This window comes from Castellaniella defragrans (assembly GCF_014203015.1).
Lineage (GTDB): Bacteria > Pseudomonadota > Gammaproteobacteria > Burkholderiales > Burkholderiaceae_B > Castellaniella > Castellaniella defragrans.
Genome location: NZ_JACHIB010000014.1, coordinates 1 through 112,201, shown reverse-complemented (window position 1 = coordinate 112,201; position 112,201 = coordinate 1). Strand labels below are relative to the sequence as shown.

The following is a 112,201-nucleotide window of genomic DNA, read 5'->3' as shown; positions in this document are numbered from 1 at the left end:
CGGTGATCGTGGTTCCCGCGTGTCCGTCGGCGCCCTCTATGCCAATGGCCCGATCGGTGTCGGCGCCAGCTATGACCGTCAAAGCGTGACGGGTCAAGACGCCATGACCTCATGGCAGTTGAGCGCCAGCTACGACTTTGAAGTCGTGAAACTGGCGCTGGCCTATGGTCAGGATCGTCATGGTAAGCTGGGTTGGAACGGTAATGCTGGTAGCTATATCGGTGGCCTGTCGGAAGCGAATTCGAAGGCTCTGCAAACCGGCACGGATCCTGCTTCCTATAACGACTTCAAGTCCAACAACTACCACGTTGGTCTGAGCGCCCCGATCGGTGGCGGTACTCTGTACGCCGGCTGGAACTACTCCACGTCCAACCTGGATGACTCGGTCGCTGACGGCGGTTGGGGCGACGCTGCCGACAACATCAGCGCCTACCAGCTGAACTACGTGTACCCCCTGTCCAAGCGCACCAGCCTGTACACCTACGCTTCGTACATGAAGAATGTTGGTTACGTCAAGGACCTGACGGGTACCGAAGCCGGCGTGGGGATCAACCACAAGTTCTAATCGTTTCGCGTGGCGTGTCCACGCTGCGATGCGGCCCGGCTCGCCGGGCCGTCACGAACGACGGGAGCTTCGGCTCCCGATGCAAAAAACCACCCTCCGGGGTGGTTTTTTGCGTCTATTCTCGATTTTTTTCCGGTGGAGCCTGTATAATACGAGAATGATTCTCATTAATGTTTGAGATGTCATGTATTTTCGGCCGGCGAGCGGGAGAACGCCGTGCCGATGGTCGTTGCGCCCTGTCGACAAGCACCCGCGCGCCGCTCATGCATGTCGCCAGGCCTGGATGGAGTATCGAATGCTGAAGAAAACCTTATTGGCGGCGGCGTTGCTGGCCGGTTTCGCAGCCGCCGGCGCGGCCCGGGCGGAAACGTCCATCACGCTGTACGGCATCGTGGATGCCGGCTACGGCTACCAGAACTACAAGTACGATCGCGGCGGCGCCGACGCCACCGCGAAATCCTCGGGCCTGCGCGACGGGACCCTCAACGGCAGCCGCTTCGGCCTGAAGGGCTCCGAAGACCTGGGCGACGGCCTGCGCGCCATCTTCCAGCTGGAGCAGGGCTTCGACATCGGCACCGGCCAGAGCTCCAGCGATCGCCAGTTCCACCGCCAGGCGTTCGCCGGCCTGTCCAGCGACGCCTGGGGCTCCCTCACCATGGGCCGCCAGTATTCCGCCGGCGTGGACACCTTCCTGGTGGACAACGGCTTCAACATGGGCGATGCCGACAAGGTCTTCGGCTCCATGGGCATGAACGAAGGCAACCGCGTCGACAATTCCTTCAAGTACACGACGCCCAGCCTGTCGGGCTTCCAGGCCATCGTGATGTACGGGACGGGCGACAGCGGCCGGCTGACGGCCGACGGCTACGCGGCTTCGGCCACGGTGGGCCGCGCCAACGGCGTCTCGTTCGACGACCGCGGCTCCCGCGTCTCGCTGGGCCTGCTCTATGCCGGCGGCTCGATCAGCGCGGGCGCCAGCTATGACCGCCAGAGCGTGTACGGCGACGACATCGGCGGGGGCGACGCCTCCGCGGCCACGAACTGGCAGATCAACGGCTCCTACGACTTCGAGGTCGTGAAGCTGTCCCTGGCCTACGGCCAGGACCGCCACGGCAAGATCGGCTGGGGCGGCAGCGTCGAGGACTTCGCCGATTTCGAGGGCCTGGGCCTGGGGAACTTCTTCGGCACGGACTTCAAGTCGAACAACTACCACGTCGGCCTGAGCGCGCCCGTGGCGGGAGGCACGCTGTACGCGGGCTGGGGATATTCGACCTCGAACGCCGACGACCTGGCGCCGGGCGGAGCGGCCGGCGATCTCTCCGGCAGCATCAGCACGTATCACCTGAACTACATGTACCCGCTGTCCAAGCGCACCAGCGTCTATGCCTACGGCACGTACGGCAGGAACCTGGCCTACGTGAGGGACCTGAAGGGCACCGAAGCAGGCGTCGGCCTGAGCCACAGCTTCTGATCGTCCCGTGGGGCGCGTCATGCGCCCGATGCGGCCCGGCTTGCCGGGCCGCCGCGAAGGGCCGGGGGCTTCGGCTCCCGATGCAAGAACCACCCTCCGGGGTGGTTTTTTGCGTGTGCGTCAGCGCGTCAAGGTCATCTGTGCGATGTAGCCGGATCGGGTTTCGCCCGCAGACTTGGCCCGCTGGTCCAGCAGGGCAAGAATGCGACGGGGCAGGGTGATGTTCACGCGTTCGATCGTGTCGTCGATCAGGGCCGGGTCGACCTCGGCGATTGCCCATATCCATCCGTCGTATTCACCAGACTGCTGCAGATCGGTGATGCTGGAGGGCCTGGGGATGGCCTCTTTGTGGGCGATGGCGTCTTCTATCCACAAGCTGATCGCCTCTTTGGCGTTCTCGATGGCTTCGTCGATACCGTTGTCGGCGGCGGAGAAGCAGCCGGGCAAGTCAGGCACCACGACCCCCCAGGCGGAGGTGTCGTTGCCGGGCTCGATGGCAATGGGGTATTTCATGAAGGCCTCCTTATTTCATGCCAGCGTGACGAAGCAGCTTGGTGACGAGTCCGATGCCTAAAGCCTTTTTGGGATGTGGCACGCTGATATGGCCAGGCAGTTCTGGATGTCTGTACACGTGATGTGAGCCTTTGACGTTCTGCAATCGCCATCCGGCCTGTTCAAGTTGTTTGATGAGGTCTTTGCTGTTCATCGTGTGTGCTATACACATTATAGCGAATGAAATCGGAAGGAGCATGATGCGGCTCCACGCGCCGCACCGAAAGGCGATCCGGCCGGTCTTGATCGTGTTTGCCATTGCGGGGAAATACGGGCAGCGGAGGCGGGGCGTTTTCATCTCATCGTAGTTTTGCGATCTGGCCGCCGGCCTGCGATCCGGCCATCATGATGCGAGTTGCCCCGTCCGGGCTTGTTTTGCTTTTGTCTACACAAGGGCGTAAGCTGAAACGGGTTCGTGCTGCGGACAGTGGGCGGGCAGCTGAAAATACGTCCGATCAGTGCTCGGTACATGCACGAAAAAGAGATCAAGCACTATGAGCGCCAGATTGAAATCGATCCCCTCTTTCCCCAGCGATGAGGCGGCGGAAGACTTCGTCGCCAATGCCGATCTGTCGGAGTACGACCTGTCGCAGTTCAAGCCCATGCGCTTCGAACTCGAACCCAAATCTGCGTCGCTGAACATGCGTCTGCCTGCCGCGCTGCTCGACGCGGTCAAGGCCCGCGCGAAGGCTCGGGGCATCCCCTACACCCGCTACGTGCGCATGCTGCTGGAATCGGACGTCGCGCGCCACCGGCGTTCGTAGGCCGCCTCGGGCGTGTCGTCCGCCCGACGCATGTCTTGCAACCCTGGCCCGCCTCCGGCCGCGCCGCGCCCCGGCGATGCGCCGCCCGCGCCCGCGGCCCGGGCCCGGCCGTCCCTCCGCGCTCCTTGGCACGGTCCTTGCGCCGCCGGCGGGAGACGCGCTTTCAGGCGCTTGAAAGGCGCCCCGTGATCTTCTGAAATTCTTGATCTCGAATATGTTTCCACTCCGGGTTTTCCCGGCGGTCGGGCTTGTCGAAATGCTACAATCCCGTGGTTTGATCATCTGGAACAGGGGCTGCTCATGAATCTGGCACAGTACTTTCCCGTGCTGCTTTTCATCATCGTCGCCACGCTGATCGGTGCGGCCCTGCTGGGCGCCGGCCGCCTGCTGGGCAGGAACGTGCCGGACGCCGAAAAGCTCTCGGCCTACGAATGCGGCTTCGAGACCTTCGGCGATTCGCGCATGAAGTTCGACGTGCGCTACTACTTGGTGGCCATCCTGTTCATCATGTTCGATCTGGAAATCGCCTTCCTGTTTCCCTGGGCCATGGCCAATGGCACGGTGGGCATGGTGGGCTTCTGGACGGTCGCCATCTTCCTGGGCGTGCTGACGGTCGGCTTCATCTACGAATGGCGGCGCGGCGCGCTCGACTGGGAATAAACGGGGGTACATCATGGCTATCGAAGGTGTCATGGACAAAGGCTTCATCACCACCAGCGCGGACAAGTTCCTCAACTGGGCAAAGACGGGCTCGCTGTGGCCCATGACGTTCGGCCTGGCCTGTTGCGCGGTCGAGATGATGCACGCCGGCGCGGCGCGCTACGACCTGGACCAGTTCGGCATCATTTTCCGCCCCAGCCCGCGCCAGTCCGACCTGATGATCGTGGCCGGCACGCTGTGCAACAAGATGGCGCCGGCCCTGCGCAAGGTCTACGACCAGATGCCCGAGCCGCGCTGGGTGGTGTCCATGGGTTCCTGCGCCAATGGCGGCGGCTACTACCACTACTCGTATTCCGTGGTGCGCGGCTGCGACCGCATCGTGCCCGTGGACGTCTACGTGCCGGGCTGTCCGCCCACGGCCGAGGCCCTGGTCTACGGCCTGCTGCAGATGCAGAACAAGATCCGCCTGACCAACACCATCGCCCGCTAGGCACCGCCCGGCGCCATCCAACACCGCTGACACAACCGCTATGACACGGCTACAGACTTTAGACACGAATCTGCGCGCGGTCCTGGGGGCCTCGGCCGATCTGACCGAGGACCGCGGCGAACTCACGCTGCAGGTGGCCGCAGACGCCTGGGTGGACACCTGTCGCGTGCTGCGCGACCACGCCAGCCTGCGCTTCGAGACCTGCATCGACCTCTGCGGGGTCGATTATTCCGCCTGGAAGGCGCCCACCTACGACGCCTCCCACGCCCCGCATCCGCAGCGCTTCGCCGTGGTGATCCACCTGCTGTCGGTGACGCACAACTGGCGTCTGCGGGTGCGCGCGTACACGCCGGACGACGCCTTCCCGGTGATCGCCTCGCTGGTGGACATCTGGCCCTCGGTCAACTGGTACGAGCGCGAGGCCTTCGACCTGTACGGCATCGTCTTCGAGGGCCACCCCGACCTGCGCCGCATCCTGACGGACTACGGCTTCATCGGCCACCCGTTCCGCAAGGACTTCCCGATTTCCGGCCACGTCGAAATGCGCTACGACGCCGAGCAGAAGCGCGTCGTCTACCAGCCCGTCACGATCGAGCCGCGCGAGATCACCCCGCGCGTCGTGCGCGAAGACCACTACGGCATTGAACGGTACTGACATGGCAGAGATCCAGAATTACAACCTGAACTTCGGCCCGCAGCACCCGGCCGCGCACGGGGTGTTGCGCCTGGTGCTCGAACTGGACGGCGAAGTCGTCCAGCGCGCCGACCCGCACATCGGCCTGCTGCACCGCGCCACCGAAAAGCTGGCGGAAACCCGCACCTACCTGCAGACGCTGCCCTACATGGACCGGCTGGACTACGTGTCCATGATGTGCAACGAGCACGCCTACTGCATGGCCGTCGAACGCCTGCTGGGCATCGAAGTCCCGCTGCGCGCGCAGTACATCCGCGTCATGTTCGACGAGATCACGCGCATCCTGAACCACCTGATGTCGCTGGGCTCGCACGCGCTGGACGTGGGCGCCATGGCGGTGTTCCTGTACGCCTTCCGCGAGCGCGAGGACCTGATGGACTGCTACGAGGCGGTCTCGGGCGCGCGCATGCACGCGGCCTACTACCGCCCGGGCGGGGTGTACCGCGACCTGCCCGACACCATGCCGCAGTACAAGGGTTCCAAGTACCGCTCCGACAAGGAACTGCGCGCCATGAACGAATCGCGTTCGGGCTCGCTGCTGGACTTCATCGAGGACTTCACCAACCGCTTCCCGTCCTGTGTGGACGAATACGAGGTCCTGCTGACGGACAACCGCATCTGGAAGCAGCGCCTGGTGGACGTCGGCGTGGTCTCGCCCGAACGCGCGCTGGCGCTGGGCTTCACCGGCCCCATGCTGCGCGGCTCCGGCGTCGAATGGGACCTGCGCAAGCACCAGCCCTACGACGTCTACGACCGCCTGGAATTCGACATCCCCGTGGGCAAGAACGGCGACTGCTACGACCGCTACCTGTGCCGCATCGCGGAAATGCGCGAATCCAACCGCATCATCCGCCAGTGCGTCGAATGGCTGCGCAACAATCCCGGCCCCGTCATCACCGGCAACCACAAGGTCGCCCCGCCCAAGCGCGCGCGCATGAAGTCGGGCATGGAAGACATGATCCACCATTTCAAGCTCTTCACCGAGGGCATGCACGTCCCCGAAGGCGAGACCTACGCCGCCGTGGAGCACCCCAAGGGCGAGTTCGGCATCTACCTGGTGTCCGACGGGGCCAACAAGCCCTATCGCATGAAGATCCGCGCGCCGGGCTTCGCCCATCTGCACTCGCTGGAAGAAATGTCCAAGGGCCACATGATCGCCGACGTGGTCACCATCATCGGGACCCAGGACATCGTGTTCGGCGAGATCGATCGCTAGCCGCGCGGACATCACAGGGAATCTGATTATGCTGCTTTCCGAACAAGCCTACCGGGACATCGACCGGGAAATCACCAAGTACCCGGCGGACCAGAAGCAGTCCGCCGTGATGGCGGCGCTGACGATCGCCCAGGGGGAAAAAGGCTGGGTGTCGCCGGACATGATCCGCGAGGTGGCCGCCTACCTGGGCATGCCGCCGGTCGCCGTCCAGGAGGTCGCGACCTTCTACAACATGTACAACACCAAGCCGGTGGGCCGCTACACGCTGACCATCTGCACCAATCTGCCCTGTGCGCTCCAGGGCGGCACGCAGGCGGCCGAACACCTCAAGCGCACGCTGGGCATCGATTTCCACGAAACCACGCCCGACGGCCTGTTCACCCTGATCGAGGGCGAATGCATGGGGGCCTGCGGCGACGCGCCGGTGATGCTGGCCAACGGCACGCACATGTGCTGCCGCATGCAGCCGGAAAAAATCGACGCCTTGATCGGTGAACTGAAGGAATCCGCATGAGCGCTCTGGACGTACTGCAGAAATTCTCCACGGACGCGCTGTCGCCCGACCTGGGCGGAGACCCCGCCCGCAGCATGATCTTCCACGACCGCCACATCCAGCCGCAGATCCTCGCCGGCCTGGACGGGCACAACTGGGGCATCCGCGACTACATGGCGCGCGGCGGCTACGAGGCCCTGAAAAAGGTCCTGTCGGGCATGACGGCCGACGACGTGATCGCCGAACTGAAGGCCTCCAACCTGCGCGGCCGCGGCGGCGCGGGCTTCCCGACGGGCCTGAAATGGTCCTTCATGCCGCGCAACATCCCCGGCCAGAAATACGTCGTCTGCAACTCGGACGAAGGCGAGCCCGGCACCTTCAAGGACCGCGACATCCTGCGCTACAACCCGCACGCCGTGATCGAAGGCATGATCATCGGCGGCTACGCGATGGGCGCCTCGGTGGGCTACAACTACATCCACGGCGAGATCTTCCAGATCCACCGGCGCTTCGAGCAGGCCCTGGAAGAAGCCCGCGAGGCCGGCTTCCTGGGCGATGACATCCTCGGCTCGGGCTTCAGCTTCCAGCTGCACTCGCACCACGGCTTCGGCGCCTACATCTGCGGCGAGGAAACCGCGCTGCTGGAATCCATCGAAGGCAAGAAGGGCCAGCCGCGCTTCAAGCCGCCGTTCCCGGCCAGCTTCGGCCTGTACGGCAAGCCCACCACGATCAACAACACCGAAACCTTCGCCGCCGTGCCCTGGGTGATCCGCCTGGGCGCGCAGGCCTACGCCGAACTCGGCGTCGAGAAGGCGGGCGGCACCAAGATCTTCTCGGTCTCGGGCGACGTCGAACGCCCCGGCAACTACGAAATCCCGCTGGGCACGCCGTTTCCCAAGCTGCTGGAGCTGGCCGGCGGGATGCGCGGCGGGCGCCGGCTCAAGGCCGTGATCCCCGGGGGCTCCTCGGCTCCGGTGCTGCCGGCCGACATCATGATGCAGACCAACATGGACTACGACTCCATCGCCAAGGCCGGCTCGATGCTGGGCTCGGGCGCGGTCATCGTCATGGACGAGACCCGCTGCATGGTGAAGTCGCTCATGCGCCTGTCGTATTTCTACTTCGAGGAGTCCTGCGGCCAGTGCACGCCCTGCCGCGAGGGCACCGGCTGGCTGTACCGCATGATGAACCGCATGGAACACGGCCAGGGCACGATGGAGGACATCGAGACCCTGGATTCCGTGGCGCACAACATGATGGGGCGCACGATCTGCGCCCTGGCCGATGCGGCCGCCATGCCCGTGCGCAGCTTCATCAAGCACTTCCGCGACGAATTCGTGCACCACGTGGACCACAAGGACTGCGTGGTCGCCAAGTATCTGTAGGGTCAGGACACGCCATGGTAGAACTCACCATCGACGGGCTTAAGGTCGAAGCCGCAGAAGGCAGCATGGTCATCCAGGCTGCCCATGCGGTAGGCCTGTACATCCCCCATTTCTGCTATCACAAGAAGCTCAGCATCGCCGCCAACTGCCGGATGTGCCTGGTCGAGGTCGAAAAGGCGCCCAAGGCCCTGCCGGCCTGTGCCACGCCGGTCACCAACGGCATGGTGGTGCACACCCGCTCGCCCAAGGCCATCGACGCCCAGCGCGCGGTCATGGAATTCCTGCTGATCAACCACCCGCTGGACTGCCCGGTCTGCGACCAGGGCGGCGAATGCCAGCTGCAGGACCTGGCCGTGGGCTACGGCGAATCGGCCTCGCGCTACAAGGAACCCAAGCGCGTGGTCTTCCACAAGCCCATGGGCCCGCTGATCTCGGCCGAACAGATGCAGCGCTGCATCCACTGCACCCGCTGCATCCGCGTGGGCCAGGAAATCGGCGGCTACATGGAAATCGGCATGCTCAACCGGGGCGAGTTCTCCGAGATCACCACCTTCGTGGGCGAGGCCGTCGAATCCGAGCTCTCGGGCAACATGATCGACGTCTGCCCGGTGGGCGCGCTGCTGTCCAAGCCCTTCATGATGGGCGCGCGCACCTGGGAACTGGCCCGGCGCCGCTCGATCAGCCCGCACGACAGCGTGGGCGCCAACCTGGTCGTGCAGACCAAGATGGACCGCGTGCTGCGCGTGGTGCCCTTCGAGAACGAGCCGGTCAACGAATGCTGGATCAGCGACCGCGACCGCTTCTCCTATGCCGGCCTGTACGTCGAGGACCGCCTGCAGCACCCGATGGTGCGCGGCTGTGACGGCCAGTGGCACGAGGCCTCCTGGTCCGACGCCCTGCAGTCCGTGGTCACCGGCCTGAAGCAGGTGCGCGAGGACGGCGGCGGCGCCCAGATCGGCGCGCTGGCCACCGAGACCGCCACGCTCGAAGAGCTCGCCCTGCTGGCGCGCCTGACGCGCGCCCTGGGCTCGGACAACATCGACTTCCGCCTGCGCGGCGACGGCGCGGCCTTCGACGCCGTGCGCACCGGCGCGCCCTGGCTGGGCATGCCGATCGCCGACCTGAACACCCTGGACCGCGCCCTGGTGGTGGGCTCCTTCCTGCGCAAGGATCATCCGCTGCTGGCGCAGCGCCTGCGCCAGGCGGCCAAGCGCGGCATGCAGCTCTCCCTGGTGGACAGCGTCGCCGCCGATCCGCTGGTGCCGGTGGCCGGCCGCCTGACGGTCAAGCCCTCGGCCCTGGTATCGGCCCTGGCCGAGATCGCCGTCGCCCTGGCCGCCATCAAATCCCAGCCCGTGCCCGAGGGCCTGTCCGGCGTGCAGCCGGGCGAGTCCGCGCGCGCCATCGCCGCCAGCCTCGCCTCCGGCGAGCGGGTGGCGGTGCTGATGGGCAACCTGGCCCTGGCCGACGACCAGGCCGCGCAGCTGGCGGCCAACGCCCAGGCCATCGCGCAGCTGGCGGGCGGGCGCTTCGGCTTCCTGACCCCGGGCGGCAACACCGTGGGCGGCTACCTGGCGGGCGCCGTGCCGGCCGACGGCGGCCTGGACGCGCGCCGCATGCTGGGCGGCGAGCCCCTCAAGGCCTACCTGGTGCTGCACGCCGAGCCGCGCCTGGACAGCGACCTGGGCGAGCGCGCCGTGCGCACGCTGCAGGGCTCGGCCATGGCGGTGGCCTTCACGGCCTTCCGCTCGGCGGCCGAGGACTGGGCCGACGTGATGCTGCCGATCGCGCCCTTCACCGAGACGTCCGGCACCTTCGTCAACGCCGAGGGCCGCGTGCAGAGCTTCAAGGGCGTGGCCGCCCCGGTGGGTGACACCCGCCCGGCCTGGAAGGTCCTGCGCGTGCTGGGCAACCTGATGGACCTGCAGGGCTTCGACGACGAGACCTCCGAATCGGTGCGCGACACCGTGATGGTGGGCGGCCTGGACGGCCGCCTGTCCAACGAGATCCGCCTGGCGCCGGCCGCCGCGGCCCCGGCCGCCGGCCTGGAGCGCGTGGCCGAGCTGCCCATCTACCGCACCGACGCGCTGGTGCGCCGTTCGCAGCCGCTGCAGGAGCACGTCAATTCCGCGCCGCCGCGCGCGGCGATGAACGCCGCCACGCTGCGGGCGCAGGGCCTGGCGGCCGGGGACGCGCTGCGCGTGTCCACGGCCCACGGCTCGGCCGAACTCGAAGCCGCCCTGGACGACACCGTGGCCGACGGGGCCGTGCGCATCGCCGGGGCCTTTGAACAGACCGCCGCCTTGGGCATGGGCTCGGGCGCAATCCAGGTGGAGCGTCGCTAATGGACTGGTTGAACACCCTCAACGCCTTCGGCACGGGCCTGATCGGCGAGACCCCCTGGCTGGTGGTCTGGACGCTGGTGAAGATCGTCGTCATCGCCGTGCCCATCATCCTGTGCGTGGCCTACCTGACGTACTGGGAACGCAAGATGATCGGCGCCATGCACGTGCGCCTGGGGCCCACCCGGGTGGGCTACCGCGGCCTGCTGCAGCCCTTCGCCGACGTGTTCAAGCTGCTGACCAAGGAACTGATCGTTCCGTCCAAGGCCAACCGCGTGCTGTACATCCTGGCCCCGGTGGTCACGCTGATGCCGGCGCTGGCGGCCTGGGCCGTGATCCCCTTCCAGCCGGAAGTGGTCCTGGCCGACGTCAACGCGGGCCTGCTGTTCATCCTGGCCATCACCTCGATCGAAGTCTACGGCGTCATCATGGCCGGCTGGGCGTCGAACTCCAAGTACGCCCTGCTGGGCGCGCTGCGCGCCTCGGCGCAGATGGTGTCCTACGAACTGGGCATCGGCTTCGTCATGGTGACGGTGCTGCTGGTGTCGGGCACGCTGAACCTGTCGGGCATCGTCGAGGGCCAGACCGTCGGCCACTTCGCCGGCATGGGCCTGAACTTCCTGTCCTGGAACTGGCTGCCGCTGCTGCCGCTGTTCGTGATCTACGTCGTGTCCTCGGTGGCCGAGACCAACCGCCACCCCTTCGACGTGGTGGAAGGCGAATCGGAAATCGTGGCGGGCCACATGGTGGAATATTCCGGCATGGGCTTCGCGCTGTTCTTCCTGGGCGAATACGCCAACATGATCCTGCTGTCGGCGATGGCCTCGATCATGTTCCTGGGCGGCTGGGCCGCGCCGCTGGACTTCGCGCCCTTCACCTGGGTGCCGGGCTGGCTGTGGCTGGGCCTGAAGACCTTCGTGGTGGTGTCCATGTTCATCTGGTTCCGCGCGACCTTTCCGCGCTACCGCTACGACCAGATCATGCGGCTGGGCTGGAAGGTCTTCATTCCCCTGACGGGGATCTGGCTGGTGGTGGTGGCGATCTGGATGCAGACGCCCTGGAACATCTGGCAGTAAGGGGTACGAGATGGAAGCGATCAAGGATTTCTTCGGCAGCCTGATGCTGAAGGAAATGCTCGAAGGCATGCGCCTGACGGGCAAATACTTCTTCAAGCGCAAGATCACGCTGCGCTACCCGATGGAAAAGACGCCGGCCTCGCCGCGGTTCCGCGGCCTGCACGCGCAGCGCCGCTACGCCAACGGCGAGGAACGCTGCATCGCCTGCAAGCTGTGCGAGGCGGTCTGCCCGGCCCTGGCCATCACGATCGAATCGTACGAGCGCGAGGACGGCACGCGCCGCACCACGCGCTACGACATCGACCTGGCCAAGTGCATCTTCTGCGGCTTCTGCGAGGAAGCCTGTCCCACCGACGCCATCGTGGAGACGCACCTGCACGAATACCATGGCGAAAAACGCGGCGACCTGTACTACACCAAGGACATGCTGCTGGCCGTGGGCGACCGCTACGAGTCGGAAATCGCGGCCCGCCGCGCCGCCGACGCGCCCTACCGTTGATGCCGGGAACCCGACCATGAGTTTCGATACCGTTCTGTTCTACCTGCTGGCCATCGTGCTGGTCGTGGCGGCGTTCCGCGTCATCACGGCCTCCAGCCCCGTGACCGGGGTGCTGCACCTGATCCTGACCTTCTTCACCGCGTCCATGATGTGGATGCTGATCCAGGCGGAATTCCTGGCGCTGGTGCTGGTGATCGTCTACGTCGGCGCCGTGATGGTGCTGTTCCTGTTCGTCGTCATGATGCTCGACATGCGCACCGAGGGCCTCAAGCAGGGCCTGCGGGTCTACCTGCCGCTGGGCCTGACCATCGGCGGGATCATGGTGCTGGAGATGGCCTTCGTGCTGCTGCGCTCCTGGGGCGAGGCCCCGGCGCTGCCGGTCCCGGCCGACGACTTCGACAACACCCTGGCCCTGGGCACGGCGATGTACACCCAGTACGCCTACGCCGTCGAGATCGGCGGGGTGGTGCTGCTGGTCGGCATGATCTGCGCCATCGCCCTGACCATGCGCAAGCGCGCCGACTACAAGCGCACCCATCCCGGCAAGCAGGTGCGCGTGCGCGCCGCCGACCGCGTGCGCCTGGTGAGCATGCCCGCGCAGGTCGAGACGGCCGACGCGCAATCCGAAGGAGCCCAAAAATGACCATAGGCCTGAGCCATTACCTGATCGTCGGGGCGATCCTGTTCGCCATGGGCGTGTTCGGCTTCTTCCTGAACCGCCGCAACCTGATCGTGCTGCTGATGTCGATCGAGCTGATCCTGCTGGCGGCCAACATGAACTTCGTCGCCTTCTCCATCGGGTCGGGCGACCCGGCCGGGCAGATCTTCGTGTTCTTCGTGCTGACCGTGGCCGCCGCCGAGGCCGCCATCGGGCTGGCGATCCTGGTGCTGCTGTTCCGCAATCTCAGCACCATCAACGTCGACAAGCTCGACTCGCTGAAGGGGTAGTCACGCCATGTCCGCACAGAATCTGTATCTCCTGATCGCGCTGGCGCCGCTGGCCACCGCGGTGATCGCCGGCTTCTTCGGCACGGGCTTCCTCGGCTCGTGGCTGGGGCGCCGCGGCTCGCACCTGCTGACCATCCTGGGGGTGGCGGTGTCCTTCGCGGGCTCGCTGCTGGTGCTGCAGCAGGTGCTGGACGGCCAGACCTTCGAGGGCACGGTCTACACCTGGTCCATGATCGGCTCGGTCAAGTTCGAGATCGGCTTCCTGATCGATCCGCTGACGGCGCTGATGATGGTGGTGGTGACCTCGGTGTCGCTGATGGTGCACATCTACACCATCGGCTACATGTCCGACGATCCGGGCTACCAGCGCTTCTTCTCCTACATCTCGCTGTTCACCTTCTCCATGCTGATGCTGGTGATGTCGAACAACATGCTGCAGCTGTTCTTCGGCTGGGAAGCCGTGGGCCTGGTGTCCTACCTGCTGATCGGCTTCTACTACGGCCGTCCGTCGGCGGTGTTCGCCAACCTCAAGGCCTTCATGGTGAACCGCGTGGGCGACTTCGGCTTCGTGCTGGGGATCGGCCTGCTGTACGCCTACACCGGCAGCCTGAACTACGCGGAAGTCTTCGCCCAGGTCGACCGGCTCTCGGGCCTGCTGTTCCCGGGCACCGAATGGCACCTGCTGACCGTGGCCTGCCTGGCGCTGTTCGTGGGCGCCATGGGCAAGTCGGCCCAGGCCCCGCTGCACGTCTGGCTGCCCGACTCCATGGAAGGCCCGACGCCGATCTCCGCCCTGATCCACGCCGCCACCATGGTGACGGCCGGGATCTTCATGGTGGCGCGCTTCTCGCCCGTGTTCGAGATGTCGCCCACGGCGCTGTCGGTCATCATCGTGATCGGCGCCTTCGGCGCGCTGTTCCTGGGCATCCTCGGGGTGGTGCAGAACGACATCAAGCGCGTGGTGGCCTATTCCACGCTGTCGCAGCTGGGCTACATGACGGTGGCGCTGGGCGCCTCGGCCTACCCGGTGGCGATCTTCCACCTGATGACGCACGCCTTCTTCAAGGCGCTGCTGTTCCTGGGCGCGGGCTCGGTGATCCTGGGCATGCACCACGATCAGGACATGCGCCACATGGGCGGCCTGCGCAAGTACATGCCGATCACCTGGATCACCATGCTGATCGGCACGCTCGCCCTGGTGGGCACGCCGTTCTTCTCCGGCTTCTATTCCAAGGAACACATCATCGAGGCCGCCGGCGCGGCCAACGTCTGGGGGGCGAACTTCGCCTACTACGCGACGCTGTGCGGCGTGTTCGTGACCTCGCTGTATTCCTTCCGCCTGTACTTCCTGGTCTTCCACGGCAAGGAACGCTTCGACACCGTGCACGGCCCGGCCCACGTCCATCATGACGAAGGCCGCACCCTGGCGGCCCACGGCCATGGCCACGATGCGCACGGGCACGGCGGCCACGCGCACGGCGATCACGGCCACGACGCGCACCACGGCGGCGGCCTGCCCAAGGAATCGCCCTGGGTGGTGACGCTGCCGCTGGCGCTGCTGGCAGTGATGTCGGTGGTGGCCGGCGTCTGGTTCATCGACCCGCTGCTGTTCGACGGCTATTTCGGCAAGGCCATCACGGTAGCGTCCCACCATCCGGCCATGGCCGAGCTGGCCCACGAATGGCACGGCTGGGTGGCCTTCGCGCTGCACGGCTTCACCTCGGTGCCGTTCCTGCTGCTGCTGGCCGGCTTCGTGGTCGCCTGGTACTGCTGGCTGGTGAACCCGTCGGTGCCCGCCGCGCTGGCGCGCAGCCTGGCGCCGGTCTACCGCCTGCTGGACAACAAGTACTACTTCGACTGGTTCAACGAGAACGTCATCGCCCGCTTCGCCCGCGCCCTGGGGCGCGGCCTGTGGCAGGGCGGCGACCGCGGCCTGATCGACGGCCTGATCATCAACGGCAGCGCGCGGCTGGTGGGGGCCGCGGCCGCCACGGCCCGCCTGCTGCAGTCCGGCTACATCTATCACTACGCCTTCGCCATGATCATCGGCATCATGGTGTTTCTCACTTTCTTCGTCTTGATGGTTCACTGATGGCTAGCGAAATGGCGTCCTCTACACTCCCCTGGCTGACCCTCTCGATCTTCGTCCCGATCTTCTTCGGGCTGCTGGTGCTGCTGGTCGGCCGGGACGACAATCCGGGGCCGGCCCGGGTGCTGTCGCTGGTCGGGTCCATCGCCGGGCTGCTGGTGACCATCCCCCTGTACACCGGCTTCAACCCGGACACGGCCGACATGCAGTTCGTCGAGAAGACGCCGTGGATCGAGGCCTTCAACCTCAACTACCACCTGGGGATCGACGGCATCTCGGTGTGGTTCGTGCTGCTGACGGCCTTCATCACCATCATCGTGGTGCTGGCCGGCTGGGAAGTCATCAAGTCGCGCGTGGCGCAGTACATGGCCGCGTTCCTGATCCTGTCGGGCCTGATGGTCGGCGTGTTCTGCGCCCTGGACGGCATGCTGTTCTACGTGTTCTTCGAGGCCACCCTGATCCCGATGTACATCATCATCGGCGCCTGGGGCGGTCCGAACCGCGTGTACGCGGCCTTCAAGTTCTTCCTCTACACGCTGATGGGTTCGCTGCTGACCCTGATCGCCTTCATCTACCTGTGGCACGCCTCGGGTGGGTCCTTCGACGTGGCGACCTGGCACAAGCTGCCCCTGAGCTACACCGAGCAGGTCTTCATCTTCGTGGCGCTGCTGGCGGCCTTCGCGGTCAAGGTGCCGATGTGGCCGGTGCACACCTGGCTGCCCGACGCCCACGTGGAAGCCCCCACGGGCGGCTCCATCGTGCTGGCGGCGATCATGCTGAAGCTCGGCGCCTACGGTTTCCTGCGCTTCTCGCTGCCGATCGCGCCGGATGCCTCGCACAGCCTGGCCGGCCTGATGATCGCGCTGTCGCTGATCGCGGTGATCTACATCGGCCTGGTCGCCATCGTCCAGGACGACATGAAGAAGCTCGTGGCGTATTCGTCCGTGGCGCACATGGGCTTCGTCACCCTGGGCTTCTTCCTGTTCAACGTCACCGGCCTGGAAGGCGCCATCGTGCAGATGATCTCGCACGGCTTCGTCTCGGGCGCCATGTTCATGTGCATCGGCGTCATGTACGACCGCCTGCACACGCGCCGCATCGACGCCTACGGCGGGGTGGTGCACCGCATGCCGCGCTTCGTCACGTACTTCGTGCTGTTCTCCATGGCCAACGCGGGCCTGCCGGGCACCAGCGGCTTCATCGGCGAATTCACGGTGATCCTGGGCGCGGTGCAGTACAACTTCTGGATCGGCCTGCTGGCCGCCTCGGCGCTGATCTGGGGCGCGGGCTATTCGCTGTGGATGGTCAAGCGCGTGGCCTTCGGCCCCGTGGCCAACGAGCAGGTGGACGGCATGTCCGACCTGTGCAGCCGCGAGTTCCTGATCCTGGGCCTGCTGGCCATCCTGACCCTGTTCATGGGCATCTATCCCAAGCCCTTCACGGACCTGATGCATCCCTCGGTGCAAGCCTTGCTGCAGCACGTGTCCATCTCGAAACTGTAGGCCGGAACCACTATGCAAAATCTTTTCGACTTCGCGCTGGCGACTCCCGAGATCGTGCTGCTGGTGCTGACCGGAGCCGTGCTGCTGATCGACGCCTTCGGCAACGAGCCCAGCCGGCGCATGACCTTCATGCTGACCATGGGCACGCTGCTGGTCGTCATCCTGGTGTCCTGGGGGCAGTGGGGCGAAGCCACGCAGGGCCGCACCTTCAGCAGCCTGTACGTGGCCGATTCGCTGGGCCATTTCCTGAAGATCCTGTCGGCCATCGCCGTGGGCGTGACGCTGATCTACGGCCGCGCCTATGCCGAGAAGCGCGACATGGTGGCGCGCGGCGGCGAGATGTATTCCCTGGCGCTGCTCACCCTGCTGGGCGAGTTCGTCATGATCTCGGCCGGCAGCATGCTGACGGTGTACCTGGGCGTGGAGCTGATGTCCTTCGCCCTGTACGGCCTGGTGGCCCTGCGCCGCGATCACCTGGCCTCGGTCGAGGCCGCGATGAAGTACTACGTGCTGGGCTGCCTGGCTTCCGGCATCCTGCTCTACGGCATGTCCATGATCTACGGCGCCACCGGCCAGCTTGGCCTGGTCGAGATCGCCCAGGTGATCCGCGACGGCGGCGCCGACCGCATGCCGCTGGTGTTCGGCGTGGTGTTCATCGTCTCGGGCCTGGCCTTCAAGCTGACGGCCGCGCCCTTCCACATGTGGACGCCCGACGTCTACCAGGGCGCGCCGACCACCGTCACGCTGCTGGTGGGCACGGCGCCCAAGTTCGCCGCCTTCGTCATCACGCTGCGCCTGCTGATCGAGGCCTTGCACGGCATCGCGGTGGACTGGCAGCCGATGCTGCTGATCCTGGCCGTGCTGTCGCTGGCCATCGGCAACATCGTCGCCATCGCCCAGACCAACTTCAAGCGCATGCTGGCCTACTCGACCATCGGCCAGATGGGCTTCGTGTTCCTGGGCCTGCTGTCGGGCGTGTACGAGGGCCAGGCCGGCGCCAGCGCCGCGGCCTACGGCTCCTCGCTGTTCTACGTGGTCATCTACGTGCTGACCACGCTGTCCACCTTCGGCCTGATCCTGCTGCTGTCGCGCCAGGGCTTCGAGTGCGAGGAGATCTCGGACCTCAAGGGCCTGAACCGCCGCAATCCGCTGCTGGCCGGCGTGCTGCTGCTGTCTATGTTCTCGCTGGCGGGCATCCCGCCGCTGTCGGGCTTCTACGCCAAGCTGGTGGTGCTGCAGGCCGTGGTCGGCGCCGGCCACGTCTGGCTGGCGGTGTTCGCGGTGATGTGCTCGCTGATTGGCGCCTTCTACTACCTGCGCGTGGTGAAGATGGCCTATTTCGACGAGCCCGAGGACAGCGTCACGCTGGGTTCGGGCACGCTGGCCACGCGCGGCGTGATGTCCGTCAACGGCCTGCTGGTGATCGGCCTGGGGATCCTGCCGGGCGGCCTGATGTCGCTGTGCGTGGACGTCATCCGCCAGTCTCTGGCCTTCTGACCGGGCGCCCGTCTTCATGTCCCTGACGGCGGCGGTCTGGATCGTCATTCTCTGCGCCCTGGTCATGGCCAACCTGCCGTTCCTGCTGGAGCGGCGGCTGGCGCCCTGGCCCTGGGCGCCGGACGGCGCGCTGTCCGGCCTGGCGCGCTGGGGCCTGGGCCTGGCCTTCCTGGCGGGGATGGCGCTGTGGTGCTGGGGCACGCTCAAGCTGGTGGGCGGGACCTTCGCCGGCGGCGGCGCGACGGCGGGGCTGTTCTTCCTGAAACTGCTGGCGAGCCTGCTGGCGGCCGGCCTGCTGCTGGCCCTGCCGGGCTGGCGCCGGCCGGCGGCGGGCGCGTCCGCGGATACTGCGGCTGGCGCCGCCGCGGCGCGCCATTCGGGCGTCCGGCCGCACGGCGCGGGCGCCAAGTCCTTCTTCGACCGCCTGCTGGAAGTCCTGGTGGGCTACGTGCTGGTCGGCACGCTGGGCTTCGCCCTGGAATTGAACCTGGGCAACGCCTTTCCCCAGCGCTGGGAGTTCTATGCCGTGACCCTGGCCCTGTTCCTGGTGCTGGGCTACCCCGGTTTCGTCTGGCGCTACATGCTGCGCCGCCGGCACGCCTGAATCCGCCCGAGAGCTTGGACTTCGCGGGGCGCAGCGCCTTGCGCCGCCCTGGCGCTCCGGTCCTCGCGGAGCGGGAGAACTGGGCGGGACGGCCGCTGGGTCCACTGACTCATTTCTGGCTCATTGCCGGCTCAATGCCTGGGCGCGCTGCAGCAGCTGGCGCTCGATCCGGTCGATGTACTGCTGGATGGCGACCAGCTGGGGCGGGGCGAGATCCTGCAACTGCGCCGCCGCCGTGTTGACCGTGTGGCGGCCGTCGCGCAGCGCTTCCCGGGCCCGCAGGAGCAGGCAGTCCACCTGGACGGAGGGGCCGTCGGGGAAGTCGAGCCGCCCGTGCACGGTGTGGCCGAGTAGCTCGCCCAGGCGGTCGTCCTTATCCACCAGGCGCAGCCCGCCGGTGCCGAGGTCGTACAGCGGCAGGCAGACGTTGAACACCGGGATGGTGGGGTCGAGAATCGTGAACGTGGCCGGATGCTGCCGGGGAACCCGCACCCGGAAGGACGCCCGCCGCTGCTCGCAGACTTCCGCTTCGGCGGCCGGGCTGGTGCCGAGGCGGGCCAGGTACGCGGCCAGCTGCTGCTGGATGCGCCCGGCCTGCTTCGGCCGCGGCAGGTGATCGGATGGCCCTTCCGGCGGGTTGGCACCCTGGCCCCGTTCGAGGGCGCGGATGCCGCGCCAGGTGATGCCGGCGGTCAGGGCGAGCGCGATCAGGCTGTTGGCGATGAGGCTGCACAGGCTGATCTGGCCGATGTCCGCCGCCTGGATGCCCAGTTCGGACGCCAGGCGTTGATGGTAGGCGGCGAGCGCCGCGGCGCTGTCCTGGTAGGTTTTTTCCCTTTCGCTCGTGTGTTCGCTGGCGATCAGCCGGCTGGCCTGCGCGGGGTGGCGGGGCAGGAGTTCGAGGGCGGCTTCCACATCGGCGACGTAGGGCTGGCGGGCCTGCAGCAGGGCCTGGAACAGGGGGTGCGCTTCGCCTTGCGGCAGCAGCGAAGCCAGCTGCGTCTGCAGGGCGGCATTGCTCTGCGCGATGCCCTACAGATTGGACTGGTAGAAGGTGCGGGCGGCGGGCTCGGCGACCTGGACGTAGGCCCTGGCCTGGCTGTGGCCGAACTCGATCTGCTGCGCCAGGGTGTCGGCCAGCGAGGCGGCCAGGGCGTGCTGCCGGGCCTGCGCCTCCAGGGGCCGGCTGGCGCGCATGTGCCAGAGGCTGACGCCGCCCAGGGTGACGATGAGCAGGAGGAGGCAGAAACACGCGGCCAGCTGCAGCGCGGGCCGGCAAGTGCACAGACCGGGAGGCATGGACAACCCCTTTGAGCAATTTACTAATAAATTAGTAACAACAGATGGGTAACGAGGATCCTGGCCAGCAAAGCGTGAAAAGTTACTACGGATGTGATGATTTGTACAGAGACCTTCCATGGAGGCCTTTCCGCGTACCGGGTCTTGCTTTCATCGGGGTGGCGGCGCGGCGAGCACCGAAGGCCCGATGTCGGCCAGCGTGCGGCAGCCCGTCAGGGCCATCGCCACTTCCAGTTCCCCGCGCAGCACCTGGATCAGGTGCGCCAGGGCGGGCGCGCCGCCCGCCGCCAGGGCATGCAGCGCGGGCCGGCCGATCAGCACGCCCCGGGCACCCAGCGCCAGCGCCTTGAGGATGTCCGTGCCGCGCCGGATGCCACCGTCGGCCAGGAGGGGGATGCGGCCCGCCACGGCCCGCGCCACGGCCGGCAGGGCCTCGCAGGTGGACGGCAGGGTGTCCAGGCAGCGGCCTCCGTGGTTGGACACGATCAGGCCGTCGATGCCGTGCGCCAGGGCCAGGCGCGCGTCCTCGGGGTCCAGCACGCCCTTGAGCCACAGCGGCGTGCCGGCGGGCAGGTGTTCGCGCAGCCGGGCCACGTCGTCCCAGGTGGGAACGGATTCCAGCAGGCCGCTGCCGAACAGCGGGCTGCCGCCGGCGGGCGCCGGCCGGGCGGCGGGCGGCGAAAGGCCTTCCAGGTGCACGCTGCGGATGTGCGCCGGCGGCCGGAAGCCGCTGCGCTGCTCGGCGTTGCGCACGCCGTTGACGGGCGCGTCCACGGTCAGCACCAGGGCGCGGGCGCCGGCCCGCAGGGCGCGCGCCGCCAGGGCCAGGGTGTCCTCGCGGCGGACCTGGGCATAGAACTGGAACCACAGCAGGGGCGGCTCGGGCAGCGCGGCCAGGGCTTCGATGGCGGTGCCGGACTGCGCGCTCAGGACGTAGGGCGTGCCGGTGGCCGCGGCGGCCAGGGCGGTGGCGGTCTCGCCGTCCGCATGGACCAGGCCGTGCCAGGCGGTGGGGGCGATCAGGATCGGATGCGCCAGGGCCTGGCCGCCCAGTTCCAGGCGGGTATGGGCGCCGGCCAGCGGCCGCAGCACGCGGCCGCGCAGCCGCAGGGCCGGCCAGGCGTCGAGATTGGCCCGGGTCGTGCATTCGTCCGCGCCGCCGGATTCCAGCCAGGCCCAGGTCGCCGGGTCCAGGCGCGCGCGGGCGAGTTCGGCATAGTCCTGGGCGCAGAGGGGAGCGGTCATGGGCGAGGCACCGGTGTCGTGACGTGAAGCCTGAAGAATGCCACAGAGTCGCCGGGGGCGGGGTGGGAGGGCATGTCCTGACCCGCAGCCCGTATTTCCCCGCAGTGGCAAACACGATCAAAACCGGTCCGATTGCCTTTCGACTCGGCGTCGGAGTCCGCATCATGGTTTCCGGACTGTTGCAGTCATGGACATCGTGAATGAATAATGCCACTGAGTGGTATGCTATGGGGAAGCGATGCGCATCTTCAAAACCCGCCACTTCCAGCGCTGGGTGCGCAAGACGGCATTGAGCGATGCCGCTTTGCGCAAGGCTGTCCAGGAAATGACAGCCGGATTGATCGACACCGATCTTGGCGGTGGCGTGGTGAAGAAACGCATCGGACTGGCCGGGCGCGGCAAGCGAGGTGGGGCGAGAACGCTGGTCGCCACCAACAAGGGCAACCGCTGGTTCTTCCTGTTCGGCTTCGAGAAGAGCGAGCGGGACAACATCGGTGGCGATGAATTGCAGGCCCTGCAGGCCTACGCTGCTGACTTGTTGCTGCTCTCCGCCGCGCATCTGGATGCAGCCGTAGCCGACGGCGCCTTGCTGGAGATCACCGATGACTGAAAAAGCCCGATCCAGGAGCCGCATGATGGATGCGGTGCATGAAGGCGCCAGTGATCTGCATCGCCTGGGGTTCATCGACAAGCGCAAGATGCGGAAATACGACGTGCTGTGCCTGGAACCGGTGCGGAACTACGATGCCGCCAGAATCAAGGCGCTGCGCGAGCGTTTGCAACTGAGTCAGGCCGTTCTGGCCTCGGTTCTCAATACCAGCGCATCTACCGTCCGAAAATGGGAGGTGGGTGACAAGCGCCCCAGCGGCCCATCGCGAAAATTGCTCGATCTCATCGAGCGCAAGGGACTGGAAGCCGTGCTCTGAATCCGAGGCGGGCTACGGCGCGAGGCAGGTCGTGTGCAGACGGTAAAATGGCCGCGCTGATTTCCAAGGACCTCCATATGGCACACATCATCCTGCAGGCGCCGCGCCTGTCGGCGGCGGATATCGAACGGCTCGCGGCCGTGGCCTGCGCGAGCGGGGTCCAGGAGCTGGGACCCACCGCCGTGCGCCTGCTGGACGTGGATCCGGACTGCCGGGACGAGGCCCTGGCGCAGGCCGCGGCCGCGCGCATGGACGCGGCCTGGCTGGACACGGTGCATCGCCTGGCGGACTGCCGGGTACTGGCCATGGACATGGATTCCACCCTGGTCAACATCGAGTGCATCGACGAGATCGCCGACGCCGTGGGCCGCAAGGCCGAGGTCGCCGCCATCACCGAGGCGGCCATGCGCGGCGAGATCAAGGATTTCGCCGAAAGCCTGCGCCGCCGCGTGGCGCTGCTGCGCGGCGTGCCGGAAACCGCGCTGGAGCAGGTCTTCACCCAGCGCCTGCGGCTGAACCCGGGGGCCGAGCGCCTGATCGAGGTCGCCCGCGCCCATGGCCTGAAGACCCTCCTGGTGTCCGGCGGATTCACTTTCTTCACCGAGCGCCTGCGCCGCGGGCTGGCGCTGGACGAGGCCCATGCGAACACCCTGGAGGTCGCGGACGGCGTGCTGACGGGCCGGGTGCTGGGCGACATCGTCGACGGCGCCGCCAAGGCGGCCCACGTGCGCGCGCTGGCGCAGTCCACGGGCGCGGCGCCCGAGCAGATCATCGTGCTGGGGGATGGCTCCAACGACCTGCCGATGATGGCGCAGGCGTTCTATTCAGTGGCCTACCGGGCCAAGCCCGTGGTGCGCGCCCAGGCGCGCTTCGCCCTGGATCACAGCCCGCTGGACGCGGTGCTGAACTGGTTCCGGCTGCGGCATTAGGCCGGGGCGTGGGCGTGCTCCAGCGCTTCCTGGAGTATGCCGGACACCCATTGGTTCAGGCTTTCTCCCCGGGCGGCGGCGGCCAGGGCGGCGGCCTCGTGGAGGCCGGGGGCGACGCGCAGCACGAACCGGCCGGAGTAGTGCTTGCGCGGCTCGATCCCGCGCCGCCCGCATTCGTCCAGGAAGACCTGGAGCGACTGTTCGCCCTGCTGGCGCAGTCCGGCGATGTCGGCCGCATAGAAATCGGCCCCGCCGTTGAGTCCGACGAATTCGCCGCGGAACATTTCCAGGTCCGGATCGTAGGTGATGGCGGCCTGGTGGCCGCCGATCGTCATGACGTTTTTCATGGCCGTACTCCGTGTGCTGCGGGCCACCGGCGCTGGGAGGCGATGGCGCCCTTGTCCATGTCCGGCGAGGGATGGGGCCGGTGCAGGACCCTCATCTGCCCGAGCAGGAAGATCGAGACGCGGGAACCTTCGCGCTCGGTGATCTCCGCGCCCAGTTCGGTCAGCAGCGCCTTGGCGTCGGCCCATTTCACCCCTGCAGGGATGGGTTTGGAGAAGATGAGCGCCAGGGTCTTGCGATGCCGGATTTCCATTTTGGATGATACTAAAAAACAGTATTCCTAGAAAGCGGATCCCCGCGGCCGTGCCGCATCGGCCGCGGCGGCATGGAGGGCGGGGGCGGGGTCGGCGCCTTACGGCTCCGACCACAGGCGCAGCAGGTTGTGATAGACGCCGGTGAGCTGGGCGACGGTTTCGGGGTCGGCGCCGGCCTGGATCAGGCGCTGGATGGCGACGTCCTGCTGCAGCAGCAGGGCGCGGCGGCCGTCGTCGCGCACCAGGCTCTGGGTCCAGAAGAACGAACCGTAGCGCACGCCCCGGGTGACGGGGGTGACGCGGTGCAGGCTGGTGCCGGGGTAGACCACGGCGTGGCCGGCGGGCAGCTTGACGCGCTGTTCGCCGTAGGTGTCCTGGATGACCAGCTCGCCGCCCTCGTATTCGTCGGGGTCGCTGAAGAACACCGTGGTGGACACGTCGGTGCGGATGCGCTCCGGCGTCCCGGGCACCTGGAAGATGGCGTTGTCGATGTGGAAGCCGTAGTGCTCGCCGCCTTCGTAGCGGTTGAAGCGCGGCGGCAGGATGCGCGCGGGCAGGGCGGCGGACTGGAAGACGGGGTGCCGGCTCAGCGCCTGAACGATGTGCTCGCCGATCCGCCGGCCCGTGGGGTCGTCCAGGGCCAGCTGGCGGTTGGCCTTGATGTGGGCCGCGACATGGCCCGCCGTCCGGCGGCCGTCCGTCCACGGCGCGGCCTCCAGGGCGGCGCGGCATTGCCGCACTTCGTCGGGGGACAGCAGGTCGGGGATGGAGATCAGCATGGCGGCGTTCGGGTCGGGTGTTGGGCGCGGGCGGCGAAAGTCAGGTCCGCGGGCCGGCGATCCCCGCGCCGGGCGGAGGCGTGCCCGGATGCCGCTCGTAGATCCGGATCAGGCGCCGGATCGAATCGGCGGTTTCGGCAGCGAGCGCTGGCGCGGCCCGGTCTTCGGGTTCGATCCAGGCCCGCAGCCAGGCGGCCGCCTTGCGCAGAAAGGCCGGGGTGGCGGTGTCCGGGACCCGCTCCAGCCAGGGCAGGGCCTGGTCCGGCCGGCCGCGCGCGACGAGCAGGCGGGCGGCGTTGAAGCGGCCGCGGAAGTCGCCGCCCTGCGCCGCCCGCAGATAGTGCGCCAGGGCGGCGTCCTCGTCGCGGTCCACGACCCAGCCGTCCTCGTGGAAGCTGCCGATCATGTTGCTGGATTTGGCGTGGCCCAGCGCGGCCGCCTTGCGGAACCAGTCCAGCGCGGCGGCGCGGTCCGCGGGGATGCCCTGGCCCAGGGCCAGGGCGGTGGCGTAGTTGTACATGCCCCAGTCCAGGCCGCCCAGGGCCGCCAGGCGGAACCAGTACGCGGCCAGCAGGGGGTTGGCCGGAACGCCCCAGCCGTGGGCGTGGCACTGGCCCAGCATGTTCAGGGCCATGGGCTCGCCCTTGCGGCTGGCGTGCTCGAACCACTGCACGGCCTGGGCCGGGTCGCGGGCGACGCCCCGGCCGTCCAGCAGCCATTGGCCGTACACCAGCTGCGCCTGGACGACGCCGCCCTCGGCGGCCGCGCGCAGCGTCGCGGCCGCCTGTTCGGGCGGGCCGGCCAGGATGCGTTGCAGGTCGGCCGCCAGGGCCTCCGGAGAGGCCTGGTTGATGGCGCGGCTGTCCAGCGCGGCGCTGTCCACGGTCAGAAGTGCAGGTTCACCGTGGCGACGGCCGAGCGTCCCGGAGCGATGGAGGCGTAGTGCGACGGGTAGGCCTTGTCGTAGTAGGTCTTGTTGAACAGGTTGTTCACGTTGACCTGCAGGTCAACCGTCTTGCTGAACCGGTAGCTGGCCATGGCGTCGAAGCGCCAGTAGGACGGGATGCTGACGGTATTGGCCTCGTTGCCGTATTGCTTGTCCACGAAGTAGGCGCCGACGCCGGCCGTGAACTGCGGCGTGAAGTCGTAGGTGTTCCACAGGCTGAAGCTGCTTTCCGGCGTATTGGGGAAGACGTTGCCCTCGTATGCGCTGTTCTTGCCGCTGTCGCCGATGCGGCTCTTCAGGTAGGTGTAGCCCGCATAGACCTGCCATTCCGGCGTGATGTTGCCGGATGCGCCCAGCTCGAAGCCGTCCACGCGCTTGTCGCCCGCCATGGCGTAGGTGTTGTCGGGCAGGGTGATGCGCGCATTGGTCGTCTCGACGCGGAACACGGCGGCGGTCAGGCCCAGGCGCCCATCCAGGACGTCCCACTTGGTGCCCAGTTCCATGGTGCGGTTCTTTTCCGGCGCCAGATCGGCGGCATTCAGGCCCACGCCGCCACGTCCCGGGGTCAGGCCCTGCGTTTCGCTGCCTTCGCCCATGGTGGCGCCCGCCGGGGTGGACGAGGTGCCGTAGGACACGTAGATGCTGCCGTTGGGGGCCGGCTTGTAGACCAGGCCGAGCTGGTAGTTGAACAGGGTGTCGTGGCGGTCGACGCGGTCTCCGCCCGTGGGGTCCCGATGCGTGGCGTAGTCATCCACGCGCAGCCCCAGCGTCGTCTGCCAATGTTCGTTGAATTCGATGGTATCGAAGCCGTAGATCGACTTGGTCAGGGTGCGGGTGTAGGTGGGGGTGCCCTTGGGGCCGCCGTTCAGCGGATTGACCCAGGGATCGCCCGGGTTCGGGTCGTAGAGGCTGGTGCAGGTGTAGTTGCCGGCCGCGCCGATGCCGGCGGGGCACTTGCTGTTGCCGCGGTCCACGTTCAGGCTGTCCGAACGCGCATCTTCCACCGACAGTTCGAGCCCCGTCAGGAAACGGTGCTTCAGCTGGCCGGTCTGGAATTCGCCCTGCAGTTCCGTCTGGTTGGCCCAGGTGCTGACGCGGCTGTCGCGCGTATTGGTGCGGCGCCAGACCATGCCCTTGTTCACATTGCCCTGGCTGTCGTCCGGCTGCGTCCAGACGTACCGCTGCGTGCCGCGCGTATAGCGGGTCCGGTTGCGCAGGGTCAGGCGGTCGCTGAAGTCGTGCTCGGCCAGCAGCGTGCCCATGTCGTTGCGCGTGCGGCGGTAGTCGCTGTCCAGGCCGTAGAAGTTGTCGCGGTCCACGCTGGTGATCGGGCTGCGATGGAAATCCGGATCGCTGGAGCCCTTGGGGGAGATCGTGTACGGAATCCCGCCGTCGGGCGTATCGTCCGATTCCATGTGGTAGTAGCTCAGCGACACGCGCGTGGGCGTGCCCAGGCCGAAGGAGATCGTCGGCGCCACGCCCCAGCGCTTGTAGTCCACGGCATCCCGGCCATCGACGTCCTGGCTGTGGTTCATGGCGTTCAGGCGGAAGGCGGTGGATTCGCCCAGCTGCCAGTTGCTGTCCACGGTCTGGCGGAAATACTTGGCGGTGCCGAATCCGGCCGACACGTCGGTGAAGTCGCGCAGCTTGGCGGTCTTGCTGATCAGGTCGATGCTGCCGCCCGCGCCGCCGCGGCCCGCGTAGGCGCCGTCCGCGCCCTTGATGACCTCGACCTGTTCCAGGTTGAAGACCTCGCGGGAAGCGGCTCCGATGTCGCGCATGCCGTCGACGAAGGTGCTGGACTGGGCGTCATAGCCGCGGATGAAGGGGCGGTCGCCCAGGGGGTTGCCGCCTTCGCCGGCGCCGAAGGTGATGCCCGGGGAATTGCGCAGCACGTCGGTCAGCGTGGTGGCGGCCTGGCTCTGGATCAGTTCCTTGGGGATGATTTGCAGGGATTTGGCCGTGTCCAGCACGGGCGCGGTGAACTTCTCGGAGGCGGATTCCTTCACCAGGAAGGGTTCCGGCCTTTCGCCCTGGACCTTGATGGGGCTGAGCTGGGCCGGGTCCGTGTTCTGGGCCTGGGCGGCCTGCGGCAGCAGGAACAGGCCGGGGGTGGCCAGCGCCGTGGCCAGGCCGCCGGCCAGCTTGCCCGTCCGGGACTCTAGAGTGTCTTCCACGCAAAATCTCCCTGAAATGGTAAATACCATGAAAATAATTCTCAATTAGGGATGGAATTCTAAACAAGAATTGTTCGTAGTTCAAATTGTGTGGGAATTATGAAAGAATGATAAGTTTGAAGTAGGCGGGCCGCTCCAGCCGGGGTGCGGACCGCCGCCTCGCCGGGCCGCCCGGCGGGATTCCGCCTCCCGATCATGTCCTCTGCCGCATCGTTCCGTCCCGCCGCCTGGCCCGCGACCGCTCCTCCCGTCGCGCCCCGCGAACCCCATGAAATCCGCCAGCTCGGGCGCGTGCGCACCGACGCCTATGCCTGGATGCGGTTCGTTCCCGCCGCCGGCACGCGCACGCTGGACACCCTGCCGCCGCGATTGCGCGCGCACCTGGAAGCCGAGATGCGATATGCGCGGGACGTCCTCGGTCCCCTGGAGCCCGCCGTCCGGTGGTTTTACGAGCGCCTGGCGGGCGGCGCGCCGGAGGTCCGCGAGCCGCTGTCCGACTCGCCCGCGGGCTGGCGCTACCACGCCGCGGTGCCCGAGGGCGGCGCGCATCGCGTCTTTGCGCGCACCGGCGTGGACGGGCGGACGCAGCGCCTGCTCGACGAGGCCGCGCGCGCCGGCGGCCATGCCTACTACCGCGCGACCGACCATCAGCCCAGCCCGGACGACCGCTATTTCGCCTGGGCGGAGGACGTGGTCGGCGACGACCGCCACCGGATCTGCGTGCTCGACACGGAGAGCGGCGCCCTCCGCACCCTGGTGGCGTCCGACGCGTTCGGCTACGGCGGCTTCGCCTTTTCGCCCTCGTCCCGCTACCTGTTCTGGATCTGGCGCGACGCGCACAGCCGCCCCGCGCGCCTGTACCGGTCCCCGGTCGAGGGCGGCGAGCCGGTGCTGGTCCACGAGGAGCGCGATCCCGCGATCTTCATGCGCGTGGCGCGCACGGCCGCCGGCCGCTTCGTGGCGCTGACGCTGGCCGGCCCGGACACCGGCGAGGTGCGCCTGATCGCCGCCGACGCCGAGACGGAGCCGCCCCGGCCGGTGCGGCCGCGCCGGCGGGGCGTGCGCTACGAGGTGGACGAGTGGAACGGCGCCCTGCTGATGCTGACCGATGCGGACGGCGCGTTCGACCGCAAGCTGCTGCGTCTCGATCCCGCCACGCTGGCCGTGCGCGACGAACTGGTGCCCCACCGCCCCGGCGTGCCTGTCGTCGCGGTCCGGCCCTTCGCCGAGGCGCTGGCGCGGCTGGAACGCGTGGACGGCCTGCTCCGCCTCGTGCTGATGCATCCCGACGGGCGCGAAACCCCCATCGGCTTCGACGAGCCCGCCTGCAGCCTCGAACTCGCCGCTTCCCAGCCATATGGCGCGAAGCGGGTGCGCATCATGCGCCAGACGCCGGCCAGCCCGCCGCGCTGGCTGGACGTGGACCTGGCGAGCGGACGGTGCGAGGAGGCGGGGCGGGCCGATCCGCGCGGCTTCGATCCGGCTGCGTACCGCGTCGAGCGCCTGGAGGCGCGGGCGCCCGACGGAGAGATGGTTCCCGTCACCGTGCTGTCCCGCCGGGATGCGCGGGGGCCGCAGCCCCTGCTGCTGACGGGCTACGGCGCCTACGGCATCGCCCGGGAACCCGATTTCTCCTGGCCGGCGGCCGTGCTGGTCGATGCGGGATTCCGCCATGCCATCGCGCACGTGCGCGGCGGCTCGGAGAAAGGCGCGCGCTGGTACCGGGACGGATGCCGCGGGCGCAAGCGCAATTCCATGACCGATTTCATCGCCTGCGCGCGCCACCTGGTGGAGATCGGCTACGCCGCGCCCGGCCGGATCGTGGCCCACGGCGTGTCGGCCGGCGGGCTGCTGGTCTGCGGCGCCATGAACGAGGCGCCGGAGCTGTGGGCGGGCGTGATCGCCCAGGTGCCTTTCGTGGACATGCTCAACACCATGAGCGACGCCGGCCACCCGCTGGTGCCGCTGCTGCGGCCGGACTGGGGCGATCCGCTGGCCGATCCCGCGGCCTACGACTGGATCGCCGCGATCTCGCCCTGCGAGAACGTCGGCCGGGCCGCCTATCCGCCCCTGCTGTGCACGGCCGGGCTGAAGGACGACCGCGTGCCCTACTGGGAGCCGGCCAAGCTGGTGGCGAACGTGCGCCATCGGGGGACGGGCGGCAATCCGGCGATCCTGGTGCTGGATCCGGACAGCGGCCATCAGGGCAGCGACGACCGGGACCGCGCGTTCGCGCAGGCGGCGCTGTTCTGGGCCTACGCCTGCCGGTGCGCGGGCGTGCCGGTGCCGCCCGGCGGCGCGGACCGTCCCTAGGCGGGACGGCTGGCGGCCAGTCCCCGTTCCCGCCGCGCGCGCAGGACGGTGCGCAGGGCGCAGCCGGCCGACACGGCCAGCGCGGGCAGGGCGACCGCGGCGGCGGCGTCCAGCATGCGCCGCTCGAACAGCCAGTCCGAAAGCGTGCCCGCGAGCAGCGGGCCGGCTGCGCCGAACAGCGAGACGACGAAGCTCCAGATGGCGAAGCAGCGCGCCCTCAGCGGCGCGGGGGCCAGGTCCTGCAGCATGGTGGGCACCAGGGCGTTGGCCGTGCAGGTCAGGAACAGGAACAGCCCGGCGGCGACGAAGGCGTGGTCGAGCGTGCGCACCGAACCCAGCAGCAGGAGCACCGGCATGGCCGCGATCACCGACAGTCCCATGATGAGGGGGCGCGCCGCCTGTCCGATGCGCCGGGCCAGAGCGCGGTCCAGCAGCCCGGCCGCCGGCAGGCAGCCCACGCTCGTGGCCAGGATGATCAGGCCCATGGCGTGGCCGATGTCGCCGGGCGCCGCGCCGAACCGGCGCTCCAGCGCCAGCGCGATCAGCTGGTTGAGCGCCTGCACCGCGGTGATGAGGCAGCCGGCCGTGCCGACGAACAGGCCGACGGCCCGCCAGCGCAGCCGCAGGAACAGGCGCAGCGACGAGGCCGCCGCGAGATCCGCCGCCGCGGTGCGCCGGGCGGGATCGGCGGTGAGCGTGCCGAGCAGCAGCAGCGGCAGGCCGGCCAGGCCGAGCAGCAGGAAGGCCTTGCGCCAGGGTTCCGCGTCCCGGGCGAACAGCGCGTCCGCCGCGGACAGGAGGGCGCCGCTGAAATAGAAGCCGCCGCTCGCCCCGGCCGCCACCAGGGCCGCGAAGCCGAGGTTGGCCGCCACCCGGTGCCGTTCCGGCGCGAGGTCGGGAATCATGGAATAGACCAGCGGGACCATGGCGAATTCGGTGATGCCCGCCGCCGAGCGGCCGATGAAAAAGAGCGGGAAGTCGCGTGCGAGCCCGCTCAGCGCCATCATGGCCGACGAGGCGGCGATCAGCCACAGCAGCACCCGCTTGCGCGAGAACCGGTCCGAGAAGCGCGCCAGCGGGATCGCCAGCGCGCTGCCGATCAGGACGCCGGCCAGGCCCTGCAGCGCGCCCAGGGCGGCGTCGCCGACGCCGAAACTGCGCTGGATGGCGGACAGCGACACGGCCTGCAGCCCCATGTCGCCCAGCTGCAGGCCGGCGGCGATGCCGAGGAAGGCGACCGTGAAAACGCCCCGCGAAGCCCAGGCGGCGGGCTCGGCGGGGCGATGCGGCGCGGTCTCCGGGCTCAGCGCCATTGATACTGGAGCTGCATGTCGATGGTGCGTTCGCCGCCGTAGTAGCAGTAGAAGTCGCAGCCGCTGACGTAGGTCTTGTCGGCCAGGTTGCGCGCGTTCAGCTGCACGGCCCAGTTGCGGTCGATCTGGTAGCGCGCCATCAGGTCGAACAGGGTGTAGCCGGGAATGGTCTCGCCGGGGTAGTACTGCTGGTCCTCGGTCGGGCCGTTGTAGCGCGCGCCGGCCGCGAGCGTGAGCGCGCCGCCGTTGGGCAGGCCCAGGCGGTGGCTCAGCCAGAGGCTGGCCTGGTGCCGGGGAATCAGCGGCGTGCGGACCGTCTGGCCGCCGTTGACGTCCTGGCGCGAATGGTTGTAGGTATAGGACACCCTGAGGCGGGTGGCGGGCGTGAGATCGAAATCGCCCTGCAGTTCCACGCCGCGGTTGGTGCGCTTGCCGCTTTGCGACTGGATGTTGGACGCGTCCGAGATCAGGGCGTTGCGCTCCTCGACGTCGAAGTAGGCGAGCGTCAGGGTGCCGCCCAGCCAGTCGGGGTCCAGCTTGATCCCGGCTTCCTTCTGTTTCCCCACGTAGGGCTGGTAGGTGTTGCCGTAGCCGTCGACGCCGGCGATGGGCTTGAACGATTCGGAATAGCTGACGTAGGGCGAGACGCCGTAGTCGCTGACGTACATGGCGCCGACGTTCACGCTGTTGCGGCTGACGTCGTAGCCGGAGTCGACGCCGGCGATCATGCCGTCGCTGCGGGCGCGGTCGTGGCGGATGCCGGCGTTGAAGTTCCAGTGCGAGCCGACGCGCGCCTGGGCGGCGGCGTACAGGCCGAGCTGGTTGGTGCGCAGTTCGTAGGGCGGCGCGGAGAGCGGGAAGGGCTGGCCGTAGACCGGATCGAACATGTCCAGGTTCGGCACCCAGCCGAAGCCGTTGTTGCTGCCCGAGGTGTCGGACTTCAGGTAGTCGATGCCGACGACGGGCAGGATCTCCACCGACTCGCCCAGGCGCACGCGGCCCTTGATGCGGTTGTCGATGTAGTGGTTGCGGGTGCTGCCGTCGGTGAGCGAATAGCCGCGCAGCAGTTCGCGGTTGCCGTCGGAGCCCCAGGCGAACACGTTGCGCTGGTCGATGTCCAGGTGCGAGAACCTGTAGTTCTGCATGAAGGTCCAGTCCGGGGCGAACGTGTGGCTGAACAGCCAGCCGGCGCTGGCCTGCGTGCGCTTCAGGTGGTCGAAGCCGGGTTCGCCCGCGTTCAGGCGCCGGTCGATCTTGCCGTAGGGGGTGCCGATGACGGTGCCGTAGGCGGGCAGGAAGCCGTTGGTCGGGCGGCCGTCCTCGCGCTGGATGCTGGCGAGCAGCGTCAGAGAAGTGCGCTCGCTGAAGTCGATGGTCAGGCTGGGCGCGAGGTAGTAGCTCTTCATGTCCGTCTGCCGCTGCATGCCGTCGGCGCGGCGCGCCTGGGCGACGATGCGGTAGTAGACGCTGCCCGCCTCGTTGGCGAGCCCGTTGTAGTCGATGCCCAGGCCCAGGCGGCCGCGGTGGCCGGCCTCGGCGTTCATCCGCAGGGATTCTTCCTTGTGGGGCCGCTTGGTCACCAGATTGACCACGCCGCCCGGCTCGGAGGCCCCGAATTCCAGGGAGTTCGGCCCCTTGAGCACTTCGACCGACTCGATGCCGAAGATCTCGGGCTTCCAGACGAAGAAGCCGTTCGGGGTCGTGGGCGTGCCGTCGAGCGAGACGGAGGCGTCGAAGCCGCGGATCTTGAACCACTCGACCTTGTTGTCCGCGCCGAAGGGTTCGCTGAGGATGCCCGCCTGGTATTGCAGGGCCTCGTCGAGCTTGCGGGCGCCTTGGGCCTCGATGTCCTTGGCGCTGATCACGGCGCTGGAATTGGGGGCGTAGAAGTCCAGGCCCTGCAGGTCGTCGACGGTGCCGACGACGGTGACCGCGTCGAGTTCGCCGACGGCGCGGCCGCCTGCGCCGGCGGCCTCCGGCCGGGCCGCCGGCGCCGCGCTTCCGGACCGGATCGCCGGGGCGTCGGCGTTGGCCGCATCCGTCGCGGCGTTCTGCGCATGGCCGGGGGCCGATGCCAGCGCCAGGCACCCGGTCGCAGCGAGCGCCGCCCAGGCCTGGAGTCTATGGATCGATTTCCGCATGTCTTTCCTGCTTGATGGTCGGTGGAGGAACGGAAAGGGAGGGGAAGGCCCGGGCGGATCTTCTGGACCCGGCGGCGGCTTCGACGCGAATTTCCTCTCGGAGGCGGGAGCGGCGCGCAGGCGATTGGCGTTGGCGTGCGGATCCTGCCAGGATGAGGGTGAAATTCTAAACAATAATAATTATCAGTTCAAATAATGCGGGGCGGCGGGAAGGCGGGCCGGCGGGCCGATGGGAAGGCGGGGCGGCGGGAAGGCGGGCTGTCGGAAATACGGGCCGGTAGAGCGGCGCGCGGGTTCAGCCCCCGTCCGGCCGCTTGCGCGGCCGGCCGCCCTTGCGGCCGTTGGCGCGCGGCTACGCCGCCGCGCCCGCCAGCCTTTGCAGCAGGCCGCGCAGCTTCTGCACGCGGCCGGGCACGTCCACCGTGCCGCCGAAGGTGATCTTCAGGCGGTCGGGGCCGTTCAGGCGGACCTGGCGGTCCTGCTGCACCAGCTCGATGATGCGGATCGGGTCCACGTTGGGCTGGGCGGCGAACTGGATCGAGGCCTGGGTCTCGCCGGCGTCGATCTTGATCACGCCCAGCGGCTCGGCCAGCAGCCGCAGGCGGTGCAGCGACAGCAGGGTCTGGCCGGCCTCGGGCAGCTTGCCGTAGCGGTCGATCAGCTCTTCCTGCAGCAGGGCGAGCGCGTCGGCGTCGGCGGCGTGCGCCAGGCGCTTGTACAGGCCCAGCCGGGCCTGGACGTCGGCGCAGTAGTCCGAGGGCAGCAGCGCCGGAGCGTGCAGGTTGACCTCGCACTGGCTGCCGAAGGGCGATTCCAGGTCGGGCTCCTCGCCGGACTTCAGGGCGCGCACGGCGGCGGCCAGCATGTCGTTGTACAGGCTGTAGCCGATCTCCTGGATGTTGCCGGACTGCGATTCGCCCAGCACTTCGCCGCTGCCGCGGATCTCCAGGTCGTGCATGGCGAGGAAGAAGCCCGCGCCCAGTTCCTCCATGGACTGGATGGCCTCCAGGCGCTTCTTGGCGTTGGCGGTCATGGCGTCCTCGCCCGGGGTCAGCAGGTAGGCGTAGGCCTGGTGGTGGGACCGGCCCACCCGCCCGCGCAGCTGGTGCAGCTGCGCCAGGCCGAGCTTGTCGGCGCGGTGGATGAGGATGGTGTTGGCCGTGGGCACGTCGATGCCGGTCTCGATGATGGTGGTGCACAGCAGCACGTTGAAGCGCTGCTGGTAGAAACCCTTCATGACTTCTTCCAGCTCGCGCTCGGCCATCTGGCCGTGGGCGACGGCGATGCGGGCCTCGGGGACGAGTTCCTCCAGCCGCGCGCGGCGGTTGTGGATGGTCTCGACCTCGTTGTGCAGGAAGTAGACCTGGCCGCCGCGCTTGAGCTCGCGCAGGATGGCCTCGCGGATGGTGCTGCCGTCCTCGCGGCGCACGAAGGTCTTGATCGCCAGCCGCTTCTGCGGCGCGGTGGCGATCACGGAGAAGTCGCGGATGCCTTCCAGCGACATGCCCAGGGTGCGCGGGATGGGCGTGGCCGTCAGGGTCAGCACGTCCACCTCGGCGCGCAGGGCCTTCAGGGCCTCCTTCTGGCGCACGCCGAAGCGGTGCTCCTCGTCGATGATGACCAGGCCCAGCTGCTTGTAGCGCACCTCCCTGGAGAGGATCTTGTGCGTGCCGATGACGATGTCCACCGAGCCCTCGGCCAGGCCGGCGATGGCCTTGGCGGTTTCCTTGCCGGTGCGGAAGCGGGACAGCTCGGCGATGCGCACCGGCCAGTCGGCGAAGCGCGTGGCGAAGTTCTGCGCGTGCTGCTCGGCCAGCAGGGTGGTGGGGCACAGCAGCGCCACCTGGCGGCCGTTCATGACGGCCAGGAAGGCGGCGCGCAGGGCGACCTCGGTCTTGCCGAAGCCCACGTCGCCGCAGACCAGGCGGTCCATGGGACGCCCGGAGGTCATGTCCTGGATCACCGCCGCGATGGCGGCGGCCTGGTCGGGGGTTTCCTCGAAGCCGAAGCCCTCGGCGAAGGCCTGGTAGTCGCGGGTGGGGAACTTGAAGCGCAGGCCTTCGCGGGCGGCCCGCTTGGCGTAGAGGGCCAGCAGTTCGGCGGCCGTGTCGCGCGCCTGGCGCGCGGCCTTGCGGCGGGCCTTCTCCCACTGGCCCGAGCCCAGCGGATGCAGCGGCGCCTGGTCCGGATCGGCGCCGCTGTAGCGGGCGATCAGGTGCAGCTGCGAGACCGGCACGTACAGGGTGGCGTCGCGCGCGTATTCCAGGTGCAGCAGCTCGATGGGGCCTTCGCCCAGGTCCATGCTGACCAGGCCGCGGTAGCGGCCGATGCCGTGCTGCACGTGCACCACCGGGTCGCCCACGTGCAGCTCGGCCAGGTCGCGCACCATGGCGTCGACGTCGCTGCTGCGCTCGTGGCGGCGCGTGCGCGGCGGGCGGCCGGCCTGGGCGGGGTAGAGGTCGTTTTCCGTCAGCACCGCCAGGCCGGCGGGCGGCGCCTGGAAGCCGCCCGACAGCGGGGCCACCACCAGGGAAAAATGGCCCCCGCGCTGCGCCTCCGGCTTGCCGCCGCCCGAGGGGGCGCCTTCCGTCCCGGGGCGGTCCGGCGAGGGAAGGCGCGCTTCGCTCTGCAGCCAGTCTTGCCAGGTATCGAAGATGGCGTCGGGCTTCAGATGGTAGTCGGCCAGCAGTTCGGCGATGGTCTCGCGCCGGCCGGCGGAGTCCACGCACAGCGCCGTGCGTAGCGGGGTCGCGTCCAGGTGGCGGCGCAGGTCGGCCAGGGGGTCGTCGGCGCGGCGGTTGACGGCCGCGGGCGGGCAGGGGGCGAAGTCCGGATGCGTGCCTTCGCCGGTGAACGCCAGGCGGGCCAGGCCGCGCAGGCGGGCGTGAAAGGCCTCGTCGTCCAGGAACAGGGCGTCGGGCGGCAGCACCGGGCGTTCCGGGTCGGACTTCAGGAACTGCCAGCGGTTGCGCGCGTCCTGCGTGAAGCGGTCGATGGCCGCCGGGGCGTCGCCCAGCGTGACGGCGAGCGTGTCGGGCGGCAGGTAGTCGAACAGCGTGGCCGTCTGCTCGAAGAACAGCGGCAGGTAGTACTCGATGCCGGCGAAGGCGATGCCGCTGCCGATGTCCCTGTAGGGCAGGGCGCGCGACGGGTCGCCCTCGAAGACTTCGCGGAAGCGCGCGCGGAAGCGGTTGCGTGCGGCCTCGTCCATGGGGAATTCGCGGCCGGGCAGCAGCTCGATCTCGCGCACCGGGTACAGGCTGCGCTGGGTGTCGCCGTCGAAGCTGCGGATGGATTCGATCTCGCGGTCGAACAGGTCGATGCGGTAGGGCAGGGCCGATCCCATGGGGAACAGGTCAATCAGGCCGCCGCGGATGCAGAATTCGCCGGGCGCGCCGACCTGGGTGACGTGGCTGTAGTTGGCCAGGGTCAGCTGGGTGCGCAGGCGGTCCTCGTCCAGGGCGTCGCCCTGGCGGAAATGGAAGGTGTAGGCCGCCAGGAAGGCGGGCGGGGCCAGCCGGACCAGCGCGGTGGTGACCGGCACCACCAGGATGTCCACGGCGCCCTGGCTCAGGGCGTGCAGGGTGCGCAGGCGTTCGGAAATCAGGTCCTGGTGCGGCGAGAAGCTGTCGTAGGGCAGGGTTTCCCAGTCGGGCAGGAAGCGCACGCGCAGGTCCGGGTCGAACAGGGCGGTCTCGTCGGCCAGGCGCCGGGCGGCCAGCGGGTCGGCGCAGAAGGCGGCCAGGGGATGCCGGGCCTCGCGCGCCAGGGCGGCCAGCAGCAGGGCGTCGCCCGAGCCCGGCGGGCGCGGCTGGGCGTAGCGCTGGCCGGGCCGCAGGGCGGCCAGGGTGGGGCCGACCGAGGGCAGGGAAGGAATGGAAATCGGGTGGTCCATGAGGGTCCGGTGGGAGTGGCGGCGGGGGTTACGGCCGGCGCTTGCCGAGCAGGCTTTTCTTGGTCTTTTCCAGCACCCGGCTGGCCTGGTCGCCGCGCCGCAGGGCCACGCCCAGGGCCAGCACGTCGATGATCGCCAGGTGCGCCAGCCGCGAGATCATGGGGCTGTAGAGCGCGGTGTCCTCCTGGGTGTCGGCGCGCAGGTGCAGCGTCGCCAGTTCGGCCAGGGGCGTGCCCGAGGCGGTGATGGCGACGAGGGGGCAGCCGTTGGCCCGCGCCAGGCCGGCGGCTTCGAGCAGTTCGCGCGAGCGGCCCGAGTGCGAGATGGCTACCAGCGCGTCGGCCGGACCCAGCAGCGAGGCCGCCATGGCCTGGATGTGGCTGTCGGCATAGGCGGCGACCGCCAGGTCGTAGCGGAAGAACTTGTGCTGCGCGTCGGCGGCGACGATGCCGGAATTGCCCACGCCGTAGAACTCGATGCGGCGCGCCCGCGCCAGCAGGTCGATGGCCGCTTCGAGCGCGGCGGGGTCGAGCGCGTCGCGCACGCGCAGCAGCGCCGAGACGGCGTTGTCGAAGACCTTGCCGGTCAGGCCGGCCACGCTTTCGTCGGGCCGCAGCGAGGAATGCACGTAGGGCACCCCGGCCATCAGGCTGGCGGCCAGCCTGACCTTGAAATCCGGCCATCCCGCATGGCCCAGCGCGCGGCAGAAGCGGATGACCGTGGGCTCGCTGACTTCGGCCGCCCGGGCGATCTCGCCGATGGTCATGCGCGCGACCTCGCCGGGCTGGGCGAGCGCCAGGCGCGCGACACGGGCGGCGGCGCGGCTCAGCCTGGGCAGACGGGCGCGCAGCTCGGGCAGGATGGATGTGTTCATGAGGGCACCAGTATAAAGGCGCGATGAGATCGGACACGGAATGGTCCCTGCGGACCATTCCGTGCCTATCGAATCCGACCGGCCTGCAGGCCGGGAGGTGGGGGGGATCGGACACGAAAGTAGCAAAACTACGTTAAATAAGAAAAATTCGTTTTTAACGAAGAAAAATGTAGTTCGACTATAAAAAGACCTATACTGAAACTCCCTCGTCCCATTCCATCCCGCCCTCCGGAGGCTGCCGTGACCCTTCATCCCGTCGTCCAGTCCGTCACCGAACGCATCGCCGCCCGCAGCCGCGCCACGCGCGAGCGCTACCTGGCGCGCAGCCGCGCCGCCTATGGGAAAAAGACCCAGCGCGCCGGGCTGGCGTGCGCCAACCTGGCCCACGCCCTGGCGGCCGAGCCCGCTGCCGCCAAGGCGCGCCTGGCGGGCTCCGAACGGCCCAACCTGGCCATCGTCTCGGCCTACAACGACATGCTCTCGGCGCACCAGCCGCTGGGGCGCTATCCGGCCTGGATCCGGCAGGCCGCCTTCGCCGCCGGCGGCAGCGCGCAGTTCGCGGGCGGCGTGCCCGCCATGTGCGACGGCATCACGCAGGGCCAGGCGGGCATGGAACTGAGCCTGTTTTCCCGCGACGTGATCGCCATGGCCACGGCGATCGCGCTCAGCCACCAGATGTTCGACGCGGCGGTCTGCCTGGGGGTGTGCGACAAGATCGTGCCGGGCATGCTGATCGGCGCGCTCGGCTTCGGCCACCTGCCGGTGGTCTTCGTGCCGGCCGGTCCGATGCCTTCGGGCCTCTCCAACGAGGAAAAGTCCCGCGTGCGGCAGCGGCATGCGCAGGGCGAGGTGGGCCGCGACGCGCTGCTGGCCTCGGAAATGGCGGCCTATCACGCGCCCGGCACCTGTACCTTCTACGGCACGGCCAATTCCAACCAGATGCTGATGGAGATCATGGGCCTGCACCTGCCGGGGGCGTCCTTCGTGCCGCCGGGCACCGCGCTGCGCGAGGCCCTGACGCGCGAGGCCGCGCGCCACGCGCTGGGCCTGGCCGCCGGAGGCGGGCGCTTCACGCCGGTGGCCGAAGTCATCGACGAGCGCGCGCTGGTCAACGGCATCGTCGGCCTGCTGGCCACCGGCGGCTCCACCAACCACACCCTGCACCTGGTGGCGGTCGCCCGCGCGGCGGGCATCGCCATCGACTGGGACGATTTTTCCGAGCTGTCGGCGGTGGTGCCGCTGCTGGCGCGCGTCTATCCGAACGGCCCGGCCGACGTGAACCAGTTCCAGGCGGCGGGCGGCATGGCGGTCCTGATCCGCAGCCTGCGCGAGGCCGGGCTGCTGCACGAGGACGTGACCACCATCATGGGCCGGGGGCTGGAGGCCTACACGCGCCGCCCGGCGTTGCGCGACGGTGCGCTGGTCTGGGAGGACGGCCCGCGCGCCTCGGCGGACGCGGCGGTGCTGCGCGCGGCGGACGCGCCCTTCAGCCCCGACGGCGGGCTGAAGCTGCTGCGCGGCAACCTGGGGCGCGCGGTGATCAAGGTGTCCGCCGTCGCGCCCGAGCACCGCGTGGTCGAGGCCCCCGCGCGGATCTTCGAGACCCAGGCGGCGCTGCTCGAAGCCTTCGGGCGCGGCGAACTGGAGCGCGACCTGGTGGCGGTGCTGCGCTTCCAGGGGCCGCGCGCCAACGGCATGCCCGAACTGCACCAGTTGACGCCCGCGCTGTCCGTGCTGCAGGCCCGCGGCCACCGGGTGGCCCTGGTCACCGACGGCCGCATGTCGGGCGCCTCGGGCAAGGTGCCCGCCGCCATCCACGTCACGCCCGAGGCCTGCGCGGGCGGGCCGCTGGCGCGGCTGCGCGACGGCGACCTCGTGCGGCTGGACGCCGTCGCCGGCACGCTGGAGGTGCGGGGGGACGCGGCCTGGCTGGCGCGCGCGCCGGCCGCCTTCGATCCGGAGGCGTCCGCGCAGGGAATCGGCCGCGACCTGTTCGGCGTGGCCCGCGCCCACGCGGACGGGGCCGAGCAGGGCGCCTGCTTTTTCCAGTGGCCGCAGTGGGCGGGCCGCTGAGCGGATGCCGCTACGGGCACCAGTGGATTTCCGGCGTGGCGGCCCCGGCCAGGACCGCGCCGATCGGCGGGCCGGCGCGGCCCGCGCGCAGCGCCCGTTCCAGCACGGCGCGCTTGTCGCCGCCCGAAAGGGCGACGAACAGCCGGTCCGCGCCCAGGATCGCCGCCAGGTTCAGGGTGACGCGGCGCCAGGGCGCGGCCGGCGGGGTGACGAAGACGTAGGCGGGCGGGCGGCCCGGATCCAGGGCGGCGGCCAGTTCCGGCGCATCGGGAAACAGGGAGGCGGTGTGGCCGTCGGCGCCCATGCCCAGCACCAGCGCGTCGATGCGCGCGGGCGCGCGGATCGGCCGCCCGGCGGCGTCCAGGGGCGGCGTGAAGCGCGCGGCGGCGGCCGGCCCGCGCAGCAGGCGCCGGCGCACCAGCCCTTCATTGCGCTCGTCCGACTCCTCCGGGGCGAGGCGCTCGTCGACCAGGACGACGCGGATGCGCGCCCAGGGCAGGGCCGCGTCGTGCAGGACGTCGAACAGCGGGCCGGGCGAGCGGCCGCCCGAGACCGCCAGGCAGGCCTCGCCGTGGCGGCCGGCGGCCTCCGCCAGCACGGCGGCCAGCGCCGCCGCGAGCGCGCGGGCCTGGGCCGCCGGATCGGCGGCGATGCGCCAGACGGGCAGATTCATGCGGCGGGCTCCCCGGATCGGGCCAGTTGGGCGAGGACGCGGGCCGCGCCCAGCAGGGCGGGGTGCTGCGCCTGGATGACCCGCGTCGGGATGCGGGCCAGGTAGCCGCGGAACCGCCCCTGGTCCTCGAAGCGGGCGCGGAAGGGAGAGCGGTCGAAGAACGCGCCCAGCCGCGGCACGATGCCCCCGCCGATGCAGATGCCGCCGTGCGCGCCCAGGATCAGGGCCAGGTCGGCGGCGGCCGTGCCGAGGAAGGCGCACAGGCTGTCGAGGGCCTGCACGCACAGCGGATCCGTGCCGGCGAGCGCCCGCGCGCCGATTTCCGCCGCGTCCAGCGCGGCCACGGCCACGCCCTGGCGCGCGGCGTGGGCCAGGTACAGGTTTTCCAGCCCGGGGCCGGACACCAGGCGTTCGGCCGAAACGTGGCCGTGGCGCTCGCCGATCCATTCGATCAGCTCGGCCTCCTCGCGTCCGCGCGCGGCCAGCGTGGCGTGGCCGCCTTCCCCGGCCACGGGGACATAGTCCGCGCCGCAGGGGACGAGCCCGGAGACGCCCAGGCCCGTGCCGGGGCCGATCAGGCCGATCGCCGCGCCGGCCCGGGGCGCGCCGCCGCCGACCTGGCGCAGGTCGGCGGGGCGCAGCGCCGGGATCGCCATGGCCAGCACGGCGAAATCGTTCATCACCCGCAGCACGTCCAGCCCCAGGGCGGCCCGCAGCGCCGAGATCGAGAAGCGCCAGTGGAGGTTGGTCATGCGCACCTGGTCTTCCCAGACCGGGCTGGCGATGCCGAAGGCGCACCAGCGCGGCGCGGGCGCGCGGACCGCTTCCAGGTAGGCGGCGATGGCCTGCGCCGGGCCGCCGAAGGCCGGGCTGGGCAGGACGCGGGTGTGGACCAGGGGCTCGCCCTCGGCCAGGATCAGGGCGAAGCGGGCGTGGGTGCCGCCGATGTCGCCGACCAGCCGGGGGAAGGTATCCCCGGCGGCCGTGGGAAGCGCCGCGCGCGTCATGGGTCCTGCCCTTCGAGATCCAGCCCGGTGTGCCAGTACAGGCCGTGGCGGGCCAGCATGGCCTCGGCTGCGGCGGGGCCCCAGGAGCCGGCAGCGTAGGGTTCGGCGGCCTGGCCCACCTCCGTCCAGGCCCGCAGGATGGGCTCGATCCAGCGCCAGGCGGCCTCCTGCTCGTCGCGGCGCACGAACAGGGTCAGGTTGCCCTTGAGGATGTCGCCCAGCAGCCACTCGTAGGCCGCCAGCCGGCGGGACTGCGAGGCCTTGGAAAAATCGAGGTTCAGCGACACCGGCTGCAGGCGCATGCCGTCGCCGGGCCGCTTGGCCATCAGGTGCAGCGACAGGGTTTCCTGCGGCTGCATGCGGATGACGATGCGGTTGGCCTGGAGGCCGGCCAGGGGCGTGTCGAAGATCGACGTGGGCACGTCGCGGAACGAAATCACGATTTCCGCCAGGCGCCGGTGCATGCGCTTGCCGGTGCGCAGGAAGAACGGCACGCCGGCCCAGCGCCAGTTGTTGATGCGCGCCGTCAGGGCGACGAAGGTCTCGACCTGGCTGTCGGCCTGGACGCCGGCTTCCTCGCGGTAGGCGGGCCCGGCCGCCGAGGCCAGATATTGGCCGCGCACCGTGTGCGTCAGCACGGCCGCGCCGCCCAGCGGCTCCAGCGCGGCGAGCACCTTCAGCTTTTCGTCGCGCACGGCGTCGGCATGGATGCTGGGCGGGGACTCCATGGCGATGATGCACAGCATCTGCAGCAGGTGGCTCTGCACCATGTCCCGCAGCGCGCCGGTGTGGTCGTAGAACTCGCCGCGCGAGCCGATGCCTTCCTGTTCGGCGACCGTGATCTGGACGTCGCGCACCCATTCGCGGCGCCAGAGCGGTTCGAGCAGGGTGTTGCCGAAGCGCAGGGCCAGCAGGTTCTGGACCGCTTCCTTGCCCAGGTAGTGATCGACGCGGTAGGTCCGGGATTCCAGGAAATAGCGGCCGATGTCGTCGTTGATGGCCTGCGAGGAGGCCAGGTCCTGGCCGAGGGGCTTTTCCACGGCGATCCGGCTGTCGGGCAGGATCAGGTCGTGGGCGTGGAGCCCGCGGCAGATGGGGGAGAACAGCGACGGCGCGGTGGACAGGTAGAACACGCGCGTGCGGTCCGGCCGCAGGCGCGCGGCCAGCGCGGCGAAGCCTTCCTGCTGGTGGACGTTCAGCGGCTGGTAGTGCAGCCGCTGCTCGAAGCCGGCCCAGTCGCGCAGCAGCAGGCCGCGCGCCTCCAGCGCGGCGCGCAGCCATGCCCGGTAGGCGTCGTCGTCGTGGGGCGTGCGCCCGCTGGCGACGATCCGCATCGGGTCGGGCAGCAGGCCCTGGCAGTGCAGGCGGTACAGGGCGGGCAGCAGCTTGCGCACGGCGAGATCCCCGGTGCCGCCGAAGAGGATGAAGTCGGTGTCTGGAAGCGCGCTCATGGTTTCGGTGCGGGGGGCGGGTCGGCCGTGTGGGGTGGCGTGGTGTGGAATAGGGCTCCGCATCCATTATGTAGTAAAAGTACAGTCCCGCTCCGCTCCCCGCGCATCCTTCCGGACTTTCCGCCCATGAGCAATCATCCGCCGCGCAGCACGATCGCCGACGTGGCCCGCCACGCGGGGGTTTCCAAGGCCACGGTATCGCGGTTCCTGAACCACCGCGACACCCTGCTGTCGCCGGAAATCGCCCGCCGGGTCGAGGCCGCGATCGAGGCCCTGTCCTATACGCCCAGCCCGATGGCCCGGGCGCTCAAGCGCGGCCGCTCGCGGCTGATCGGCCTGGTGGTGGCCGACATCACCAATCCCTATTCCGTCGCCGTGCTGAGCGGGGCCGAGCAGGCCTGCCGCCAGGCGGGCTACCTGATGATGCTGTTCAACCTGGGCAACGAGCGCGAGCGCGAGAGCGTGGGCCTGCAGGTGCTGTCCACTTACCAGGTCGAGGGCTTCATCCTGAACACCATGGGCCTGGAGCAGGGCGCGGTGCTGACGCCGGCCCTGCGCGGCCGGCCGGTGGTGCTGGTCGATCGCCTGCACCAGGGCCTGGACGTCGATTTCGTCTCGCTGGACAACCGCCAGGCCGTCGATGCCTGCCTGGACCACCTGATGGCCGCGGGCTACCGCGATTTCCTGTTCGTCAGCGAGCCGCTGGGCGCGGTCAGTTCCCGCATCGAGCGCATCCGCGCCTACGAGACGCGGCTGGCGGCCCTGGGCGCGCCGGCCACCGGCTGGTGGATCGAGGCGGGCGCCGGCGATCCGTCCGGCCTGGCACGGGCCTTGCGGGATCTGCGCGCCGGCGCGCGCCGCCCGCCCGCGGTGATCGCGGGCAACGGGGTCGTGACCATGCGCATCGTGGCCGCCGTGGCGGAACTGGGCTGGCGCCTGGGGCCGGACATCGGCCTGATCGGCATCGACGACACGCCCTGGGCGCCGTACGTCGGGCCGGGCATCAGCGCGGTGGCGCAGCCCACCGATGCCCTGGGCAGCCTGGCGGCGCAATGCCTGATCGAGCGCATCGGCGGACTGGCCGTGCCCGCCCGCACGATCCGTCTGCCCGGGACGCTGATGGCGCGGGGTTCGACGCGGCTGGAGCCGTAGGCGGGCCGCCGGCGGCCGCCCGGATCGGCGCGCTCCGCGGGGCGCGGCGTGGAAAGATGTGCCATCGGACGGGCGGCGACGCGATCCGATGCGCCCAGGGTTAGCCCCGATTTTCAAAGGCGGTGCGCTTCAGTACAATGAAACCGGTTTCATCGATGCGGATTCCCCGGCGATCCCCATGAATTACACCTTCCAGTTCGGTCCGGTATTCCAGGCATGGCCGCTGCTGCTGCACGGCACGTGGATGACGATCCAGCTCTCCGGCCTGGCGATGCTGCTCGGCCTGGCGGTGGCGGTGCTGTGCGCCTGGGGCAAGACGTCGGGGCCGGCGCCGCTGCGGGCGCTGATCCAGGTCTACATCGAACTCATCCGCAACACGCCGTTCCTGGTCCAGCTGTTCTTTTTCTTCTTCGCGCTGCCGGCCGTCGGCGTGCGCTGGTCGCCCTACACGGCGGCGCTGGTGGCCATGACGGTCAATCTGGGCGCCTACGCCACGGAAATCGTGCGCGCCGGGATCGAGGCCATCCCGCGCGGCCAGATCGAGGCCGGCCTGGCGCTGAATCTCACGCGGGTCGAGATCTTCCGCTTCGTGGTGCTGAAACCCGCGCTGCGCGCCATCTATCCGGCGCTCACCAGCCAGTTCATCCTGCTGATGCTGGCCTCCAGCGTGGTGTCGGTGATCTCGGCCGACGACCTGACCTCGGTGGCCGCCACCCTGCAGTCCGAGACCTTCCGCAGCTTCGAGATCTACATCGTCATCACGCTGATCTACCTGGCGCTGACGCTGTGCTTCTCCTACGTCTTCCGCCGGATCCACGACCGGTATCTCAGCTATCCGGACGGCCGCTCATGAGAACCTTCGGCTCCTCCGACTTCTGGTACATCCTGCAGGCCGCCCAGTGGACGGTGCTGCTGTCGATCATCGCCTTCATCGGCGGCGGCCTGGTCGGGCTGGCGGTGGCCCTGGCGCGCACCGGCGCGAACCGCGCCCTCCGGACGCTGGCCACGGGATTCATCAAGGTGTTCCAGGGCACGCCGCTGCTGCTGCAGCTGTTCCTGGTGTTCTTCGGCGCGCCGGTGGTCGGCTTCGAGGTCGATCCCTGGACGGCCGCGGCCGTGGCGCTGACGCTGAACGCGGGCTCGTTCCTGGGCGAGATCTGGCGCGGCTGCATCGAAGCCGTGCCGCGCGGCCAGTGGGAAGCCGCCGCCGCCCTGGGGCTGAACTACCGCGACCGCCTGCGCGACGTGATCCTGCCGCAGGCGCTCAAGATCGCCGTGCCGCCCACGGTCGGCTATCTGGTCCAGGTCATCAAGGGCACGTCGCTTGCCGCCATCATCGGCTTCACCGAACTGACCCGCGCCGGCCAGATCGTGAACAACGCCACGTTCGAGCCCATGGTGGTGTTCTCCATCGTGGCGGCCCTGTATTTCCTGCTGTGCTGGCCGCTGTCGCTGCTGGCCGGGCGGATGGAGCGGCGCCTGGCGCTTTCCCAGGCGCGCGAATGAGCGCCTGATTTCCGGGGCGAGTCCCGCCCCTTTTCAGTGTCAACAGGCCCCAGGCCGACAACCTCACGGAGACGTACTATGTTCAAGAGTCACACCTTGCGCGGCATATTGGGGGGCACCCTGCTGGCCGCCTGCGCCACCCTGGCCGTCGGCCTGGCGCCCGCGGCTTCGGCCGAGACCATCGACCAGGTCAGGCAGAAGGGCGAGCTGACGGTCGGCATGCTGGTCGATTTCCCGCCCTACGGCATCATGAACGCCGAGAACCAGCCCGACGGCTACGACGCCGACGTGGCCAAGCTCCTCGCCAAGGACCTGGGCGTGAAGCTCAAGATCGTGCCGGTCACCGGCCCCAACCGCATCCCCTACCTGCTGACCGACAAGGTCGACGTGCTGGTGGCCTCGCTGGCGATCACGCCGGAGCGGGCCAAGCAGGTGCAGTTCTCGCACCCGTACTCGGCCGCGCAGATCGTGGTGTTCGGCGGCAAGGACCTGAAGATCTCCGGTCCGGAAGGCCTGTCGGGCAAGAAGATCGGCGTGGCGCGCGCCAGCACCCAGGACATCGCGGTCAGCAAGATCGCCCCGAAGGACGCCGACATCCGCCGCTTCGACGACGACGCCTCGGCCATGCAGGCCCTGCTGTCGGGCCAGGTCGATGCGATCGGCTGCTCCACCACGGTGGCCGCCGGCATCGCCAAGCGCGCCCCGGACCGCTTCGACAACAAGTTCGTGCTGCTGCAGCAGGAAATGGCGGTCGCCATGCGCCCGGGCCAGCCGGAAACGCTCAAGGCCGTCAACGAGCTGATCGACCGCAACGTCCAGAACGGCGAATTCAGCAAGCTCTACCAGAAGTGGCTGGGCACGCCGCTGCCCCAGCTGAAGCAATCCTGATCGACTCCCGACCCGCCGCCATGACCGCGACCCCGACCCGCAACGCGCCTCCGGGCGCTCCGATCATCCAGATCGAGAAGCTCAACAAATGGTATGGGCAGTTCCATGCCCTGACCGACATCGACCTGACGGTGGCGGCGGGCGAGCGCATCGTGATCTGCGGGCCTTCGGGTTCGGGCAAGTCCACCCTGATCCGCTGCATCAACGGCCTGGAGTCCATCCGGGACGGGCGCATCGTGGTGGACGGCATCGTCCTGGGCGCCGACGGGCGCGGGGTCGATGCCGTGCGGCAGGAAGTCGGCATGGTGTTCCAGCAGTTCAACCTGTTTCCGCACATGACGGTGCTGCGCAACTGCATGCTGGCGCCGATGCGCTCGCGCGGGCTGAAGGCCGACCAGGCCGAGGCCCTGGCGATGGAATATCTGTCGCGCGTGCGGATCGCCGAGCAGGCGCACAAATACCCCAGCCAGCTCTCGGGCGGGCAGCAGCAGCGCGTGGCCATCGCCCGCGCGCTGTGCATGACCCCCAAGGTCATGCTGTTCGACGAGCCCACCTCCGCGCTGGACCCGGAAATGGTCAAGGAGGTCCTGGACACCATGATCGGCCTGGCGCGCGACGGCATGACCATGCTGTGCGTGACCCACGAGATGGGCTTCGCCCGCAGCGTGGCCGACCGGGTGATCTTCATGGCCGACGGCCGGATCGTCGAGCAGGCGCCGCCGGACCAGTTCTTCGAGAACCCGAGCCACGAGAAGACGCGCAGCTTCCTCGGCCAGATCCTGAATCACTGAGGGCCGGCCATGCACATGCAGATTCCGGCGCGCGGCGCGCTGGTGTCCCTGACGGCGTTCGGCGCCGACGAAGTCCGGCGCCATGGCCAGGCCTGGTTCGCGCGCCTGGCGCGCACGGCCGGCGCCGACGGCATCGAGGTGCGCGGCGAGCTGCTGCGCGAGGATGCCGCGGGCGAGCTCGACGCGCTGGCGGCGCTGGCCGCCGAGGCCGGCCTGGCGCGCGTCTATTCCAGTCCGCGCGGGATCTGGGACGCCTCCGGCCGCCTCGACGAGGCCGCGGTGCGCGAAGGCCTGGAGCGCGCGGCCCGGCTGGGGGCGGCCTGGCTGAAAATGTCGATCGGCGGCTTCGCACCGCACGCCCCGGCGGGCCTGGACAGCCTGCGGATCCTGCTGGCCGGCGCGCCGGTCGAGCTGCTGGTGGAGAACGACCAGACGGAATCGGCGGGCACGGTCCCGGCCCTGCGGGCCTTCTTCCGCGCGGCCGACGATGCCGGGCTGCCGCTGGGCATGACCTTCGACATGGGCAACTGGCACTGGGTGGGCGAATGCCCCCTGCGGGCGGCCGGCGTCTTCGGGTCGCGCGTGCGCTACGTGCATTGCAAAGGGGCGCTGCGGCGTCCCGACCGCTGGGTGGCCGTGCCGCTGGAGTCGTCCGCCGCGCCCTGGCGCGCGGTGCTGCGGGCGCTGCCCGCCGCCGCCCCCCGGGCCATCGAATATCCGCTGACGGGCGCGGATCTCGCCCGGATCACCGGCCAGGCGCTGGACGCGCTGCGCCGACTGGAGCAATCTTCCCATGACAACGACTGAACCGCTCGACGTCGTCACGCTGGGCGAGGCGATGGTGATGCTGGTGGCCGGGCAGCCCGGGCCGCTGGAACAGGTGGAGATCTTCCACAAGCGCACCGCCGGCGCCGAGACCAACGTGGCCATCGGCCTGGCCCGCCTGGGCCTGCACGTGGGCTGGGGCAGCCGCCTGGGACAGGATTCCCTGGGCCGCTACCTGCTCGACAGCCTGCGTGGCGAGGGCGTGGACTGTTCGCGCGTGGCCCTGGCGCCGGGCGAGCGCACCGGCCTGCTGTTCAAGGGCCGGGTCCTGGACGGCAGCGACCCCAAGGTCGAATACCACCGGGCGGGCTCGGCCGCCAGCCGCATGCGCCTGGACGACGTGGACCTGGACTGGCTGCTGTCGGCCCGCCACCTGCACGCCACCGGGGTGTTCGCGGCGGTGTCGGCGGACAGCTTCGAGGTGTCGCGCCAGACCATGCGCCTGATGCGCAAGGCCGGCCGGACCGTGTCCTTCGATACCAACCTGCGTCCCACGTTGTGGGCCTCGACCGAGGCCATGCGCGCCGGCATCAACGAACTGGCCGCCCTGGCGGACTGGGTGCTGCCCGGCATCGAGGAAGGACGCCTCCTGACCGGCGAGCACGAGCCCGAAGCCGTCGCGCGCTTCTACCTCGGCCTGGGCGCGCGCCTGGTGGTCGTCAAGCTCGGCCCCGACGGGGCGTATTACGATGACGGCACGCGCAGCGGCCACGTGCCGGCCAGCCCGGTGGAGCGCGTCGTCGATACCGTCGGCGCGGGCGACGGCTTCGCCGTGGGGGTGATCAGCGGCCTGCTCGAAGGCCTGCCGCTGGAACGCGCCGTGGCGCGCGGGGCCTGGATCGGCGCGCGCGCGGTGCAGGTGCGCGGCGACACCGAAGGCCTGCCCACCCGGGCCGTGCTGGGGCTGGCCGGGCTGTAGCCGGCCGGTTCGTCGGCCGGCTTGCCGGCCTGCCGCCCGCGGGGCGGCGCGGCGACCGGTCCATCTTGGCCAATCCATCTTTTCAGGGAGTCCGTCTCATGCCACGCCAGACCGTCCTCGTCTACCGCGAACTGCCCCAGCCGCAGCTGGCGCGGATCCAGGCGGAGCACGAGGTCATCCAGGCCGATCCCCGGCGCGAGGACCAGCGCGAGGCGTTCTTCCAGGCGCTGGGCCGGGTCCAGGGCATGATCGGCTCCAGCGTCCGCCTGGACGCGGCGATGCTCGACCGGGCGCCCGCCCTGCGGGTGGTGTCCAGCATCTCGGTGGGCGTGGACGCCTATCCGCTGGCCGCGCTGCGCGAGCGCGGCATCGTGCTGTGCCACACGCCCGGGGTGCTGACCGAATCGGTGGCGGACCTGCTGTTCGGCATGGTGCTGGCCACCAGCCGCCGGCTGTGCGACATGGCGAGCCTGGTGCGCGAAGGGCGGTGGGTGCGCAACGTCGGCCCCGAGGAATACGGCTGGGACGTGCACGGCAAGACCCTGGGCATCGTCGGCTACGGCCGCATCGGCCAGGCGCTGGCGCGCCGGGCGGCGCTGGGCTTCGGCATGCCGGTCGTCTATCACGCCCGGCGCCCGGTCGGCAGCGGCCTGCCGCCCGGCAAGGCGCGCGCCGCCGGACTGGACGAGCTGCTGGAGGCGGCCGATTTCGTGGTGCTGGTCCTGCCGCTGACCGACTCCACGCGCGGCCTGATCGGGCCGCAGGCCTTCGCCCGCATGAAGCCCGGCGCGATCCTGATCAATGGCGCGCGCGGCCCCATCGTGCAGGAGCGCGCCCTGCTGGACGCGCTGGAGAGCGGGCGCCTGCGCGCGGCCGGGCTGGACGTGTTCGACGTCGAGCCGCTGCCGCCGGACTCGCCGCTGCGCGGCCATCCGCGCATCCTGGCGCTGCCGCACATCGGCTCGGCCACGCACGAGACGCGCACGGCCATGGCGGCCATGGCGGTCGACAATCTGTTGCGGGTGCTGCGGGGCGAGGCTCCGGCGGCCGCCTATCCGCTCGGTTGATGGCAGGTTGAAGTCAGGCTGACGCCTGGTTGATGTCCGGTTGATGTCCGGTCGGGCGCGCGGCGCCGGCATGATGCGGCGAGCCGTGCCGGGCTCCGCCGGCCGGGGCGCGGCCGGCGGCTGCGCCGGCCCGCCGCCGCAACGGATTCAGGGGTTGCCCAGCGCGTGGGCCTCGCGGGCGAGGGCCGTGATGGCGTCCCATTGGCGGGCCTCGACGGCGGCCGCCGGAGTCAGCCAGGAGCCGCCCACGCAGCCGACGTTGGGCAGGGCCAGGTACTGGGCGGCGTTGCCCGCGTGAATGCCCCCCGTGGGGCAGAAGATCAGGTCGGGCAGGGGGCCGTGCCAGGCCTTCAGCAGCGCCGCGCCCCCCACGGCCTCGGCCGGGAACAGCTTCTGCACCAGGAAACCCAGCTCGGCCGCGCGCATGGCCTCCGACGCCGTGGAGACCCCCGGCAGGAAGGGTATGCCCGAGGCGTGCGCGGCGCGCGCCAGGTCTTCGGTGAGGCCGGGACTGATGCCGAAGCGGGCGCCGGCGCGCACGGCGGCGTCCAGCTGCTGCGGCGTGCGCACGGTGCCCACGCCGACCACCGCCTCGGGCACCTGGGCCCCGATGGCGGCGATGGCGTCCAGCGCCGCCGCCGAACGCAGCGTGATTTCCAGCGTGCGCACCCCGCCCGCGACCAGCGCGCGGGCCAGATCCACGGCCGTGTCCGGGTCGCGGACCACGATGACCGGCATGACGGGGCTGAGTTCGATCAGTTCGAGGGCGTTCATGGGCAGGAGGGCGCGGGCGCCGAAGCGGTGAATGTAGCCATTCTACATGCGAAAGAGGATGGCATCGATGTTTTCACGATCGTGATATTCCGGCTACTTTTCCGGGGAACCTTTCCGGGGAACCTTTCCGGATGATCCTTCACGGATGATCCTTCACGGATGATCCTTGCCGGATGATCCCTCACGGATGATCCTTCACGGATGAGCTGTGCCGGATGGATTTTTCTGGATGAGCCTCCCCCGCCGGCCTTTCCCGGCCGGATCTTCCGCAGCCGGCCCTTTCGGGAGAGCCTTGCCGGGAACTTCTTTGGCGAACACCTTCCGCGCGGCCCCTGCGGGGCGCGCCGGATTCCAGGATCGCCGTGGGCTAAAATCGCTCCCCATGAACGCACCCTTGCGCCCGCCCGGCGCGGCACGGCCCGCGCGCCCGCCCGGCCTGGACGGGAAGGCTTCCCGATGACCGCGTCCCTGATCGCCCTGGTGCCCGCCGCCGGCATCGGCGCGCGCGCCGGCGCCGCCGACGGCCGGCCGAAGCAGTACCGCGCCCTGGGCGGCGAGCCCATGCTGCGCCATGCCGTGCGCGCGCTGCTGGCCGATCCCCGCATCGCGCAGGTCCGGGTGGCCGTGGCGCCCGGCGATCCCTGGGCGGACGAGGCGCTCGCGGGCCTGCCGCGCACGGTCTGGCGGCCCTGCGGCGGCCCCACGCGCGCCGAGACGGTGCGCGCCGCCCTGCGGGACGCGGCCGCCGACGCGGCCCTGGCCGACGACACCTGGGTGCTGGTGCACGACGCCGCCCGGCCGGGCCTGCCGGCCGACGCCCTGGCGCGCCTGATCGACGCCTGCCTGTCGCGGGACCGGGGCGGGCTGCTGGCCCTGCCGGTGGCCGACACGGTCAAGCAGGCCGCGGATGCGCCCGCCGATCACGCCCGCGTGGCGCGGACCCTGCCGCGCGAGGGCCTGTGGCTGGCGCAGACGCCGCAGATGTTCCGCGCCGGCGAGCTGCGGGCGGCGCTGGACGCGTGCGCCGGCGACCCGCGCGTGACCGACGAGGCCTCGGCGGTGGAGCTGGCCGGCGCGCCGGACCGCGCGCCGCTGCTGGTGCGCGGCGCGCGGGCCAACGACAAGCTGACCTGGCCGGAAGATTTCGCCTGGTTCGAGGACCGGCTGGCGGCGCGTGGTGCGCCGCGCGTCCGCTGAACGGCACCCCACTGGAGCACGCCCCCCATCATGACGTCCCCCTTTCCTTTCCGCATCGGCCAGGGCCACGACCTGCACGTCCTGGCCGAAGGCCGGCCGCTCATCATCGGCGGCGTGCGCATCCCCCACGACCGGGGCCTGGTCGGCCATTCGGACGCCGACGTGCTGCTGCACGCGATCACCGACGCGGTGCTGGGCGCCGCCGGGCTGGGGGACATCGGCCGCCATTTCTCCGACCGCGATCCGCGCTGGGCCGGCGCCGACAGCCGCCTGTTCCTGCGCGAGGCCGCGCGCCTGGCCCGCGCGGCGGGCTGGACCGTGGTCAACGTGGACGCCACGGTGCACGCGCAGGCGCCGAAGATCGCGCCGCACGCGCCGGCCATGGCCGCCTGCATCGCCGGTGAATTGGGCATCGAGGCGGCGAGGGTGAACGTCAAGGCCAAGACCAACGAGGGCCTGGGCTACCTGGGCCGGGGCGAGGGCATCGCGGCCAGCGCCGTGGCGCTGCTGGCCCAGGTTTAAGGGGCTACAGCTACAGCGTACCGCCCCCGATGGGGCGGTTGCAGGCGCACAGCTCGTCGGTGAGCAGCGCGTCGAGGACGCGCAGGGTTTCCTCGGGGTTGCGGCCGACGTTGAAGTTGTTGACCGACACGTGCTGGATGATGTTGTCCGGATCGACGATGAAGGTGGCCCGCAGGGCGACGCCCTCGGATTTTTCGCGGATGCCCAGCGGATCGACCAGCGCGCCCGCCGTGTCGCTGAACTGGTAGTGATTGAGCTTGTCGAATTCGGGGCTGGCGCGCCGCCAGGCGAGCTTGACGTATTCGTTGTCGGTCGAGCCGCCCATGAGCACGGCGCCGCGCGCCTCGAATTCCTCGGCCAGGGCGTTGAAGCCGAGGATTTCCGTCGGGCAGACCTGGGTGAAGTCCTTGGGGTAGAAGTAGATCACCTTCCATTTGCCGGGGAAGGACGATTCCGTGATGTCCTCGAAGGCCGAGACGCCGTTTTCCTCGTGCTGATTGAATCCCGGCTTGACGCCGGTGACGCGGAAGGCCTCGAGCTTGTCGCCTATGGTTTTCATCGGGGCTCCTGAGATGAGTACGGCCATGGGGGCCGCCGCCTCATTCTACGCCATGGCTCCGTCCGCACGGGCCGGTGCGCATCGGCGCCGCGCTACCCCTTGGCCTTGGGGATCTCGATGCGCGCCAGCAGCCCATGCGGGATGTTGGGCGCCAGGGTGAACTTGCCGCCCACCTGGCCCAGCAGCCGCTCGACGATGGACAGGCCCAGGCCGGCGCCGCTCACCCCGGTGCGGGCGGATTCGCCGCGCGCGAAGGGCCGCAGCAGCCGCTGGATGTCGGTCTGGGGGATGCCCACGCCCTGGTCGCGGACCTCGATGGTGAGCTGGTTGCCGGCCTGGTAGGCGACCAGCCGGATGTGGGCGCGCCCGTCGCTGGCGCTGCGGCCGTAGCGCCGCGCGTTCTCGATCAGGTTGCTGACGATGCGCTTGAGGTCGTTGGCGCTGATCCGCGCCTGCAGGCCGGGCTGGATGGAGGCTTCCAGCTCGCCGCCCAGGGATTCGGTGTGGCTGCGCTCGCGCTCGAACAGGTCCCGCAGCACGGAGGACACGTCGACGCCGGTTTCGGGCACCTGGCCGGCCGGCCGCGCGTATTCCATCAGCTGGCCGATGCTGTGGTTGATCTGGGCCAGGTCCTCGTCGATGGCCTGGCGGGCCTCGTCGGTCATGTGGCTCATCTCGATTTCCAGGCGGATGCGCGCCAGCGGGGTGCGCAGGTCGTGGGAGATCCCCGCCAGCATGATTTCCCGGTCGGCCTCGTTCTGCCGCAGGTCGCGCGCCATGCGGTTGAAGGCGATGTTCATGTCGCGGATCTCGACCGGCCCCTTTTCCGGCAGCGGGGTGGGGGTCTCGCCGCGCGCGAGCTGCTGGGCGACCTTGGCCAGCTGGGCCAGGGGCTGGTTGATGAAGCGCACGCTGATGGCCGCGCCCAGCAGCGCCAGCATCAGGGACGCCGCCACCCAGCCCAGCCATTCGCGGCCGGTGGTCAGGCGCAGCTGGTCGCGGTCGAAGACCAGCCAGTACAGGTCCTCGTTGATGTTGAAGCTGATCCAGATGCCGGGCACCTGGTTCACGGACCACATGATGGCCGTCTGGCTGCCCAGGCGGTTGCGGATCTCGCCGGACACGTTGGTCCAGTAGTCGGAGTGGGGCAGGGGCTCGAGCACGTCGGAACGCTCGCGCGGCTGGACGCGCAGGCTTTCCTGGGTGGCCAGGTCCAGCAGCAGGGAGGGCCGCACGGGCGGCGGCGCGTACACCAGGGCCGAGCGCGTGATGCTGACCGTGGTGGCGATGCGCTGCGCCAGCTGCGCGGCGCGCGGGCCTTCCTCGATGTTGAAGACGATCTGCAGCCACGCCCCCAGGCTGACCAGCATCAGCGAGGCGATCAGCAGGAAGGACCGGCTGAACAGCCCCAGCCGCAGCCGGAGCCGGATGCCGTGCCGGAGCCGCCTCGAAAAAGTCATGGATGCCTGCACCTGGATGCTGGACGCGGGTGCGCGGCCCGCGGGAGGGAAGAGGGCCTACTGGCCGCCGTCGGGCACGAACACGTAGCCCAGCCCCCAGACCGTCTGGATGAAGACCGGCTTGGAGGGGTTGGGCTCGATCAGCTTGCGCAGGCGCGAGATCTGCACGTCCAGGCTGCGGTCGAAGGCTTCGTATTCGCGGCCCCGGGCCAGTTCCATGAGCTTGTCGCGCGACAGCGGGACCTTGGGGTGGCGGGCGAAGACCTTGAGCACGGAGAATTCGCCGGTGGTGATGGGCACGGCTTCGCCGTTGCGCGTCAGGGTGCGGGTGGAGAGGTTCAGCACGTAGGGGCCGAATTCCACGGATTCGTTTTCCTGGCTGGGGGCGCCGGGGTGTTCTTCGGTGCCGCGGCGGCGCAGGATTGCGTTGACCCGGGCGAGCAGCTCGCGCGGGTTGAAAGGCTTGGTGAGGTAGTCGTCGGCGCCCATTTCCAGCCCGACGATGCGGTCGATTTCCTCGGCCTTGGCGGTCAGCATGATGATGGGCGTGTTGTCGTGGCTGCCGCGCAGGCGGCGGCAGATGGACAGGCCGTCCTCGCCGGGCAGCATCAGGTCCAGCACCAGGAGATCGAAGTGTTCGCGTTGCCAGAGCTTGGCCATTTCCTTGGCGTCCTCGGCGACGTAGACATTGAAACCCTGCTCGGACAGGTAACGGCGCAGCAGATCGCGCAGCCTGGGATCGTCGTCGACGATGAGGATCTTGCGGGTGAGGGTCTGGGTTTGCGTGTTCATGCGGAAAATGTAACAGGGTCGGGAAATGGGCACCAGCGCTTATCACAACAAATTACACAATAAGCGTTTGGTCGTCGTTTGGGAAACAGGAATAAGCGCCACCCTTGGCCTCTCCTTTAAAATGGCCGGGCCATGGACGATTTTCACATTCTCGCGTTTGAAACATCAAGCACTTTGTGCGGCGTCGCGCTGCTGTCCCGGACGGCCGGCCGCACCCGGCTGCGCACGGCCCAGCACGAGGGCCGCGGCGCGCACGCCGAGCGCATCCTGCCCATGGCGCAGGGGCTGCTGGACCAGGCCGGCCTGGCGCGGCGCGACCTGTCGGCGATCGCCTTCGGCCAGGGGCCGGGGGGCTTCACGGGGCTGCGCGTGGCCTGCGGCGTCGCCCAGGGCCTGGCCGTGGCGCTCGACGTCCCCGTGCTGCCGGTGGATTCCCTGTGCGCGGTGGCGCTGCAGGGGGCCGGCGAGGACCCGGCGGGGGTGCACGTGGTGCTGCAGGACGCGCGCATGAACGAGGTCTACGCCGCCGCCTACCGCGCGGGCGGCGCGGACTGGGTCACGCTGCAGGCGCCGGCCCTGCTGGCGCGCGCCGACGTGGCGGACTGGGCCGCGCGCGAATCGGCCGGCTGGGGCATGCGGGCGGGGGGCGGCTGGACGGCGCATGGCGATGCGCTCGACGTCTTTCCCGGCCTGGCGCGCGAGCTCGAAGCCCTGGGCGCGCGGCGCGCGGCCGCGGCGCCGGAGGGCGCGCACGCCCAGGCCGGCACCATCGCCCGGCTGGCGGAGCAGGCCTGGCGGGAAGGGCGGGCGGTGGACGCCGCCCTGGCCTCGCCCGCCTACGTGCGCGACAAGGTCGCCTACACCACGGTCGAGCGCGCCGGCGGGCTGGGGGGCAATCCCCAGGTGGATGCGGCGGCCCTCACCCTGCACGACATGACGGCCGCCGACGTCGACGAGGTCGCCGCCATCGAGAGCCGGGTGCAGTCCTTTCCCTGGACGCGCAAGAATTTCGCCGACGGCCTGGCCGCCGGCTATCGCGGCTGGGTGGTGCGCCGCATGGGGGCGATGCTCGGCTTCGCCCTGGTGATGGATGCCCCGGACATGGCGCACCTGCTGGTCATCGGCGTGCGCCCCGACGCGCAGCGCCAGGGCGTGGGCGAGCGCCTGCTGCGCCGCTGCATCGACCATTGCCGCCAGGCCGGCCTGCCGGCCCTGACGCTGGAAGTCCGCCCCAGCAACGAACGCGCCATCGCCTTCTATCGCCGCCACGGCTTCGCCCAGGTGGGACTGCGGCGTGGCTATTACCCGGCCACCCAGGGACGCGAGGATGCCTGGATCATGACCCTGGCCCTGGCGGCGGACGCCGCATGACGCCGCGCGTCCCGCTGCGCCCGGGCCAGCTCGCCTGGCTCGCCGAGATCGGCCTGGACACCCACTGGCTGGCGGAGCGGCCGGCGCCGGCGCCCGCCGGGACCGGTGCCGTCGATGCCGATGCGGTCGATGCCGATGCGGTCGATGCCGATGCGGTCGATGCCGGTACCGTCAATGCCGATGCCGCCGTCGAAACCGCAGCGCGCACCGGAGCTGGATTCCGCGCTCCCTCGCCCCCCGTGCCGGCTCCCGGCCCGACGCGCGTGCGCGCTCCGGCCGGGCTCGCCGTGCCGCCCGCGCCGGCCGCCGACGCCGCCGCGCCGGCGGATTGCCCCGACCTGGCCGCGCTGGACGCGGCGGTGTCGGCCTGCCGCCGGTGCGAGCGCCATGGCCAGCGCGTGCGGGCGGTGCCCGGGGCGGGCGAGGCGGTCCGGCCGTACTACCTGATCGTCGGCGAGCAGCCCGGCATCGAGGACGACGCCAGCGGCCGGCCCTTCCAGGGCGACCAGGGCCGCCTGCTGGCGGCCATGCTGGCGGCCGCGCGCCTGCCGCAGGGGGAATCGGCCTACCTGACCCATGTCGTGAAATGCCGCGCCGTGGGCGGACGCGAGCCGTCGGCGCAGGACATCGCGGCCTGCCTGCCGTGGCTGCGCCGGCAGATCGCCCTGCTGCGGCCGCGCTGGATCCTGGCGCTGGGCCGGGTGGCCGCGCAGGCGGTGATCGGGACGGATGCGGACCTGGACGCCTTGCGCGGCGGCCCTCACCGGCACGTGCCCGGGCAGGGCGAGCCGATCCCGGTGTGGGTCACCCACCCGCCTTCTTCGCTGCTGGTGCGCTCCGCCTGGAAGGCCGAGGCCTGGCGCGACCTGGCCGGCCTGGCCGCCGCCGTCCGCGAGGCGGAAGCGGCCGCCCCCCGGAACGGGGACTGATCGGGTTTCGTCGGGACGGCGGCCGGGGTCCATGCCAAGGCCGATGGTTCGAGGCCGCTGGCCGTGAATCAGTTCAGCGCCGTGCCGTGGCCCGGCTGCCCGATCATCTGGCTCAGTTCGGGGTGGGCGCGGTGGTTGAGCCGGTTCCACTGGATGAAGACCAGCATCAGGCAGGCCACCAGGATGCCGAACAGGGCGATGATCAGGTTGATCGACAGGCCCAGCCACAGCATGAGGCTGTACATGGCGAGCATCAGCAGGATGTTCAGCTGCTCGTTGAAGTTCTGCACGGCGATCGAATGGCCGGCCGACAGCAGGACGTGGCCGCGGTGCTGCAGCAGGGCGTTCATGGGGACCACGAAGAAGCCCGACAGGCCGCCGATCAGCAGCAGCAGGCAGTACACCGCCCAGGGCGCGTAGACGGCCGGCATCAGCAGCACCACCAGGCCCATCACCACGCCCACCGGCAGCACCGCCAGCGCGCCGCGCAGCGGCACCCGGCCGGCGCAGATCGCGCCGATCACGGTGCCGAAGGCGGCCACCCCCATCAGCACCGAGGCCTGGTCCAGGCGGTAGCCCAGGTGCTGGGCGCCCCACTCGATGACGATGAACTGCAGGGTCGCGCCCGCGCCCCAGAACAGGGTGGTGACCGCCAGCGAGATCTGGCCGAGCTTGTCGGTCCACAGGATGCGGACGTAGCGGGTGAAATTGCGGATCAGGGCCGCCGGATGGGTTTCCTGGCGGGGATAGAAGGCGTGCGTGTCGGGAATCAGCAGGTTGCAGAGAGCGGCGGCGACGTAGACCAGGCCGATCATCAGGATGGCGCTCTGGGCGGCGTTGTCGGCCAGGCGGTCCACCCACTCGAAGGACATCAGCCAGGCCGAGACCGCCGGGCTGATGAGCACCCCCCCCAGCACGGTGCCGACGATGACCGACAGCACGGTCAGGCCCTCGATCCAGCTGTTGCCCTTGACCAGCAGCTCGGGCGGCAGCATCTCGGTGACGATGCCGTACTTGGCCGGGGAATAGGCGGCCGCGCCGATGCCGACGACGGTGTAGGCCACGAAGATCAGCACCAGTTGGTGGCCATGGGCGAGCCCGAACGCGCCGTAGCTGAACATCAGCAGACAGCCGCAGGTCTTGAGCGCGTTGGTGGCGAACATGACGCGGCCCTTGGGGAAGGCGTCGGCGAAGGCGCCGACGAAGGCCGCGAGCACCACGTAGGCCAGGGCGAACCACCACTTCATCATGGGGGCCATCCAGTCCGGGCCGCTGAGGTCGGCGATCAGCCCGATGGCGGCGATGAGCAGGGCGTTGTCCGCGACGGACGAAAGCGCCTGCGCGGCCATGACCATGTAAAAGCCCTTGTTCAATCGCGGACCCCGAAGTGGTTGACGAAGGGGGCGGCCGCCGCGAGGCGCGCCCGTAAAAAAGAGTTGCAGTATAGCGGGTCGCCGTGCGGGCGGCGGCGCGCGCGGGCCGTCGCCCGGACCCGGTGCGTTATCATACGCTGTCATTCACGCGCCACGATTTTCCGTCCGCCTCAGCACCGTGCGCCTCACGCAGATCAAACTTGCCGGATTCAAGTCCTTCGTGGATCCGACCGTGATTCCCACGCCCAGCGAGCTGGTCGGCGTGGTGGGTCCCAACGGCTGCGGCAAGTCCAACATCATCGACGCCGTGCGCTGGGTGCTGGGCGAGACCAAGGCGTCCGAACTGCGCGGCGCCTCGATGCAGGACGTGATCTTCAACGGCTCGGGCCAGCGCAAGCCGGCCGCGCGCGCCTCGGTCGAGCTGGTGTTCGACAACAGCCAGGGCCGGGCGGCGGGCCAGTGGTCCACCTTCGCGGAGATCGCCGTGCGCCGGGTGCTCACGCGCGACGGCGCCAGCAGCTACTTCGTCAACAACCAGCCGGTGCGCCGCCGCGACATCCACGACATCTTCCTCGGGACGGGGCTGGGCACGCGCGGCTACGCCATCATCGGCCAGGGCATGATCAACCGCCTGATCGAGGCCCGCCCCGAGGAGCTGCGCGTCTACCTCGAAGAAGCCGCCGGCGTGTCGCGCTACAAGGAACGCCGCCGCGAAACCGAGAACCGCCTGAGCGACACGCGCGAAAACCTCACCCGGCTGGAAGACATCCTGCGCGAACTCGCCGGCCAGCTCGAAAAGCTCGAATCCCAGGCCCGGGTGGCGGCCGACTACCGCGCGCTGCAGGCCGAAGGCGAACTCAAGCAGCACGCCCTGTGGCTGCTGCGCGAGCAGGCCGCGCGCGAAAGCCGCCAGACCCTGGCCGTGGAAACCGAACGCGCCCAGGCCGAGCTGGAATCGGCCGTGGCCGGGCTGCGCGCCCTGGAGTCCGACCTGGAAACCCGCCGCGCCGCGCATTTCGAGGCCAGCGAGCGGGCCCACCAGGCGCAGGGCCGGCTGTTCGAGGCCGGCGCCCAGGTCAGCCGCCTCGAAGCCGAAATCCGCCACGTGGTCGATTCGCGCAACCGCCTGCAGGTCCGGCGCGCGCAATTGCAGGCCCAGCAGCAGGAATGGGGCGACCAGCGCGCCCACAGCCAGGCCTCGATCGAGGACACCCAGGTGCAGATCGAGGAAGCCGAGGCCCGCGCCGAACAGCTCGCCGAGCAGGCGCAAAGCGCCCAGGACGGCCTGCCGGAACTCGACGCCCGCCTGCGCGGCCTGGCGGCCCAAAGAGACGAATGGCGGCGCGCCCTGGCGCGCACCGAACAGGACCTGGCGCTCGCCGCGCAGTCCCAGCGCGACGCCGACGGCCAGTGGCGCGCCCTGGAAGACCGCCGCGCGCGCCTCGAAGCCGAGCGCGCCGCCCTGGGCGCGCCGGACCCGGCCGAACTGCAGCGCTGGGCGGGGGAATGCGCCGTCGCCCAGGAACGCCTGGAGGAAGCCCAGGCGCGGCTGCTCGAACTCGAATCCCGCCTGCCGGACCTGGAGGCCGCCCGGGCCGAGGCCCTGCAGGCCAGCCAGGCGGCCCGGCTGGACCTCGAAAGGCTCGACGCGCGCCGCCAGGCCCTGATCGCGCTCCAGGAAAAGATCCAGTCCGAGGACGCGCTGGAGCCCTGGCTGCAGCGCCAGGGGCTGGGCGGCCTGACCCGCCTGTGGCAGCAGCTGCGGGTCGAGGCGGGCTGGGAAACCGCCCTGGAAGCCGTGCTGCACGAACGCATGAACGCCCTGGGCCTGCGCACGCTGGACCACGTGCGCGCCTTCGCCCAGGACGCGCCGCCCGCGCGCCTGGCCTTCTACCAGGTCCCCGAGGCGGCCGCGGCGCCCGCGCCGGCGGGGCCGGACGCGCCGCGCCTGCTGGATTTCGTCCAGGCGCGCGATGCCGCCCTGCAGGCCCTGCTGGCCGTGTGGCTGCGCGACGTGCGCGTGGCCGACGACCTGGGCGCCGCCATCGCCCGGCGCGGCGAGCTGCCGCCGGGCGGCGTCTGGGTGCTGCGCGACGGCCACCGGGTCGATGCCTGCAGCGTGCGCTTCTACGCCACCGATTCGGAGCAGGCCGGCCAGCTGGCGCGCCGCCAGCAGATCGACAACCTGGCGCTGGAGATCCGCGCCGCCCGGCTGATCGCCGACCAGGCCCTGGACGCCCATGCCCAGGCCGACGCCGCCTGCCGCAACCTCGCTCAGGCGCTGCAGCCCGCGCGCCAGCAGATCGCCGAGCGCATGCGGGCGCAGCACGACGCGCAGATCCGCCACCAGCAGCTCAGCCAGCAGGCGGCGCAGTCCGACGAGCAGTCCCGCCGCCTGGCGCGCGACCTGGACGAGCTGGCCGGGCAGCAGGCCGCGCTCGACGCGCGGCGGGCCGAGGCCGAGGCCCGCTTCGAGTCCCTGGACCAGGTCCTGGCCGAACAGCAGGAACGCCTGGCGGAGCTGGACCTGCAGGCCGAGGACCTGTCGCGCCAGGCCGAGCAGGCCCGCCAGCGGGGCCGCGACCAGGAGCGCGCCGCCCAGGAAGCCGAATACGCCGTGCGCACCCTGCGCCACCGGCTCGACGAACTGCGCCGCACCCTGCAGCTGGCCGAGGAACAGGCCCGCCGTTCGGGGGCCGAGCTCGAATCCCTGCAGGGCGAGCTGTTCGAGCTGGACGAATCCATGGCCCAGGCCGGCCTGCAGGACGCCCTGGAAACCCGGGCCGCCTGCGAGGACGCCCTGCGCGAGGCGCGGCTGGAGCAGGAGCGGGCGGCCGCCGCCCTGCGCGAGGCCGACGAGGGCCGGCTGACGCTGGAGCGCGGCCTGGACCCCCTGCGCGCGCGCATCACCGAGCTGCAGCTCAAGGAACAGGCCTCGCGCCTGTCGGTCGAGCAGTTCGCCGAGCAGCTCGACGCCCGCCAGGTGGACCGCGACGCCCTGCGCCGCCACCTGGACGAGCAGCCGCCCCCGTGGCGGCGCCTGGACTGGCTGCAGTCCGAAGTCCAGCGCATCACGCGCGGCATCGAAGCGCTGGGCGCCGTGAACCTCGCGGCGCTCGACGAGCTGACGGCGGCGCGCGAGCGCAAGGGCTTTCTCGACGCCCAGCAGGCCGACCTGCTGGCCGCCATCGACACTCTGGAGAACGCCATCCGCCGCATCGACCGCGAGACCCGCGAGCTGCTGTCGCAGACCTTCGAGACGGTCAACGGCCATTTCGGCGAGCTCTTTCCCCAGCTGTTCGGCGGCGGCGAGGCCCGCCTGACCATGACCGGCGAGGAAATCCTGGACGCCGGCGTTCAGGTCATGGCCCAGCCGCCGGGCAAGCGCAACAGCACCATCCACCTGCTGTCGGGCGGCGAAAAGGCCCTGACGGCGACGGCCCTGGTGTTCGCCTTGTTCAAGCTCAATCCGGCGCCGTTCTGCCTGCTCGACGAGGTCGATGCGCCGCTGGACGACGCCAATACCGAACGGTACGCGAACCTGGTGCGCGGCATGAGCGGCCAGACGCAGTTCCTGTTCATTTCACACAACAAAATCGCCATGCAGATGGCACGGCAGCTGGTCGGGGTGACCATGCAGGAGCAGGGCGTGTCGCGGATCGTGGCCGTGGACATGGACTCGGCCCTGCAATGGGCGGCCGAGGCGGCCTGATCCGGACGAAGAGGGTTCTATGAGCGACTTGCAGATCTTGCTGATTTCGATCGGGGTGGCGCTGATCGTCGTCGTCCTGCTGTACAACGCGTGGCAGGACTGGCGGGCGCGGCGCAGCATGCGCCAGTCGCTGCCCGACACCGGCCACGACGTGCTGATGCGCGATGCGGCGCCCCGGCGCGAACCGGTGTGGCAGGCCGGCCGCCCGGCGGCCGACGAGAGCGCCGAGGCCGACCCCGCCTGCGAGGCGGTGATCGACATCGCCCTGGCCCATCCCGTGGCGGGCGAGTCCCTGGCCGAGGCCCTGCGCTCCATCACCCGCGTCGGCAAGAAGCCGGTGCGCGTGTTCGCCGAGCGCGAGGGCGGCGGCCACCGCGCCGAGGCGCTGCCGGGCGAATCCTACGTGTCGCTGCAGCTGGCGGTGGTGCTGGCCAATCGCAGCGGCCCGCTCACGGCCATCGAATGGTCCAACCTCTGGACCCTGGCGCAGAACCTGGCCGAGCGCTTCGAGGGCCTGATCGAGGCTCCGGACCAGGATGCGGTGCTGCGCCAGGCGGCGGAGCTGGACGCGCGCTGTGCCGCCATGGACGCCCAGGTCGGGCTGATCCTGCAGCTGGCGCAGCCGCGTCCGGTGGCGGCGATCCTCCAGGCGGCCGCCGAGGCGGGCTTCGTCCAGGCGCGCGGCCAGTGGGCCTGGATGGCGGAAAACGGCCTGCCGCGCTTCGCCCTGCAGATCGATGCCGCGGAAGGCGGGTCCGCGCACCGCGTGGACCTGGTGCTGGACGTGCCCAACAGCCTGCCCGACGACCAGGCCTTCAGCCGCATGGTGGCCGTGGGACGCGACCTGGCCACGCGCCTGGACGCCCACGTGCTGGACGACCAGGGCCGCACCTTCCAGGACGGTTCCGCGCCCGCCATCGACCGGCAGATCAGCGCGCTGTACGACCAGCTCGACCAGGCCGGCTTCCTGGCCGGCACGGACCGCGCGGCACGGGTGTTCTCGTGACCGCACGCGCCGACGCGCACGCCGCCGGCCAGGGAGGCTCGCGGCCGGACCCGGCGGCGCCGGACGCCGCGGCCGACACGGCCGCCGTGGCCCGGGCGGCCGCCGACCGGCAGCGCCTGGAGGCCCTGCGCGCCGAGATCGAGAGCCACAACCGCCGCTACTACGTCGAGGACGCGCCCTCCGTCTCGGACGCGCAGTACGACCGCCTGATGGCCGAGCTGCAGGCCCTCGAACGCGAGCATCCGGACTGGGTGACGCCCGATTCCCCCACGCAGCGGGTCGGCGCGGCGCCGCTGGCGCATTTCGCCACCGTGCGGCACGCCGTGCGCATGCTGTCGCTGGGCAACGCCTTCGACGCCGAGGACATCGTCGCCTTCGACGAGCGCATCGTCTCCACCCTGATCGGATCCGGCCTGCTGGCCGGCGCGGCGCCCGAAGCCGGCGTCGCCTACGTCGCGGAATACAAGTTCGACGGCCTGGCCGTCAGCCTGCGCTACGAGGGCGGGCGCCTGGTGCAGGCGGCGACCCGGGGCGACGGCGCCCGGGGCGAGGACATCACCGCCAACATCCGCACGCTGCGCTCGGTGCCCCTGCGCCTGCGGGGCGAGGCGCCCGCCGTGCTCGAAGTGCGCGGCGAGGTCCTGATGACGCGGGCGGACTTCGCGCGCCTGAACGAGGCCCAGGTCGCCCGGGGCGACAAGCCCTTCGTCAATCCGCGCAACGCCGCGGCCGGCAGCCTGCGCCAGCTCGATCCGCGTGTGACGGCCACCCGGCCGCTGCGCTTCTACGCCTACGGCTGGGGGCAGATCCAGGACGATCGCGGCGCCGACCTGCGGCCGCGCCCCACCCATTCCGCGATGCTGGACTGGCTGGCCGGCTTCGGCTTCGCCGTCAGCCCCGGCCGCACGGCGTGCCGGGGCGCGGCCGGATTGCTGCGCTTCTACGAGACCGTGGGGGCGTCGCGTGCGGAGCTGCCCTACGAGATCGACGGGGTGGTCTACAAGGTGGACGACCTGCGCGCCCAGGACGTGCTGGGTTTCGTCGCGCGCGCGCCGCGCTTCGCCATCGCGCACAAATTCCCCGCCCAGGAGGAAACCACCCGGCTGATCGGCATCGAAGTCCAGGTTGGGCGCACCGGCGCGCTGACGCCGGTGGCCCGGCTGCAGCCGGTCTTCGTCGGCGGCGTGACCGTCACCAACGCCACGCTGCACAACGAGGACGAGATCCGCCGCAAGGACGTGCGCATCGGCGACACCGTGGTGGTGCGCCGCGCCGGCGACGTGATCCCCGAGGTGGTCGGGCCGGTGCTGTCGCTGCGCCCGGCCGACGCCCAGGTTTTCGACCTGCTGGCCGCCTGTCCGGTGTGCCCCGTCTGCGGCTCGGCGGTCGAGCGCCCGGAGGGCGAGGCCATCACGCGCTGCACCGGCGGGCTGTTCTGCCCCGCGCAGCGCAAGCAGACCCTGTGGCATGCCGCCAGCCGCAAGGCCCTGGACATCGACGGCCTGGGCGACAAGCTGATCGAGCAGCTGGTGGACAGCGGCAGGGTCCACACCCTGGCCGACCTGTACAAGCTGGCGGACCCGGCGGGCGGGGGGGAACTGGTGCTGGCCAGCTATCCCCGCATGGGGGCGAAATCGGCGCGCAACCTGGTGGAGGCGATCAATCAGCGCCGCCGCCCGCCGCTGTCGCGCCTGCTGTACGCCCTGGGCATCCGCCACGTGGGCGAGACCACCGCGCGCGACGTGGCGCGGCATTTCGGCTCCATCGAGGCCATCATGGACGCCTCCGAGGAAGAACTGCTGCAGGTGCCGGACGTCGGCCCGGTGGTGGCGGCCTCGATCCGGCGCTTCTTCGCCGAGGCGCACAACCGCGAGGTCATCGCCGCGCTGCGCGCCGAGGGAGTCGAGCCCCAGGCCGACGCGGCGCCCGCCGGCGAAAAGCCCCTGGCGGGCAAGACCCTGGTGCTGACGGGCACCCTGCCCACCCTGAGCCGCGACGAGGCCACGCGCCTGATCCTGGCCGCCGGCGGCAAGGTCAGCGGCTCGGTATCGCGCAAGACCGCCTGGGTGGTGGCCGGCGAGGACGCCGGCAGCAAGCTCGCCAAGGCCGCCGAACTGGGCGTGGCCGTGATCGACGAAGCCGGACTGCAGGCGCTGCTGGGGCAGGGCTGAATCCCTGATCGAATGAAAACGGCCTCCCCGACGGGAGGCCGTTGAAGGCAAGCAAGCGGCCGAAAGCTGCCAGATCCTTATTTATCCTCGATCTTGGCGTCCTTCATCAGGCTCTTCTGGTAGTCGGCCAGGGCCTGCTGGCGCATCATTTCCTCCAGCTGCGGCTTGGCTTCCTCGAAGGAGGGGAAGGCGATCGGGCGCACGTCCTCGACCTGGATCACGTGCCAGCCGAACTGCGTCTGCACGGGCTGGGCGCTGAGGTCGCCCTTCTTCATGCTTTCCACGGCCTGGGCGAATTCCGGCACGTAGTTGGTGGCCGGGCCCCAGCCCAGTTCGCCGCCGTTCTTGCCGCTGCCGGTGTCGATGGAGTCCTTTTTCGCGGCGGCCTCGAACGAGGTCTTCTTCGCCTTGATCGACTTGATCAGGTCCTTGGCCTTGGCCTCGTCCTTGACCAGGATGTGGCGCAGCTTGTATTCCTGGCGCGAGGCCTGCTGGGCCTTGATGGTGTCGTATTCCTTCTTCAGGTCGGCTTCGCTGACGGGGTGGTCCTTCAGGTACTTGGCCATCAGGGCGCGCACCAGGATGCTCTGCGAGGCCAGCTCGGTTTCCTGCTGGACGGCGGGGTCCTTCTGCAGCCCGGCCTTCTCGGCGGCCTGGACGGCCACCAGGCGGTTGATCATTTCCTGCTTGACCTGGTCGCGCAGCTGCGGCGTATCCTGGGCGCCCTGGGAGACCAGCATGCTGACGAACTGGTCGAATTTGGCCTGGGAGATGCCCTGGCCGTTGACGGTGGCGATGTCCTTGGCCCAGACCGGCAGCGTCAGGGAGCAGGCCAGGGCGACAGCAGCGATACGTTTCATGAAAATCCTTCGATGGGAGGGGTGCCGGCCTCGATGGCCAGCGCGTGGATCGGATGGGGCATCAGATCCCGCACGCAATCATACACAAGACGATGGCGGGCGAGGGTGCCGAGCCCCTGGAATTGCTTGGACACGATGCGGACGCGAAAGTGCCGCGCGCCGCCCCGGGCGCCGGCGTGGCCGGCGTGCAGGTGGGATTCGTCGATCAGTTCCAGCCGCGCGGGTTCGAGCGCGGCCAGGCGTTCGGCCAGCACGGCCTGCAGGTCGGGGCCGGCGGAAGTCATGGGCGGTCTGCGGTGGCGGGGCAGGGGGCGCGGCGCGGCTTCATCCGCGCGGCTCGCTGTCGGAGGCCCCGGCCGGGGGCGCGGCGGCCTCGGTCTGGATGTGGCGGCCCAGCCACAGGGACTGCCCCACCACGAACAGCAGCAGCAGGATCATCAGGCCGAAGACCTTGAAATTCACCCATTGCGCCTCGGTGAAGCGGCCGGAGAAGGCCACGTACAGGTTCAGCGCGCCCGAGGCGACGAAGAACCCGGCCCAGCTGTCGTTCAGGCGGTTCCAGGCGCGTTCGGGCAGGGCGATCTTCTCGCCCATCAGGCGGCGCATCAGGTTGCGGCCGGCGAACAGGCGCGCGCCCATCAGGATGGCGGCGAACAGCCAGTACAGGACCGTGGGCTTCCACTTGATGAAGGTGTCGTCGTGGAACAGCAGCGTCGCCCCGCCGAACACGACGATCACCGTCAGGTTGATCCAGTGCGTGGGCTCGATCGCGCGCCCGGTCAGGCGCAGCCAGAGGATCTGCAGCACGGCCGCCGCCATGGCCGTTCCGGTGGCGACGTAGATGTCGGCGAAGCGGAACGCCAGGAAGAACAGGATCAGCGGGAAGAGGTCGAAGAGGAACTTTTTCACGGGTGATCTTACGCGGGGCCCGGATTCATTCGGCCGGGACGAATTTCAGGGAAAGCGAATTGATGCAGTAGCGCAGCCCGGTGGGGGGCGGGCCGTCGGGGAACACGTGGCCCAGGTGGGCGTCGCAGACGGCGCACAGGATCTCGGTGCGGATCATGCCGTGGCTGGTGTCGCGCAGCTCGCGCACGCGGTCGGGGGCCACCGGCTGGAAATAGCTGGGCCAGCCGCAGCCCGCGTCGAATTTCGTGTCGGAGGCGAACAGCGGGGTGCCGCAGCAGACGCAGACGTAGGTGCCCGCCTGGGTGGCGTCCCAGTAGCGCCCCGTGAAGGGCCGCTCGGTGTGCTTGAGCCGCGTGACCGCGAATTCGTCGGGGGAAAGCTGCGCGCGCCATTCGGCGTCCGTGCGCGTGATCTTGTCCACGAGGAACCTGTCCAGAATTTCGCTTCAATCCTCCATCTTAATCGACTTTCGCCCGGATGGCGGACCGGCCGGCGCGGGGCGATCGGCCGAGGCGGCGCGGCCGCGGCGCGCCGGGCAGCAACAAATTGCGCCGTGCTGCGATAATATGACGCCCGTTCATGTGTTTATGCCGTGGCCCGCAGGGTTCGCGGTCATGAATTGCACGGTCCGTCAAAAACATTCGGAGACAAACATGACATTCCCGCTTTCCATGCGGCTCACCCTGGGCGCCGCCGCGCTGCTGGCCGCGCTGCCCCTGGCCGCCACGGCCCAGATCAAGGTCGGCGTGACGGTGTCGTCCACCGGCCCGGCCGCCTCGCTGGGGATTCCCGAGCGCGACACCGTGGCCCTGCTGCCCACGGAGATCGGCGGCCAGGCCGTGCAGTACATCGTGCTGGACGACGCCACCGACACCACCCAGGCGGTGAAGAACATCCGCAAGCTCACGGCCGACGACCACGTGGACGTGGTGCTGGGCACCTCCGTGACGCCGGCCTCGCTGGCCATGTCGGACGTGGCCGCCGAGACCGGCACGCCGATGATCAGCGTGGCGGCCAACGCCAAGCTCGTCGAGCCGGTGGACGGCCCGCGCAAGTGGGTCTACAAGACGCCGCAGAACGACGCGCTGATGGCCGCCGCCCTGGCGCAGGCGATGGTCAAGCAGAACGTCAAGACGCTGGGCTTCATCGGCTTCAGCGACGCCTACGGCGACGGCTGGCTGCAGGAAATGAAGGCCGCCGCCGAGGCCAAGGGCATCAAGCTCGTGGCGGAGGAACGCTTCGCCCGGCCCGACACCAGCGTCACCGGCCAGGTCCTGAAGCTGCTGTCGGCCAAGCCCGACGGCATCCTGATCGCCGCTTCCGGCACGCCGGTGGCCCTGCCGCAGCGCGAGCTGGTCGAACGCGGCTACAAGGGCCATATCTACCAGACCCACGGCGCGGCCAACAACGACGTGCTGCGCGTCTGCGGCAAGGCCTGCGAAGGCATGATCCTGCCCGCCGGCCCGCTGCTGGTGGCGGCCCAGCTGCCCGACAGCAACCCGGTCAAGGCCAGCGCCCTGGTGTACGTCAAGGCCTACGAGGCCAAGTACGGCGCGGGCACGACCAACACCTTCGGCGGCCACATGTGGGACGCCGGCCAGCTCATCAACGACGCCATCCCCCGCGCCCTGAAGACCGGCGCCAAGCCGGGCACGGCGGAATTCCGCGCGGCCCTGCGCGACGCGCTGGAGCAGGTCAAGGAACTGCCCGCCTCGCAGGGCGTCTTCACGCTCAGCCCGACCGACCACGCCGGCCTGGACGAGCGCGGCCGCGTCATGGTGCAGGTCGTGGACGGCAAGTGGACCTACCAGCCGGACCTGTGATGCGGCGCGGCGCCTCCCTTCCCGTGTCGCGGCCCGGCCGCCGGCATGCCCTGGATGCCGGCGCGCGCGCCGGCGGGCGGGCGCCGTGGATCTGACCATCGCCCTGATCCTGCTGCAGGACGGCATCCTGAACGGCGCCATCTACGGCCTGCTGGGCCTGGCGCTGGTGCTGGTGTTCGTGGTGACGCGGGTGATCCTGATCCCCCAGGGGGAATTCGTCACCTTCGGCGCGCTGTCGCTCGCCTTCCTCGCCAACGGCCGGGTGCCCGGGACAGCGCACCTGCTGGTGCTGATGGGCGTGCTGGTGTGCCTGGTCGAGGCGGTCTCGTGCTGGCGCGCGCGCCAGTGGCGCGGCTACGGCCGCACCCTGGGCTGGGCGCTGGCCCTGCCGCTGGCGCTGGAGGCCCTGGCGCCGCTGGCGGCCGGGCCGGACGTGCCGCTGGCCCTGCGCGTGCTGTTCGCGCTGGCGCTGGTGGTGCCCCTGGGCCCGATGATCTACCGCCTGGTGTACCAGCCGGTGGAGCAGGCCAGCGTGCTGGTGCTGCTGATCGTCTCGGTCGCCGTGCACTTCGCCCTGACCGGCCTGGGGCTGCTGTTCTTCGGCGCGGAAGGCTGGCGCACCCCGGCCCTGGTCGAGGGCACGGTGCAGATCGGGCCGGTGGCCTGGACGGCCCAGACCTTCGCGGTACTGGCCACCTGCGCCGCGCTGATCGGCGGGCTGTGGCTGTTCTTCAGCCGCACCCTGTACGGCAGCGCCCTGCGGGCCACCGCCGTCAACCGGCGCGGCGCGCGGCTGGTGGGCATCAGCACGCGGGTGGCCGGCAGCCTGACCTTCACCCTGGCGGCGGCCATCGGCGCGCTCTCGGGCATGCTGATCGCCGCCATCACCACCATCTACTACGACACGGGCTTCCTGATCGGCCTGAAGGGCTTCGTGGCGGCCATCTTCGGCGGCCTGGTCAGCTATCCGGCGGCCGCGGCGGGCGCCCTGTTCGTCGGCATTCTCGAAGCCTTTTCCTCCTTCTGGGCCAGCCCCTTCAAGGAAGCCATCGTCTTCACGCTGATCATCCCGGTGCTGCTGTGGCGCTCCTTCGGCAGCGTCCACCTGGACGAGGAGGACTGATGCGCCCGCGCCATGCCCTGATGGTCCTGGTCCCGCTCCTGGCGCTGCTGCCCTGGCTGCCGGGCGTGCCCGCCTTCTGGATCACCCAGATGAACTACATCGGGCTCTACAGCCTGGTGGTGCTGGGGCTGGTCCTGCTGACCGGCGTGGGCGGGCTGACGTCCTTCGGCCAGTCGGCCTTCGTCGGCCTGGGGGCCTACACCACCGCCTGGCTGACCACGGCGGGCGGCGTCTCCCCCTGGCTGGGCCTGGCGGCGGGCCTGCTGCTGACCTGCCTGGTGGCCTACGCGCTGGGCGCCATCACGCTGCGCCTGTCCGGCCACTACCTGCCGCTGTGCACCCTGGCCTGGTGCCTGGCGCTGTACTACCTGTACGGCAACCTGGATTTCCTGGGGCGCTACGACGGCATCGCCGGCATTCCGCCGCTGTCCATCGGCGGCTGGTCCCTGGGCTCGGGGCCGCGCATGTACCTGCTGATCTGGCTGATCCTGCTGCTGGCCCTGTGGGCCACGCACAACCTGCTGGACTCGCGCGCGGGGCGGGCCATCCGCGCCCTGCGCAGCGGCTCCATGGCCGAATCCTTCGGCGTGGACCTGGCGCACTACAAGGTCGTGATCTTCGTCTACGCCGCCCTGCTGGGCTGCGTGTCGGGCTGGCTGTACGCGCACATGCAGCGCGCCGTCAGCCCCAGCCCCTTCGGCCTGGGCTACGGCATCGAATACCTGTTCATGGCCGTGGTGGGCGGCTCGGGCAGCGTCTGGGGCGCGGTGGCGGGCGCCGCCGCCATCCTGATCGTCAAGGACCAGCTGCAGAACGTCCTGCCCGGCCTGGTGGGCACCACCGCCAACCTGGAACTGCTCGCCTTCGGCGTGCTGATGATCCTGGTGCTGCAGTTCGCCCGCGACGGCCTGTGGCCCGTGCTGGCCCGGCTGTGGCGGCGGCTGGGCGGGCGCGCCGAGCCCGGCGGCCACGATCCGGCGCGCCTGGCCGCCGCGCCCGAACTGCCGCGCCGGCCGGCGCCCGCGGCCGGCGACGTGGTGCTGGAAGTCGACCGGGTGCGCAAGCAATTCGGCGGCTTGGTGGCGGTCAACGACATCAGCTTCCGCCTGCGCGCGGGCGAGATCATGGGGCTGATCGGCCCCAACGGGGCGGGCAAGAGCACCACCTTCAACCTCATCAGCGGCGTGGCGCCGCTGTCCGGCGGCGCGGTGCGCTTCATGGGGGACCGCATCGACGGCCTGCCGGCGCGCGAGATCGCCCGCCGGGGCATGGCGCGCAGCTTCCAACACGTGCAGCTCCTGCCGGACATGAGCGTGCTGGAAAACGTCGCCCTGGGCGCCCACCTGCGCAGCCGCGCCGGCGTGGTGCCGGCCGCGCTGCGCCTGGACCGCACGGCGGAGGCCTCGCTGCTGCGCGAGGCCGCGCGCCAGATCGAGCGGGTGGGCCTGGGCGACGTGATCGACCAGCCCGCCGGCAGCCTGCCGCTGGGCCGCCAGCGCATCGTGGAGATCGCCCGGGCGCTGTGCTGCGACCCCATCGCGCTGCTGCTCGACGAGCCGGCGGCCGGCCTGCGCTACCAGGAAAAGCAGGCGCTGGCGGCGGTGCTGGACCAGCTGCGCCGCGAGGGCATGAGCCTGCTGCTGGTCGAGCACGACATGGATTTCGTGATGAACCTCACCGATCACCTGCTGGTCATGGATTTCGGCACGATGCTGGCCGAGGGCGTCCCGGCGGACATCCAGCGCAATCCGGCCGTGCTGGAGGCCTACCTGGGCGGCCTGGACGAGACCTGGAGCGTGCCCGAAGCCGCGCCGCAGCCCGTCGCCGCCCGCGCCACGCCGCAGGGGAGCGCCTCATGAGCACCGGAAACCCTGCCGCCGCCGGGACGGCCGCGGCCGCGCCTGTCGCCGCTCCCGTCCTGTCGGTCCGGGGCCTGTCGGCGCACTACGGCAAGGTGGCCGCCCTGGATCCCATCGACCTGACGGTGGGGCGCGGCGAGATCGTCACCGTCATCGGCGCCAACGGCGCCGGCAAATCGACCCTGCTGGGCGCCATCATGGGCGCGCTGCCGCTGCAGGGGCACAGCCGGGGCTCGGTCGTGTTCCTGGGCGCCGAGGTGCAGGGCTGGGACATCGAGCGCCGCGTCGGCCAGGGCCTGTCGCTGGTGCCGGAACGCCGGGAACTGTTCGCCAGCATGTCCGTGCGCGAGAACCTGCTGCTGGGGGGCTTCCGCCTGTACCGCGCCGGCGTGCGCGGCTGGCGCGACACCCTGGACGAGGTCTACGCGCTGTTTCCGCGCCTGCGGGAGCGCGCCGGCCAGGCGGCGGGGACGCTGTCGGGCGGCGAGCGCCAGATGCTGGCGCTGGGCCGCGCCCTGATGGCGCGCCCGGCGCTGCTGATGCTCGACGAGCCCAGCCTGGGCCTGGCGCCCCGGGTGGTGCGCGAGATCTTCCAGACCATCGCCCAGCTGCGCAGCACCGGCGTGTCCATCCTGCTGGTGGAGCAGAACGCCCGCGCCGCCCTGCACGTGGCCGACCGCGGCTACGTCCTGGAGACCGGCGCCGTGGTCCTCGAAGGCGAGGCCCGCATGCTGGCCGGCCACCCCCGCGTCATCGAAAGCTATTTGGGACTTGCCGGGACGCAGAAGAGTCCTTGAGGACTGTTCTGCGCCAGGCGAGTCCGAGCGGCATGCAGGCCGCGACGTGGGGAGCTGCTTCGGCTTGAGAGCGCATCCCCCAACAAAAATGGCCCCGACGGGCCATTTTTGCGACTGCGTCAACCGGATACCGGATCAGCCGGTCTTCTGCCGCCAGGCCAGCCATTCGCCGACGATGCCGCGGCGGAAGGCCAGCACGCAGACGATGAAGATGAGGCCGATGACGATCGTGACCGATTCGCCCAGCACGCGGAACCATTCGATGCCGGTCTGCTGCATCAGGAAGCGGCCGAACTCGCCGACCTTGTTTTCCAGCGCCACCACGATGACCGCGCCCAGCACCGGGCCGGTGAGCGTGCCCATGCCGCCGATCAGCGTCATCAGGATCACCATGCCCGACATCTGCCAGGTGGCGTCCGACAGCGTGGCCGAGACGAACACCAGCGACTTGGTGGCTCCGGCCAGCCCGGCCAGGGTGGCCGAGAGCACGAAGGCCAGCAGCTTGAAGCGGTCCACGTCGTAGCCCAGCGAGATCATGCGCGGCTCGTTCTCGCGGATGGCCTTCAGGACCTGACCGAAGGGCGAGTGCACGGTGCGCCAGATCAGGGCGTAGCCCAGCACGAAGATCGCCAGCACCACGTAGTACAGGTTGATGTCGCGGCTCAGGTCCAGCCCCAGGATGGAGCCGCGCGGAATGCCCTGCAGGCCGTCCTCGCCGCCGGTGAACGGCGCCTGGAGGAAGTAGAAGAACAGCATCTGGGCGAGCGCCAGGGTGATCATGGCGAAGTAGATGCCGCTGCGCCGGATCGAGAGGATGCCGAAGACCAGCCCCAGGACCCCGGCGGCGGCGGTGCCGAAGAGCAGGCCGCCGGCCGTGGGCCAGCCCCAGATGGCGAGCGACTGGCCGCAGGCGTAGGCGGCCAGCCCCAGGAAGGCGGCGTGGCCGAAGGACAGCAGCCCGGTGTAGCCCAGCAGCAGGTTGAAGGCGCAGGCGAACAGGGCGTAGCACATGACCTTCATGATGAAGATCGGATAGCCGCCCAGCGCGGGCAGCGCCGCCAGCAGGACGATGGCGGCCAGATAGGCGATCAGTTGTCGATTCATGATTCTTTCCCGAACAGCCCGGCCGGGCGGGTGAGCAGCACGATCACCATGATGATGAACACCACGGTGCTGGAGGCCTCGGGCCAGAAGACCTTGGTGAAGCCCTCGATGACCCCCAGCCCCAGGCCGGTGACGATCGAGCCCAGGATCGAGCCCATGCCGCCGATGACCACCACGGCGAAGACGACGATGATCAGGTTCGAGCCCATCAGCGGCGAGACCTGCAGGATGGGGGCGGCGAGCACCCCGGCGAAGCCCGCCAGCCCGACGCCGAAGCCGAAGGTGAGCGAGATCATCAGCGGCACGTTCACGCCGAAGGCCTCGACCAGCTTGGGGTTTTCGGTGCCGGCGCGCAGCAGCGCGCCCAGGCGGGTCTTCTCGATGACGAACCAGGTCAGCAGGCAGGCCAGGACCGAGGCCACGACGACCCAGGCGCGGTAGATGGGCAGGAACATGAAGCCGAGGTTCACGCCGCCCTGCAGCAGGGCCGGCGTGCTGTAGGGCTGGCCGGAGACGCCGTAGAAGCTGCGGAACAGCCCTTCGATGAGCAGCGTCAGGCCGAAGGTGAGCAGCAGTCCGTAGAGCGGGTCGAGCTTGTAGAGGCGGCGCAGCAGCAGGCGTTCGAGGACGATGCCGAACAGGCCCACGATCACCGGGGCCGCGGCCAGCATGATCCAGTAGTTCAGTCCCAGGTACTGCAGGCCCATCCAGGCGACGAAGGCGCCCAGCATGTAGAGCGCGCCGTGGGCGAAGTTGATGATGTTGAGCAGGCCGAAGATGACGGCCAGCCCCAGCGAGAGCACGGCGTAGAACGAGCCGTTGACCAGGCCGAGCAGGAGCTGGCCGAGCAGGGCCTGGAGGGGAACACCGAAAAGTTGTGTCATAGGGCTGCGGCGGAATCGGGCGGAAGGGGTGAAACGGATCGCAGATTCCCGCCCGGCGGCGGGAATCCGGCGTTCATGCGCCGCGCGCTACTTGAGGGCGCAGGTGGAGGTCGATTCCGCGCCGAAGACCGATTCGGCCGGCAGGGTGCGCACGATGTTGTAGTAGTCCCAGGGCGCCTTGGACTGGTCGGGCTTCTTCACCTGGGCCAGGTACATGTCGTGCATCGTCAGGCCGTCCTTGCGGATGTGGCCGTTCTTGATGAACATGTCGTTGATCTTGACGCTCTTGAGCTGCTTCATGACGGCGTCGCCGTCGTCGGTGCCGATGGCCTTGACGGCTTCCAGGTAGGTCTTGGCGGCGGAGTAGTCGCCCGCCTGCAGGAAGGACGGCGCGCGGTTGTGCTTGTCGAAGAAGCGCTTGGACCAGGCGCGCGAGGCGTCGTCCTGGTTCCAGTACCAGGCGGTGGTCAGGTACAGCCCGGCGGTGTTGTCCAGCCCCAGGGCGTGGACGTCGTTGATGAACACCAGCAGGCCGGCCAGCTTCATGGTCTGGGTGACGCCGAATTCCTTGGCGGCCTTGACGGAATTGATGAAGTCGCCGCCCGCGTTGGCCAGGCCCAGGACCTGGGCGCCGGAACTCTGCGCCTGCAGCAGGAAGGAGGAGAAGTCCGTCGTGGCCAGCGGCGCGCGCACGGCGCCGAGGTTCTTGCCGCCGGATTTTTCCACGACCTTCATCGTGTCCTGTTCCAGGGAGTGGCCGAAGGCGTAGTCGGCCGTCAGGTAGAACCAGGACTTGCCGCCTTCGCGCACCACGGCCGAGCCCGTGCCGTTGGCCAGGGCGACGGTGTTGTAGGCATAGTGGACGGTGTAGGGCGTGCATTGCGCGTTGGTCAGCGCCGAGGAGCCGGCCCCCACCACCAGGAAGGGCTTCTTCTTTTCGGCCGCGACGGCGGCCATGGCCAGCGCGGTGGCGGAATTGGTGCCGCCCACCAGCATGTCCAGGTGCTGCTGGTCGAACCACTCGCGGGCGCGGGCCGAGGCGATGTCGGCCTTGTTCTGGTGGTCGGCGGTCAGCAGCTCGATCTTCTTCCCGTTGATCTCGCCCCCCATGTCGGCGATCGCCATGCGGATGGCGTCGGCGCCGGCATTGCCGTCGATGTCCGCATACACGCCGGACATGTCGGCGATGAAGCCGATGCGGATCACGTCGTCGGAAATCCCCGCGGCCTGGGCCGAAAGGCCGAAGCCCAGGCCGGCAACGGCCAGCGCGGCGGATAGGGTACGCAGTTTCATGGGAAGTCTCCTGTATGTGCCGGTTGTGCCGGCGGATCGGTGAAAAAGAGGCGCGGGCGTCGGTCAGACGCCCAGCAGGCTGTCGAGGGTGGACTGTTTTTCCTGGAGCTGGCTGGCGGGGAACTGTTCCACGATCTGGCCGTGTTCCATGACGTAGAAGTGGTCGGCCAGGGGCGCGGCGAAGCGGAAGTTCTGTTCGACCATGACGATGGTGTAGCCCTTGGTCTTGAGGGTGCGGATCATGCGGTCGAGCGCCTGCACGATCACCGGCGCCAGGCCTTCGGAGATTTCGTCGAGCAGCAGGAGGTTGGCCCCGGTGCGCAGGATGCGGGCGACGGCCAGCATCTGCTGTTCGCCGCCGGACAGGCGGGTGCCCGGCGAATGACGCCGTTCGAGCAGGTTGGGGAACATGTCGTAGATCTCGGCCAGCGACATGCCCCCGCCCAGGGTGTCGCCCACGGTGGGCGGCAGCAGCAGGTTTTCCTCGCAGGAGAGCGAGGCGAAGATGCCGCGTTCCTCCGGGCAGTAGCCGATGCCCAGGTGCGCGATGCGGTAGGTGGGCAGGTGGATCGATTCGGTGCCCTGGATGCGGATCGAGCCGGTGCGCCGGCTGGTCAGGCCCAGCAGCGCGCGCAGCGTGGTGGTGCGCCCGGCGCCGTTGCGCCCCAGCAGGGTGACGACCTGGCCGGGCTCGACGCGCATGTCCACGCCGTGCAGCACGTGCGATTCGCCGTACCAGGCGTGCAGATCGGAGATTTCGAGTGCCAGGCTCATTGGTCTGTCCTTCGCATGATGCGGTCTGTCCTTCGCGTGATGCGCCCGCAGACGGGCGCTTGGGGGCGGCCCGGCGCGCTCATGCATGGGCCCCTTCGAGTTCGCCCTGGGTGGTGCCCATGTAGGCTTCCATCACGGCGGGGTTGTTCGAGACGGCGGCGTAGTCGCCTTCGGCCAGCACGGCGCCGCGCGCCAGCACGGTGATGCGGTCGGCGATGGAGGAGACGACCTTCATGTTGTGCTCGACCATCAGGATGGTGCGCCCGGCGCTGACCTGCTTGATCAGCCGGGTGACGCGGTCGACGTCCTCGTGGCCCATGCCCTGGGTGGGCTCGTCGAGCAGCATCAGGCTGGGCTCCATGGCCAGGGTGGTGGCGATTTCCAGGGCGCGCTTGCGGCCGTAGGGCAGGTTCACCGTCATCTGCGAGGCGAAATCGGCCAGGTCCACCTCGGCGAGCAGTTCCATGGCGCGGCCGTCCAGGTGGCGCAGGCTGGCTTCGCTGCGCCAGAAGTGGAAGGACAGGCCGGTGGCGCGCTGCAGGGCGATGCGTACGTTGTCGAGCACCGTGAGCTGGGGGAAGACGGCGGAGATCTGGAACGAGCGGATGATGCCCTTGCGGGCGATTTCCGCCGGCTTGTCGCGGGTGATTTCCCGGCCGTCGAAGAAGATCTGGCCCTGGCTGGGTTCGAGGAATTTGGTGAGCAGGTTGAAGCAGGTGGTCTTGCCTGCGCCGTTGGGCCCGATCAGGGCGTGGATGTGGCCGCGCTGGATTTTCAGGTCCACGGAATCGACGGCGGTGAAGCCGAGGAAGGTTTTCGATAGCTGGCGGGTTTCGAGGATGATGTCGGGTTCTGTGCCCATGATGCCCTGTGTCCAATGTCGCACTGCGGCGCCCGATGGCGGATTGTTTCAAGTATGGAACTGTCCGGCTCTCGGCTCCATAGGGGTTTTACAGGGTTGCCGCCGCGCCGGCCGGATATTGCAGCGCAATAGCGAAGCGACGCCCGGGCGGCCCACGGGGGACGGGCAACAGGCGGCCGGGGGCCGGCCGGTCCGGGTCCAGCCCAGGGCCAGTCCGGAGCCGGTCCGGGTCCAGTCCAGGCCTAGTCCGGGCTCAGTCCGGCCGGGTCTTGTCCGGATATTCGCACAGGTCGGCGATCGGGCACTGCGGGCATTTGGGCTTGCGCGCCACGCAGACGTAGCGGCCGTGCAGGATCAGCCAGTGGTGGGCGTCCAGCAGGTATTCCTTGGGCACCCGGCGCAGCAGCGCCTGTTCCACGGCCAGCACGGTCTTGCCCGGCGCGATTCCGGTCCGGTTGGCCACGCGGAAGATGTGCGTGTCCACGGCCATGGTGGGCTGGCGGAAGGCCGTGTTCAGCACCACGTTGGCGGTCTTGCGGCCGACGCCGGGCAGGGCTTCCAGGTCTTCGCGGCGGTCGGGGACCTGGCCGCCGTGCCGCTCCAGCAGCAGCTCGCAGGTGCGGATGACGTTGCGCGCCTTGGTCTTGTACAGGCCGATGGTGCGGATCGCCTCGGCCAGCCCCGCCTCGCCCAGCGCCAGCAGCCCTTCGGGCGTGCCGTGCCCGGGGAAGAAGCCGCGGGTGGCGAGGTTCACGGAGCGGTCGGTCGCCTGGGCCGAGAGGATGACGGCCACCAGCAGCTGGAAGACGCTGCCGTATTCGAGCTCGGTGCGGGGCTGGGGGTTGGCTTCGCGCAGGCGGCGGAAGCATTCTTCGATGGCGGCGCGGTTCATGGGCGTCGGGCGCGCGCCCGGGCCAGGGCCTGGGCGATGCGGTCCTGCTTGTCGTGGGGGTCGGGGGCGGCCAGGACGGGCTTGTTGGCCAGGGTGCGCGCGGCGGGGCCGGCGGCCTCGTCGTGGCGCGCCCGCAGGCGGGCGTTGCGCGCCTGGTAGCGTGCGCGGGCCGCGCCGGCGTCCTCCGCCGTCCAGTCGCGGCCGGCCGGGACCATGGCGATGCAGTCCACCGGACAGGGCGCCACGCAGCGTTCGCAGCCGGTGCAGTCGGCCTCGATGACGGTGTGCATGCACTGGTTGGCCCCGAGGATGGCGTCCACCGGGCAGGCCTGGATGCACAGGGTGCAGCCGATGCAGTGCGCCTCGTCGATGAGCGCCACCCGGAAGGGCTGGTGCGTGCCGCAGGCGGGATCCAGGGGACGCGCCGGGCGGTCCAGGACGCGCGCCAGGGCCTCGATCGTGCGCGCGCCGCCGGGCGGGCAGCGGTTGACGTCGGCCCGGCCCTCGGCCATGGCCTGGGCGTAGGGACGGCAGCCGTCGTAGCCGCATTGCGTGCATTGGGTCTGCGGCAGCAGGGCGTCGAGGGTGTCGGTGAGTGTGGGCACGGCGGCGGAAACGCACAGGGGACGGCGCGAGCCGTCCCCCGGAAACGGGCTTGCATTCAAATCACGGATCACGTCGTGGGTTCGCCTCGCCGTGCAAGCGCACCGCCTTCGGCTTCCCGTCCGGTGCTCCGCCTGAATGCGGGCCCGTCAGGCATGCGATCGGATGAATGCGGATATTTTAGGACAGATCTGCTGGCGCCAGCGGCGTCCGGAGAAGATGCCGTAGTGGCCGCAGTCGGTGGCGGTGTGGATTTCCCGCATGGACGGGGACAGGTTGGCGCACAGGTGGTGGGCGGCGTGCGTCTGGCCCTGGCCGGAGATGTCGTCCAGTTCGCCTTCGATGGTCAGCAGGGCGGTCTTGCGGATGGCGGAGGGATCGACGCGCTCGCCGTCGATCGTCCAGGTGCCGCGCGGCAGGCGGAATTCCTGGAAGACGATGCGGATGGTGTCCAGGTAGAAGCGGGCCGGCATGTCGAGCACGGCGTTGTATTCGTCGTAGAAGCGGCGGTGGGCTTCGGCGTCGCTGTCGTCGCCGCGCAGCAGGTGCAGGTAGAAGTCGTAGTGGGACTTCAGGTGCCGGTCCGGGTTCATGGCGACGAAGCCGGCGTGCTGCAGGAATCCGGGGTAGACCAGCCGGCCGGCGCCCGGGTAGCGCGGCGGCACGCGATGGATCAGGTTGTCCTCGAACCATTCGTAGGGCTTGGTCGTGGCCAGGCGGTTGACCTGGGTGGGCGATTTGCGCGTGTCGATGGGGCCGCCCATCATGGTCATGCTGCGCGGCTGACAGGGGTCGTCGGCGGCGGCCAGCAGCGAGATCGCGGCCAGGACCGGCACCGTGGGCTGACAGACCGAGATCACGTGGGTGTCGGGCCCCAGGTGGCGCAGAAAGGCCTGGACGTAGTGGACGTAGTCGTCCAGGCTGAAGGTGCCGTCGGCCGCCGGCACCATGCGCGCATCGATCCAGTCGGTGACGTAGACCTCGTGGTTGGGCAGCAGGGCGCGCACGGTGTCGCGCAGCAGGGTGGCGTGGTGCCCGGACAGGGGCGCCACCACCAGCACGCGCGGGTCGTGGCGGCGGGTGTCGCGGCGGAAATGCAGCAGGCGACAGAAGGGCAGGGCCAGGGCGATGTCCTCGTGCAGGGCGACTTCGCGTCCGCCGATCTGGGTGGAGGTCAGGTTCCAGGCGGGCTTTTCGTAGTCCTTGCCCACGCGGTGGGCCAGCTCGTAGGCGGCGGCGAACTGCCGCGACAACGGGGTGTAGGCCAAGGGGCTGTAGGGATTGGAAAACAGGTGTGAACCGGTTTCAGTGAAAGCCGTGAAGGGGGCGAGGATCGAGCGTTGGAGCTCGTGCAGGTCATACAGCATGAGTAGGCGTTCCCGTCGGTCTGGCCCTGCGCGGATCACACGCAGGAGTATCGGTCATCCGAACCTAAAGTACCGGTAAACGTGACAGAGCGCTACCGGAATTTCCCGTATACGGATCATATATGACCCGAATGTGGGGTTTTGCAGACGGATCGGGCGGCGGCCGGCGGCAGGCGCCGGCAGGCTGCTAGGGGCGTTCCAGGTACTTGAGTTTGTCGGCGACGCCGTTCCAGTCGTCGGCGCCTGGGAGCGGACTGACGGAGCGGTTGATGGGCCGGAAGGTGGGCGACAGTTCGGCGTTCAGGGGGATGTAGTCGAGCTGGTCCTGGGGGACGTCTTCCTCGGCGAAGATGGCGTTGGCCGGGCATTCGGGCACACAGACGGCGCAGTCGATGCATTCCTCGGGGTCGATGACCAGGAAATTCGGCCCCTCGCGGAAACAGTCCACGGGACAGACATCGACACAGTCGGTGTACTTGCACTTGATACAGTTTTCGGTGACGACGTGGGTCATGAGGGTGCTCCGGGCTTGCAGACGGGTGCCTTGAAACGGGCCTGTCGGGATTTTACCGAATTTATCAGGGAGAACCCGAAGATCCCGCGCGCCGGGTAGTGCGAATGGTCAGAGCAGCAGGGCGGCCAGGGTGCCGCCCAGTTCGGCGCCGCGCGCCAGCCATTCGCCGGGCACGGTCTTGGGCGCCAGGATGGCCTCGGGCGTCTGGGCGCGCATGGGCACGATCAGGGTGGGCGCGACCGGCTTCAGGCGCCAGCCGGTGCAGATGCGCTCCAGCTGCCGGCGGGCGCCGTCGCCGTCGGAGCCGGCGGTGATCACGGCGCCGTAGGGCCGGCCGTTGAGCCGGTCCAGCACGTGATAGTAGGTGCGGTCCAGGCATTCCTTCATCGCGCCGCTGAGCGCCGCCAGGTTTTCCGGGGCGGCGAACAGATAGCCGTCGGCGGCGAGCAGGTTTTCGGTGCGCACGGTGTCGGCGGGGCGCACCTGCAGGTCGAAGCGCCCGCCCGCGTCCAGTTCGTCGGCCACCGCCTGCGCGCCGGCCGCCGCCGCCCGGGCCATCTGCAGGGCGGCGCCGGTGCGGGAATGCCAGATGATGAGCAGCTGGGTCGTCATGGGGGTCGTTCCTGCGGGGCCGGACTCACTCAAGTAGTATAGAGGCTCAGAGTCCGGATGCCTGGTTGGAAGGCTCCGTTGTCCCTTGGTCCGGCGTCATGAGTGTCTCCCCGCAATCCGTTTCCGCAGATCCTTTCGGCCCCGAGTGGTTCCAGGCCGCCCGCGGCGGGCTGGACGACGCGGACGCGGCGGTGCTGCGCCAGGCGGCCGACTGGGTGCGCGAGCCCCTGCGCGGCGCGCAGGCCAGCACGGGCGAGGCCCTGGACGCGCACGCCGCCGCCGTGGTCCTGATCCTGCGCGACCTGGATTCGGATGCGGCCACCCGCGCGGCCGCCCTGCTGGCGGTGCAGCCGGTGCCGGCGGGCGAACTGTCGCGCGCCGATCCGCTGCGCAAGGCCTTCGGCCCCGAGATCACCTCCCTGGTCCAGGGCGTGCGCGCCCTGCTGCGCCTGGGCGCCGTCGCGGGCCGGGCCGGCGACGTGTCCGGCACCGACCAGAAGGAAATGCAGCGCAAGATGCTGCTGGCCATGGCGGCGGACCTGCGCATCGTGCTGATGCGGCTCGCCTCGCGCCTGCAGTCGCTGCGCTGGCATGCCGCCAGCCGCACGCCCTGCCCGGCGGAATTCGCGCGCGAGACCATGGCGCTGTACACGCCGCTGGCCAACCGCCTGGGGATCTGGCAGCTGAAATGGGAAATGGAGGACCTGTCCTTCCGCTTCCTGCAGCCGGACACCTACAAGGCCATCGCCCGCCAGCTGGAGGAAAAACGCGCCGAGCGCGAGGCCTTCATCGAGGACGTGATGGCGCGCCTGCGGGCGGCGCTGGCCGAAGCCGGCATCCGGGCCGAACTCAGCGGCCGGCCCAAGCACATCTACAGCATCTGGAACAAGATGCGCATCAAGCACCTGGAATTCCGCCAGCTCTTCGACCTGCGCGCCCTGCGCGTCATCGTCGAGGACGAGCGCGCCTGCTACGCCGCGCTGGCCCTGGTGCATGCGCTGTGGACGCCGGTGCCCGAGGAATTCGACGACTACATCGCCCGCCCCAAGCCCAACGGCTACCGCTCCCTGCACACCGTGGTGGCCGACGCCGAGGGCCGGGCCTTCGAGATCCAGATCCGCACGCGCGACATGCATCATTTCGCCGAATACGGGATGGCGGCCCACTGGCGCTACAAGGAAGCCGGCGCCCGCGGCGGCCAGGTGTCGGCCGCGGGGGAATACGACCAGAAGATCGCCTGGATGCGCCAGCTGCTGGCCTGGCGCGAAGAGGGCGGCGCGGCGCCCGCGCCCGGCGCGCGGCCCGACGAGCGCATCTATGTCATGACGCCCCAGGCGCGCGTGCTGGAGCTGCCCGCCGGCTCCACGCCGGTGGACTTCGCCTATCTGCTGCACACCGACCTGGGCCACCGCTGCCGGGGCGCCCGGGTCGACGGCCAGATCGTGCCGCTGTCCACGCCCCTGCGCACGGGCCAGACGGTGGAAATCATCGCCGCCAAGTCCGGCGGTCCCTCGCGCGACTGGCTCAATCCGCAGCTGGGCTACCTGGCCAGCCCGCGCGCGCGCGCCAAGGTCCGGGCCTGGTTCAACGCGGTCGAGCTGCAGCAGCGCATCGCCCAGGGCCAGGCCCTGGTTGAAAAGGAACTGCAGCGCTTGGGCCGCACCGCCGTCAACCAGGAACACCTGGCCCAGCAGCTGGGCTTCGCCCGCGCCGACGACCTGTACGTCGCGGCGGCCAAGGAAGAATTCAGTCTGCGGCAGATCGACCACGTGTTGCGCGAGCCCGAGCCGGCCCGCGAGCAGCCCGACGAGGCGCGCGTCTACGCCAGCGACGCCGGCAGCGTCGCCCGCACGGGCAAGAGCGGGGTGCTGGTGGTGGGGGTCGATTCCCTGATGACCCAGCTGGCGCGCTGCTGCCGGCCCGTGCCGCCCGACGCCATCGAAGGCTTCGTCACGCGCGGCCGGGGGGTGTCGATCCACCGCCGCGACTGCCCCTCCTGGATGGTCCTGGCGCAGCGCCACCCGGAACGCTGCATCGAGGTCGCCTGGGGCCAGACCGGCCAGGCCATGTATCCCGTGGATCTCGGCATCCACGCCCAGGACCGGCCCAACCTGCTGCGCGACCTGTCCGAGGTCTTCGCGCGCCTGCGGCTGCGGGTGGTGCGCGTCACGACCCACAGCCGCCGTTCGCTGGCGCACATGGTGTTCACCGTCGAAGTCCGCGATGGCGAGCAGATCCGCCAGGCGCTGGCCGCCGTCAACGAACTGCCCGGGGTCCAGGCCGCGCGGCAGTGAGCGGGCCGCCCGGCGGGTGGCGCGGACTCCCCCGGGCCGGGGCGGGCGGCCGGAGGCACCGGGCCGGACGGGGCTGCTAAAATGGCCGTTTGGCCCGTGCCCGCCCGGAGATCCCCGGCGGCGCCTTTGATGCGAGACTGGACTTGAAACCCTATCATCTGCCGGATGCCCAGGGGCATTTCGGGAAGTTCGGCGGTTCGTTCGTCGCCGAAACGCTGGTGCACGCCCTGGACGCGCTGCGCGAGGCGTATGCGCGCTACCGCGACGACCCCGAATTCCAGCGCGAATTCGCCTACGAGCTGGAACACTTCGTCGGCCGGCCCAGCCCGGTCTACCACGCCCGGCGCTGGTCCGAGCAGCTCGGCGGCGCGCAGATCTGGTTCAAGCGCGAAGACCTGAACCACACCGGCGCCCACAAGGTCAACAACTGCATCGGCCAAGCCCTGCTCGCCAGGCGCATGGGCAAGCCGCGCGTGATCGCCGAGACCGGGGCGGGCCAGCACGGGGTGGCCACGGCCACCGTGGCGGCGCGCTACGGCATGGAATGCGTGGTCTACATGGGCAGCGAGGACGTCCGCCGCCAGGCGTCGAACGTCTACCGCATGAAGCTGCTGGGCGCCCGCGTGGTGCCCGTGGAATCCGGCTCGCGCACCCTGAAGGACGCCCTGAACGAGGCCATGCGCGACTGGGTCACCAACGTGGAAGACACCTTCTACATCATCGGCACCGTGGCCGGCCCCGATCCCTATCCCCGGATGGTGCGCGACTTCCAGACCATCATCGGCCGCGAGTGCCGCGAGCAGATGCCGCGCGACGCGGGCCGCCAGCCCGACTACGTGATCGCCGCCGTGGGCGGCGGATCCAACGCCATCGGCATCTTCCACCCCTACATCGAGGACGAATCCGTCCGGCTGATCGGCGTCGAGGCCGCCGGCGAGGGCCTGGATTCGGGCCGCCACGCGGCCTCGCTGAACCGCGGCGTGGTCGGCGTGCTGCACGGCAACCGCACCTACCTGCTGCAGGACGAGCACGGCCAGATCACCGAGACCCATTCCGTGTCCGCCGGCCTGGACTACCCCGGCGTCGGGCCGGAACACGCCTGGCTGCACGACAGCGGACGTGCGCAGTACGTCGGCGTCACCGACCAGGAAGCCCTGGCCGCCTTCCACGACTGCTGCCGCATCGAAGGCATCATGCCGGCCCTGGAATCCTCGCACGCCATCGCCCAGGCGGTGAAGCTCGCCCCCACCCTGCCGCGCGACCGGATCATCCTGGTCAATCTGTCCGGCCGGGGCGACAAGGACATGCACACCGTGGCCGAATACAGCGGCATCACGCTTTGAAGGCTCCGAGGGCCTTGAAGGCTCCAAAGGGCTCCAAAGGTTTGGGAACCAAGGTTTAGGAACCGCTTTAGGAACATCCATGACTTCTTCAAATGCCCGTCTGGCGACCCGTTTCGCCTCCCTGGCGGGGCGGGCGGCCCTGATCCCGTACGTCACGGCGGGCGATCCCCTGGTGGCGTCCACGCCGGCGCTGATGCACGCGCTGGCGGCGGCCGGCGCCGACGTGATCGAGCTGGGCGTGCCGTTTTCCGATCCCATGGCCGACGGCCCGGTGATCCAGCAGGCCGGCGAACGCGCCATCGCCGCGGGCGTCAGCCTGGGCGCGGTGCTGGACATCGTCGCCGAATTCCGCCGCCAGGACGCCGAAACGCCGGTCGTGCTGATGGGCTATGCCAACCCGATCGAATGCATGGGCCAGGAGGCCTTCGTGCGGCGCGCCGCCGAGGCGGGCGTGGATGGCGTACTGACGGTGGACTACACGCCCGAGGAATCCGCCGGATTCGCCGCCCTGCTGGGGCGGGCCGGCCTGGATCCCATCTACCTGCTGGCGCCGACCTCGGCCGAGTCGCGCATCCGCGAAGTCGCCCGGCTGGCGCGCGGCTATGTCTATTACGTCTCGCTCAAGGGCGTGACCGGCGCCGGCCACCTGGACACCAACGACGTGGCGCGCCATCTGGCGGAAATCCGCCGCCACGTGAGCATCCCCGTGGGCGTGGGCTTCGGCATCCGCGACGCCGACAGCGCCGCGCGCGTGGCGCGGCACGCCGACGCCGTGGTGATCGGCAGCAAGCTCATACAGATCATCGAGGAAGCGTCCCTGCGCGACGGCCCGCAGGCCGCCATCGGCGCGGCGGCCCAGTGGCTGGCCCAGGTGCGCCAGGCCATCGAACCCATCCGGAAAGAAGGTTGACCGACCATGAGCTGGTTTGAAAAGATTCTCCCTCCGCGCATCAACCGCAGCGGCGATTCGGCCTCCAAGCGCGTGCCCGAGGGCCTGTGGGTCAAATGTCCCTCCTGCGAATCCGTCCTCTACAAGGAAGACCTGCAGGCCACCCTGAACGTCTGCCCCAAGTGCAGCCACCACATGCGCATCGGCGCCCGGGCGCGCATCGACGCGCTGCTGGACCCGGAAGGCCGCGTGGAGATCGGCGCCCAGACCCGCCCCATGGACCCGCTGAAGTTCAAGGACTCGCGCAAGTACCCCGAGCGCCTGGCCGAGGCCGTCAAGCAGACCGGCGAGACCGAGGCGATGGTGGTGGTGAGCGGCACGGTGCTCTCGGTGCCCACGGTGCTGGCGTGCTTCGAGTTCGCCTTCATGGGCGGTTCGATGGGCTCGGTGGTGGGTGAGCGCTTCGCCCGCGGCGTCCAGGCGTCCATCGAGCGGCGGATGCCCTTCGTCTGCGTGTCGTCCTCGGGCGGCGCGCGCATGCAGGAATCCCTGTTCTCGCTGATGCAGATGGCCAAGACCACCGCCATGCTGCACCAGCTGTCCGAGGCCGGCCTGCCCTTCATCAGCGTCCTCACCGACCCGACGATGGGCGGGGTGTCGGCCTCTTTCGCCTTCATGGGCGACGTGGTGCTGGCCGAGCCCAATGCCCTGATCGGCTTCGCCGGTCCGCGCGTGATCGAGCAGACCGTGCGCGAAAAACTGCCCGAAGGCTTCCAGCGCGCTGAATTCCTGCTGGGCAAGGGCGCCATCGACCGCGTGGTCGACCGCCGCGAGATGCGCGCCGAACTGGCCCACCTGCTGGCGCTGTTCACGCGCCAGCCCATCGAGGTCGTGAAGGCCGCCTGAGGCGGCGGGCGGCCGCCCCGGCGGCGCCCCTGACGGCCCCTGGCGGCGCGGCGCGCGCGCCGGGATCCCGCCGTCCGGCCCCGGCGCGGGTCCCTACCGGGGCCGCGCCACGAAGTGGTCGCCGGCACCCTTGGGCAGCCGCACCGTGTCGAGCAGCCCGGCCAGGGCGATCCCGGCCGCGATCATGAACGCGACCCGATAGGGAAATGCCTGTCCGGCGATGTCCAGCGCGCCGGCCAGCGCCTCGCCCAGGCGTACCGCCAGGGCGCCCAGGGTGATGCCCGCGGCCATGCCGAGCTGCGAGACGACGTTGAACAGCCCGTTGGCATCGGCCATGCGCGCCTCGGGCACGTCGGCGAAGGCAAGCGTCCCCAGGCAGGTGAACTGCATCGAGCGGGCCATGCCGTGGACGAACAGGATGGGCAGCAGCAGCGGCAGCGGCATGGACGGCGTCAGCAGCGCGCAGGCGGCCAGGCTGGCCGCCGCCAGCAGCCCGTTCCACAGCATCACCGGGCGGTAGCCGAAACGGCGCAGGATGGGCGTGGTCACCGCCTTCATCCCCAGGTTGCCGGCGAAGACCACCAGCAGCAACAGGCCCGCCTCGAAGGCGTTCATGCCGAAGCCGAGCTGGAACATGAGCGGCAGCAGGAAGGGCAGGCTGCCGATCGCCATCCGCGTGACCGAGCCGCCGATCGCCACCACCCGGAACGTGGCGATGCGCAGGGGGGCCAGGCTCAGCATCGGCGCGACCGCGCGGCGCAGGTGCCGCAGCGCGGCCGCCGCCAGGACGGCGCCGCCGGCCAGCAGGGCGAGGCCGGCCGGGTCGATCGTGGCCGCCAGCCGTTCCAGCGCGCCGAGCAGTGCGAAGATGCCCAGGCCGCACAGGGCGAAGCCGGTCCAGTCGAAGGGCCGGCGCGGCGCCGGTTCCAGCGGCGGGATCAGCCAGAGCGCCAGGACGAAGCCCAGGATGCCCAGCGGCACGTTGAGGAAGAAGATCCAGTGCCAGTCGAGATGGCTGGCGATGAAGCCGCCCAGCGGCGGCGCGATCACCGGCGCCACCAGCGCCGGCCAGACCAGGTTGGACATCGCCGCCATGCGGCGCTCCTGCGGCGTATGGCGCAGCACCAGCAGTCGGCCCACGGGCACCATCAGCGCGCCGCTGGCGCCCTGCAGCACGCGCAGGACGACGAAAGCGTGCAGGTTTTCGACCAGGCCGCAGCCCAGCGAGGTCAGTGTGAAGCCCGCGATGGCGCAGGCGAAGACCCGGCGCGGCCCGTAGCGGTCGGTCATCCAGCCGCTCACCGGAATGAAGGCGCCCAGCGCCAGCAGGTAGGCGCTGATGGCGACGTTCAGCCGGACCGCGTCGATGCCGAAGGAGCGGCTCATGTCCGGCAGGGCGGTGGCGATGATGTTGCCGTCCAGCACCTCCATGAACATGGCGCCGGTGACGAGGAACATCACCAGCCGCAGGCGCGCGTCCTGGAGTGCGCTCATGATGCGTGTCCCGTGGTCCCGTGAATGAAAAATGTCCGCTGTCAAGTTCTTTGTGCGGCCGGACAGCGGTGCAGAAGGTCTTACGGGGCAATAGGTTAGGCTAAATTTCGGCCTCCGCGTGCCGTTGCCGCTTTTTGAGCCAGGTGCCACATAGGCGCTTCGCGGTGGAAAGCCCAAGGGCACCGCAGCGGGCAAGGTCGCAACTTCATCATAGCCCGGCCTGTGGCGTTCACGCCCCAAAACGAAAGCGCAACCCGTGGGCTGCGCTTTCGTGGCGGTCGATAGCGGCGGAAGCATCCGCATCATCAAGGCTGCTTCGGTGGCACCGCCTTGGCCGTCGTTCCTTTCTTGAATCCACGATCCCCGGCCATGAAGGCTTCGAGCATGTGCGGAATCAGCGTCGCCGCATCGACCATTTCGCCATAGGTCTGCGCGTGCAGCGCGGCGTAGCGGTCGAGGTCGGCTTTCAGGCTGGCCGGGCAGGCAAAGGTCAGCTTCGTGGATTCCATCTTCGGCAGCGGCCCGAGCCGCAGCTTGCGCGTCGTCATCGTGAAGCTCCCCGGTTGAAGAACAACGGCTGGTACGGTCGCAGCACCAGATCCCGGTTGACGATGATCCGCACCGGCAGGCCCGGCCGCTCGGTCAAAGTCGGCTGGATGTTCATGTTGCGCCGGGTCATCTCCTGGCCGACCTGATTGATGCTGTCCTGGGCGCTGTCACGACCAGCGATGACGATACGGTTGCCGTCCTGGCGGTTCTCAGGTGCGGCTAGCTCTGCACCGACGCCCAGCAGCGTCGTCAGCGCCGCGCCGGCGACGATGCGGCCCCAGTGGTAGTCCACGCCGTCTTCCAGCCCGGCATAGCCGGCCGGGTCGGTGCCGACCAGGTTGTCGAGCCAGGCTTGTTCGATTTCGCGGCGGTGCCAGAGGTTGACGCACATGCCCTGGGCCATGGCGCGCAGGTAGGCGCGCGCCTCGCCGTGGCTGTCGAAGCCGCGCGGGGCAGGCTTGATGATGAGGCGCAGGAAAGCATCGTGCGCCAGGTCGGCCGCGTCGGCGGCATTGCCGAGCCGGCGGCGCAGCCATCCCTGCAACCAGGCGTGGTGGTCGCTATACAGGGTGTGAATCTGCTGCGCTGCGAGTTCGGCGGCCGGCACGGCGCCCTCCAGGTTATCGGCCGAGCACGTGTGCGAGCCAAGTGTCAATACGAATAGTTCGCATTTTATTGGATCGCATGCGGGTCTTGCAATCCTGGTCTGAATGATTCGGCGCGGAATTCATTCCTCGCATGGAGCCTCGAATCAGGCACTCTTGGCAAACAGAGCCACGTCCGGCAGCCCTTTGAAGTGCGCATCGCAGGTGAGCAGTTCTGCCCCCTGGTGCCGTGCCGTCGCATAGACGATGGCGTCGGCGGTGGCCAGCTTGTGCTCGCGGTGCAGGTCCGCCGCCAGCAGCGCGATGGTGGTGTCCATCGGCACGACGACGCATTTCTGCGTGTAGGCGATCACCTGGTCGGCCTGTTCCTCGCCGAGTTCGCGCACCAGCCACTTGGACAGTTCGAGTTGCACGATGGTGGGCACGATGCACTGCGGCTTGTCCGGGATCTGCCGGCCCAGTTTCTTGCCCAACGCGCTGCCGGTGAGCCATTCGATCCAGGCCGAGGTATCGACCACGCGCGGCGGCGCCGCGGCCGCCATCAGTAGCGGTCCTCGCGGTCGCGGTAGCCGCCGGTGCGCGCACCCCTGGCGATGCCGGCCAACTGGTCCAGTTCAGGCACGGGCATGACCAGCACCCCCTTGCCCTTGGGGATGAAGACGAATTCCTGCCCAGCCTGCCAGTGCTGTTCTTCGCGCACGGCCTTGGGGATGGAAATTTGGAACTTGCTGGACAGGGTGGCGGTCGCGGCGACGGTCATGGTCGTACCCTCAAGACATCGATAAGGATTTTGTAAGAATAAACGGTTTTCCCCTGATAGGCCAGTTGCTGGTGGTGTTATCTCCATCATCCGATACCCATTCCCCGCTGTCGGCCCAGTTCCCATGACACGCTGCCGCCGCGCACCGTGGCGGCAAGCTGCTGGCCGAGGCGTTGTTCGATCACGGGCTTCCACGGCACCAGCGAGAAGCCCATGCCATCATCGAGCATCGCGTAGCGCCCGCTGGCGAGCATGACATTGCATCGGTAGATGCCGGCCACGCGCTGCCCATCGGCCACGGGCCGATGCTCCAGGCCGGTATCGGCGGCAATGTCCTTGGCGGCCTGCGCCAGTTCCCGGTTGCGCAGCGTGCCCAGCAGGTTGCGCGCCAGGAGCACGCGCTGACCGCGCCGCTCGGCCAGCCCCTGTTCGGCCAGGAAGTCGGCACGCTGACGTAGCGCCTCCCTGATCTCGCCACCAAAGCCCAGGTCGCCCAGGCCCGAGCCGCCGCCGATCAACTGCTGATCGAGCCAAGTAGCGCCGATGACGCGCGCCTGCCGTTCGATGGGCAGGTGCGATTTCAGCTCCACGGCCACGCCGCCCATGCGCTGCGCGTCGTAGCGCCGGCCCTGCTCGGCCAGGTCGCCCGGCACCTTCCATAGTCCTTCGGCCAGGCGCTCCACGATGCCCGCCCGGCGCAGGGCCTCCAGCCTGCGGACGTGGGCCGCCACGACCTCCTGCGGGTCGCGCCCGGGGACGGCCTGGCCCTGCGCGATGGCGAGGTGGTGATCGGTGCGGTACAGGCCATCGCTCGCCAGCGCGACGATGTTCCTGTCGGCCGCGCGCATGTCGGCCGATCCCTTCACCTCCACCACGGCCCCGGTCGGATAGTTCGCCAGTTCGTCACGGGCGTTGAGGGCGACATAGTGGGCCTTGCCGTCCACGCCGTCGATGACCAGATAGCCCCGATCGCGCAGCTCGTCGGCCAGCCCCTTCGCGGCCACGCGGCCGAGGATGGTTCGGCCATCGTCTCCAGGCTCGAACACAGCCAGCTCGCGCGGCTCGCCGCGCATGGCCCTTTGCATCGTGCGGATGATGTCGCCACGCTCGCCCAAGGCGCGCAGGGTCTTTTCTGCATCGGCCTGGACGGCCCAGGTGCCGGGCTGCGTCTCGTCGGTCAAGCCCAGGCGCTGCAAGCGTTGCAGGCGGCCGATCAGCAGCAGGCGCTGGCGTTGCAGTGGGGGTTCGTTGAGCCGTTCGACATGCACCAAGCCGTCATCGCCGGCCTCGCGCTTCAAGGTGCGATCCAGGCTTGTCCACCGCTCTTGTTCCACCTCGCGCTGCAAGGTCTGCTGGATCTCCAGCTCGGTGCGCGGCCCCAGCCACTCGGTCGCCAGCTCGGCGGCCCGGTAGCGGAAGCCGTCGGCGATGTAATCGCCCGCGATGATGAGGTCTTTGCCGGTGTCGTCGCGCCCGCGCACGACGATGTGCGTGTGCGGGTTGTCGGTGTTCCAGTGGTTCACAGCCACCCAATCGAGGCCCGTGCCCAGGTCGGCCTCCATGCGGCCCATGAGGTGCCGCGTGTAGGTGCGCAGGTCTTCCAGCTCCGCGCTGTCCTCGGGGGCGAGGATGAAGCGGAAATGGTGCCGGTCTTCGGCGCAGCGTTCCTTGAAGGCGTCGAGGTCGGCCACGTCTGTCTGCGCTCCGTAGGCTTGACCCGGCTCGCCGTCGCGTCCCACACCGTCGCGCTCGATGTAGCGCAGGTGCTTGGTGAGCGATTGCGGGCTGGCCCGCTGGTGATTCACCAGCAGCGTCTTGATGGTCACGCGCCGGGACATGGGCGTCAGCTTCGCACCCGCGAAGCGCGCCGCCGTATGGCCGCGTCCCAGGCGCGAGCCGGGCCTCTGGCCGGCGCCACCAGCAGCCCCAGAACAGCGTACTGCCGACTTGCCGCTACTGGCCTTGCCAGCTTGCTTGAGCACCTTGGAAACGAAGCTCTGCCCCTGGCCCTTGCCCCGGTTCTTCGGGGCGCTGGGGCGCACGTGGAAATCGTCATCGCGGCGGTCGCTCATGGCTGCGCTCCCTGCAAGCTCTGGCGTGTCCTGTCGTGCGAAGCACGCGGAAATGCCTGCATTGGCGCGGGCCTCGCGCCACAAGCGGCACGGAGGCAAAGCCGCTGCGTGCCGCGCCAACCCCACGTGCAGACTGGCTTTCGACGCGGCCCGGTGCCGCGTCCTTTTGTCTTGCCTTCCGCCTTTGCCCCTCGCTGGCGCTCCGGGCAGCGGCGGCCCGGCGGCGCTGCTGCGCGAGCAGCCAGCGCGCCGGCGAACGCGGTGACGGCCACAGGCCGGGTGCGTTCGAGGCAAGACGCCTGCACGTTGGGCGGCTGCGCCGGATGCTGCGCGACGTGCGGTGCCCAATTCGCAGGATCGGCACCCGCACGGAAGGCGCGACGACACGGCAACAGCAGCGAGAACGACATGCCCGATGGCACGCCGGAGCGCAGCGAATCGGTAGCCATCATGGGTGTGTCTCCAGCCAGATCGGGCGCGCAATGCCGATCACGGCGGATGCGCTGACCGGACCGAAGTAGCGGCTGTCGAACGATGCCGGATTCGTCACGCTCAACAGGAACAACTCGCCTGTTCCGAGACGGCGGCAAAGCGGCAGGGACGGCAGCGCGCGGCCGAGCCGGTCGGCAGGCAGCACGGCGGCCGAAGGCACGCCATCGATGCGTACCTGACCGGCGACGATGCAGACGTGTTGCGGCGCGACCGCGCCCACACGTTTGAGCAGCGGAACGCGCGTCGGCAGGTAGCCGCGCTGCGCAGCGAGCGCGGCGGCCGTGGCCGGAAGCGGCACCAGCACGATGCTGTCCACGGACAACGGACGTGGCAGCGAGGCGGTGCGCGGGTCGAACGGGTCGATGCGATACCAGCCGACCGCCACGCTGTCGGACGGGTTGTAGGTCAGACGCGGCAGCGGCGACACGAAAGCCGCCCAGGCCAGCGCAGCGAAGCCGATGGCGGCCAGTGTCGCCAGCACGATGCGAGCGCGCAGGCGTGAGCGAGGACGCGGCGGTACGGCGGGCGCGTTGACCGTGGTGGTTGGGGCCGTCATGGCTGCACCTTCCCGGCCAGCCAGGCGGTGTGCCGCTCGGCGGTGTATTCGGGCAGCGCAAGGCGAGCCGCAAGACGGTTGCCCAGCGTGCGCCAGTACGCGGGCGACACGTCGATGGCGGCGATGCCCAGCGCCTCGATGGCGTCGATGCGCTCCAGCACGACGCGCACGTTGGCATCGCCTCCGGCGTGCAGTAGCAGGCGCGCGCCCGGCTGCACACCGGGGATGCGCTGCGCCGCGTCCAGCGGTGTGCAAGCCTGCATCACCATGAGCTGCCAGCGGATCGTGCCGTAGTCGTTGGCCTGCCAGCGGATGCGGCAGAACATCGCGCCCGGCAGGAACACCGCGCAGCGTCGCCAGTCGTCCAGGCGCAGCGTGCGTGCGGGTTCGCCGAAGCGCAGGTAGAGCTTGAAGCGGTGTTCGAGATAGGCCAGCGAAACGCGCGTCAGCGGCACGTTGCCGGCCTGTCCGGCGAGTGCTACGGGATGCAGCGGCAGCGCAGCCGGTGCCGCGTTCGCGGCAGGCAAAGCGGATGCGGTCATGGTGTGTTCTCCGGTGGAAACTCCCGCTCCAGCAGACCGCGCAGCAGGTCGGCCACGGTCACGCCTTGCGTGAAGGCCGACACCTTGATGCGCGCCCGCATGGCGGGCGTGATGTCAAGCGTGAGGCGGGCCGTGTAGAGGTCGCCTTTGCCCAGCGCATCGGCGTCGCCCTGGCGAATCCACGCCTCGGCGTGTGGATCCGCGGGCGGACGTGCGCCGATGCCGACGCGCTTGTCCATGCGTTTGCTGTTGGGTGGCTGCTGCGCTGTCATGTCGGCCACCGCAGCAGTTCGTCCACCAGGGCGGTGATTTCGCGGGCGGCGGCGCTGTCGGGCGCTGTCTCGCGTGCGAGCCGGCCAGCGGCCACGCTGTCGGCGAACACGATGCGCTGATGCACTTCCGAGCGCAGCGCGGGCAGCGGCTGTTCGGCCAGCGATTGCCGCGCCTCGCGGCCGATGATGGTGGTGCTGACGCGCCGGTTGATGACGAAGGCCGCGCGCAGCGCAGGCCGGAACACCTGTGCCTCGCGGATCAGCGAAACCATTTCCGAGCTGGCCCAAAGGTCGTAGGGGCTGGGCTGCACCGGGATCAGCACGCGCTCGGCCGCCAGCAGCGCGGAGCGCGCCAAGGCGGCGATGCGCGGTGGCCCGTCGATGACGACGTGATCGGCCCGCCTGGCGAGTTCTGGCGCTTCCTGATGCAGCGTTTCGCGGGCGAGGCCCACGGCGCTGAACAGCCGTGGCAAGCCCTGCTGGCTTCTGCGCTGCGTCCAGTCCAGCGAGGAACCCTGCGGGTCTGCATCGAGCAGGACGACATGCTGGCCGCGCAGCGCCAGTTCGCCCGCGATGTGCGTGGCGAGCGTCGTCTTGCCGACACCGCCTTTCTGGTTGAGCAGAGCGAGGATCATGGCGCGGCCCTCCGTGTTGGAAAGCCGGGATGTCCGTGCCGTTGGGTGGTTGTCCACCGAAACGGCGCGCTTCTACTAAAAGTTATGTATTTCTTGTTAGGTAAGTTAGAGGGGGCGCAAACCCGCGCCGTTATTGGCTTTCCGGCGTTTTCGTACTCCTGATAGCACGAGAGGCGTACTTCCGATAGCACGATACCCGGTACTCCTGATAGCACGAGGCCGTCCACACCTTTTCCCGCAGTTATCCCCGTGCCGTGGACGGCACGGGCCGGAAGGTCAGCAGTTCTAGTCGTTCGCCCGGCACCGGCTCGATGCCCAGGACGTAGCCGGGCAGCGACTGGCGCGCGACCAGCACGCGCAGGTCGTAGGCGAAGTCCGAGAAGCGCGCCGCGCTGCCGGACTTGCGGTGTAGGTGCCGGAAGTCGAATTGCCAGCCGTGTTCCTGCCGCCCGCCGTGCTTGCGCACGAGGCGGTACAGCCAGCGTTCGATGCCGCCCTTCAAGCGGAAATAGGCCGGGTCGATGGTCAGCACCAGGGCGGCGTCGAGCACGCCGGCATAGAACCAGTCCGGCAGGATCAGCTCGATGCCCAGCGGCGTGCCGCTGGCGTCGGCCAGCTCGCGCCATTCGTTCACCCACGAAAAGCGGTGCAGGCGTCGCCCGGTGGTTTCGCGGATGGAAGTCGCCACGCTGGTCGATTGCAGCCGGTCGAGCGCGGCTTTCAGGCGCTGGTAGTCGTTGAGCGACGTGCCGCGCCCGATGAAGCGCAGGATTTCGTATGGGGTGGCGTGTATCAAGCGCGACGGGCGAATGCCTGCGTCGCGCGCTTCCACGATCTGCGAGGCCGCCCAAATCAAAACGTCGGCGTCCCATATCGTGGCGATGCCATGCTCGGCCGTGCCTTCCACGCGGATGGTGATGTTCCCGCTGCGGAAGTCGATCGGCGCCGTGCGCCGCGACTTCGCCAGCGAGAAGAACGGAAAGGCCATCAAGTCCTGGCTGTCGCGCGGCGCCATGCCGTCGCCCGGCAGCGCGCGGAACAGGTCGAGCTGTTCCCGCTGCTGCGATCGCTGCCCCGATGGCAGCGATGGGCTGGACATGACGATGGCCACCGGCGAGCCGACGATCAGCGGCCATCGCGATAGTCGCCTGCATGGCGCTCGGCGTATTCCGGGTCGGACGTTGCCTCGTAGCTGCGCTGGTCGGCCCAGGCATCGAGGTCGCTCACGGCGTACATGACGCGCCGGCCGAACTTGCGGAACTTCGGGCCGCCGCCGACCACGCGCTGCTTTTCCAGCGTGCGCGGCGACAGGCGCAGATACTCGGCGGCTTCGTCGTTGGTCAGGTAGCGTTGGGGCTGCGCGGGCGCAGCGGCGGCAGGTCTCAAGGGAGCAGGTCGCATGGGATGTACCTCCATCAAGCCCGGCCACACCACGCGGCCGGATAGAGGCACTTTCAAGAAAGCGAGGCTTCTTGCTAAGGGACGATCTGCGGGGGACGCGAAACGTCCCCCCCTACTGCAACCGTAGCGGCGGAAGCTGTGCCAGGCGGCGATAGCCGCCGCGCATCAGCGCCTCGCCACGGCGCACCAGCCTGCGCACGCGGGCGCGCAAGGCGCTGTCGGTGTGCCAGTCGGCGGCGACGGCATCGGCACCGAACAGACCTTCGGCCATTTCGCGCAAGGACGCGCCCGCCAGGGTCGCGTCGAGCGCCTGGAGCGTATGCAGTTCGAGTAGCGCGGCCGGCGTGGGCCGGGAACGAGCCGCCGCCGCAGGCGCGGCGACCGTGGCCACGGCCAGGGCGTCCAGCCCGGCCGCGAGCGTGCGATAGCGCGCGCATGGCGTGGCGCAGGCCCGAGTGGCGTAGAGGTAGGCCATGCTGTCCTCCAGGCCCGGCCCGAGCGCGAGCCGCAGGCAGCAGCCGGGCCAGTGCGACACCAGCACTAGGCGCTTGCCGTCGTGGATCAGTTGCTTGCGTCCAGGGACGCGCCAGAACTCGAAGGCATGGGCTTCGGGTGGCGGGTCGGCGTCCGGATAAAGCAGCACCACGGCATCGTGATCGGGGAACCAGGCCGGATGCGCTTCGCGTGCATCCAGCGCTGGGTCTTCCAGCAGGCGCAAGCCCCAAGCCTGCGCCGTGTCTGGCCGGCGGCGACGGCGCAGCCAGTCGCGGCGGTAGTTGGGATTTCGGCGCAGGTATTCCCAAGCCAGCGCGGGGCCGTCGAGGTGCAGAACGTAAAGATAGGCCGCTGTCGGATACCAGTGTTCGGCGCTGCGATCAGTCATGGCGAGACCTCCCTGTGCTTGGGATGCGTCGCCACGAAGTCCGCCGCACGGGAGCTATCGAAACGCCATCAGGTCTTCATCAAGTTCGGGTTAAGCTGTAACCATGGGTGTCAAGACCGTTTCGCGGCGCCGTGTTGCGGAAATCGTCTGAATGCGACGGCCGCGCAACCCGGAAATGGTGCGCGGCATCGGATACCGTGCCGCGGCCCTTGCCAAAGGTCATGACTGTTTGAATCAGACTGGCACCGCTTCGGTGCATCAATGCCGATTCAGACCTGTCCGGTCTTGTCCAAGACTGAAATAGTCTCAATGCGCCCAGGCTGGCCGGGCTGCGCTGGCTTTCATCAGTCCGTGATCGCGCCGTTCTCTTGCGCCAGCCGGACGTACTCCGATAACGGACGCACCGCGTGGAAATACCGATCGCGTCGCACGGGCAGCTTGCGCGGCCCGACGATGCCAGCCAGATCGGACAACTTGACTGTCCCGAGCGCAGGCATTCCGATACCGAGATCAATCAGGCCGTAGGCCGTGTCGCCATCCGCAGGATCGAGCGACACGAGCAACCAGGTCACATGCGCGTCCAGAGTGAACAGGCGCACCACGGGCAGCGGGTCGAGCCGCTGACCAGCAGCGAGCACCGCGCCGTGGGCCAGCAGCCGGGCGCGTTCATCAGCGGTGATAAGCGGCAGGGTCACGGGCAGCCTCCCAACGAAACCAACGATGCGCGGATGCGCTTTTGTGCCGAAGCGCAGAAACGCCGAAACGCATTCGCGTGGAAGCACGGATGCGCAGAAGCGGAGTTACAGGAAGCCGGAAAGACACGGATGCGTGCCCCCTGTTCTGTCGGAATTCACAGATGCGGATTTCCGTAAAAGCACGCAAGCGGGCCTTTTAGCCATGAATGAACACTATAGATTGTAGTCCTATAGGGTTCAATGGGCTGTCATCTTGGTTTTCATGGGGAAACCAAGTCAGTGGCAGCGAAACACTCATTAGCAGCGGCAATACGGACAATCAGGAAGGCGCGAGGCTTGAGCCAGGAAGCGTTCTCCGACGTGTCCAGCCGCACCTATATGAGTACGCTTGAACGCGACCTGAAAAGTCCGACCCTGCACAAGCTGACCGAGCTGTGCGAGGTCATGGAGGTTCACCCGCTCACGCTGCTGACGCTGGCCTATGCCGGTGACGACCTGCGGCAGGCCGACCAACTGCTGGCGCAAGTGCGGCAGCAGCTGGAGACCGTGACGAAGAAAAGTGACACGCTATAGCGTGTGCGCATGCGCTGGCATGGCTGATCCGGCTCAGCCGGTTCGGCGGTGTTCAAGGGGCGCCAAGCTGCGCGCGGCGGGGATAGCCCGCAGGGCTCTCCCCCGGAGTACAGCGAGGCATGCAGCTGCAGCAGACTGAGAACGGGGCACGAGTGACCTATCCGCAGTGCGCGCAGGTTCTGAGTCCGTGACCACGCCCGAAAATATCATCATGTAAACGAACAACAAGGAGGAGCCAGGGATGCCATTCCCCATCACACAGTGGACGCAGATTGCGCCCAACTACCAACAAGGAACGATTCTTCTGGGCAACGGGGCGAGCATGGCTGTCTCGCCCAGCTTCGGCTACGGCTCATTGCTGGAGCATGCCCAGCGAACGGGATTGCTCGCCGATGATGTAAATCGCCTCTTTCGCTTTTTCGGAACATCCGACTTTGAGCTGATCCTTCGACTGGTCTGGCAGGCGTCCAACGTCAACAAGTCGCTGGAGATACCAGACCAGCGCACGCATCAGGCCTACCTGAACGTCAGAGAGTGTTTGATTCAAGCCGTTCGCAATGTGCATCCTGAGTACGATCTGGTGAGTGGTCGATTGCCCAGCATGTACCAGTTCTTGAAGGGGTTCGATACAGTCATTTCGCTGAACTACGACTTGCTCGTCTACTGGACGATGACCTATGGCCTGAATGTCGAAGATGGCCATCAGTTCAAGGATTGCTTCCTCGGGAATGGCGCCTTCGATGATGCGTGGCAAAGATTCCGTAACCGCTATCGGGAGCAAACCAACACATTGGTGTTCTATCCCCATGGAAACTTGGCTCTATGCCGCAACGCTGTGGAACAGGAACTCAAGATCCATAGTGCTGGAGCGGGCTTGCTGGAGGCAATCCTGCAGGCGTGGCGCAGCGAGCAAGTCGTGCCGCTGTTCGTCAGCGAGGGAACAATGCAGCAGAAGGTGTCCTCCATCCAGAATAGCTACTATCTGTCCACGGTGTACCGGGAGGTGCTCACTTCGCAACGATTCGCGTTGACGCTGTTCGGTTGGGGAATTGGGGAGCACGACAGGCATCTGCTGAAGCGGATGCGTGGGACCGGAGTTCAGCGGGTGGCGGTCTCCGTTTTTCGTGGTAATCAGGTCGACTGCAATTACGCGTATCAAGTCATTCAAGATGATCTTGGACCTGTTCACGTAGATTTCTTCGATAGCGAAAGCCCCGGTTGCTGGATTCACGCAGTGCCGCAGCCGGGACTTGGCCAATTCGGGCGCTACTAAAGCGATCCTAAATGCCCAGCCGTAGGCACTGGCCCGGCCGATCCGGCGCAGCCGGTTCGGCGGTATCGAGGGGCGCCAAGCTATGCGCGGCGGGGATAGCCCGCAAGGCTTTCCCCCGGAGGCAAGCGAAGGTCGCAGCGCCGCAGGCGCGAAGGCGTGAGGGATTGGAGCCGAATGGCCGTGACGGCAAAGACGGCACGGGGCGCAGCCCGCAAAGCCCGGCGGCGCACCGCGCCGACACGCCAGGCCCAGACAACCACTGCAGACGCTGCCTCTAGACAGGAAGACCAGGAAGACACGGCCCGCCATGGGCCACGACCTGCTGCCGCCGCGTTGGAGGCTAACCCACAGCGCAGCGCCCCGCCGTATGGCGGGGCGCTGCGGGCGGCGGTCACGCCGCCTGGGGCTTGCTGCGTGACCAGATCAGGTCGTGCGTGCCGTCTTCGCCCTCGATCAGGCGGGCATAGACCGTGGCCGGGAACGAAGGGTCGTCGAGGGTCACGGAGATGTACTCCCGCCCGGCCTCGCTGGTCTTCTTCCACGCCGCGCCGATGTCGTGGCTGGCCGCCTGCAGGCGGAAGTCCGGGGCTTTCTCGTTGTCGCCCTTGTCGTTGGGAACCAGCTTGACCTTGACGTTGAGCGTCAAGGTGCGAAGCGTGCCGGTGAAGCCGTCTTTGTCTGCGTTGAAGCTGCCGATGTTGGCCATGATGAAACTCCTTTTCGGTGGAACAAGGTTCGCGCCCATCGCGTCCTTGTTGTGATCCGGCCGGCGGGGGACGGGCTGGCTGCACCGCTTGCGGCCGCAACGCAGTGGAGGGCCGGGAGGCGAAAAGAATTTGTCCCGCGAGGAATCTGCGCAGCAGAGGGGAAATTGTTTTCGCCGGACGGTTGCAGCCATGAAGCCCGAGGCGCAGCCGCGCCCCCGCCAGGATTCACAACAACCCAAGGACGCCTTGGGCCGAACCACCCCCAATCCGAAAGGAGACAGGGCCGACTCGGCATCCCCGCCCGAAGGCTGCACCGGCTCGCCCCCTGACGCGGGCCAGGTCAACCACCCGACGACAGACGAGAACGCCCCCGCCGCACCTTGCGGTGCCAGTCTTGAGGCGTGTCGTGGAAGCTCCATAGTGATGCCAGGCGGGTTGTCCGTGAACCGTCCTTCGTGACGTGATGGGCAGGAACCGCCAGCGTTGAGGACGGCATGCATTCACACAACCTGCCGCAGCAAGCGCCAGCGTGTTCGCCAGCGCCCCGCTCATCGCAGCGGGGCGCTGGCCGGGCCGATCCGGCGCATGCCGGTTCGGCGGTATCGAGGGGCGCCAAGCCACGCGCGGCGGGGAGAGTCCACGGGACTGTCCCCTGGAGGCAAGCGCAGCGCCGCAGGCGCGAAGGCGTGAGGGATCGATGCCGAATGGCCGTGACAGCGAAGTCGGCACGGGGCGCAGTCCGAGAGCCCGACGGCGCGTTGCGCCGGCACGCTCATGGTCGTCGAACTACGAACCGCCAACCATCATGAATCAATCAAATTGCGCACAATATTGACATTTCATGCGCAAAATAATAAATTCACGCACAATACAGAAAGACGAGGTGAATCATGGCGTTCCGAGCAGATGAAGCAGCACAAGCAGGATACGAAGAGGTGGAGAAGTACCTTGTCCCCCGCCCTCGCGATGCGGACGAATCGCAGCGCCTCCGGAGCAAAAGGGCGCTAGAAGACATCGTGACTGAACTCGGGCCGGTAGTTGACCGATACCCCTCATGGCACCCGCTGGTACGCAATCACGATGACCGCCATCCCGTGACCACCCCCAGCGATCGCTGCGGCTACAAGGGCCTCGATCACACGCGGTACTTCGCCCACGGATTCATCACCTGCCCCTATGGCGATGGCCAAAAGGTCCTGGATTCCGTGCTGGCCCTGCCTCGCCACCACGCCGCGTACATCACGGCAGAGAAGCTGGATGTACAGTTCTACAACGCGGAGGCAACCCCGATCCTGGTCAAGTGCAACTGGGAAGAGCCGTTGCCGATGGACAAGATGATCCCGCTGGCTATCGCTGTGCCCCTGATCTTGGAGAAAGAAGTGCCGTGCTGGACCTGGTCACAGGTCGCGGAGACCTGGGAGTCGATGCGTTCGTATTTCCTGGGCGCCCCTCACGGCGCCAGGTCGTCGCTGTTCGTGAGCCAGGAGACCGGACAGGGGATCAAGAAGGTTTGGGAAACGCTGATCTACACGGGAATGTTTGGCCCGATCAAGGTGTGATCGGGCCCGCGCCATCGACCGACGCGCTAACGCGCCGCAACCGAGTCGGTAGCGAAGGCTGCGGCGTTCTGGCTGGACTTCGGGGTTCAACACCGGGCGCGGCCACCGCCGCGCCCGGATTTTTGAATCCACCCGGCCCAGGTCGGAACGGCCTGGGCCGGGTGCTGGCTTCACAGCGTCACTCCTTCGTCTTGATGATCCACCACACGGCCCGCGCCAGGGCGCGGCCCGTAGTGGGGTGAACGTCCGTGAGGTCGGCGCAGGCCGTCCAGCCCGAGGGTGGACGGTAGCCGCGCACATCGCCCGCGTCGTGCCCGGTGCCTAGATCGCCGCCATCCGCAGGCGGCTCGCAGTGTTGGTGGTAGGCATGGGTCTGGCTCCTGCGAGCCAACGCCCCGGCCGGGGCGTTGGTCTGTATCGAGGGTCAAGCGGCCAACGCTTCGGCCGCTTCATCCACCACGGCGGGGGCTTCTTCCGGGCCTTCCTCCGGTGCGGCCTCCTGCGGCCCCTCGGCCTTGAAGATGGCAGGCATCCAGCCCGTGCCACCGGCCAACCGCTCGGCTTCACTGGCAATGTCAGCCTTCTTGAGCTTACCCAGCCGGTTGACGTGATCCGGCGCGAACTCGCCCACGGCTTGCAGGATCGCGGCCTTCGGAACGTGCTTGAAGTAGCCTTCCGCGCTCGGCTTCCACCATGCGGCCATGTCGAGGCCCACGGCCTGCGCCAGTTCCGCGCCGGGCTGGTGCGGCGCGGCGCGCGGGGTTACCACGTCCACCGCCCCCGCCACGCACACGGCCAGCAGCTGGACCAGCTCGCCTTGCTCCATCGCCAGCAGCGCGGCGAACAGTGCGGCGCTGTCCTCGGGCAGCTTGTCGCCCCATGCCTGCTGCACCTCGCGCAGCGCCAGGGCGGCGGGTGATTCCGGCCAGTCCGGGGCCATCCCTTCCAGCCGGTCTTGCACGGTGAGGCGAACCCCCATCGGCATGTCGTGCCCGTAGTAGCGCCCCTGCAAGACGCTCTGCACCATGCCATGCACCAGCGCGGCCAGCGCCGCTTGCGGATGCCGGGCGACCTCGATTTGCAGCGCGGCGGTGCGGTGCGCGCTCAGGCGCTGCGCCAGCCGGTCGGAGACGGCAGGGGCCCGGGCCTGGGCTTCTTCCGTCGCTTCGTCTACATCGTCGTTCGCGCCTTCACCCTCGGCAAAGCCTTGGCGCAGCTTCACCAGCGTGCGCAGCGCCTTGGCCTCGGCCTCGCGCAGCAGCCCGCGATGGATCACGGTTTCCCCGTTGCGGTCGATGGTGACGATGGCACCGGCTGCGGCTTTCACGTTCGCGCTGTAGCCCTGCAAGCCGTCTTCCAGCGCCTGCAACTGCTCGCCCAGGACTTCGCCTTCCTCTTGCAAAGCTTCGGCCTTGTCCTCGTCGTCGGCGTCCATCGCTGCATCCACGGCAACGCCCACGGCCTGCATCTTCTCTTGCAGCCGCTCGATGCGCTGCGCCTCGCGCTTGTTCGGCGTGCGCCGCTCCCTCGGGGCACGCTGGAAGGCTTGCAGGTCGGCATAAGTCATGGCGGGCGTGGCATCCACCCAGGCCCAGCCCTCGGCGCGGAGAGTCGAGGCATAGCTTTCCAGCTTCTCGCGCACCAGTGTTTCCAGCAGGGCGGTATCGGACACGTACACGCCCGCATCGCCTTCCGCGAACAGGTCGCGGCGGATGCCGCCGCCTGCGGCTTCGTAGGCGTCCAGCCCGACGAAGCGCACCAGCGGATGCGAGGCCCCGATCTCGCGCTCGGTCAGGCGCTCGCGGAGCGCGGAGGGATTGCGCTGCCACTGCGGCGCATCGTAGAACGCGGCCTCCTGCGCGGCGTGATCGTCGGTGATGGCCAGGGCCATCAACTGATCCAGCGTCACGGCATCGGCGCGGTAGTCGTCCATCAGGCGCGGGGAGACGTTCGCCAGCTTCAAGCGGCGCTGCACCACCAGCGGCGTGACGGAGAAATCCGCCGCAATGTCCTCGATGGGCCGGCCCTCGGCCACCAGCGCGGCGAAGGCCTCGAACTGGTCTGCCGGGTGCATGGCTTCACGCTGCACGTTCTCGGTAAGGCTGGCGGTGCGTGCCGTGCCATCGGCCACCTGCAGGCACGGCACGTTCCAATCCTTGGCGATACGGTGTTTCTTCGCCAGCAGCTTGAGGGCCGCGAGGCGTCGGCCACCGGCCACCACCTCGTAGTGCAGGCCATCGGCGGCAAGAATGACGATGAGGTTTTGCAACAGACCCACGCGCTGGATGGATGCGGCCAGTTCGGGGATGGACATGCGCGGCGCGGTCTTGCGCACGTTGCGGCCCGTGGGGCGCAGCACCAGCCGCGACAGCGGAACGAGGATCATGTGCTTGCTCGGGTCAGCAGCTTGCAGCATGGTCGCTGCGGTGGTGACGGCGCGGGCTTCGGTGTGGGTAACGGCGTTCATGATGAATCTCCAATCGAGTGAAACAAGGAATGGAGGGGAAACCGCCCCTCCTGCGGGGCAAACTCAGGAAGGGGTCAGGCTTTGAGGGCGCGCATGCCATCGGCCAGCAGCCACAGGGCGCGATTGAGGCGGATGTCGGAATCAATGCCTTGCACGGGGCGGGTTTGCTGGCGGCGTCCGTTGGCGCTGCGCCCATGCAGTCCACCCTTGGTGAGGTTCTCTTGCGTGCGGTTGAACACGCTCCACAGGTCGGGGCGGCGGTCCTCGAACCGGCGCGGCATCAGGATTTGCGATTCCGTGATGGGCGCGGGCTTGTCGGGGTCGTCGTACTTGAGGGCCAGCGCGGCGCGGGCGAACACTTCCGATTCGCCATCGTCCAAAGTGATGCCGCGCATCAGGTCGCGGGATTCCTGCACCCGCTCGAAGCCGTTCAGCACCTCGAAAGCGCCTTCAATGACCTGTCCCGCCACGTCGCCTTTGTGGGGCACGCGCACATCGGCCACGGTGTCACCACACACCAGCCCATTGGCACAAACGAATCTGAATTGCCCGGCCAGCATCTGGTAGCTGCTGGTGCCGTCGTGCGAGTTCAGCAGGATGATTTCGTTGGCTTCCGCGCCGTTGATCTGGCTGGCATGGCGCAGCCGCAGCAGGTGCTTGGTGAAGTCGCGCCGGTCTTCACGGCGCACGCGGGTCTGGCACACCATGAAGGGCTGAAACCCCTCCTTGCGCAGTTCGGTCAACACCGCGACCGTCGGGATATAGGCGTATCGCTCGGAACGGCTGTCATGCGGGGCGTCCGCGAAGATGGACGGGGCCACCCTGCGGATCTGGTCATCGGACAGCGGGGTGTCGCTGCGCAGTGCGGGGGAATGGGAAGCAAAACGGTTGGCAAGCATGTCGTTCTCCTGACTTGGCGGTTGAAGAAAGCGCACACCGGATTCCTAGATTCGGAGCCCAGCCTTTTGGCTGTTCGGTGCGGTCGGCACGAGGAACCCGGTTGGCCCTGTTGCCACCGTCTTTCCTGAGTTCATCGCCCGCGACGAAAGGGAGCGCGCGGACGGGTGCCGTCAAGGAGACAAGCGCAGGGTTGGTGCGGCCCGCAGGCGCAGCCGAGGACACGGCCCTGCGCGCCTTGATGGCGCACGGGCGCGGGCTACAGTCGCGGACAAGGTGATGAAGTCAGGGAAGACGGCTGGACATGGCAATGGCCTTCCCACACGCCGACCGCACGGCAAGCGCAAGCGCGCAGGCCCGAAGCTGGAAGCCGGGCCGGAGGCGTCAGCCGAGCGGAGCGAGGGGACGATGGAAGCCCGTCAGGGGCGAGACCCCGAAGGGGGCTCGATGCGCAGCACGACAGCGCGACCGGCCATGTTTCTTGGCCGGGGACGCCCTGCATCCACAACCGACAAAGCATGAGTGCCTAACTCAGTAGCTTGTCGTTACGCTAATCTAACGCTGGTACGCCCATGAAAAGGGACGGGACATGGCGCCCGCCTAGCAGGATTTCGCCTGCTTCGTGTAGTGCGGCGCCGAGGACAGAGCAAATCAAAAATAATGGAGCAGCATCTTGAGCGGAGTCGATCTGGATGAAAAGGCAGTCTGTGGCACATGCATCGGCAATCAGTTTCTAAGCCAGAAGATAAGTGCCAGCGAAACGACCGATGTGGCGTGTGCCTATTGCGGACGGAACGCACCGACCTTGGAGCTATATGAAATCGCGCAGATTTTTGACCACGAGTTCCAGGACAACTATCAAGTTGCCGACAATGTTCTTCGTGAGGATCATGGGTATCCGTCTCTCGGGGATGAACTCCAGGAGGTCATTCAGCAGGAGGTAGAACCCGCATCCAATGCGCTTGCCGACGATTTATTCGGAATCGTGCGGACTATCTGGGAACGCGACGCATACGATGGCCAGGCACCAGAGGCGGACGCCTTATTCATTAAAACTGGTGTAGCAGACCACTGGCTTCATCGCCGATGGCACGACATGCAGGAAAGTCTTCGGACGCGCGCCAGGTTTGTTAACCCAGACGCCCTCGAAGTGCTCCAGATGGTCTTCGACAAGGTGGACACAGATGCCACTGCCTCAGGCGAACCTTTGATTATCGCGGTCGGCCCCGGTCATGAATTGGGAACTCTTTTTCGCGCACGCGTTTTTCAGAACGACGATGCCTTAGAGAAGGCGCTGGAAGACCCAGACGCTCAACTGGGACCACCGCCTTCGAGTGTTGGCAGCGCGGGACGCATGAACGCCAGAGGCGTCTCGATGTTCTACGGCGCCAATTCGCCAGACGTCGCGATTGCCGAAGTACGGCCTCCCGTTGGAAGCCGTGTTGCGGTTGCAGAATTCAAAATTCTTCGTTCAATACGATTGCTGGACTTGACGCGCCTGCCGCAAATTCCATCTGTCATCAATCGCAGCATGTTTGATGCGTCATCACTGGAAAGTGCGCGGCGGCAGAAATTTCTTTCTCAACTCGAAAGAGTACTCACCAAGCCCGTCCTCCCTGAGCACAGTGAGGATGGCTATCTGTTGACGCAAGTGATATCCGACTATCTCGCCACCCATGCGAAGCTCAATTTGGATGGATTAATCTTCCGCTCTGCACAGGTGTCAGCATCCGAAAACAAGCGCCCGCTCAACGTCACGCTATTCAACAAAGCATCGTTCGTAAAGAGATTTTTCAAGAGACATGGGCGTGAGTTAAATGCCTATCTATACGAAACGGATGATGAGGGTGATCAATGGTTCCATCCACAGGTTTGGTACAAAGAAGATCCCGCATCGCTCAACGATGACTGGGATTTCTTGGAAAGAACCGATCCGACGTTGGAGCTTATCCCACAGTCCATAGTCATCTGCGAAATCAAAGGCATCAGCTATGACATACGGAAATCGGAGGTGCAATTGATGGACGTATCTGAGCGGACTTAGGGCGGAGGGTTTTGCTCGCTACCAAATGCATGAGAAGGCAATGCCGCGTGGTGGCGGTTTGGTGCGAAACGCAAGGCACTGTGCGCGAGCCTTGCAGCGGAACCCTGGGGGGTCATAATGTTTCCGTTTGCAACAGCGCTCCCATGGCCTGTGCGGCGAATCGGGAGAGCTTCTGGACGATAAATGACACGACGGCGGGAGGGGCCTATGTCGATATTGCAGGAGATACTGGACTGGACGAAGGGGTTGCCTGAGTGGCAGAGCGATGCGGTGGCCCGCCTGCTGGCCAAGCAAACGCTCACGATAGAGGATCAGGATGACCTCTTCGCGCTACTCAAAGCGGCACATGGCATCCCAGATCCCAAAGACCGCAAGCCCAAGCCGCTGACGGCAGATCAGATTCCCGCTCCGGTCCAAGCGACAACTCACGTTGAGCTGCGAGCCATCAAGAGCATGCGGCACGTCAACGCGATTGCGGAGAATCAACGTCTGCCCTTCGGCGCCTCTGGAATGACCGTCATCTATGGCGATAACGGTTCAGGCAAGTCGGGGTACTCCCGTGTGCTCAAGCGCGCATGTCGTGCGCGCGATCAGACGGAGGCTATTCATCCGAACGCCAACTTGCCTGCAGGCAAAGCCGGGACTCCGGAAGCCACGTTCGAAATCGCAATCGATGGAGTTGCGCAAGATGCACACTGGCAACACGGCAAAGCGGCTCCTGCAGCGCTTTCGTCATTTGCGATTTTCGACTCGCGTTGCGCTCGCGCCTACCTCGACAGAGAGGACGATTTCTCCTATGTGCCCTACGGGCTCGATGTATTCGAAGGGCTGGCCAAAGTCTGCAAGCAGTTGAAGACGGCGATCGAGACTGAATACACCCAATCCGCCGCTGATCTGTCCGCCTTTGCGCCATTGCAAGGCGACACACCCGTCGGCAAGTTAGTCGCCTCGCTTTCCGCCAAGACGGCCCTAGCCCAGATTGAAGCGCTGGCAACGGTGACCCCAGAGGAACTGACCCAACATGCGTCTCTGGACAAGAGCCTGAAGGAGAACAACCCGAAGGAGAAGGCCGCGCAACTGCGCTTGCGCGCTCGCCGTATCACAGCTATCGCAGCGAATGCGGCTAGCAAAGGCGCACAGGTGGATCAAGCTGTCGTCGCCAAGCTGAAAGGTCTGGCAGACAGCTATCGCACTGCGCAGACTGCAGCCGCCCTCGCCGCGAAGCAGTTCAAGGAAGGTGAGAACCTGCTGCCGGGTACCGGCGGCGAGACATGGCGTGAACTATTCGAGGCAGCGCGCAAGTTCGCCATCGAATCCCACCCAGACAAATCGTTCCCCGCGCTGGGCGCGGACGCACCTTGCCCGCTCTGCCAACAACCCCTTGCCGAAGGCTCCGACCGCTTGCGGCGCTTCGAAGCCTTTATTCAACAGGAAGCGGAGAAGACATCCCAGGCACGCCGTGTTGCCCTGTACGCGGAATACAAGCCGTTCGCTGCGCAGGTTCTCACGCTGAATCTCGACGACGTGACATATGGAGAAATCGAGGCCTTGGACCCGCAACTGGCCGCCGATGCCAAGGCTTTCGAGCCGCTCCTGGCCGCTCGCCAGGAGGCCATCAAAGCGGCAGTGATCTCGCATCAGTGGGACGACGTCAGTCAGCCTCTCGTCAATCCGACCGAGCGCCTTCAGGCTTTAGCGGACAAGCTGAATGCCGAAGCGGCGACCTTGGAGAAGGCCTCGGACGAAAAGGCCCGTGCGACCCTGCAGAAGCAGTTCCTGGAACTGGATGCACGGGTAAGACTGAGTCAGATCAAGGATGCTGTCGTCACCGCCGTCAATCGACTCGCCCACCAGGCCAAGCTCACGAAGTGCCTGTCTGCCGTGAAGACCAACGCCATCTCGTTAAAGGCGTCGGAACTGGCGGAGAAGGTTGTGTCGAAGGAACTGGCCGACGCCCTGAACCGCGAATTCAAGGCGCTCGGTGTCGGCACGTTGCGCGTTTCGCTGCAGAGTCGGTCGGATAGGGGTAAAGCCCTGCACAAGCTCAAGCTGGAACTACCACAAAGCCGCAGTCCGAGTGACATCTTGAGCGAGGGCGAGCAGCGTGCGATCGCGATCGGCTCCTTCCTTGCTGAGGTCGGCCTGAGTGGCGGTAAGGGCGGCATCGTGTTCGATGATCCGGTGTCATCGCTCGATCACCGTCGGCGTGAACGTGTGGCAAAGCGCCTGACTGCAGAGGCAGCGCAGCGGCAGGTCGTGGTGTTTACCCATGACATCTATTTCCTGTGCCTGCTGGTCGAAGAAGCGAAGTTGGCCGGTGTCCCGATTGCAACCCAAAGCCTGACCCGCCGCGCAGAGGGCTTCGGGGTTGCGGACCCCGATCTCCCATTCGAGGGAAAGACCGCGAGCAAGCGCGTCAGCGCCCTGAAAGCCCAGCATCAAGCCATCGCCAAACTCCACAAGGACGGCGAAGAGCAAGAACACAGACGGCAGACCGTTGATGCCTATTTCCGCTTGCGCATGGCATGGGAACGTGCCGTCGAGGAAGTACTACTGCGAGAGGTCATCCTTCGCTTCCGCAAAGGTGTCGAGACGCAGCGGCTGGCCGGTGTTGTAGTTGAGGATGATGACTACGCGCAAGTAAACGCGGGCATGACAAAGTGCTCGAACTACGCGCACGATAAGGCACTCATGGGTGGTGTCGCCGTCCCGGAACCCGATGAACTGCTCGCCGACATCATGGCGCTGGAAACCTGGCGCGGACAGGTCGAGACGCGCAACGTGAACACGGCCAAGAAGCGTAAGGCCGGACCTGCCGTCGCGTCACTTGCCGCGGCGCCGTAGACGGCTCAAGGTACTTTCATCGAGTTTCGGAGACTCGCAGCATCAACCTTTCCCATTCGGTGCTCAAGTCATCACACAGCGTCGCCGACACGGCGGCCGCAGTGCCATTGGGCATTTTGCGACGCCCAGGGGCCGGATCAAACGACAATCCGGCCTGCATGCCGTGTATCGCGCGCATAGGCGCTCAACCATCATCTCAAAATGAAAGCTTCATGACCTCTCTCGAAGCCAATATCAAGTTCTACGAAACGCACTACGACATGCTGCGGCAATGGTTCCTGCGCCCAGGAGATAAGGTTGTCCTCGGCGACAGGCAGAATCGCACTTGCAGGTTTTGCGGTAGGAAGCCGCCCGAGGTGACCTTCCGCAAGGTCGCTCATGCGATACCGGAAGCACTCGGCAACAAGAGCATAGAGAGCGTGTATGAGTGCGACGACTGCAATGAAGGGTTTGGACGCGGTATCGAGAATGATCTAGGCAACTGGTCGAAGCCAACACGTACCTTCGCACGCATTCGTGGAAAAAGTGGCGTGCCGACCTTGAAGAAAGGCGGCGACGGGAAAGGCTGGCGAATCGAGTGTCAAGCGACACCAGGAATTGACCCCCTGGCGACACCTAAAACTGACCCCCCCTACGGTTGAACGAACGGCTGCCCGATGGCAGCAGAACTGG

At 68.8% G+C, this 112,201-nt stretch carries 105 protein-coding genes (1 of these 105 cut by a window edge); 52 read left to right on the top strand and 53 right to left on the bottom strand.

What is annotated here, in order from left to right; genetic code table 11:
- Together HNR28_RS12510 and HNR28_RS12505 are read left to right on the top strand one after the other, a co-directional pair.
- A protein-coding gene (locus HNR28_RS12510) for a porin (protein ID WP_170288430.1) crosses the window boundary here: on the top strand, window positions 1-565 show its 3' end. 590 nt of this gene lie to the left of the window's left edge; 565 of the gene's 1,155 nt are visible here — the last part of the coding sequence; the start codon falls outside the window, past its left edge; its stop codon occupies window positions 563-565.
- Between the two features lie 298 nt (window positions 566-863).
- A complete protein-coding gene (locus HNR28_RS12505; protein ID WP_043685889.1) occupies window positions 864-2,036 on the top strand; it encodes a porin in 1,173 nt (390 codons plus the stop codon).
- Window positions 2,037-2,156: 120 nt separating this feature from the next.
- Here HNR28_RS12505 and HNR28_RS12500 read toward each other — a convergent pair whose 3' ends face one another.
- The gene (locus tag HNR28_RS12500) at window positions 2,157-2,549 is read right to left on the bottom strand and encodes a type II toxin-antitoxin system HicB family antitoxin (RefSeq protein ID WP_043680676.1); all 393 of its coding nucleotides are present in this window, start codon (window positions 2,547-2,549) and stop codon (window positions 2,157-2,159) included.
- Between the two features lie 10 nt (window positions 2,550-2,559).
- The gene (locus HNR28_RS12495; protein WP_084330806.1) at window positions 2,560-2,742 is read right to left on the bottom strand and encodes a type II toxin-antitoxin system HicA family toxin; all 183 of its coding nucleotides are present in this window, start codon (window positions 2,740-2,742) and stop codon (window positions 2,560-2,562) included.
- Window positions 2,743-3,082: 340 nt separating this feature from the next.
- Here HNR28_RS12495 and HNR28_RS12490 point away from each other — a divergent pair, with 340 nt between their 5' ends.
- The 16 genes from HNR28_RS12490 to HNR28_RS18860 all read left to right on the top strand — a co-directional run bounded on the left by HNR28_RS12490 (window position 3,083) and on the right by HNR28_RS18860 (window position 18,847).
- On the top strand, window positions 3,083-3,352 hold the full coding sequence (locus HNR28_RS12490) for a CopG family antitoxin (protein ID WP_151024072.1): 270 nt from the start codon (window positions 3,083-3,085) through the stop codon (window positions 3,350-3,352).
- A 300-nt stretch (window positions 3,353-3,652) separates the two neighbouring features.
- Window positions 3,653-4,012, top strand: coding sequence for an NADH-quinone oxidoreductase subunit A (locus HNR28_RS12485; protein WP_043680682.1), 360 nt, complete (start codon window positions 3,653-3,655; stop codon window positions 4,010-4,012).
- Window positions 4,013-4,025: 13 nt separating this feature from the next.
- Complete coding sequence (locus tag HNR28_RS12480) at window positions 4,026-4,502, top strand: NuoB/complex I 20 kDa subunit family protein (RefSeq protein ID WP_043680684.1); 477 nt, start codon at window positions 4,026-4,028, stop codon at window positions 4,500-4,502.
- 40 nt (window positions 4,503-4,542) lie between these two features.
- Window positions 4,543-5,157 carry an NADH-quinone oxidoreductase subunit C gene (locus tag HNR28_RS12475; RefSeq protein ID WP_043680687.1) on the top strand — a complete coding sequence of 205 codons (615 nt, stop codon included), beginning with the start codon at window positions 4,543-4,545 and terminating at the stop codon, window positions 5,155-5,157.
- Window position 5,158: 1 nt separating this feature from the next.
- Window positions 5,159-6,412 carry an NADH-quinone oxidoreductase subunit D gene (locus tag HNR28_RS12470; RefSeq protein ID WP_043680689.1) on the top strand — a complete coding sequence of 418 codons (1,254 nt, stop codon included), beginning with the start codon at window positions 5,159-5,161 and terminating at the stop codon, window positions 6,410-6,412.
- Window positions 6,413-6,440: 28 nt separating this feature from the next.
- Window positions 6,441-6,926 (top strand): NADH-quinone oxidoreductase subunit NuoE, encoded by a 486-nt coding sequence (nuoE, locus tag HNR28_RS12465; protein WP_043680702.1) that lies wholly within the window; start codon window positions 6,441-6,443, stop codon window positions 6,924-6,926.
- The gene (nuoF, locus tag HNR28_RS12460; protein WP_043680705.1) at window positions 6,923-8,290 is read left to right on the top strand and encodes an NADH-quinone oxidoreductase subunit NuoF; all 1,368 of its coding nucleotides are present in this window, start codon (window positions 6,923-6,925) and stop codon (window positions 8,288-8,290) included. Before nuoE ends, nuoF begins: the two co-directional genes overlap by 4 nt.
- Before the next feature lie 14 nt (window positions 8,291-8,304).
- A complete protein-coding gene (nuoG, locus tag HNR28_RS12455; RefSeq protein WP_151024071.1) occupies window positions 8,305-10,635 on the top strand; it encodes an NADH-quinone oxidoreductase subunit NuoG in 2,331 nt (776 codons plus the stop codon).
- Window positions 10,635-11,708, top strand: coding sequence for an NADH-quinone oxidoreductase subunit NuoH (gene nuoH / locus HNR28_RS12450; RefSeq protein ID WP_043680711.1), 1,074 nt, complete (start codon window positions 10,635-10,637; stop codon window positions 11,706-11,708). Before nuoG ends, nuoH begins: the two co-directional genes overlap by 1 nt.
- A 10-nt stretch (window positions 11,709-11,718) precedes the next feature.
- Window positions 11,719-12,207, top strand: a complete 489-nt coding sequence (gene nuoI, locus HNR28_RS12445; RefSeq protein ID WP_043680713.1) for an NADH-quinone oxidoreductase subunit NuoI — start codon at window positions 11,719-11,721, stop codon at window positions 12,205-12,207.
- A gap of 16 nt (window positions 12,208-12,223) precedes the next feature.
- Window positions 12,224-12,850 carry an NADH-quinone oxidoreductase subunit J gene (locus HNR28_RS12440; RefSeq protein WP_043680718.1) on the top strand — a complete coding sequence of 209 codons (627 nt, stop codon included), beginning with the start codon at window positions 12,224-12,226 and terminating at the stop codon, window positions 12,848-12,850.
- Entirely contained in the window at window positions 12,847-13,155 is a 309-nt protein-coding gene (gene nuoK / locus HNR28_RS12435) for an NADH-quinone oxidoreductase subunit NuoK (protein ID WP_043680720.1), read from the top strand. Before HNR28_RS12440 ends, nuoK begins: the two co-directional genes overlap by 4 nt.
- Before the next feature lie 7 nt (window positions 13,156-13,162).
- Window positions 13,163-15,247 (top strand): NADH-quinone oxidoreductase subunit L, encoded by a 2,085-nt coding sequence (gene nuoL, locus HNR28_RS12430; protein WP_151024070.1) that lies wholly within the window; start codon window positions 13,163-13,165, stop codon window positions 15,245-15,247.
- Window positions 15,244-16,746 (top strand): NADH-quinone oxidoreductase subunit M, encoded by a 1,503-nt coding sequence (locus HNR28_RS12425; protein ID WP_151024078.1) that lies wholly within the window; start codon window positions 15,244-15,246, stop codon window positions 16,744-16,746. Before nuoL ends, HNR28_RS12425 begins: the two co-directional genes overlap by 4 nt.
- A gap of 12 nt (window positions 16,747-16,758) precedes the next feature.
- Window positions 16,759-18,243 (top strand): NADH-quinone oxidoreductase subunit NuoN, encoded by a 1,485-nt coding sequence (gene nuoN / locus HNR28_RS12420; protein WP_151024069.1) that lies wholly within the window; start codon window positions 16,759-16,761, stop codon window positions 18,241-18,243.
- 16 nt (window positions 18,244-18,259) lie between these two features.
- Entirely contained in the window at window positions 18,260-18,847 is a 588-nt protein-coding gene (locus tag HNR28_RS18860; RefSeq protein ID WP_244978289.1) for a DUF2818 family protein, read from the top strand.
- A gap of 120 nt (window positions 18,848-18,967) precedes the next feature.
- On the opposite strand, the gene HNR28_RS12410 is transcribed toward HNR28_RS18860, so the two are convergent.
- The 3 genes from HNR28_RS12410 to HNR28_RS12400 all read right to left on the bottom strand — a co-directional run bounded on the left by HNR28_RS12410 (window position 18,968) and on the right by HNR28_RS12400 (window position 21,391).
- Window positions 18,968-19,762 (bottom strand): PilZ domain-containing protein, encoded by a 795-nt coding sequence (locus tag HNR28_RS12410; RefSeq protein WP_151024068.1) that lies wholly within the window; start codon window positions 19,760-19,762, stop codon window positions 18,968-18,970.
- Window positions 19,763-19,879: 117 nt separating this feature from the next.
- Entirely contained in the window at window positions 19,880-20,146 is a 267-nt protein-coding gene (locus HNR28_RS12405) for a hypothetical protein (protein WP_151024067.1), read from the bottom strand.
- Window positions 20,147-20,296: 150 nt separating this feature from the next.
- Window positions 20,297-21,391 carry an alpha-hydroxy acid oxidase gene (locus HNR28_RS12400; RefSeq protein WP_151024066.1) on the bottom strand — a complete coding sequence of 365 codons (1,095 nt, stop codon included), beginning with the start codon at window positions 21,389-21,391 and terminating at the stop codon, window positions 20,297-20,299.
- Window positions 21,392-21,629: 238 nt separating this feature from the next.
- On the opposite strand from HNR28_RS12400, the gene HNR28_RS12395 reads away from it, so the two are divergent.
- From HNR28_RS12395 to serB, 3 genes are all read left to right on the top strand, one after another.
- Window positions 21,630-22,001, top strand: coding sequence for a type II toxin-antitoxin system RelE/ParE family toxin (locus tag HNR28_RS12395; RefSeq protein WP_043680734.1), 372 nt, complete (start codon window positions 21,630-21,632; stop codon window positions 21,999-22,001).
- Complete coding sequence (locus HNR28_RS12390) at window positions 21,994-22,317, top strand: helix-turn-helix domain-containing protein (protein ID WP_043680736.1); 324 nt, start codon at window positions 21,994-21,996, stop codon at window positions 22,315-22,317. The genes HNR28_RS12395 and HNR28_RS12390 overlap by 8 nt, the downstream gene beginning before the upstream one ends.
- 77 nt (window positions 22,318-22,394) lie before the next feature.
- Entirely contained in the window at window positions 22,395-23,246 is an 852-nt protein-coding gene (serB, locus tag HNR28_RS12385) for a phosphoserine phosphatase SerB (protein ID WP_043685896.1), read from the top strand.
- Here serB and HNR28_RS12380 read toward each other — a convergent pair.
- The 5 genes from HNR28_RS12380 to HNR28_RS12360 all read right to left on the bottom strand — a co-directional run bounded on the left by HNR28_RS12380 (window position 23,243) and on the right by HNR28_RS12360 (window position 27,747).
- Window positions 23,243-23,593 carry a type II toxin-antitoxin system HicB family antitoxin gene (locus tag HNR28_RS12380; protein WP_151024065.1) on the bottom strand — a complete coding sequence of 117 codons (351 nt, stop codon included), beginning with the start codon at window positions 23,591-23,593 and terminating at the stop codon, window positions 23,243-23,245. The genes serB and HNR28_RS12380 overlap by 4 nt on opposite strands.
- Window positions 23,590-23,844: a type II toxin-antitoxin system HicA family toxin gene (locus HNR28_RS12375; protein ID WP_151024064.1), complete on the bottom strand. Its 255-nt coding sequence runs from the start codon at window positions 23,842-23,844 to the stop codon at window positions 23,590-23,592. The genes HNR28_RS12380 and HNR28_RS12375 overlap by 4 nt, the downstream gene beginning before the upstream one ends.
- Before the next feature lie 99 nt (window positions 23,845-23,943).
- A complete protein-coding gene (locus HNR28_RS12370; protein ID WP_151024063.1) occupies window positions 23,944-24,624 on the bottom strand; it encodes a Fe2+-dependent dioxygenase in 681 nt (226 codons plus the stop codon).
- Window positions 24,625-24,664: 40 nt separating this feature from the next.
- Complete coding sequence (locus tag HNR28_RS12365) at window positions 24,665-25,507, bottom strand: tetratricopeptide repeat protein (protein ID WP_409360331.1); 843 nt, start codon at window positions 25,505-25,507, stop codon at window positions 24,665-24,667.
- Between the two features lie 2 nt (window positions 25,508-25,509).
- Entirely contained in the window at window positions 25,510-27,747 is a 2,238-nt protein-coding gene (locus HNR28_RS12360) for a TonB-dependent receptor (protein WP_249043879.1), read from the bottom strand.
- Window positions 27,748-27,942: 195 nt separating this feature from the next.
- Here HNR28_RS12360 and HNR28_RS12355 point away from each other — a divergent pair, with 195 nt between their 5' ends.
- Window positions 27,943-30,060 carry a S9 family peptidase gene (locus tag HNR28_RS12355; protein ID WP_151024061.1) on the top strand — a complete coding sequence of 706 codons (2,118 nt, stop codon included), beginning with the start codon at window positions 27,943-27,945 and terminating at the stop codon, window positions 30,058-30,060.
- On the opposite strand, the gene HNR28_RS12350 is transcribed toward HNR28_RS12355, so the two are convergent.
- The 4 genes from HNR28_RS12350 to HNR28_RS12335 form a co-directional block, all read right to left on the bottom strand.
- Window positions 30,057-31,373, bottom strand: a complete 1,317-nt coding sequence (locus HNR28_RS12350; protein ID WP_151024060.1) for an MFS transporter — start codon at window positions 31,371-31,373, stop codon at window positions 30,057-30,059. The genes HNR28_RS12355 and HNR28_RS12350 overlap by 4 nt on opposite strands.
- The gene (locus HNR28_RS12345; protein ID WP_084330522.1) at window positions 31,364-33,514 is read right to left on the bottom strand and encodes a TonB-dependent siderophore receptor; all 2,151 of its coding nucleotides are present in this window, start codon (window positions 33,512-33,514) and stop codon (window positions 31,364-31,366) included. Before HNR28_RS12345 ends, HNR28_RS12350 begins: the two co-directional genes overlap by 10 nt.
- A 352-nt stretch (window positions 33,515-33,866) precedes the next feature.
- Window positions 33,867-37,409 carry a transcription-repair coupling factor gene (gene mfd, locus HNR28_RS12340; RefSeq protein ID WP_151024059.1) on the bottom strand — a complete coding sequence of 1,181 codons (3,543 nt, stop codon included), beginning with the start codon at window positions 37,407-37,409 and terminating at the stop codon, window positions 33,867-33,869.
- 28 nt (window positions 37,410-37,437) lie between these two features.
- On the bottom strand, window positions 37,438-38,271 hold the full coding sequence (locus HNR28_RS12335) for an SIS domain-containing protein (RefSeq protein WP_043685907.1): 834 nt from the start codon (window positions 38,269-38,271) through the stop codon (window positions 37,438-37,440).
- Window positions 38,272-38,523: 252 nt separating this feature from the next.
- Between HNR28_RS12335 and edd the strand changes: the two genes are divergently transcribed.
- On the top strand, window positions 38,524-40,356 hold the full coding sequence (gene edd / locus HNR28_RS12330; protein ID WP_151024058.1) for a phosphogluconate dehydratase: 1,833 nt from the start codon (window positions 38,524-38,526) through the stop codon (window positions 40,354-40,356).
- Window positions 40,357-40,366: 10 nt separating this feature from the next.
- Here the strand turns inward: edd and pgl are convergent, their stop codons facing one another.
- The 3 genes from pgl to zwf are packed head-to-tail and all read right to left on the bottom strand — an operon-like array spanning window position 40,367 to window position 43,487.
- Window positions 40,367-41,029 (bottom strand): 6-phosphogluconolactonase, encoded by a 663-nt coding sequence (gene pgl, locus HNR28_RS12325; protein WP_184142923.1) that lies wholly within the window; start codon window positions 41,027-41,029, stop codon window positions 40,367-40,369.
- Window positions 41,026-42,036 (bottom strand): glucokinase, encoded by a 1,011-nt coding sequence (gene glk, locus HNR28_RS12320; RefSeq protein WP_151025292.1) that lies wholly within the window; start codon window positions 42,034-42,036, stop codon window positions 41,026-41,028. Before glk ends, pgl begins: the two co-directional genes overlap by 4 nt.
- Window positions 42,033-43,487: a glucose-6-phosphate dehydrogenase gene (gene zwf / locus HNR28_RS12315; protein ID WP_151025291.1), complete on the bottom strand. Its 1,455-nt coding sequence runs from the start codon at window positions 43,485-43,487 to the stop codon at window positions 42,033-42,035. The genes glk and zwf overlap by 4 nt, the downstream gene beginning before the upstream one ends.
- 126 nt (window positions 43,488-43,613) lie before the next feature.
- Here zwf and HNR28_RS12310 point away from each other — a divergent pair, with 126 nt between their 5' ends.
- From HNR28_RS12310 to HNR28_RS12275, 8 genes are all read left to right on the top strand, one after another.
- Entirely contained in the window at window positions 43,614-44,639 is a 1,026-nt protein-coding gene (locus HNR28_RS12310) for a LacI family DNA-binding transcriptional regulator (RefSeq protein WP_151025290.1), read from the top strand.
- Window positions 44,640-44,817: 178 nt separating this feature from the next.
- Window positions 44,818-45,492, top strand: coding sequence for an amino acid ABC transporter permease (locus HNR28_RS12305; RefSeq protein WP_043680769.1), 675 nt, complete (start codon window positions 44,818-44,820; stop codon window positions 45,490-45,492).
- Window positions 45,489-46,145 carry an amino acid ABC transporter permease gene (locus HNR28_RS12300; protein WP_151025289.1) on the top strand — a complete coding sequence of 219 codons (657 nt, stop codon included), beginning with the start codon at window positions 45,489-45,491 and terminating at the stop codon, window positions 46,143-46,145. Before HNR28_RS12305 ends, HNR28_RS12300 begins: the two co-directional genes overlap by 4 nt.
- Window positions 46,146-46,223: 78 nt before the next feature.
- On the top strand, window positions 46,224-47,033 hold the full coding sequence (locus HNR28_RS12295; RefSeq protein ID WP_043680775.1) for a transporter substrate-binding domain-containing protein: 810 nt from the start codon (window positions 46,224-46,226) through the stop codon (window positions 47,031-47,033).
- Window positions 47,034-47,053: 20 nt separating this feature from the next.
- On the top strand, window positions 47,054-47,824 hold the full coding sequence (locus HNR28_RS12290; RefSeq protein ID WP_052355618.1) for an amino acid ABC transporter ATP-binding protein: 771 nt from the start codon (window positions 47,054-47,056) through the stop codon (window positions 47,822-47,824).
- Between the two features lie 9 nt (window positions 47,825-47,833).
- Window positions 47,834-48,631, top strand: a complete 798-nt coding sequence (locus tag HNR28_RS12285) for a TIM barrel protein (protein ID WP_043680778.1) — start codon at window positions 47,834-47,836, stop codon at window positions 48,629-48,631.
- Window positions 48,618-49,568 carry a sugar kinase gene (locus HNR28_RS12280; RefSeq protein WP_151025288.1) on the top strand — a complete coding sequence of 317 codons (951 nt, stop codon included), beginning with the start codon at window positions 48,618-48,620 and terminating at the stop codon, window positions 49,566-49,568. The genes HNR28_RS12285 and HNR28_RS12280 overlap by 14 nt, the downstream gene beginning before the upstream one ends.
- Before the next feature lie 98 nt (window positions 49,569-49,666).
- Window positions 49,667-50,635 carry a 2-hydroxyacid dehydrogenase gene (locus HNR28_RS12275; protein WP_043680783.1) on the top strand — a complete coding sequence of 323 codons (969 nt, stop codon included), beginning with the start codon at window positions 49,667-49,669 and terminating at the stop codon, window positions 50,633-50,635.
- Between the two features lie 147 nt (window positions 50,636-50,782).
- Here the strand turns inward: HNR28_RS12275 and eda are convergent, their stop codons facing one another.
- Complete coding sequence (gene eda, locus HNR28_RS12270; RefSeq protein ID WP_043680786.1) at window positions 50,783-51,409, bottom strand: bifunctional 4-hydroxy-2-oxoglutarate aldolase/2-dehydro-3-deoxy-phosphogluconate aldolase; 627 nt, start codon at window positions 51,407-51,409, stop codon at window positions 50,783-50,785.
- A 456-nt stretch (window positions 51,410-51,865) separates the two neighbouring features.
- Here eda and HNR28_RS12265 point away from each other — a divergent pair, with 456 nt between their 5' ends.
- Both HNR28_RS12265 and ispF read left to right on the top strand, forming a co-directional pair.
- Window positions 51,866-52,606 carry an IspD/TarI family cytidylyltransferase gene (locus HNR28_RS12265; RefSeq protein WP_052355619.1) on the top strand — a complete coding sequence of 247 codons (741 nt, stop codon included), beginning with the start codon at window positions 51,866-51,868 and terminating at the stop codon, window positions 52,604-52,606.
- A gap of 30 nt (window positions 52,607-52,636) precedes the next feature.
- The gene (ispF, locus tag HNR28_RS12260) at window positions 52,637-53,128 is read left to right on the top strand and encodes a 2-C-methyl-D-erythritol 2,4-cyclodiphosphate synthase (protein WP_043680789.1); all 492 of its coding nucleotides are present in this window, start codon (window positions 52,637-52,639) and stop codon (window positions 53,126-53,128) included.
- Between the two features lie 10 nt (window positions 53,129-53,138).
- On the opposite strand, the gene HNR28_RS12255 is transcribed toward ispF, so the two are convergent.
- The 3 genes from HNR28_RS12255 to ompR all read right to left on the bottom strand — a co-directional run bounded on the left by HNR28_RS12255 (window position 53,139) and on the right by ompR (window position 55,939).
- Entirely contained in the window at window positions 53,139-53,687 is a 549-nt protein-coding gene (locus HNR28_RS12255; RefSeq protein ID WP_043680791.1) for a peroxiredoxin, read from the bottom strand.
- 92 nt (window positions 53,688-53,779) lie between these two features.
- Window positions 53,780-55,147 carry an ATP-binding protein gene (locus HNR28_RS12250; protein WP_043680794.1) on the bottom strand — a complete coding sequence of 456 codons (1,368 nt, stop codon included), beginning with the start codon at window positions 55,145-55,147 and terminating at the stop codon, window positions 53,780-53,782.
- 57 nt (window positions 55,148-55,204) lie between these two features.
- Complete coding sequence (gene ompR / locus HNR28_RS12245) at window positions 55,205-55,939, bottom strand: osmolarity response regulator transcription factor OmpR (RefSeq protein WP_043680797.1); 735 nt, start codon at window positions 55,937-55,939, stop codon at window positions 55,205-55,207.
- Window positions 55,940-56,071: 132 nt separating this feature from the next.
- On the opposite strand from ompR, the gene tsaB reads away from it, so the two are divergent.
- Together tsaB and HNR28_RS12235 are read left to right on the top strand one after the other, a co-directional pair.
- Window positions 56,072-57,310, top strand: coding sequence for a tRNA (adenosine(37)-N6)-threonylcarbamoyltransferase complex dimerization subunit type 1 TsaB (tsaB, locus tag HNR28_RS12240; protein ID WP_151025512.1), 1,239 nt, complete (start codon window positions 56,072-56,074; stop codon window positions 57,308-57,310).
- Window positions 57,307-58,239 carry a uracil-DNA glycosylase gene (locus HNR28_RS12235; protein WP_184142920.1) on the top strand — a complete coding sequence of 311 codons (933 nt, stop codon included), beginning with the start codon at window positions 57,307-57,309 and terminating at the stop codon, window positions 58,237-58,239. The genes tsaB and HNR28_RS12235 overlap by 4 nt, the downstream gene beginning before the upstream one ends.
- A gap of 68 nt (window positions 58,240-58,307) precedes the next feature.
- On the opposite strand, the gene lplT is transcribed toward HNR28_RS12235, so the two are convergent.
- A complete protein-coding gene (lplT, locus tag HNR28_RS12230; RefSeq protein ID WP_043680800.1) occupies window positions 58,308-59,612 on the bottom strand; it encodes a lysophospholipid transporter LplT in 1,305 nt (434 codons plus the stop codon).
- Window positions 59,613-59,790: 178 nt separating this feature from the next.
- Here lplT and smc point away from each other — a divergent pair, with 178 nt between their 5' ends.
- From smc to ligA, 3 genes are all read left to right on the top strand, one after another.
- Window positions 59,791-63,324, top strand: a complete 3,534-nt coding sequence (smc, locus tag HNR28_RS12225; RefSeq protein WP_043680803.1) for a chromosome segregation protein SMC — start codon at window positions 59,791-59,793, stop codon at window positions 63,322-63,324.
- Window positions 63,325-63,343: 19 nt separating this feature from the next.
- Complete coding sequence (locus HNR28_RS12220; RefSeq protein WP_043680807.1) at window positions 63,344-64,330, top strand: cell division protein ZipA C-terminal FtsZ-binding domain-containing protein; 987 nt, start codon at window positions 63,344-63,346, stop codon at window positions 64,328-64,330.
- 86 nt (window positions 64,331-64,416) lie between these two features.
- Complete coding sequence (gene ligA / locus HNR28_RS12215; protein WP_151025409.1) at window positions 64,417-66,501, top strand: NAD-dependent DNA ligase LigA; 2,085 nt, start codon at window positions 64,417-64,419, stop codon at window positions 66,499-66,501.
- A 77-nt stretch (window positions 66,502-66,578) separates the two neighbouring features.
- Here the strand turns inward: ligA and HNR28_RS12210 are convergent, their stop codons facing one another.
- Genes HNR28_RS12210 through msrB form a run of 4 tightly spaced genes read right to left on the bottom strand, consistent with a single transcriptional unit; the run spans window position 66,579 to window position 68,691 of the window.
- The gene (locus tag HNR28_RS12210) at window positions 66,579-67,361 is read right to left on the bottom strand and encodes a peptidylprolyl isomerase (protein WP_043680808.1); all 783 of its coding nucleotides are present in this window, start codon (window positions 67,359-67,361) and stop codon (window positions 66,579-66,581) included.
- Window positions 67,358-67,645, bottom strand: coding sequence for a BolA family protein (locus HNR28_RS12205; protein WP_043680811.1), 288 nt, complete (start codon window positions 67,643-67,645; stop codon window positions 67,358-67,360). The genes HNR28_RS12210 and HNR28_RS12205 overlap by 4 nt, the downstream gene beginning before the upstream one ends.
- Before the next feature lie 40 nt (window positions 67,646-67,685).
- A complete protein-coding gene (locus HNR28_RS12200) occupies window positions 67,686-68,270 on the bottom strand; it encodes a septation protein A (RefSeq protein WP_043680814.1) in 585 nt (194 codons plus the stop codon).
- Window positions 68,271-68,295: 25 nt separating this feature from the next.
- Window positions 68,296-68,691 (bottom strand): peptide-methionine (R)-S-oxide reductase MsrB, encoded by a 396-nt coding sequence (gene msrB / locus HNR28_RS12195; RefSeq protein WP_043680816.1) that lies wholly within the window; start codon window positions 68,689-68,691, stop codon window positions 68,296-68,298.
- A 232-nt stretch (window positions 68,692-68,923) separates the two neighbouring features.
- On the opposite strand from msrB, the gene HNR28_RS12190 reads away from it, so the two are divergent.
- From HNR28_RS12190 to HNR28_RS12175, 4 genes are all read left to right on the top strand, one after another.
- Window positions 68,924-70,093, top strand: a complete 1,170-nt coding sequence (locus tag HNR28_RS12190; protein ID WP_409360367.1) for an ABC transporter substrate-binding protein — start codon at window positions 68,924-68,926, stop codon at window positions 70,091-70,093.
- An 85-nt stretch (window positions 70,094-70,178) separates the two neighbouring features.
- Entirely contained in the window at window positions 70,179-71,216 is a 1,038-nt protein-coding gene (locus tag HNR28_RS12185; RefSeq protein ID WP_043680819.1) for a branched-chain amino acid ABC transporter permease, read from the top strand.
- Window positions 71,216-73,075: a branched-chain amino acid ABC transporter ATP-binding protein/permease gene (locus HNR28_RS12180; protein ID WP_184142917.1), complete on the top strand. Its 1,860-nt coding sequence runs from the start codon at window positions 71,216-71,218 to the stop codon at window positions 73,073-73,075. The genes HNR28_RS12185 and HNR28_RS12180 overlap by 1 nt, the downstream gene beginning before the upstream one ends.
- On the top strand, window positions 73,072-73,872 hold the full coding sequence (locus HNR28_RS12175) for an ABC transporter ATP-binding protein (protein WP_151024161.1): 801 nt from the start codon (window positions 73,072-73,074) through the stop codon (window positions 73,870-73,872). The genes HNR28_RS12180 and HNR28_RS12175 overlap by 4 nt, the downstream gene beginning before the upstream one ends.
- 135 nt (window positions 73,873-74,007) lie before the next feature.
- On the opposite strand, the gene HNR28_RS12170 is transcribed toward HNR28_RS12175, so the two are convergent.
- From HNR28_RS12170 to HNR28_RS12125, 10 genes are all read right to left on the bottom strand, one after another.
- Complete coding sequence (locus tag HNR28_RS12170; protein ID WP_043680821.1) at window positions 74,008-74,976, bottom strand: branched-chain amino acid ABC transporter permease; 969 nt, start codon at window positions 74,974-74,976, stop codon at window positions 74,008-74,010.
- A complete protein-coding gene (locus HNR28_RS12165; protein ID WP_043680824.1) occupies window positions 74,973-75,860 on the bottom strand; it encodes a branched-chain amino acid ABC transporter permease in 888 nt (295 codons plus the stop codon). Before HNR28_RS12165 ends, HNR28_RS12170 begins: the two co-directional genes overlap by 4 nt.
- A gap of 87 nt (window positions 75,861-75,947) precedes the next feature.
- Window positions 75,948-77,153, bottom strand: a complete 1,206-nt coding sequence (locus HNR28_RS12160) for an ABC transporter substrate-binding protein (RefSeq protein ID WP_043680827.1) — start codon at window positions 77,151-77,153, stop codon at window positions 75,948-75,950.
- A 63-nt stretch (window positions 77,154-77,216) separates the two neighbouring features.
- Window positions 77,217-77,927, bottom strand: coding sequence for an ABC transporter ATP-binding protein (locus HNR28_RS12155; RefSeq protein ID WP_043680828.1), 711 nt, complete (start codon window positions 77,925-77,927; stop codon window positions 77,217-77,219).
- 79 nt (window positions 77,928-78,006) lie between these two features.
- Window positions 78,007-78,789 (bottom strand): ABC transporter ATP-binding protein, encoded by a 783-nt coding sequence (locus HNR28_RS12150; protein WP_151024162.1) that lies wholly within the window; start codon window positions 78,787-78,789, stop codon window positions 78,007-78,009.
- A gap of 253 nt (window positions 78,790-79,042) precedes the next feature.
- Window positions 79,043-79,681 carry an endonuclease III gene (nth, locus tag HNR28_RS12145; RefSeq protein ID WP_151024163.1) on the bottom strand — a complete coding sequence of 213 codons (639 nt, stop codon included), beginning with the start codon at window positions 79,679-79,681 and terminating at the stop codon, window positions 79,043-79,045.
- On the bottom strand, window positions 79,678-80,286 hold the full coding sequence (locus HNR28_RS12140; protein WP_151024164.1) for an RnfABCDGE type electron transport complex subunit B: 609 nt from the start codon (window positions 80,284-80,286) through the stop codon (window positions 79,678-79,680). The genes nth and HNR28_RS12140 overlap by 4 nt, the downstream gene beginning before the upstream one ends.
- 147 nt (window positions 80,287-80,433) lie before the next feature.
- Window positions 80,434-81,651: a polyhydroxyalkanoate depolymerase gene (locus tag HNR28_RS12135; protein WP_151024165.1), complete on the bottom strand. Its 1,218-nt coding sequence runs from the start codon at window positions 81,649-81,651 to the stop codon at window positions 80,434-80,436.
- A gap of 187 nt (window positions 81,652-81,838) precedes the next feature.
- Window positions 81,839-82,165, bottom strand: a complete 327-nt coding sequence (gene fdxA, locus HNR28_RS12130) for a ferredoxin FdxA (protein ID WP_151024166.1) — start codon at window positions 82,163-82,165, stop codon at window positions 81,839-81,841.
- A gap of 108 nt (window positions 82,166-82,273) precedes the next feature.
- The gene (locus HNR28_RS12125) at window positions 82,274-82,777 is read right to left on the bottom strand and encodes a flavodoxin family protein (RefSeq protein ID WP_151024167.1); all 504 of its coding nucleotides are present in this window, start codon (window positions 82,775-82,777) and stop codon (window positions 82,274-82,276) included.
- A gap of 98 nt (window positions 82,778-82,875) precedes the next feature.
- On the opposite strand from HNR28_RS12125, the gene HNR28_RS12120 reads away from it, so the two are divergent.
- From HNR28_RS12120 to accD, 4 genes are all read left to right on the top strand, one after another.
- Entirely contained in the window at window positions 82,876-85,071 is a 2,196-nt protein-coding gene (locus HNR28_RS12120; RefSeq protein WP_151024168.1) for a RelA/SpoT family protein, read from the top strand.
- Window positions 85,072-85,214: 143 nt separating this feature from the next.
- Window positions 85,215-86,414, top strand: coding sequence for a tryptophan synthase subunit beta (gene trpB / locus HNR28_RS12115; protein ID WP_151024169.1), 1,200 nt, complete (start codon window positions 85,215-85,217; stop codon window positions 86,412-86,414).
- Window positions 86,415-86,493: 79 nt separating this feature from the next.
- Window positions 86,494-87,324, top strand: a complete 831-nt coding sequence (gene trpA / locus HNR28_RS12110; protein ID WP_043680848.1) for a tryptophan synthase subunit alpha — start codon at window positions 86,494-86,496, stop codon at window positions 87,322-87,324.
- A gap of 6 nt (window positions 87,325-87,330) precedes the next feature.
- Window positions 87,331-88,209 carry an acetyl-CoA carboxylase, carboxyltransferase subunit beta gene (accD, locus tag HNR28_RS12105; protein ID WP_043680851.1) on the top strand — a complete coding sequence of 293 codons (879 nt, stop codon included), beginning with the start codon at window positions 87,331-87,333 and terminating at the stop codon, window positions 88,207-88,209.
- Window positions 88,210-88,302: 93 nt separating this feature from the next.
- Here the strand turns inward: accD and HNR28_RS12100 are convergent, their stop codons facing one another.
- From HNR28_RS12100 to HNR28_RS12035, 14 genes are all read right to left on the bottom strand, one after another.
- Window positions 88,303-89,703, bottom strand: a complete 1,401-nt coding sequence (locus HNR28_RS12100) for an MFS transporter (RefSeq protein ID WP_151024170.1) — start codon at window positions 89,701-89,703, stop codon at window positions 88,303-88,305.
- 305 nt (window positions 89,704-90,008) lie between these two features.
- Window positions 90,009-90,251 carry a DUF2274 domain-containing protein gene (locus HNR28_RS12095; RefSeq protein WP_151024171.1) on the bottom strand — a complete coding sequence of 81 codons (243 nt, stop codon included), beginning with the start codon at window positions 90,249-90,251 and terminating at the stop codon, window positions 90,009-90,011.
- Complete coding sequence (locus HNR28_RS18530; protein WP_151024172.1) at window positions 90,248-90,859, bottom strand: TrbI/VirB10 family protein; 612 nt, start codon at window positions 90,857-90,859, stop codon at window positions 90,248-90,250. Before HNR28_RS18530 ends, HNR28_RS12095 begins: the two co-directional genes overlap by 4 nt.
- Window positions 90,860-91,003: 144 nt before the next feature.
- A complete protein-coding gene (locus HNR28_RS12085; RefSeq protein ID WP_151024173.1) occupies window positions 91,004-91,399 on the bottom strand; it encodes a type II toxin-antitoxin system VapC family toxin in 396 nt (131 codons plus the stop codon).
- Window positions 91,399-91,617, bottom strand: coding sequence for an AbrB/MazE/SpoVT family DNA-binding domain-containing protein (locus HNR28_RS12080; protein ID WP_151024174.1), 219 nt, complete (start codon window positions 91,615-91,617; stop codon window positions 91,399-91,401). Before HNR28_RS12080 ends, HNR28_RS12085 begins: the two co-directional genes overlap by 1 nt.
- Window positions 91,618-91,703: 86 nt before the next feature.
- Window positions 91,704-93,689, bottom strand: coding sequence for a relaxase/mobilization nuclease domain-containing protein (locus HNR28_RS12075; protein ID WP_151024175.1), 1,986 nt, complete (start codon window positions 93,687-93,689; stop codon window positions 91,704-91,706).
- Between the two features lie 448 nt (window positions 93,690-94,137).
- Window positions 94,138-94,737 (bottom strand): S26 family signal peptidase, encoded by a 600-nt coding sequence (locus HNR28_RS12070; RefSeq protein WP_151024177.1) that lies wholly within the window; start codon window positions 94,735-94,737, stop codon window positions 94,138-94,140.
- Window positions 94,734-95,279, bottom strand: a complete 546-nt coding sequence (locus HNR28_RS12065; protein WP_151024178.1) for a DUF2840 domain-containing protein — start codon at window positions 95,277-95,279, stop codon at window positions 94,734-94,736. Before HNR28_RS12065 ends, HNR28_RS12070 begins: the two co-directional genes overlap by 4 nt.
- Entirely contained in the window at window positions 95,276-95,551 is a 276-nt protein-coding gene (locus HNR28_RS12060) for a chromosome partitioning protein ParB (RefSeq protein WP_151024179.1), read from the bottom strand. The genes HNR28_RS12065 and HNR28_RS12060 overlap by 4 nt, the downstream gene beginning before the upstream one ends.
- A complete protein-coding gene (gene parA / locus HNR28_RS12055) occupies window positions 95,548-96,186 on the bottom strand; it encodes a ParA family partition ATPase (protein WP_049445250.1) in 639 nt (212 codons plus the stop codon). Before parA ends, HNR28_RS12060 begins: the two co-directional genes overlap by 4 nt.
- 241 nt (window positions 96,187-96,427) lie before the next feature.
- Window positions 96,428-97,285: a replication initiator protein A gene (locus HNR28_RS12050; RefSeq protein ID WP_184142914.1), complete on the bottom strand. Its 858-nt coding sequence runs from the start codon at window positions 97,283-97,285 to the stop codon at window positions 96,428-96,430.
- A 26-nt stretch (window positions 97,286-97,311) separates the two neighbouring features.
- Complete coding sequence (locus tag HNR28_RS12045) at window positions 97,312-97,587, bottom strand: helix-turn-helix domain-containing protein (RefSeq protein ID WP_011002520.1); 276 nt, start codon at window positions 97,585-97,587, stop codon at window positions 97,312-97,314.
- 112 nt (window positions 97,588-97,699) lie between these two features.
- Window positions 97,700-98,470 carry a DUF2285 domain-containing protein gene (locus HNR28_RS12040; RefSeq protein ID WP_151024182.1) on the bottom strand — a complete coding sequence of 257 codons (771 nt, stop codon included), beginning with the start codon at window positions 98,468-98,470 and terminating at the stop codon, window positions 97,700-97,702.
- 344 nt (window positions 98,471-98,814) lie between these two features.
- Window positions 98,815-99,165, bottom strand: a complete 351-nt coding sequence (locus HNR28_RS12035) for a DUF2958 domain-containing protein (RefSeq protein WP_151024183.1) — start codon at window positions 99,163-99,165, stop codon at window positions 98,815-98,817.
- Between the two features lie 279 nt (window positions 99,166-99,444).
- On the opposite strand from HNR28_RS12035, the gene HNR28_RS12030 reads away from it, so the two are divergent.
- Both HNR28_RS12030 and HNR28_RS12025 read left to right on the top strand, forming a co-directional pair.
- Complete coding sequence (locus HNR28_RS12030; RefSeq protein ID WP_151024184.1) at window positions 99,445-99,738, top strand: helix-turn-helix domain-containing protein; 294 nt, start codon at window positions 99,445-99,447, stop codon at window positions 99,736-99,738.
- 241 nt (window positions 99,739-99,979) lie between these two features.
- The gene (locus HNR28_RS12025) at window positions 99,980-101,011 is read left to right on the top strand and encodes a DUF4917 family protein (RefSeq protein WP_151024185.1); all 1,032 of its coding nucleotides are present in this window, start codon (window positions 99,980-99,982) and stop codon (window positions 101,009-101,011) included.
- Window positions 101,012-101,402: 391 nt separating this feature from the next.
- Here HNR28_RS12025 and HNR28_RS12020 read toward each other — a convergent pair whose 3' ends face one another.
- Window positions 101,403-101,717, bottom strand: coding sequence for a DUF736 domain-containing protein (locus tag HNR28_RS12020; protein ID WP_151024187.1), 315 nt, complete (start codon window positions 101,715-101,717; stop codon window positions 101,403-101,405).
- A gap of 891 nt (window positions 101,718-102,608) precedes the next feature.
- Here HNR28_RS12020 and HNR28_RS12015 point away from each other — a divergent pair.
- Window positions 102,609-103,277: a hypothetical protein gene (locus HNR28_RS12015; protein ID WP_151024188.1), complete on the top strand. Its 669-nt coding sequence runs from the start codon at window positions 102,609-102,611 to the stop codon at window positions 103,275-103,277.
- A 424-nt stretch (window positions 103,278-103,701) separates the two neighbouring features.
- Here the strand turns inward: HNR28_RS12015 and HNR28_RS12005 are convergent, their stop codons facing one another.
- Both HNR28_RS12005 and HNR28_RS12000 read right to left on the bottom strand, forming a co-directional pair.
- A complete protein-coding gene (locus HNR28_RS12005; RefSeq protein ID WP_151024189.1) occupies window positions 103,702-105,744 on the bottom strand; it encodes a ParB/RepB/Spo0J family partition protein in 2,043 nt (680 codons plus the stop codon).
- A gap of 74 nt (window positions 105,745-105,818) precedes the next feature.
- The gene (locus tag HNR28_RS12000) at window positions 105,819-106,643 is read right to left on the bottom strand and encodes a DUF932 domain-containing protein (RefSeq protein ID WP_151024190.1); all 825 of its coding nucleotides are present in this window, start codon (window positions 106,641-106,643) and stop codon (window positions 105,819-105,821) included.
- A gap of 671 nt (window positions 106,644-107,314) precedes the next feature.
- Between HNR28_RS12000 and HNR28_RS11995 the strand changes: the two genes are divergently transcribed.
- From HNR28_RS11995 to HNR28_RS11985, 3 genes are all read left to right on the top strand, one after another.
- Entirely contained in the window at window positions 107,315-108,685 is a 1,371-nt protein-coding gene (locus HNR28_RS11995) for an RES family NAD+ phosphorylase (protein WP_151024191.1), read from the top strand.
- Between the two features lie 207 nt (window positions 108,686-108,892).
- A complete protein-coding gene (locus HNR28_RS11990) occupies window positions 108,893-111,529 on the top strand; it encodes an AAA family ATPase (RefSeq protein ID WP_151024192.1) in 2,637 nt (878 codons plus the stop codon).
- 212 nt (window positions 111,530-111,741) lie between these two features.
- The gene (locus tag HNR28_RS11985) at window positions 111,742-112,170 is read left to right on the top strand and encodes an HNH endonuclease (protein ID WP_151024193.1); all 429 of its coding nucleotides are present in this window, start codon (window positions 111,742-111,744) and stop codon (window positions 112,168-112,170) included.
- Window positions 112,171-112,201 lie beyond the last annotated feature (31 nt).

Excerpts from the sequence above, each read along its gene's own strand:
- HNR28_RS12160 (WP_043680827.1), bottom strand. The coding sequence starts at position 77,153 with ATGAAACTGCGTACCCTATCCGCCGCGCTGGCCGTTGCCGGCCTGGGC.
- HNR28_RS12495 (WP_084330806.1), bottom strand. The coding sequence starts at position 2,742 with ATGAACAGCAAAGACCTCATCAAACAACTTGAACAGGCCGGATGGCGA.
- HNR28_RS12080 (WP_151024174.1), bottom strand. The coding sequence starts at position 91,617 with ATGACCGTCGCCGCGACCGCCACCCTGTCCAGCAAGTTCCAAATTTCC.
- HNR28_RS12395 (WP_043680734.1), top strand. The coding sequence starts at position 21,630 with ATGCGCATCTTCAAAACCCGCCACTTCCAGCGCTGGGTGCGCAAGACG.
- HNR28_RS12040 (WP_151024182.1), bottom strand. The coding sequence starts at position 98,470 with ATGACTGATCGCAGCGCCGAACACTGGTATCCGACAGCGGCCTATCTT.
- HNR28_RS12085 (WP_151024173.1), bottom strand. The coding sequence starts at position 91,399 with ATGGCGGCCGCGGCGCCGCCGCGCGTGGTCGATACCTCGGCCTGGATC.
- nuoF (WP_043680705.1), top strand. The coding sequence starts at position 6,923 with ATGAGCGCTCTGGACGTACTGCAGAAATTCTCCACGGACGCGCTGTCG.
- HNR28_RS12190 (WP_409360367.1), top strand. The coding sequence starts at position 68,924 with ATGACATTCCCGCTTTCCATGCGGCTCACCCTGGGCGCCGCCGCGCTG.
- HNR28_RS12000 (WP_151024190.1), bottom strand. The coding sequence starts at position 106,643 with ATGCTTGCCAACCGTTTTGCTTCCCATTCCCCCGCACTGCGCAGCGAC.
- HNR28_RS12155 (WP_043680828.1), bottom strand. The coding sequence starts at position 77,927 with ATGAGCCTGGCACTCGAAATCTCCGATCTGCACGCCTGGTACGGCGAA.
- HNR28_RS12135 (WP_151024165.1), bottom strand. The coding sequence starts at position 81,651 with ATGCTGTATGACCTGCACGAGCTCCAACGCTCGATCCTCGCCCCCTTC.
- ispF (WP_043680789.1), top strand. The coding sequence starts at position 52,637 with ATGACGTCCCCCTTTCCTTTCCGCATCGGCCAGGGCCACGACCTGCAC.
- HNR28_RS12290 (WP_052355618.1), top strand. The coding sequence starts at position 47,054 with ATGACCGCGACCCCGACCCGCAACGCGCCTCCGGGCGCTCCGATCATC.
- HNR28_RS12220 (WP_043680807.1), top strand. The coding sequence starts at position 63,344 with ATGAGCGACTTGCAGATCTTGCTGATTTCGATCGGGGTGGCGCTGATC.
- accD (WP_043680851.1), top strand. The coding sequence starts at position 87,331 with ATGAGCTGGTTTGAAAAGATTCTCCCTCCGCGCATCAACCGCAGCGGC.
- ompR (WP_043680797.1), bottom strand. The coding sequence starts at position 55,939 with ATGAACACGCAAACCCAGACCCTCACCCGCAAGATCCTCATCGTCGAC.
- HNR28_RS12285 (WP_043680778.1), top strand. The coding sequence starts at position 47,834 with ATGCACATGCAGATTCCGGCGCGCGGCGCGCTGGTGTCCCTGACGGCG.
- HNR28_RS12405 (WP_151024067.1), bottom strand. The coding sequence starts at position 20,146 with ATGCCTCCCGGTCTGTGCACTTGCCGGCCCGCGCTGCAGCTGGCCGCG.
- nuoE (WP_043680702.1), top strand. The coding sequence starts at position 6,441 with ATGCTGCTTTCCGAACAAGCCTACCGGGACATCGACCGGGAAATCACC.
- HNR28_RS12205 (WP_043680811.1), bottom strand. The coding sequence starts at position 67,645 with ATGACTTCCGCCGGCCCCGACCTGCAGGCCGTGCTGGCCGAACGCCTG.
- HNR28_RS12050 (WP_184142914.1), bottom strand. The coding sequence starts at position 97,285 with ATGTCCAGCCCATCGCTGCCATCGGGGCAGCGATCGCAGCAGCGGGAA.
- HNR28_RS12295 (WP_043680775.1), top strand. The coding sequence starts at position 46,224 with ATGTTCAAGAGTCACACCTTGCGCGGCATATTGGGGGGCACCCTGCTG.
- HNR28_RS11990 (WP_151024192.1), top strand. The coding sequence starts at position 108,893 with ATGTCGATATTGCAGGAGATACTGGACTGGACGAAGGGGTTGCCTGAG.
- HNR28_RS12300 (WP_151025289.1), top strand. The coding sequence starts at position 45,489 with ATGAGAACCTTCGGCTCCTCCGACTTCTGGTACATCCTGCAGGCCGCC.
- eda (WP_043680786.1), bottom strand. The coding sequence starts at position 51,409 with ATGAACGCCCTCGAACTGATCGAACTCAGCCCCGTCATGCCGGTCATC.
- HNR28_RS12060 (WP_151024179.1), bottom strand. The coding sequence starts at position 95,551 with ATGACAGCGCAGCAGCCACCCAACAGCAAACGCATGGACAAGCGCGTC.
- HNR28_RS12235 (WP_184142920.1), top strand. The coding sequence starts at position 57,307 with ATGACGCCGCGCGTCCCGCTGCGCCCGGGCCAGCTCGCCTGGCTCGCC.
- HNR28_RS12075 (WP_151024175.1), bottom strand. The coding sequence starts at position 93,689 with ATGAGCGACCGCCGCGATGACGATTTCCACGTGCGCCCCAGCGCCCCG.
- pgl (WP_184142923.1), bottom strand. The coding sequence starts at position 41,029 with ATGAATCTGCCCGTCTGGCGCATCGCCGCCGATCCGGCGGCCCAGGCC.
- HNR28_RS12480 (WP_043680684.1), top strand. The coding sequence starts at position 4,026 with ATGGCTATCGAAGGTGTCATGGACAAAGGCTTCATCACCACCAGCGCG.
- HNR28_RS12355 (WP_151024061.1), top strand. The coding sequence starts at position 27,943 with ATGTCCTCTGCCGCATCGTTCCGTCCCGCCGCCTGGCCCGCGACCGCT.
- HNR28_RS12150 (WP_151024162.1), bottom strand. The coding sequence starts at position 78,789 with ATGGGCACAGAACCCGACATCATCCTCGAAACCCGCCAGCTATCGAAA.
- tsaB (WP_151025512.1), top strand. The coding sequence starts at position 56,072 with ATGGACGATTTTCACATTCTCGCGTTTGAAACATCAAGCACTTTGTGC.
- HNR28_RS12350 (WP_151024060.1), bottom strand. The coding sequence starts at position 31,373 with ATGGCGCTGAGCCCGGAGACCGCGCCGCATCGCCCCGCCGAGCCCGCC.
- HNR28_RS12490 (WP_151024072.1), top strand. The coding sequence starts at position 3,083 with ATGAGCGCCAGATTGAAATCGATCCCCTCTTTCCCCAGCGATGAGGCG.
- nuoH (WP_043680711.1), top strand. The coding sequence starts at position 10,635 with ATGGACTGGTTGAACACCCTCAACGCCTTCGGCACGGGCCTGATCGGC.
- HNR28_RS11985 (WP_151024193.1), top strand. The coding sequence starts at position 111,742 with ATGACCTCTCTCGAAGCCAATATCAAGTTCTACGAAACGCACTACGAC.
- HNR28_RS12255 (WP_043680791.1), bottom strand. The coding sequence starts at position 53,687 with ATGAAAACCATAGGCGACAAGCTCGAGGCCTTCCGCGTCACCGGCGTC.
- HNR28_RS12170 (WP_043680821.1), bottom strand. The coding sequence starts at position 74,976 with ATGAATCGACAACTGATCGCCTATCTGGCCGCCATCGTCCTGCTGGCG.
- HNR28_RS12375 (WP_151024064.1), bottom strand. The coding sequence starts at position 23,844 with ATGGAAATCCGGCATCGCAAGACCCTGGCGCTCATCTTCTCCAAACCC.
- HNR28_RS12305 (WP_043680769.1), top strand. The coding sequence starts at position 44,818 with ATGAATTACACCTTCCAGTTCGGTCCGGTATTCCAGGCATGGCCGCTG.
- parA (WP_049445250.1), bottom strand. The coding sequence starts at position 96,186 with ATGATCCTCGCTCTGCTCAACCAGAAAGGCGGTGTCGGCAAGACGACG.
- HNR28_RS12265 (WP_052355619.1), top strand. The coding sequence starts at position 51,866 with ATGACCGCGTCCCTGATCGCCCTGGTGCCCGCCGCCGGCATCGGCGCG.
- HNR28_RS12025 (WP_151024185.1), top strand. The coding sequence starts at position 99,980 with ATGCCATTCCCCATCACACAGTGGACGCAGATTGCGCCCAACTACCAA.
- HNR28_RS12020 (WP_151024187.1), bottom strand. The coding sequence starts at position 101,717 with ATGGCCAACATCGGCAGCTTCAACGCAGACAAAGACGGCTTCACCGGC.
- HNR28_RS12070 (WP_151024177.1), bottom strand. The coding sequence starts at position 94,737 with ATGACGGCCCCAACCACCACGGTCAACGCGCCCGCCGTACCGCCGCGT.
- HNR28_RS12345 (WP_084330522.1), bottom strand. The coding sequence starts at position 33,514 with ATGCGGAAATCGATCCATAGACTCCAGGCCTGGGCGGCGCTCGCTGCG.
- nuoL (WP_151024070.1), top strand. The coding sequence starts at position 13,163 with ATGTCCGCACAGAATCTGTATCTCCTGATCGCGCTGGCGCCGCTGGCC.
- HNR28_RS12120 (WP_151024168.1), top strand. The coding sequence starts at position 82,876 with ATGAGTGTCTCCCCGCAATCCGTTTCCGCAGATCCTTTCGGCCCCGAG.
- mfd (WP_151024059.1), bottom strand. The coding sequence starts at position 37,409 with ATGGACCACCCGATTTCCATTCCTTCCCTGCCCTCGGTCGGCCCCACC.
- HNR28_RS12440 (WP_043680718.1), top strand. The coding sequence starts at position 12,224 with ATGAGTTTCGATACCGTTCTGTTCTACCTGCTGGCCATCGTGCTGGTC.
- nuoN (WP_151024069.1), top strand. The coding sequence starts at position 16,759 with ATGCAAAATCTTTTCGACTTCGCGCTGGCGACTCCCGAGATCGTGCTG.
- nuoI (WP_043680713.1), top strand. The coding sequence starts at position 11,719 with ATGGAAGCGATCAAGGATTTCTTCGGCAGCCTGATGCTGAAGGAAATG.
- HNR28_RS18860 (WP_244978289.1), top strand. The coding sequence starts at position 18,260 with ATGTCCCTGACGGCGGCGGTCTGGATCGTCATTCTCTGCGCCCTGGTC.
- HNR28_RS12005 (WP_151024189.1), bottom strand. The coding sequence starts at position 105,744 with ATGAACGCCGTTACCCACACCGAAGCCCGCGCCGTCACCACCGCAGCG.
- HNR28_RS12015 (WP_151024188.1), top strand. The coding sequence starts at position 102,609 with ATGGCGTTCCGAGCAGATGAAGCAGCACAAGCAGGATACGAAGAGGTG.
- HNR28_RS12400 (WP_151024066.1), bottom strand. The coding sequence starts at position 21,391 with ATGACCGCTCCCCTCTGCGCCCAGGACTATGCCGAACTCGCCCGCGCG.
- HNR28_RS12250 (WP_043680794.1), bottom strand. The coding sequence starts at position 55,147 with ATGACTTTTTCGAGGCGGCTCCGGCACGGCATCCGGCTCCGGCTGCGG.
- HNR28_RS12500 (WP_043680676.1), bottom strand. The coding sequence starts at position 2,549 with ATGAAATACCCCATTGCCATCGAGCCCGGCAACGACACCTCCGCCTGG.
- trpA (WP_043680848.1), top strand. The coding sequence starts at position 86,494 with ATGACTTCTTCAAATGCCCGTCTGGCGACCCGTTTCGCCTCCCTGGCG.
- HNR28_RS12175 (WP_151024161.1), top strand. The coding sequence starts at position 73,072 with ATGAGCACCGGAAACCCTGCCGCCGCCGGGACGGCCGCGGCCGCGCCT.
- glk (WP_151025292.1), bottom strand. The coding sequence starts at position 42,036 with ATGACGCGCGCGGCGCTTCCCACGGCCGCCGGGGATACCTTCCCCCGG.
- HNR28_RS12280 (WP_151025288.1), top strand. The coding sequence starts at position 48,618 with ATGACAACGACTGAACCGCTCGACGTCGTCACGCTGGGCGAGGCGATG.
- HNR28_RS12485 (WP_043680682.1), top strand. The coding sequence starts at position 3,653 with ATGAATCTGGCACAGTACTTTCCCGTGCTGCTTTTCATCATCGTCGCC.
- HNR28_RS12470 (WP_043680689.1), top strand. The coding sequence starts at position 5,159 with ATGGCAGAGATCCAGAATTACAACCTGAACTTCGGCCCGCAGCACCCG.
- nth (WP_151024163.1), bottom strand. The coding sequence starts at position 79,681 with ATGAACCGCGCCGCCATCGAAGAATGCTTCCGCCGCCTGCGCGAAGCC.
- HNR28_RS12165 (WP_043680824.1), bottom strand. The coding sequence starts at position 75,860 with ATGACACAACTTTTCGGTGTTCCCCTCCAGGCCCTGCTCGGCCAGCTC.
- HNR28_RS12100 (WP_151024170.1), bottom strand. The coding sequence starts at position 89,703 with ATGAGCGCACTCCAGGACGCGCGCCTGCGGCTGGTGATGTTCCTCGTC.
- HNR28_RS12065 (WP_151024178.1), bottom strand. The coding sequence starts at position 95,279 with ATGACCGCATCCGCTTTGCCTGCCGCGAACGCGGCACCGGCTGCGCTG.
- HNR28_RS12370 (WP_151024063.1), bottom strand. The coding sequence starts at position 24,624 with ATGCTGATCTCCATCCCCGACCTGCTGTCCCCCGACGAAGTGCGGCAA.
- nuoK (WP_043680720.1), top strand. The coding sequence starts at position 12,847 with ATGACCATAGGCCTGAGCCATTACCTGATCGTCGGGGCGATCCTGTTC.
- HNR28_RS12310 (WP_151025290.1), top strand. The coding sequence starts at position 43,614 with ATGAGCAATCATCCGCCGCGCAGCACGATCGCCGACGTGGCCCGCCAC.
- HNR28_RS12210 (WP_043680808.1), bottom strand. The coding sequence starts at position 67,361 with ATGAAACGTATCGCTGCTGTCGCCCTGGCCTGCTCCCTGACGCTGCCG.
- zwf (WP_151025291.1), bottom strand. The coding sequence starts at position 43,487 with ATGAGCGCGCTTCCAGACACCGACTTCATCCTCTTCGGCGGCACCGGG.
- HNR28_RS12390 (WP_043680736.1), top strand. The coding sequence starts at position 21,994 with ATGACTGAAAAAGCCCGATCCAGGAGCCGCATGATGGATGCGGTGCAT.
- HNR28_RS12475 (WP_043680687.1), top strand. The coding sequence starts at position 4,543 with ATGACACGGCTACAGACTTTAGACACGAATCTGCGCGCGGTCCTGGGG.
- fdxA (WP_151024166.1), bottom strand. The coding sequence starts at position 82,165 with ATGACCCACGTCGTCACCGAAAACTGTATCAAGTGCAAGTACACCGAC.
- HNR28_RS12380 (WP_151024065.1), bottom strand. The coding sequence starts at position 23,593 with ATGAAAAACGTCATGACGATCGGCGGCCACCAGGCCGCCATCACCTAC.
- HNR28_RS12095 (WP_151024171.1), bottom strand. The coding sequence starts at position 90,251 with ATGACGACGCGCAAGCTGCGGCTCGGGCCGCTGCCGAAGATGGAATCC.
- HNR28_RS12125 (WP_151024167.1), bottom strand. The coding sequence starts at position 82,777 with ATGACGACCCAGCTGCTCATCATCTGGCATTCCCGCACCGGCGCCGCC.
- HNR28_RS12045 (WP_011002520.1), bottom strand. The coding sequence starts at position 97,587 with ATGCGACCTGCTCCCTTGAGACCTGCCGCCGCTGCGCCCGCGCAGCCC.
- HNR28_RS12275 (WP_043680783.1), top strand. The coding sequence starts at position 49,667 with ATGCCACGCCAGACCGTCCTCGTCTACCGCGAACTGCCCCAGCCGCAG.
- nuoG (WP_151024071.1), top strand. The coding sequence starts at position 8,305 with ATGGTAGAACTCACCATCGACGGGCTTAAGGTCGAAGCCGCAGAAGGC.
- serB (WP_043685896.1), top strand. The coding sequence starts at position 22,395 with ATGGCACACATCATCCTGCAGGCGCCGCGCCTGTCGGCGGCGGATATC.
- HNR28_RS12180 (WP_184142917.1), top strand. The coding sequence starts at position 71,216 with ATGCGCCCGCGCCATGCCCTGATGGTCCTGGTCCCGCTCCTGGCGCTG.